Annotated in this window: 86 protein-coding genes and 2 riboswitches; of the genes, 49 read left to right on the forward strand and 37 right to left on the reverse strand. The window is 46.8% G+C overall.

Going from position 1 to position 91,195, the window contains the following annotated elements:
- Window positions 1-58: 58 nt before the first annotated feature.
- The 3 genes from yiaY (at window position 59) to ABUE20_RS10795 (ending at window position 3,265) form a co-directional block, all read left to right on the forward strand.
- On the forward strand, window positions 59-1,207 hold the full coding sequence (gene yiaY, locus ABUE20_RS10785) for an L-threonine dehydrogenase (protein ID WP_408619931.1): 1,149 nt from the start codon (window positions 59-61) through the stop codon (window positions 1,205-1,207).
- Between the two features lie 205 nt (window positions 1,208-1,412).
- A complete protein-coding gene (locus tag ABUE20_RS10790; protein ID WP_408619932.1) occupies window positions 1,413-1,922 on the forward strand; it encodes a hypothetical protein in 510 nt (169 codons plus the stop codon).
- A 194-nt stretch (window positions 1,923-2,116) separates the two neighbouring features.
- A complete protein-coding gene (locus ABUE20_RS10795; protein WP_408619933.1) occupies window positions 2,117-3,265 on the forward strand; it encodes a GNAT family N-acetyltransferase/peptidase C39 family protein in 1,149 nt (382 codons plus the stop codon).
- A 124-nt stretch (window positions 3,266-3,389) separates the two neighbouring features.
- On the opposite strand, the gene ABUE20_RS10800 is transcribed toward ABUE20_RS10795, so the two are convergent.
- On the reverse strand, window positions 3,390-4,478 hold the full coding sequence (locus ABUE20_RS10800) for an iron-containing alcohol dehydrogenase family protein (protein ID WP_408619934.1): 1,089 nt from the start codon (window positions 4,476-4,478) through the stop codon (window positions 3,390-3,392).
- A 334-nt stretch (window positions 4,479-4,812) separates the two neighbouring features.
- Here ABUE20_RS10800 and ABUE20_RS10805 point away from each other — a divergent pair, with 334 nt between their 5' ends.
- The 3 genes from ABUE20_RS10805 to ABUE20_RS10815 are packed head-to-tail and all read left to right on the forward strand — an operon-like array spanning window position 4,813 to window position 7,389.
- Entirely contained in the window at window positions 4,813-5,772 is a 960-nt protein-coding gene (locus ABUE20_RS10805) for an ABC transporter substrate-binding protein (RefSeq protein ID WP_408619935.1), read from the forward strand.
- 16 nt (window positions 5,773-5,788) lie between these two features.
- Complete coding sequence (locus ABUE20_RS10810; protein WP_408619936.1) at window positions 5,789-6,607, forward strand: ABC transporter permease; 819 nt, start codon at window positions 5,789-5,791, stop codon at window positions 6,605-6,607.
- A complete protein-coding gene (locus ABUE20_RS10815) occupies window positions 6,604-7,389 on the forward strand; it encodes an ABC transporter ATP-binding protein (protein WP_408619937.1) in 786 nt (261 codons plus the stop codon). The genes ABUE20_RS10810 and ABUE20_RS10815 overlap by 4 nt, the downstream gene beginning before the upstream one ends.
- Before the next feature lie 48 nt (window positions 7,390-7,437).
- On the opposite strand, the gene ABUE20_RS10820 is transcribed toward ABUE20_RS10815, so the two are convergent.
- Together ABUE20_RS10820 and ABUE20_RS10825 are read right to left on the reverse strand one after the other, a co-directional pair.
- Window positions 7,438-8,151, reverse strand: coding sequence for a DUF554 domain-containing protein (locus ABUE20_RS10820; protein ID WP_408619938.1), 714 nt, complete (start codon window positions 8,149-8,151; stop codon window positions 7,438-7,440).
- A gap of 224 nt (window positions 8,152-8,375) precedes the next feature.
- Window positions 8,376-9,386: a 2-hydroxyacid dehydrogenase gene (locus ABUE20_RS10825; RefSeq protein WP_408619939.1), complete on the reverse strand. Its 1,011-nt coding sequence runs from the start codon at window positions 9,384-9,386 to the stop codon at window positions 8,376-8,378.
- A 332-nt stretch (window positions 9,387-9,718) separates the two neighbouring features.
- Between ABUE20_RS10825 and ABUE20_RS10830 the strand changes: the two genes are divergently transcribed.
- Complete coding sequence (locus tag ABUE20_RS10830; protein ID WP_408619940.1) at window positions 9,719-9,844, forward strand: hypothetical protein; 126 nt, start codon at window positions 9,719-9,721, stop codon at window positions 9,842-9,844.
- Window positions 9,845-9,958: 114 nt separating this feature from the next.
- On the opposite strand, the gene ABUE20_RS10835 is transcribed toward ABUE20_RS10830, so the two are convergent.
- Together ABUE20_RS10835 and ubiK are read right to left on the reverse strand one after the other, a co-directional pair.
- Window positions 9,959-11,317 (reverse strand): class II 3-deoxy-7-phosphoheptulonate synthase, encoded by a 1,359-nt coding sequence (locus ABUE20_RS10835; RefSeq protein WP_408619941.1) that lies wholly within the window; start codon window positions 11,315-11,317, stop codon window positions 9,959-9,961.
- A 167-nt stretch (window positions 11,318-11,484) separates the two neighbouring features.
- A complete protein-coding gene (gene ubiK, locus ABUE20_RS10840; protein WP_408619942.1) occupies window positions 11,485-11,775 on the reverse strand; it encodes a ubiquinone biosynthesis accessory factor UbiK in 291 nt (96 codons plus the stop codon).
- Between the two features lie 89 nt (window positions 11,776-11,864).
- On the opposite strand from ubiK, the gene ABUE20_RS10845 reads away from it, so the two are divergent.
- Entirely contained in the window at window positions 11,865-12,317 is a 453-nt protein-coding gene (locus ABUE20_RS10845; RefSeq protein WP_408619943.1) for a GNAT family N-acetyltransferase, read from the forward strand.
- Window positions 12,318-12,336: 19 nt separating this feature from the next.
- On the opposite strand, the gene ybaK is transcribed toward ABUE20_RS10845, so the two are convergent.
- On the reverse strand, window positions 12,337-12,813 hold the full coding sequence (ybaK, locus tag ABUE20_RS10850; protein WP_408619944.1) for a Cys-tRNA(Pro) deacylase: 477 nt from the start codon (window positions 12,811-12,813) through the stop codon (window positions 12,337-12,339).
- A gap of 17 nt (window positions 12,814-12,830) precedes the next feature.
- A complete protein-coding gene (ilvY, locus tag ABUE20_RS10855; RefSeq protein WP_408619945.1) occupies window positions 12,831-13,715 on the reverse strand; it encodes an HTH-type transcriptional activator IlvY in 885 nt (294 codons plus the stop codon).
- A gap of 146 nt (window positions 13,716-13,861) precedes the next feature.
- Here ilvY and ilvC point away from each other — a divergent pair, with 146 nt between their 5' ends.
- From ilvC to ABUE20_RS10880, 5 genes are all read left to right on the forward strand, one after another.
- The gene (ilvC, locus tag ABUE20_RS10860) at window positions 13,862-15,346 is read left to right on the forward strand and encodes a ketol-acid reductoisomerase (protein ID WP_408619946.1); all 1,485 of its coding nucleotides are present in this window, start codon (window positions 13,862-13,864) and stop codon (window positions 15,344-15,346) included.
- 114 nt (window positions 15,347-15,460) lie between these two features.
- Window positions 15,461-16,243, forward strand: coding sequence for a tRNA cyclic N6-threonylcarbamoyladenosine(37) synthase TcdA (gene tcdA / locus ABUE20_RS10865; RefSeq protein ID WP_408619947.1), 783 nt, complete (start codon window positions 15,461-15,463; stop codon window positions 16,241-16,243).
- Window positions 16,244-16,598: 355 nt separating this feature from the next.
- Window positions 16,599-17,003 (forward strand): hypothetical protein, encoded by a 405-nt coding sequence (locus ABUE20_RS10870; protein WP_408619948.1) that lies wholly within the window; start codon window positions 16,599-16,601, stop codon window positions 17,001-17,003.
- A 146-nt stretch (window positions 17,004-17,149) separates the two neighbouring features.
- Window positions 17,150-18,055: an aspartoacylase gene (locus ABUE20_RS10875; RefSeq protein ID WP_408619949.1), complete on the forward strand. Its 906-nt coding sequence runs from the start codon at window positions 17,150-17,152 to the stop codon at window positions 18,053-18,055.
- 8 nt (window positions 18,056-18,063) lie between these two features.
- Window positions 18,064-19,710 (forward strand): VRR-NUC domain-containing protein, encoded by a 1,647-nt coding sequence (locus ABUE20_RS10880; protein ID WP_408619950.1) that lies wholly within the window; start codon window positions 18,064-18,066, stop codon window positions 19,708-19,710.
- Here the strand turns inward: ABUE20_RS10880 and ABUE20_RS10885 are convergent.
- Complete coding sequence (locus ABUE20_RS10885; RefSeq protein WP_408619951.1) at window positions 19,690-20,853, reverse strand: ROK family transcriptional regulator; 1,164 nt, start codon at window positions 20,851-20,853, stop codon at window positions 19,690-19,692. The two genes, ABUE20_RS10880 and ABUE20_RS10885, sit on opposite strands and share 21 nt — an antisense overlap.
- 162 nt (window positions 20,854-21,015) lie before the next feature.
- Here ABUE20_RS10885 and ABUE20_RS10890 point away from each other — a divergent pair, with 162 nt between their 5' ends.
- The 5 genes from ABUE20_RS10890 to ABUE20_RS10910 all read left to right on the forward strand — a co-directional run bounded on the left by ABUE20_RS10890 (window position 21,016) and on the right by ABUE20_RS10910 (window position 26,149).
- Window positions 21,016-22,257: an extracellular solute-binding protein gene (locus ABUE20_RS10890; RefSeq protein ID WP_408619953.1), complete on the forward strand. Its 1,242-nt coding sequence runs from the start codon at window positions 21,016-21,018 to the stop codon at window positions 22,255-22,257.
- 9 nt (window positions 22,258-22,266) lie between these two features.
- Window positions 22,267-23,157 (forward strand): carbohydrate ABC transporter permease, encoded by an 891-nt coding sequence (locus ABUE20_RS10895; RefSeq protein WP_408619954.1) that lies wholly within the window; start codon window positions 22,267-22,269, stop codon window positions 23,155-23,157.
- Window position 23,158: 1 nt separating this feature from the next.
- A complete protein-coding gene (locus ABUE20_RS10900) occupies window positions 23,159-24,001 on the forward strand; it encodes a carbohydrate ABC transporter permease (protein ID WP_408619955.1) in 843 nt (280 codons plus the stop codon).
- A 125-nt stretch (window positions 24,002-24,126) separates the two neighbouring features.
- Window positions 24,127-25,083 (forward strand): carbohydrate kinase family protein, encoded by a 957-nt coding sequence (locus ABUE20_RS10905; RefSeq protein ID WP_408619956.1) that lies wholly within the window; start codon window positions 24,127-24,129, stop codon window positions 25,081-25,083.
- Window positions 25,076-26,149 (forward strand): ABC transporter ATP-binding protein, encoded by a 1,074-nt coding sequence (locus tag ABUE20_RS10910; RefSeq protein WP_408619957.1) that lies wholly within the window; start codon window positions 25,076-25,078, stop codon window positions 26,147-26,149. The genes ABUE20_RS10905 and ABUE20_RS10910 overlap by 8 nt, the downstream gene beginning before the upstream one ends.
- A 154-nt stretch (window positions 26,150-26,303) precedes the next feature.
- On the opposite strand, the gene gntU is transcribed toward ABUE20_RS10910, so the two are convergent.
- Window positions 26,304-27,650 carry a gluconate transporter gene (gene gntU / locus ABUE20_RS10915; RefSeq protein ID WP_408619958.1) on the reverse strand — a complete coding sequence of 449 codons (1,347 nt, stop codon included), beginning with the start codon at window positions 27,648-27,650 and terminating at the stop codon, window positions 26,304-26,306.
- A 131-nt stretch (window positions 27,651-27,781) separates the two neighbouring features.
- Between gntU and ABUE20_RS10920 the strand changes: the two genes are divergently transcribed.
- Genes ABUE20_RS10920 through ABUE20_RS10930 form a run of 3 tightly spaced genes read left to right on the forward strand, consistent with a single transcriptional unit; the run spans window position 27,782 to window position 30,789 of the window.
- Window positions 27,782-28,312, forward strand: a complete 531-nt coding sequence (locus ABUE20_RS10920) for a gluconokinase (protein WP_408619959.1) — start codon at window positions 27,782-27,784, stop codon at window positions 28,310-28,312.
- 8 nt (window positions 28,313-28,320) lie between these two features.
- Window positions 28,321-30,129 carry a phosphogluconate dehydratase gene (gene edd / locus ABUE20_RS10925; RefSeq protein WP_408619960.1) on the forward strand — a complete coding sequence of 603 codons (1,809 nt, stop codon included), beginning with the start codon at window positions 28,321-28,323 and terminating at the stop codon, window positions 30,127-30,129.
- A 12-nt stretch (window positions 30,130-30,141) separates the two neighbouring features.
- Window positions 30,142-30,789: a bifunctional 4-hydroxy-2-oxoglutarate aldolase/2-dehydro-3-deoxy-phosphogluconate aldolase gene (locus ABUE20_RS10930; protein WP_408619961.1), complete on the forward strand. Its 648-nt coding sequence runs from the start codon at window positions 30,142-30,144 to the stop codon at window positions 30,787-30,789.
- Here ABUE20_RS10930 and gntR read toward each other — a convergent pair whose 3' ends face one another.
- Entirely contained in the window at window positions 30,790-31,791 is a 1,002-nt protein-coding gene (gene gntR / locus ABUE20_RS10935) for a gluconate operon transcriptional repressor GntR (protein WP_408619962.1), read from the reverse strand.
- A 405-nt stretch (window positions 31,792-32,196) separates the two neighbouring features.
- Here gntR and ABUE20_RS10940 point away from each other — a divergent pair, with 405 nt between their 5' ends.
- Window positions 32,197-32,445: an acyl carrier protein gene (locus tag ABUE20_RS10940; protein ID WP_408619963.1), complete on the forward strand. Its 249-nt coding sequence runs from the start codon at window positions 32,197-32,199 to the stop codon at window positions 32,443-32,445.
- 166 nt (window positions 32,446-32,611) lie between these two features.
- On the opposite strand, the gene ABUE20_RS10945 is transcribed toward ABUE20_RS10940, so the two are convergent.
- The 6 genes from ABUE20_RS10945 to ABUE20_RS10970 are packed head-to-tail and all read right to left on the reverse strand — an operon-like array spanning window position 32,612 to window position 38,375.
- Window positions 32,612-33,700 carry a hypothetical protein gene (locus ABUE20_RS10945; protein WP_408619964.1) on the reverse strand — a complete coding sequence of 363 codons (1,089 nt, stop codon included), beginning with the start codon at window positions 33,698-33,700 and terminating at the stop codon, window positions 32,612-32,614.
- Between the two features lie 4 nt (window positions 33,701-33,704).
- Complete coding sequence (locus tag ABUE20_RS10950) at window positions 33,705-35,045, reverse strand: MBOAT family O-acyltransferase (protein ID WP_408619965.1); 1,341 nt, start codon at window positions 35,043-35,045, stop codon at window positions 33,705-33,707.
- Window positions 35,046-35,062: 17 nt separating this feature from the next.
- Entirely contained in the window at window positions 35,063-36,823 is a 1,761-nt protein-coding gene (locus ABUE20_RS10955; RefSeq protein WP_408619966.1) for a carbamoyltransferase family protein, read from the reverse strand.
- A 14-nt stretch (window positions 36,824-36,837) separates the two neighbouring features.
- A complete protein-coding gene (locus ABUE20_RS10960) occupies window positions 36,838-37,236 on the reverse strand; it encodes a hypothetical protein (protein ID WP_408619967.1) in 399 nt (132 codons plus the stop codon).
- Window positions 37,233-38,186: an SGNH/GDSL hydrolase family protein gene (locus tag ABUE20_RS10965; protein WP_408619968.1), complete on the reverse strand. Its 954-nt coding sequence runs from the start codon at window positions 38,184-38,186 to the stop codon at window positions 37,233-37,235. The genes ABUE20_RS10960 and ABUE20_RS10965 overlap by 4 nt, the downstream gene beginning before the upstream one ends.
- Window positions 38,187-38,219: 33 nt before the next feature.
- Window positions 38,220-38,375, reverse strand: a complete 156-nt coding sequence (locus tag ABUE20_RS10970) for a DUF5989 family protein (RefSeq protein WP_408619969.1) — start codon at window positions 38,373-38,375, stop codon at window positions 38,220-38,222.
- Window positions 38,376-38,582: 207 nt separating this feature from the next.
- Here ABUE20_RS10970 and ABUE20_RS10975 point away from each other — a divergent pair, with 207 nt between their 5' ends.
- Window positions 38,583-40,283, forward strand: coding sequence for an AMP-binding protein (locus tag ABUE20_RS10975; RefSeq protein ID WP_408619970.1), 1,701 nt, complete (start codon window positions 38,583-38,585; stop codon window positions 40,281-40,283).
- A 70-nt stretch (window positions 40,284-40,353) separates the two neighbouring features.
- Here the strand turns inward: ABUE20_RS10975 and ABUE20_RS10980 are convergent, their stop codons facing one another.
- Window positions 40,354-41,268: a LysR family transcriptional regulator gene (locus tag ABUE20_RS10980; RefSeq protein ID WP_408619971.1), complete on the reverse strand. Its 915-nt coding sequence runs from the start codon at window positions 41,266-41,268 to the stop codon at window positions 40,354-40,356.
- A 92-nt stretch (window positions 41,269-41,360) separates the two neighbouring features.
- Here ABUE20_RS10980 and ABUE20_RS10985 point away from each other — a divergent pair, with 92 nt between their 5' ends.
- From ABUE20_RS10985 to ABUE20_RS11020, 8 genes are all read left to right on the forward strand, one after another.
- Complete coding sequence (locus ABUE20_RS10985) at window positions 41,361-42,305, forward strand: DUF1177 domain-containing protein (protein WP_408620016.1); 945 nt, start codon at window positions 41,361-41,363, stop codon at window positions 42,303-42,305.
- The gene (locus tag ABUE20_RS10990; protein WP_408619972.1) at window positions 42,302-43,021 is read left to right on the forward strand and encodes an AroM family protein; all 720 of its coding nucleotides are present in this window, start codon (window positions 42,302-42,304) and stop codon (window positions 43,019-43,021) included. Before ABUE20_RS10985 ends, ABUE20_RS10990 begins: the two co-directional genes overlap by 4 nt.
- A gap of 13 nt (window positions 43,022-43,034) precedes the next feature.
- Entirely contained in the window at window positions 43,035-44,660 is a 1,626-nt protein-coding gene (locus ABUE20_RS10995; protein WP_408619973.1) for an OPT/YSL family transporter, read from the forward strand.
- 10 nt (window positions 44,661-44,670) lie between these two features.
- Window positions 44,671-45,402: a dipeptidase PepE gene (gene pepE / locus ABUE20_RS11000; RefSeq protein WP_408619974.1), complete on the forward strand. Its 732-nt coding sequence runs from the start codon at window positions 44,671-44,673 to the stop codon at window positions 45,400-45,402.
- The gene (locus tag ABUE20_RS11005; RefSeq protein ID WP_408619975.1) at window positions 45,389-46,039 is read left to right on the forward strand and encodes an aspartate/glutamate racemase family protein; all 651 of its coding nucleotides are present in this window, start codon (window positions 45,389-45,391) and stop codon (window positions 46,037-46,039) included. Before pepE ends, ABUE20_RS11005 begins: the two co-directional genes overlap by 14 nt.
- A 105-nt stretch (window positions 46,040-46,144) precedes the next feature.
- Window positions 46,145-47,041 carry a DMT family transporter gene (locus tag ABUE20_RS11010; protein WP_408619976.1) on the forward strand — a complete coding sequence of 299 codons (897 nt, stop codon included), beginning with the start codon at window positions 46,145-46,147 and terminating at the stop codon, window positions 47,039-47,041.
- Between the two features lie 74 nt (window positions 47,042-47,115).
- Window positions 47,116-47,955, forward strand: coding sequence for a DNA ligase (locus ABUE20_RS11015; RefSeq protein WP_408619977.1), 840 nt, complete (start codon window positions 47,116-47,118; stop codon window positions 47,953-47,955).
- Between the two features lie 168 nt (window positions 47,956-48,123).
- Entirely contained in the window at window positions 48,124-48,963 is an 840-nt protein-coding gene (locus tag ABUE20_RS11020; RefSeq protein ID WP_408619978.1) for a DUF2971 domain-containing protein, read from the forward strand.
- Between the two features lie 5 nt (window positions 48,964-48,968).
- Here the strand turns inward: ABUE20_RS11020 and uxuA are convergent, their stop codons facing one another.
- Both uxuA and ABUE20_RS11030 read right to left on the reverse strand, forming a co-directional pair.
- On the reverse strand, window positions 48,969-50,156 hold the full coding sequence (gene uxuA, locus ABUE20_RS11025; RefSeq protein WP_408619979.1) for a mannonate dehydratase: 1,188 nt from the start codon (window positions 50,154-50,156) through the stop codon (window positions 48,969-48,971).
- Window positions 50,157-50,176: 20 nt separating this feature from the next.
- Window positions 50,177-50,917 carry an FCD domain-containing protein gene (locus ABUE20_RS11030; RefSeq protein ID WP_408619980.1) on the reverse strand — a complete coding sequence of 247 codons (741 nt, stop codon included), beginning with the start codon at window positions 50,915-50,917 and terminating at the stop codon, window positions 50,177-50,179.
- Between the two features lie 361 nt (window positions 50,918-51,278).
- Here ABUE20_RS11030 and ABUE20_RS11035 point away from each other — a divergent pair, with 361 nt between their 5' ends.
- Window positions 51,279-52,739 carry a mannitol dehydrogenase family protein gene (locus ABUE20_RS11035; RefSeq protein WP_408619981.1) on the forward strand — a complete coding sequence of 487 codons (1,461 nt, stop codon included), beginning with the start codon at window positions 51,279-51,281 and terminating at the stop codon, window positions 52,737-52,739.
- Window positions 52,740-52,826: 87 nt separating this feature from the next.
- On the opposite strand, the gene ABUE20_RS11040 is transcribed toward ABUE20_RS11035, so the two are convergent.
- Both ABUE20_RS11040 and ABUE20_RS11045 read right to left on the reverse strand, forming a co-directional pair.
- The gene (locus ABUE20_RS11040; protein ID WP_408619982.1) at window positions 52,827-53,759 is read right to left on the reverse strand and encodes an AEC family transporter; all 933 of its coding nucleotides are present in this window, start codon (window positions 53,757-53,759) and stop codon (window positions 52,827-52,829) included.
- Window positions 53,760-53,838: 79 nt separating this feature from the next.
- Window positions 53,839-54,354 carry an NUDIX hydrolase gene (locus ABUE20_RS11045; RefSeq protein ID WP_408619983.1) on the reverse strand — a complete coding sequence of 172 codons (516 nt, stop codon included), beginning with the start codon at window positions 54,352-54,354 and terminating at the stop codon, window positions 53,839-53,841.
- Between the two features lie 246 nt (window positions 54,355-54,600).
- Between ABUE20_RS11045 and ABUE20_RS11050 the strand changes: the two genes are divergently transcribed.
- Window positions 54,601-55,353, forward strand: coding sequence for an NADPH-dependent F420 reductase (locus tag ABUE20_RS11050; RefSeq protein WP_408619984.1), 753 nt, complete (start codon window positions 54,601-54,603; stop codon window positions 55,351-55,353).
- Between the two features lie 133 nt (window positions 55,354-55,486).
- Here the strand turns inward: ABUE20_RS11050 and ABUE20_RS11055 are convergent, their stop codons facing one another.
- Window positions 55,487-55,963: a YbaK/EbsC family protein gene (locus ABUE20_RS11055; RefSeq protein ID WP_408619985.1), complete on the reverse strand. Its 477-nt coding sequence runs from the start codon at window positions 55,961-55,963 to the stop codon at window positions 55,487-55,489.
- Window positions 55,964-56,190: 227 nt separating this feature from the next.
- On the opposite strand from ABUE20_RS11055, the gene ABUE20_RS11060 reads away from it, so the two are divergent.
- Together ABUE20_RS11060 and ABUE20_RS11065 are read left to right on the forward strand one after the other, a co-directional pair.
- Complete coding sequence (locus ABUE20_RS11060; RefSeq protein ID WP_408619986.1) at window positions 56,191-56,805, forward strand: fused MFS/spermidine synthase; 615 nt, start codon at window positions 56,191-56,193, stop codon at window positions 56,803-56,805.
- Window positions 56,795-57,694 (forward strand): spermidine synthase, encoded by a 900-nt coding sequence (locus ABUE20_RS11065; RefSeq protein WP_408619987.1) that lies wholly within the window; start codon window positions 56,795-56,797, stop codon window positions 57,692-57,694. Before ABUE20_RS11060 ends, ABUE20_RS11065 begins: the two co-directional genes overlap by 11 nt.
- A gap of 50 nt (window positions 57,695-57,744) precedes the next feature.
- Here the strand turns inward: ABUE20_RS11065 and ABUE20_RS11070 are convergent, their stop codons facing one another.
- The 4 genes from ABUE20_RS11070 to thiC form a co-directional block, all read right to left on the reverse strand.
- Window positions 57,745-58,911 (reverse strand): iron-containing alcohol dehydrogenase, encoded by a 1,167-nt coding sequence (locus tag ABUE20_RS11070; RefSeq protein WP_408619988.1) that lies wholly within the window; start codon window positions 58,909-58,911, stop codon window positions 57,745-57,747.
- A gap of 500 nt (window positions 58,912-59,411) precedes the next feature.
- Window positions 59,412-60,179: a HesA/MoeB/ThiF family protein gene (locus tag ABUE20_RS11075; RefSeq protein ID WP_408619989.1), complete on the reverse strand. Its 768-nt coding sequence runs from the start codon at window positions 60,177-60,179 to the stop codon at window positions 59,412-59,414.
- Between the two features lie 3 nt (window positions 60,180-60,182).
- Window positions 60,183-61,712: a thiamine phosphate synthase gene (thiE, locus tag ABUE20_RS11080; protein ID WP_408619990.1), complete on the reverse strand. Its 1,530-nt coding sequence runs from the start codon at window positions 61,710-61,712 to the stop codon at window positions 60,183-60,185.
- Window positions 61,699-63,618 carry a phosphomethylpyrimidine synthase ThiC gene (thiC, locus tag ABUE20_RS11085; protein WP_408619991.1) on the reverse strand — a complete coding sequence of 640 codons (1,920 nt, stop codon included), beginning with the start codon at window positions 63,616-63,618 and terminating at the stop codon, window positions 61,699-61,701. The genes thiE and thiC overlap by 14 nt, the downstream gene beginning before the upstream one ends.
- 106 nt (window positions 63,619-63,724) lie before the next feature.
- Window positions 63,725-63,839: riboswitch (TPP riboswitch) on the reverse strand.
- Window positions 63,840-64,095: 256 nt separating this feature from the next.
- On the opposite strand from thiC, the gene ABUE20_RS11090 reads away from it, so the two are divergent.
- From ABUE20_RS11090 to ABUE20_RS11100, 3 genes are read left to right on the forward strand one after another with little or no spacing between them, the layout of a single operon-like run.
- A complete protein-coding gene (locus ABUE20_RS11090; RefSeq protein WP_408619992.1) occupies window positions 64,096-65,112 on the forward strand; it encodes an ABC transporter substrate-binding protein in 1,017 nt (338 codons plus the stop codon).
- Window positions 65,113-65,114: 2 nt separating this feature from the next.
- Entirely contained in the window at window positions 65,115-65,801 is a 687-nt protein-coding gene (locus ABUE20_RS11095) for a GTP-binding protein (protein WP_408619993.1), read from the forward strand.
- Window positions 65,798-66,802, forward strand: coding sequence for an ATP-binding cassette domain-containing protein (locus ABUE20_RS11100; protein ID WP_408619994.1), 1,005 nt, complete (start codon window positions 65,798-65,800; stop codon window positions 66,800-66,802). The genes ABUE20_RS11095 and ABUE20_RS11100 overlap by 4 nt, the downstream gene beginning before the upstream one ends.
- An 89-nt stretch (window positions 66,803-66,891) precedes the next feature.
- On the opposite strand, the gene ABUE20_RS11105 is transcribed toward ABUE20_RS11100, so the two are convergent.
- Entirely contained in the window at window positions 66,892-67,809 is a 918-nt protein-coding gene (locus ABUE20_RS11105; RefSeq protein ID WP_408619995.1) for a 1,4-dihydroxy-2-naphthoate polyprenyltransferase, read from the reverse strand.
- A 135-nt stretch (window positions 67,810-67,944) separates the two neighbouring features.
- Here ABUE20_RS11105 and ABUE20_RS11110 point away from each other — a divergent pair, with 135 nt between their 5' ends.
- The 6 genes from ABUE20_RS11110 to menE all read left to right on the forward strand — a co-directional run bounded on the left by ABUE20_RS11110 (window position 67,945) and on the right by menE (window position 75,009).
- Complete coding sequence (locus ABUE20_RS11110) at window positions 67,945-69,237, forward strand: isochorismate synthase (protein WP_408619996.1); 1,293 nt, start codon at window positions 67,945-67,947, stop codon at window positions 69,235-69,237.
- Entirely contained in the window at window positions 69,230-70,930 is a 1,701-nt protein-coding gene (gene menD / locus ABUE20_RS11115; protein WP_408619997.1) for a 2-succinyl-5-enolpyruvyl-6-hydroxy-3-cyclohexene-1-carboxylic-acid synthase, read from the forward strand. The genes ABUE20_RS11110 and menD overlap by 8 nt, the downstream gene beginning before the upstream one ends.
- Window positions 70,911-71,705 (forward strand): 2-succinyl-6-hydroxy-2,4-cyclohexadiene-1-carboxylate synthase, encoded by a 795-nt coding sequence (gene menH / locus ABUE20_RS11120; protein WP_408619998.1) that lies wholly within the window; start codon window positions 70,911-70,913, stop codon window positions 71,703-71,705. Before menD ends, menH begins: the two co-directional genes overlap by 20 nt.
- 10 nt (window positions 71,706-71,715) lie before the next feature.
- Window positions 71,716-72,561 carry a 1,4-dihydroxy-2-naphthoyl-CoA synthase gene (menB, locus tag ABUE20_RS11125; protein ID WP_408619999.1) on the forward strand — a complete coding sequence of 282 codons (846 nt, stop codon included), beginning with the start codon at window positions 71,716-71,718 and terminating at the stop codon, window positions 72,559-72,561.
- 3 nt (window positions 72,562-72,564) lie between these two features.
- A complete protein-coding gene (gene menC / locus ABUE20_RS11130; protein WP_408620000.1) occupies window positions 72,565-73,476 on the forward strand; it encodes an o-succinylbenzoate synthase in 912 nt (303 codons plus the stop codon).
- Between the two features lie 132 nt (window positions 73,477-73,608).
- Complete coding sequence (gene menE, locus ABUE20_RS11135; RefSeq protein WP_408620001.1) at window positions 73,609-75,009, forward strand: o-succinylbenzoate--CoA ligase; 1,401 nt, start codon at window positions 73,609-73,611, stop codon at window positions 75,007-75,009.
- Here menE and ABUE20_RS11140 read toward each other — a convergent pair.
- Entirely contained in the window at window positions 74,969-75,193 is a 225-nt protein-coding gene (locus tag ABUE20_RS11140; RefSeq protein ID WP_408620002.1) for a hypothetical protein, read from the reverse strand. The two genes, menE and ABUE20_RS11140, sit on opposite strands and share 41 nt — an antisense overlap.
- Window positions 75,194-75,655: 462 nt before the next feature.
- Complete coding sequence (gene ribB / locus ABUE20_RS11145; protein ID WP_408620003.1) at window positions 75,656-76,291, reverse strand: 3,4-dihydroxy-2-butanone-4-phosphate synthase; 636 nt, start codon at window positions 76,289-76,291, stop codon at window positions 75,656-75,658.
- 103 nt (window positions 76,292-76,394) lie between these two features.
- Window positions 76,395-76,543: riboswitch (FMN riboswitch) on the reverse strand.
- 195 nt (window positions 76,544-76,738) lie between these two features.
- Here ribB and ABUE20_RS11150 point away from each other — a divergent pair.
- Window positions 76,739-76,930: a (2Fe-2S)-binding protein gene (locus ABUE20_RS11150; RefSeq protein WP_408620004.1), complete on the forward strand. Its 192-nt coding sequence runs from the start codon at window positions 76,739-76,741 to the stop codon at window positions 76,928-76,930.
- A 7-nt stretch (window positions 76,931-76,937) separates the two neighbouring features.
- On the opposite strand, the gene ABUE20_RS11155 is transcribed toward ABUE20_RS11150, so the two are convergent.
- From ABUE20_RS11155 to ABUE20_RS11170, 4 genes are all read right to left on the reverse strand, one after another.
- Window positions 76,938-78,602: a flagellar assembly protein A gene (locus ABUE20_RS11155; RefSeq protein WP_408620005.1), complete on the reverse strand. Its 1,665-nt coding sequence runs from the start codon at window positions 78,600-78,602 to the stop codon at window positions 76,938-76,940.
- Window positions 78,603-78,919: 317 nt separating this feature from the next.
- Window positions 78,920-79,684 (reverse strand): DeoR/GlpR family DNA-binding transcription regulator, encoded by a 765-nt coding sequence (locus ABUE20_RS11160; RefSeq protein ID WP_408620006.1) that lies wholly within the window; start codon window positions 79,682-79,684, stop codon window positions 78,920-78,922.
- A gap of 10 nt (window positions 79,685-79,694) precedes the next feature.
- Window positions 79,695-80,651 (reverse strand): D-threonate 4-phosphate dehydrogenase, encoded by a 957-nt coding sequence (locus tag ABUE20_RS11165; RefSeq protein ID WP_408620017.1) that lies wholly within the window; start codon window positions 80,649-80,651, stop codon window positions 79,695-79,697.
- 16 nt (window positions 80,652-80,667) lie between these two features.
- Window positions 80,668-81,972 (reverse strand): four-carbon acid sugar kinase family protein, encoded by a 1,305-nt coding sequence (locus ABUE20_RS11170; protein WP_408620007.1) that lies wholly within the window; start codon window positions 81,970-81,972, stop codon window positions 80,668-80,670.
- A gap of 184 nt (window positions 81,973-82,156) precedes the next feature.
- Here ABUE20_RS11170 and ABUE20_RS11175 point away from each other — a divergent pair, with 184 nt between their 5' ends.
- From ABUE20_RS11175 to ABUE20_RS11190, 4 genes are read left to right on the forward strand one after another with little or no spacing between them, the layout of a single operon-like run.
- Window positions 82,157-83,290: an iron-containing alcohol dehydrogenase gene (locus ABUE20_RS11175; protein WP_408620008.1), complete on the forward strand. Its 1,134-nt coding sequence runs from the start codon at window positions 82,157-82,159 to the stop codon at window positions 83,288-83,290.
- Window positions 83,291-83,305: 15 nt separating this feature from the next.
- The gene (locus ABUE20_RS11180) at window positions 83,306-84,193 is read left to right on the forward strand and encodes a dihydrodipicolinate synthase family protein (RefSeq protein ID WP_408620009.1); all 888 of its coding nucleotides are present in this window, start codon (window positions 83,306-83,308) and stop codon (window positions 84,191-84,193) included.
- Between the two features lie 40 nt (window positions 84,194-84,233).
- Window positions 84,234-85,676: a sodium:solute symporter family protein gene (locus ABUE20_RS11185; protein ID WP_408620010.1), complete on the forward strand. Its 1,443-nt coding sequence runs from the start codon at window positions 84,234-84,236 to the stop codon at window positions 85,674-85,676.
- 12 nt (window positions 85,677-85,688) lie between these two features.
- The gene (locus tag ABUE20_RS11190) at window positions 85,689-86,876 is read left to right on the forward strand and encodes a sialidase family protein (protein WP_408620011.1); all 1,188 of its coding nucleotides are present in this window, start codon (window positions 85,689-85,691) and stop codon (window positions 86,874-86,876) included.
- 293 nt (window positions 86,877-87,169) lie between these two features.
- Here ABUE20_RS11190 and ABUE20_RS11195 read toward each other — a convergent pair whose 3' ends face one another.
- The 4 genes from ABUE20_RS11195 to ABUE20_RS11210 all read right to left on the reverse strand — a co-directional run.
- Window positions 87,170-87,847: an SDR family oxidoreductase gene (locus ABUE20_RS11195; protein ID WP_408620012.1), complete on the reverse strand. Its 678-nt coding sequence runs from the start codon at window positions 87,845-87,847 to the stop codon at window positions 87,170-87,172.
- 73 nt (window positions 87,848-87,920) lie between these two features.
- Window positions 87,921-89,804 (reverse strand): TRAP transporter permease, encoded by a 1,884-nt coding sequence (locus ABUE20_RS11200; protein WP_408620013.1) that lies wholly within the window; start codon window positions 89,802-89,804, stop codon window positions 87,921-87,923.
- Between the two features lie 27 nt (window positions 89,805-89,831).
- Window positions 89,832-90,827 carry a TAXI family TRAP transporter solute-binding subunit gene (locus ABUE20_RS11205; RefSeq protein WP_408620014.1) on the reverse strand — a complete coding sequence of 332 codons (996 nt, stop codon included), beginning with the start codon at window positions 90,825-90,827 and terminating at the stop codon, window positions 89,832-89,834.
- A gap of 170 nt (window positions 90,828-90,997) precedes the next feature.
- Window positions 90,998-91,195: hypothetical protein (locus ABUE20_RS11210; protein ID WP_408620015.1), on the reverse strand; the 198-nt coding region annotated here is incomplete at its 5' end.

Below are 91,195 nucleotides of genomic sequence, written 5' to 3' on the forward strand. Positions count from 1 at the left end.
CGATGCAAATGCAAGAATAACACCCGTTAAAAAACTGTAGCTAAAAGGTGATTATTTCATGAGTAGCACATTTTATATTCCTGCCGTTAACATTATGGGCGAAGGCGCTTTAAAAGATGCGGCACAGCAGATTGAAAACCAGGGTTTCAAACATGCACTAATTGTCACCGACCCTGGAATGACTAAATTAGGTGTTGTTGCACAGATTCAGACTTTACTTAAAGAGCATAATGTTGAGAGTCGGGTTTATGATGGTGTTCAGCCTAACCCAACTGTGAGCAATGTGAATGCAGGTCTGGATATTCTGAATGAACATGAATGTGACTGTGTGATCTCACTGGGTGGTGGTTCTTCTCACGACTGCGCTAAAGGTATTGCTTTAGTCGCTACTAACGGCGGCCATATCTCTGACTATGAAGGTGTCGATGTTTCTAAAAAACCTCAATTGCCTCTAATCAGTATCAACACCACTGCCGGTACAGCTTCTGAAATGACTCGTTTCTGCATCATTACCGACGAAGAACGCCATGTAAAAATGGCAATTGTTGACCAAAACGTCACGCCGGTTCTGTCTGTAAACGATCCAAAACTGATGGCGGGGATGCCTCCATCATTGACCGCAGCTACCGGGATGGATGCTCTGACTCATGCCGTTGAAGCTTATGTTTCAACAGCCGCAAATCCAATCACTGATGCTTGTGCCATTCAAGCTATTGAATTGATCCGTGACTTCCTGCGTGAAGCCGTTCATAACGGTAGCAATATGGAAGCTCGTGAGCAGATGGCTTACGCTCAGTTCTTAGCGGGTATGGCATTTAACAATGCATCTTTAGGTTATGTTCATGCCATGGCTCACCAATTGGGTGGTTTCTATGACCTGCCACACGGTGTTTGTAACGCAGTATTGTTGCCTCATGTCCAACGCTACAATGCTCAGGTTGCTTCACCTCGTCTGAAAATTGTTGCGAAAGCCCTAGGTGTCGATGTTGAAGGCATGAGTGATCAAGACGGTGCAGCAGCAGCCATCAAAGCGATTGAAACACTGTCTAAAGATGTCAATATTCCAGCAGGGCTGACTGAACTCGGCGCTAAAGAAAGTGATTTTGATATTCTAGCCGACAATGCAATGAAAGATGCTTGTGGTTTAACAAATCCCAAACAGCCTACCCATGATGAAGTCGTAGCTATCTTCAAAGCTGCCATGTAATCGACGTTCATTCTTAAAAAAATGATTTAAGCATAAAAGGCTACTGATTTTAGTAGCCTTTTTTAAATCCTGAAAATATTAAATGATATAGATCATTGTCTTCGCTAACTAATAATTTTTCAATTACTAATCAATTGATTTATCTATGAATAAATATATAGAATTCGCTTCCTTTTAAAATAATGAGTTATAGCGGATTTTAAATATGAAAAAACTATGGACAGTAGTTACCCTAGCCTGCTTTTTACTAAGTGGATGCGCCACAATTGTGGGTGATAAAACACAGGTCGTGACCATTTCAAGTACCCCCGGTGATGCAAAAATTTCAGTTCGAGATGAATCGAGCCAGGAGGTCTATGCCGGACGAACTCCATCCACCATAACCCTTAAAAAAAGTAACGGAAACTACTGGGGCAAAAAAAGCTATATCGTAACCATTAGTAAATCGGGGTATGAGCAGCAAACGATACAACTCAGCGCTCACGCCAATGGGTGGTATATCGCAGGAAACTTAGTCTTTGGAGGGCTTATTGGCTGGTTTATTGTTGACCCATTCAATGGCGCGATGTATACGTTATCTCCTGACGTTGTCAACACGACACTACATAGCAATCAAAACTTATCTAAAACATTCCAAAACAATGATGGATTACGTATTGTCTTAGTTAAAGATGTTCCAAAATCCTTACGTCAAAAAATGACCCCCGTACTCTAGAACCGATTAACCTTTCATCATTGAATGTTGTTCAGATTAAACATATTTTGAACAAGGCGCTCTGTAACGCTTAATGCGCGAAACGAGCAGAGCGCTTTCTATTCCTATCGTATTAAGTTAAAACCACATCTTTCATATAGTGGTAAAATTGAATTAGGCGTAGCATAAATAATCTTTATTTATTTAAGCCAAACATGACGACTTCGATCCATTTAGAACCGGCAACCACAGCGCATCTGAATGCCCTACTTAATATTGAATATCAATGCTTCGAGAGTGACCGTATTTCCAAACGCAGCTTCCAACGCTTCATTCACTCCAGCCATGCCGATCTCCAAATTGCTATCCATGAAGGAAAATGTGTTGGGTACGCTCTGGTACTCTATCGCCGTGGCACATCGCTCGCTCGGCTCTATTCGCTGGCCGTTCTCTCCCAAGTGCAACATCAAGGGGTTGGTCTCGCTTTAGTCAAACGGATCCAAAACAACGCTCAACTTTATGGCTGTCATTTTTTACGCCTAGAAGTAGATTGCAATAATCAAGCAGCAATTCATCTGTATCAGAAACTGGGATTTCATGAAATAGACACCCTTCCGGGTTATTATGAAAATGGTAACGATGGACTACGTATGGAAAAACCACTGCAACGTAGTGCTCCAGACTATCCGTCCCGCCCCTATTACGCGCAAACCACACCGTTTACCTGTGGACCGGCCAGCTTAATGATGGCCATGCAGGCACTCGATGCAACCCACCTCATGACACGTCAGCAAGAACTACAAATCTGGCGAGAGGCCACCACCATTTATATGACTTCCGGACATGGAGGATGTGCTGCAGAAGGGTTAGCCCTTGCTGCTTGGCGGCGTGGATTTCAAGTCAGTCTATTTACCAATACCGTCGAAACCCCATTTATCGATGGAGTTCGTTCCGAAGATAAAAAATCGGTTCTCAAACTGGTTCACCAAACTTTTTGTGAAGAGTTGGCTCAAACCGATGTAAACATTTATCACCAAGCGCTCGATGTCAATTCACTTTTTCAATATCTGACCCAAGGTGCAGTGGCCTTAACGCTCGTCAGTACCTGGCGCCTAAACCGCAACAAAGCTCCTCACTGGGTCATGGTAGCACATGCTGATACCCAGCATCTGTATCTGAATGATCCAGATTTCGACACGGATCGCCGTCTAACGCCCACCGATTTGATCCAAATGCCCATCACTCCAGAAGAATTCCGGGCTATCAGCCAGTTTGGCCGTTCCCGAATGCAAGCTTCGATTGTGATCCAATGTTCGCCCAAAAAATCAGTTGCCCATTCAACGAGGGCTGTTGACCTTTCATGATTAGTTTTGCAGCCATCTTAAGCTTGATTGAAGCAAGGCAAACTAATGTACCGTGTCATCACCACGACCAACAACATCGAACACGGCACCTATCAGGGTCAAAGAAATAACAAACTTGAGATCATCAGTTTGACTGAGCCAGAGCATCGACTCGCCGACAAGCGTCAGATAGCATTTCGACACTCACAGGAAAAGGCAATTGCTGCATATCCGGCGTATCGATCGCCTCACGCAGCACTGCATTCCATTCCTGTTCCGTCCAGTCATTTTTAATCATGGCCAACTGGGTTGGAATACCACAAACTTTAGCCAGAGCAATCGCATCCAGAAGTTCGGTATCGGAGCGTTGTTCTAGCGCGAGTAACACCAAGTTACCGTAGCCGACCAACAGACCATGGCCAAATTCACGCACTTCATCATTTACGGTAAATCCTTCATATAGACCGTGAGCCGCAGTTGCATGCGCACCACTAGCCAAAATAGAAGTCATCCCCGCATAGAGCACGATGGCATCGGTCACCTGTTCCAAGGCCAAATCAGATTGGCGAGCATCAAGAGCCGCACACGCTTTTTTACCATAGGTATTAATCAACCGGAAACACAACTCGCTATTAAAAGATGTTAATTGCGGAGCCCCCATTAAATCAGCCGGCTCATGTTTCAACGAACGATATTCATACCATTTGGCTAAAGTATCTCCCAGTCCGGCAGACAACCAGCGTAATGGCGATTCAGCTAAAATTTGAGTATCCACTAATGCCAATTCAGGCGCTTTAGGCAAGTGATAAAGATCTGAAAAATGACCATCATCTAAATAGCGAATCGTCAACGGGGTCACGGCCGCACAGGTAGCAATAATGGTAGGCACCGTAATCAAAGGCAACCCCGTAGCCACCGCAACCGCTTTGCCGGTATCCAGAGCCTTCCCTCCACCGACAGCGACCAAAACATCCGCCTGTTCATCTGTGGCCTGTTGCGTTAGGCGATCAATATGACTTTGAGTACAGGCGCCACCAAACCAGTGATAAGTCGTATTTGGCATTGGGGCCACGTGTTCAGCTAAAACCGATAAAGCCGTTTTTCCCCCTAACACCATAATTTTAGAACCGAATTTCTGACAATATTGGGGTAACTTTTGAATGATTCCAGCTTCACGAATATACCCCGCCGGGAAATGAGCGGTGATGGAGCTAGGCGCTAATGTCGATTCCATGAAATTCTCCTGCATCGTTATTCTTGTTGATCAACTCTCGTAATCTACTCTATCCCAATTACCTTGACGAGTCTCAAGCATACTTTTCAGTACCGCAACTATGAAACACACAGTAGAGATCCGATATGGGGCAATGTGGCGCACCATTATCAAACAAATGCACAAATATAGGACATTTAAACAGACTTAAAATAGCAATAACCAGCCATTCTATTCAGCGCAGCTAGCGTTCCTGTATATACAATCACCACTCCGGCGATTGGCATAATTACTGCTTGATTTTGCAGTCTATTTCAAGGCCGCACCACGGGTCTTCACATAAGGGAGTATGTTCATGCCATATCACCATTCGTTACGTCAGGCATCTAAAGTTCTGGCTGTTCTGGGGTTAGTGACTCTTAGCTCTTCCGTATTGGCCAATACCAAAGTCGCTATTGGTATTTCAGGCTGGACAGGATTTGGTCCACTCGTTCTGGCTCAAAAAGAAGGCTTGTTTGCTAAACATGGTGTCGATGTCGACATTCAGATGATCCCTCAAAAAGATCGGCTGTTAGCCATTGCATCCAACTCGCTACAATGTGCTGCAACCACTATTGAAACTTATATTCCGTGGAATTTAAGGGTCCCCATCAAACAAATCGTCATGCTGGACAAATCTTATGGTGCTGATGGTTTAGCGGCTCGAAATGATATTAAATCATTTAGTGACTTGAAGGGAAAAACAGTTGCCGTTGATGCCAAAGGGACAACATCCTACTTCGGTTTAGCCTGGATGCTCAATGAAAACCATATGAGTATGAGCGATATCAACGTCAATATGCTTTCACCCAGCGCCGCTGCGCAGTCTTTCGTTGCCGGCCAAAACGATGCGGCTATGACTTATGAACCCTATCTGTCGAAAATCCGTGAGGCACCACAGCAAGGACATATTCTAGCCACAACGCTCGATTATCCCATGGTCATGGATTCTTTAGGCTGCCAGACCAGCTGGTTGGAACAGCATCCTGAAGCAGCTAAAGGTTTGGTTGAAGGCTATTTTGACGCGTTAGAAATGATCCATAAAGATCCGAAAAAATCCTATGCCATCATGGGCTCTGTCGTCAAACAAAGTGGTGAAGAATTCGAAAAATCAGCCGCCTACCTCCGCTGGCAGGATCGCTCAGATAACAAACAATTCTTCCAAGGCGTATTGCAAAACTTTACGCGTAAAGCCGGTGATTTGATGCTGAAAAACAAATTAATTCCTAAATTACCAAATTTACAAGGGTTGTATGATGGCCAATACGTACAGTGAGGAAAAATCACGAGCGATGATCAATTCTAGCCATACAAACACTCAGCCGAAACGATGGGGATTAACCCCATTAAAACCAGTCAACAGCTCCCTTAAGTGGGGGCTGGGGATTAGTTTCTTTATCCTATTTGTGGCACTTTGGGCATTCGTCTCATTCACTGGTATTGTTTCATCTACTTTTCTGGCCGATCCGATTTCCATGCTGGAAGAAGGATATGAGCTATTTACTCAATACAATTTTAGCCACGATATCATAGTCACCATTTTACGAGTACTCGGAGGGTTCTGTCTGGCCGCTGTTATTGGCGTCCCGCTTGGGATTATGATGGGTGCCTATAAAGCCATCGAGGCTCTATTGGAACCTTTTGTTTCGTTTTGTCGCTATCTTCCTGCTTCAGCTTTTATCCCGCTACTCATTCTATGGGCTGGTGTGGGTGAACTACAAAAAATACTCATTATCTTTATCGGTTCTTTTTTCCAGATCACCTTAATGGTCTCGGTGACCGTTAGCCAGAGCCGTAGAGATTTAATCGAAGCAGCCTATACACTAGGCTCCAGCCGTTGGGGAGTGGTGAAACGGGTCGTGATCCCGGCGAGTGCCCCAGAAATTGCTGAATCACTACGGCTAGTGCTGGGATGGTCCTGGACCTATGTCATCGTAGCAGAGCTCATTGGTTCTCAAAGCGGCATCGGACACATGATCGTCGACAGCCAGTCACTGCTGAATACCGGACAAATTATCTTTGGGATCATCACGATCGGAATTATTGGTCTCATCAGCGATATGCTATTTAAACGTTGTAATCGCCGACTATTTGCATGGAGTCTGTTATGAGTCAGTCACTGCTTCAGGTCAAAGGTGTCACACGCATCTTTGAAAGTGCCAAGCAAGCCCCCGTACAGGCACTCACCCCCATCCATCTGAACGTCGAAAAGAATGATTTCGTCACGATTTTAGGCCCCTCAGGATGTGGAAAATCGACTTTATTACGGATTGTTGCCGGCTTAGATACTCCTTCGTCAGGTCAGCTATACCTCAATCAAGCTCCGATTACCGGTCCCAGTGCAGATCGGGGCATGGTCTTTCAAAGTTATACACTTTTCCCATGGCTCACCGTCGCCGAGAATATTCGCTATGGCCTGACAGAAAAAGGAATGAATGCTAAACAGCAGCAGGAAATCTGTCAGTATTACCTCAATCAGGTGGGCCTGAAAGATTTTGCCGATCATTATCCCAGACAGCTATCGGGGGGAATGCAGCAACGAACCGCCATTGCACGCGCTTTAGCCAATTCGCCGAAAATGCTGCTCATGGATGAACCCTTTGGCGCATTGGACAATCAGACCCGAGTGATGATGCAAGAGTTACTGCTCAATATCTGGGAAAAAGAAAAAACAACCGTCATGTTTGTCACCCATGATATCGATGAAGCCATTTTCATGGCCAATCGGGTGGTTATTTTTAGTGCGCGGCCGGGACGAATTAAAACAGAACTAGCAAGTCCGTTTGAACATCCTCGACATTACACACTGAAAACAACACCCGAGTTTATGGCTCTAAAATCACAAATTACCGAAGAAATCCGCCAGGAAATGCTCGATGCCTTTTCGGCCTAATGCGCGCCATCTTCAATATATAGGGCTCGGTTGAATAGAGCCCTGTTTTTATCCCATAAAATGCCGCCAGAGATAAGAAAACGGCAAAACCAAAATTAGTCCTGGTAAAAAATTCACAACCGCAAAGTTCATGATCTTCGCCATCCGAAACCCGATAGCGATCATGATAATGCCACCTACAGCGGTAAAATCAGCATACGCAAAGGCGTCCATGTAAGGCATGATCGTTTTTGCCAGAAAGAATAGAATGACCTGAACTAATAACTGCACACTGGCGAGCATCGCAACCGCCGGACCTAAAACGATGGAAAAGATCATCGACGTCAACAGATCCATCATCGCTTTCACCAGCAACAGCTGATAACTTCCATTCAGACCTTCGGTCATCGCACCGATCACCCCTAGGCCACTAGCACCAAACAACGCAATAAGCGCCGTAAACTGCTGTGAAAACTCATCTTGAGATAGACCGTGTGGCACCGGGAGTAACTTTTTAAAACGTTGCTGTAACCACTGAGCACCACGAGTAATTCCCGCTTCTAAAGAACAGAGTTCACCAATCGCCGTCCCCAGGATCAATGCCATCACCACCACCGGTAAAAATTTTACCTTCACGATCATATTGATACCGATCGCTATCGACGCCAGAGCAAATGTAGCAGGTAACCCTTTTTGTAAACGAGATGGAATGAAACGAGACATCGCCGATCCGAACAAACCACCAATAATAATGGCCCCACTATTGATAAATGGCCCAATCATAGAAACTCCTTATATTCACAGCTAGGGGCTTTTGATCTTTCGTGGTTGAATGTCGCGCCAATAAAATGCGCTTTAACAAGGCACGGCTTGTAATGCCTAATCAGTTTCGCGAACAAGGCGCAGCAAAATTTGCCCCAGAAGAGAGCTGCCCGAGTCAATACCACCCCATGAGCTATCGGCAGAACACGCATTCCACCGCATAGCCCACTTAAAATATGTTTTAATTAATGTTGATCTGGTGCACTTTGCCGAATTTCATTTGGGGTTGATTCACCATTTAAGAGGCATCGAGCATTAGTTAAAGTAACTGATGCAATCGCATCCAGTGCTTCCCGAGTTAAAAAGGCCTGATGACCGGTGAAAATCACATTATGACAAGCCGATAAGCGACGGAATACATCATCCTGAATCACTTCATCGGAGAGATCTTCAAAAAACAAATTCTGTTCGTTTTCATAGACATCCAGAGCGAGTCCCCCAAGGATGCCTTTTTTCAGTGCTTCAATGGCCGCCACCGAATCAATTAATTTACCACGGCTGGTATTAATCAATACTGTTTGAGGTTGCATCAGAGCAAAAGCGTGTTGATCAATCAAATAAGTACTTTCTTGAGTTAACGGGCAGTGTAATGTAATCACCTTGCAAGATTTCAGCAATTCATCGAGATCCACATAGCGTCCACCCAACGCAATAAAATCATTATTTTGATAAGGGTCGAATCCCAGCAATTCACAACCGAATCCCTTTAAGATCCGTGCAGTGGCCACACCAATTTTACCGGTACCCACCACCCCGACAGTTTTACCGTGCATATTAAAACCAGTCAGCCCTTCCAGATTAAAGTTAGCATCCCGAGTACGTAAATAAGCTTTATGAATGCGGCGGTTCAATGTCATCAACAATGCAATCGCGTGTTCAGCCACGGCTTCAGGGGAATAGGCCGGTACTCGAGCCACCCGAACACCCAGCCGATGCGCGGCATCGAGGTCAACATTATTAAATCCGGCACAACGCATCAACAACAACTTAACGCCATAGTCATGCAGAATTTGCAGTGTTTCAGCGCTAATATCATCATTTACAAAAGCGCACACCGCATCAGCCCCTTTGGCTAAAGCTGCAGTATTGGCCGCCAGTGCAATTGAAAAATATTCCAGTTCAAACGAAAACGCAGCATTGGCCCGCTCAAAGTATTCGCGATCATACTTTTTGGCACTGAATAAACAAATTTTCACGACAGACTCCCTTTAAACTCTCAAAAGATAAAACATAAAACCTTTTTTATTAAAGGGTTATAGAATCTCAGGTATTTTCCACAGCCCTTTTGTATAAAATAACATGATTAGCAAGATCCGTGGGAAGAAACTACGCAGAGAACACAGTCCATATCGATTCAGATGCTACAAAAAAGAGCCGACAAAACAACACCGCTTTGTTACCCACAAGCCCCTTGGGTCTGATCCAATTGTAAACAAAGTTCTAGTTATGCCAATTCAGGTAAAGCACATAGAGGGGCGTAAAACATAGCGTTACAGTAAAATTATCTCAGTCATTCAAGGATAAAAAGATGTTTAGGATGATAATAATAGCCATTGTCGCTATCGCATTATCTGGCTGTGCTGGTTTGGGCCCATTTGGCAATCATGGGGAACACAGTGGCGGACACGGTCCGCAGCCCTATCAAATGCACTAAAGTCCGTTACAAGTTTAACTTATCAGCCATAAAAAAAACCCCAATCATTGGGATGTCCAACGATTAGGGGTCATTTCAAATTACGGCTTTTTTGAATTTCAATATCAGTGCTGATTAAGCGACAGCATTGTGAGCCGCTTTGATATTATCAGCAATTAAAAATGCCAATTCCAGCGCCTGATCGGCATTTAAACGCGGATCACAATAGGTGTGATAGCGTTCTGCCAAATCATGTTCGGTGATATGGAAAGCACCGCCGACACATTCGGTCACATTACGCCCCGTCATTTCAAAATGAACACCACCGGCATACGAACCTTCGCTGGCATGAATTTCGAAGAAACTACGCACTTCCCGCAAAACATCATCCACACGACGCGTTTTATAGCCATTCGGAGCTTTGATAGTATTGCCGTGCATGGGGTCACAGCTCCAAACTACCTGTTTCCCTTCACGTTCCACCGCACGAATCAACCCTGGCAGATGTTCCGCTACGTTATCGGCGCCCATACGCACGATCAGATTCAAACGCCCCGCTTCATTATTCGGGTTAATCGTATCGATAAGGCGCAATAATTCATCAGGATCCGTCGTTGGACCCGCTTTAAGACCAATCGCATTTTCAATACCACGAGCAAATTCCACATGTGCATAATCGGGCTGGCGGGTCCGGTCACCAATCCACAGCATGTGTGCTGAACAGTCATACCATTTACCGGTCAAACTATCGCAACGGGTAAGCGCTTGCTCATAAGGCAGCAATAATGCTTCATGTGAAGTATATAATGTCGTTTCACGCAGTTGAGGCGTGGTATCAGAGTTAATGCCACAAGCATTCATAAACTGCAGTGACTCATCGATACGACCCGCGATATCACGGTAACGATCCGCTAATGGACTTTTTTCGACGAAATCAAGGTTCCATTTATGAACCTGTTGCAAATCAGCCAACCCACCTTGGGCAAACGCCCGCAGTAAATTCAATGTCGAGGTGGACTGATGATAAGCTTTTAACATCCGCTCTGGATCAGGGATACGCGATGCCGCATCGAAACCGATCGCATTGATGATATCCCCCCGATAAGAAGGTAATTCAACGCCATCCACGACTTCAGTATTGGCACTACGAGGTTTAGCAAACTGCCCGGCAACCCGACCAATTTTAATCACCGGTTTTTGTCCCCCAAAGGTCAAAACAACGGCCATCTGCATTAATGCTTTAAAGAAATCACGAATATGAATGGTACTAAACTCATCAAAACTTTCCGCACAATCTCCACCTTGTAGCAAAAACGCTTCACCCCGAGCGACTTTTGCCAAGTCGCTGCGCAGCGCACGCGCTTCACCAGCAAAAACCAATGGTGGTTGTCCGGCCAACTGTTTTTCGATTTGTTCTAATGCCGTCTGATCCGGATATTCTGGGATCTGTTTCGCCGGTTTTTGTCTCCAGCTGGACGGTGTCCATTCGGTCATGATTACTATTCCCCGTGAGCGATATATAAAAACGCTAATAATAGAGATTCTGTGGGTATTGAAAAGCCCTAAATGTACTTTTTTTATGCTTACCACAGAATCGTTCGGTAAGATGGTTATTTACCATATATCTAAGCGACTAAAAGCCGTTGGGGCCGAGTATTTAACTAATCTTTTCCCGGCTTTTCAGACTGAGATTCTACCCCAGATTGAGCGTCTGCTTTCGCCTCAAGTTCCGCTACTCGAACTTCCAAAGCGATTAACTTTTCCCGGGTTCGAGTCAATACATTCGCCTGAACGTCAAAATCATCACGACTCACCATGTCAAGTTGGGCCAGTTTGGCCTGTAGAACTTGTTTTACACGCCGTTCAAATTCATCCCCGGCAGATTTAATTCCAGGAGGAACCAACTCCCGAATTTGCTTGGCTATTTCTTCGAGTTTATTGGGATTTAGCATAGTTTGACCTTATCGATAAATAATCGCATTTCTTGTATTGTAGTTTAGGGCCCACCGCGATGTCTGACACTATAGAGGATCTTTCAAGAATGATAAATTGGCAGTTAAAAACTTTCCAACAACTCAGCCTAGAGCAGCTGTATGCACTTCTTAAATTGCGAGTCGATGTGTTTGTCGTCGAGCAAAACTGTCCTTATTCGGATCTGGATGATCTCGACACCAACCCTCAACTCCAGCATTTATTAGGCTACCATGGCGAGCAACTCGTCGCTTATGCGCGGTTACTCCCAGCGGGGCTGACGCATCAAACCCCCAGCATTGGTCGGGTCATCGTTGCGAAAGAGGCTCGGAGAGGACAGGTCGGCTATGCACTGCTCGAAGAAGCGATTCGGGCCACTCAAACACTCTGGCCTAATCAACCGGTTACCATCGCCGCCCAGCAGCATCTGGAGCATTTCTACCAGAACAAAGGATTTGTCACGATAAGTGACACCTTTCTAGAAGATGGGATTCCCCATGTTCATATGCAACTGGCGCCTTAAGCCATCCGTATCATCGCGATTAAGCCGCGGCAATCGGAACAAATTTACCGTTCAATAAAGTCATGACGGGTTTAGGGGCGATCTCAAGAGTCAATCCGCGTTTGCCGCCACTCACATAAATATGCTCTAAAGCCTCGGCAGATTCATCTAAAAACGTGGGCAGCCGTTTTTTCTGGCCAATAGGGCTAATGCCTCCTTTAATATAACCAGTGGTTTTTTCCGCCAAAGCCGGATCGGCCATTTTCATCTTTTTAATACCCGCCGCTTTGGCCAGTTTTTTTAAATCCAGATGCCCGGCAACCGGCACAATCGCCACCACCATATTGCGAGGATTCTGTTCATCGCAGGCAATCAGTGTTTTATACATCGCATGCGGATCTAGATTCAGTTTGGCGGCAGCTTCCCCGCCGAAACTATCGGCATTCGCATCATGTTCATAATAAAGGAGTTGATAATCAATTTTAGCACGTTTAAGTGCCTGTACAGCTGGAGTCATAACACTCTTCTTCGTTGTTAATTCAGATGAGAAGCAAGTTGCCAGAATCGCTGCACCAACGGTTCATGCAAATGCTTAGATAATGCACAAATTCCCAAATCAAACGGCTCGATCGGCACTTCGGCGGCCACTTCAACCACGCGATCACTGACGGGACTGTTCGAAAGCACCACATCCGGGGCAATCCCCACGCCACTGCCTAAAGCCACCATACTCACCAGCGCTTCATGCCCGGCAACCGTCCCTACAATAAGCGGATCAATCGCCATGCCAGCGAACCAATCTTCAAGACGACGTCTGGCCGGCCCGTGTTCCGGTAAAATAAAAGGAACCCGATTCCAGTCGATGGGCGTTTGATCCAAAAGCTCTCGCGCCAGACAATGACTCTTTGGCGCAATAATAGATAACGGAACTTTCGTCATACTGACAAAATTTACCGACATCGGCAAGGAATCCGGACGGGCTGCTAACGCCACATCAACCTGCCCATCGCGAACCATTGATACCGCCATCGCCACATCGCCGGTCATCAACTTAATCTCGGCCCGTGGACAGATGAGACGAAATCGATCAATCAATTGCGGAATATGGCTGTAACTGGCTGTCACCGAACAATACACTCGTAGCTCTCCGGAGAGATCGGCCCCCCGCCCGGTTAAGTCAGCCTGCAACTGTCGCCAATCCGCAAGCCACTGCTGTACAAAGCGCTGCACTTGTCGGCCGGCATGCGTTAATTCGACACTCCGTTTATCGCGAGTAAAAAGCACAACGCCTAATTCTTCTTCTAAACGTGCAATACTCCGGCTTAAGGTCGACGGACTCACGTGCATGGCTTCACTGGTTCGAGCAAAGTGCAAACTATTCGATAAATGTAAAAAAAGCTCCGCACTGCGCTGATCCATACTCACTCCAAACTCTTATTGCATTTTCTGCAACACTCTATTTCGAATATATCATTTTACGCAATACGCTGTGGCTTTTATAGTGTTTAGATAATAAACCGAATGCATGCCATTACTGGCAAATCAAATTCAGGAGAGCACTTCTTATGGCAAACTATTTCAATACGCTGACATTGCGTCAGAAATTAGCGCAATTAGGTAAATGTCGATTCATGAGCCGCAATGAATTCGCTGATGGTTGTAACCTAATTCGCGACTGGAACATCGTGATTGTCGGTTGTGGTGCCCAAGGCTTAAACCAGGGTCTGAACATGCGTGACTCCGGCCTGAACATCTCTTATGCACTGCGTCCAGAAGCCATTGCTCAAAAACGTAAATCATTCATCCAAGCAACTGAGAACGGCTTTAAAGTCGGTACTTATGATGAATTGATCCCAACAGCGGATATGGTCGTCAACTTAGCCCCTGACAAACAGCACTCAGATGTCGTTTCTAAAGTCATGCCATTGATGAAACAAGGCGCTACACTGTCTTACTCTCATGGTTTCAACATCGTTGAAGAAGGCATGCAAATCCGTCCTGACATCACCGTCGTCATGATGGCTCCTAAATGCCCAGGTACCGAAGTGCGTGAAGAATACAAACGTGGCTTTGGTGTGCCAACCCTGATCGCCGTTCACCCAGAAAACGATCCCAATGGCAACGGTCTGGAAATCGCAAAAGCCTATGCGAGTGCAACTGGCGGTGACAAAGCAGGTGTTCTGGAATCATCCTTTGTTGCGGAAGTGAAATCAGACCTGATGGGCGAACAGACAATCCTGTGTGGTCTGCTGCAGACGGGTTCTCTGCTGGCTTATGACAAAATGGTTGCCGAAGGTGAAGATGCCGGTTACGCCGCCAAACTGATCCAATACGGTTGGGAAGTGATCACTGAAGCGCTCAAACACGGTGGGATCACCAACATGATGGATCGCTTAAGCAACCCTGCGAAAATCAAATGTTATGATCTTTCCGAACAGCTCAAAGAAGTCATGACCCCACTGTTCCAGAAACATATGGATGACATCATTGAAGGTCACTTCTCATCTGGCATGATGGCTGACTGGGCCAAAGGTGATCCTGATCTGCTGCGCTGGCGTGAAGAAACCGGCCAAAGCGGTTTTGAAAATGCACCTGAATCAGATGCCACAATTCATGAACAAGAATATTTCGACAAAGCCGTATGGCTCGTAGCTTGTGTCAAAGCCGGTGTTGAATTAGCTTTTGAAACCATGACTTCATCAGGCATCATTGCTGAATCAGCTTACTATGAATCACTGCACGAAGTTCCGCTGATTGCCAATACCATTGCGCGTAAACGTTTGTATGAAATGAACGTGGTTATCTCTGATACAGCTGAATACGGTTGTTACCTGTTCTCCCATGCAGCGGTACCTCTGCTGCGCGATATCGTGAACGGTTTGAGCGGTGAATACATCGGTTCAAAAGTCACTTGGGAAGATACCAGCGTTGATAACCAGCGTTTGATCGAAGTGAACCAAGCGATCCGTCATCATCCGGTTGAAGTCGTCGGTTACAAACTGCGTAGCTACATGACTGACATGAAACGTATTGTGGCTGAAAGCCTGTAAGCTATTACTGCGTTCCATCGAGAGCCGCCACTTTTGTTGGCGGCTTTTTTTATGAGAGGCATGTTGGTTTATCATCAGGCTGCTATAATCAGCGCCCAGATTTTGGAGGTCGATATGTCATATCAGCAACGTTTTGGGGGCATCGCCAGACTTTATGGTGCCAAAGCCCTTACACAATTCTCACATAGCCATGTTTGCGTCATCGGCATTGGTGGCGTCGGCAGCTGGGCTGCCGAAGCGCTGGTGCGCAGTGGCATTGGTGAAATCACACTGATCGACCTAGACGATGTTTGTGTCACCAATACCAATCGTCAGTTGCACACCCTCGCCTCAACCATCGGCCAGTCGAAAACCGAAGTGATGAAAGAACGCATCCTTGGGATTAATCCAGAATGCCAGTGCCATGAGATTGAAGATTTCATTACGGTAGATAACTTAAGTGAGTATATCGATAGCCGCTTCGACTATGTCGTCGATGCCATCGATAGTATTAAAGCCAAAACCGCGCTCATCGCGCATTGTAAACGGCAGAAAATCAAAATCGTGACCGTTGGGGGGGCTGGCGGCCAAATCGACCCGACCCAAATCAAAATTGCCGATCTAGCCAAAACCATCCAAGATCCATTGGCTTCGAAGGTGCGATCTGAGCTGCGGCGTAAATATAATTTTAGTAAAAATCCCAAACGCAAATTTGGCATCGATTGTGTCTTTTCCACCGAACAGCCAATCTATCCCGATGGCAATGGCGAAGTCTGTGCAGCTAAAAATGCCGACGGCAGCATGCGAATGGATTGCTCCGGAGGCTTTGGTGCCGCCACTCATGTAACCGCCAGTTTTGGAATGCAGGCCGCCGGACGCGTTCTAAAAAAACTTGCCGATCAGGCTAATTCCAACTAAGCCCATACCATGATAAAAGCCATCCGCAAACAATGACCTCGAATACGGATGGCTTCTCAACACCTTTCGGACATCCCGATTCTTATGCGTTCGACCCCGAAAACACGGCGACACGATCACAAGTGCATTGCTATTTTTAGCGCAAAATACCCTCATTAACATGTTTGCATCATGCATAAAAATATTATAATGGCGAAGACATGTTGATCATTCATGGTTGAATAGTGTTCAAATCAAATCCATTTTGAACAAGGCGCGGCTTGCGAAGCTAATACTGACCCCATTCAGATACATTCGCTGCGCTCACAAGGTAGCTCCAGCATATCCTGACTAAATCTTAACATTTGGAAGGATCATGAAAATATTCAAAGTAAGTTGTATTGGAATACTGGCGTTGACTCCTGCGCTGGTCATGTTACCGGCGGCAGCACAGTCACAACCGCTCTCACAAGAAGCTGCGGCTCCAGCCGCCAGTAAAGTCGATTCCATGCTCTGCTATTTATTTCAAAAACGAGACCGGGAACATCTGACGCGACCGATTACGGCTACACTATTGCTGACCAGTGATGATCCTCAGGTTGCGGATCAAATCCGCCATATTGGGGCTGATATCATCAGCCGTTCATCCGAGGAACCACTCCTTACCATTAATATCTTTACTCGGGAACAGTTAAATAAAATAGCGAAACTCCCAGAGGTTAAACATATTGAGTCGGCCTATTTCCAGTTAGGTCCTGACGCTCCCAAGGCGAAGCCATAGTCATTTATCTGTTCATTCTTTACGCGAGCAGCAGGGATGGAGATGACTGAATAAAAAATCAAATTTTAAGAATAAAAAATCGGTTGCGAGGGCTAACCATAGGTTATAAGCTCATCTTAAGTTTTTATATTGTTAAAGGATTTATCGTGGAACCAATTAAAAAGGTCGCTGTGATTGGCGGAACTCATGGCAATGAATTTTCAGGCGTCTATCTACTCAAAAAATGGCAACTCCATCCAGAAAAATATAACTCTAGGGATCTAGAAATCAGTACCTTATTTTCTAATCCCAAAGCCTTCGAAGCCACTAAACGCTACTTGGATGTGGACTTAAACCGACAATTCCGAGCTGACCTGCTGGCTGACCCAACACTCGGGAATTATGAGCAGTCTCGCGCCAAAGCGATCAGCCTGTTCCTAGGGGATAAAGACGCGCCTAAATTTGACTTTGTCCTGGATTTACATAACACCACCAGCAACATGGGACCTTGTTTATTACTGGTTCAGCAGCATCCGATGTATAATCTGATGGCTGGTTACGTCAAAATGAAAATGCCGGAGGTGAATATATCACGGGATGAAGACCATAAAACTCGTGATGAACACCACCTGCTGGCCACCATGGGTAAATTTGGAGTGATTGTCGAAGTGGGTCCGCAGCCTCAAGGATGTCTGCGTCATGATGTTCTGGAATGGATGGAAACACTCACCGATCATATTCTGGACTTTCTGGAACTGTATAACAAAGGTGAACTACCTAAGTTACCTGAACAGGTTGAAGCCTATCGCTTCTTAGAAGAATTAAAAGTGCCTGTCGATAGTGAGGGTCACCGTGCCGGAACCATCCATAAAGATCGGGAAGATAAAGATTTTCAACCGATGAAAAAAGGCGATCCGATGTATATTACATTCGATGACGAAGTGATCACCTATCAGGGTGAACAAACCGTTTATCCGACGTTCATTAACGAAGCCGCATACTACGATAACAACTTAGGGATGTCGATTTCAGAAAAAGTCATGATCGATGTCTACAGTAAACATAAATCTTAATTAAACATATGAGTGACCCTGTTTCCACGATTGAGCTACCTTCAGATTATTATCTCACAAATTTTTGGCAACTCATTGATGGGGTCACTCAGCGCTATGACGATCTCTTAACTCCTCACGAACAACAGCTTATTGCAACCCTTTGCAGTTTAAGTTTGGATGCACAGTTACTCTATGTCCGTCTACTCTGCCGCAAGGGGATCTATTTTCGTTTCGATAAACTTCGGTATTCTGAAATTGGCGATATGGATGCCGCATGCATTGAACTTAAGCAAGCGCAGTTAGTCGAGATCAATGCCCCTCTAAGCTGGGACGCCATCGGCCACATCTGCACCGTTTCCGAGCTACGGACATTCGGCCCGTTTGCCAAAACACTGGCCAAACCCCAGCTGCTCGCGGCATTAGCCGAGCAAACGCCCCCAGCTCAACTCTCATTTGATGTGCTCACATTGCTGGAAAACGACTGGCTCACTTTATTTAGTCTGTTGTATTTTAATAATCCCCACCAGAATCTCACCGATTTTGTACTCAGTGATTTGAAGGTTCGACAATACGAACAATATCGACTCGATAAACAGACACGTCTTTATCAGGACCGAGCCCAAATCGAACAGGCCTTACAGCTGGCTTTACTGGCCGATGAGCTAGAACAACAACCGAAAGGTGGCTCATGGCCGATCGATCCGTTGTTGAGCCAATTACCGGAACCACTCGAACACCCGGCGTTACAGCGACGCCGTCGACGCATTTTAGAAAAAATAGCCCGTGAATATGAACGGCGAGAGCAACACCCCACCGCATTGGATCTGTACACGCAATGTGATTCCGCCTTTAGCCGGGAGCGACAGATTCGCATTTTAGCGAAAACAGCGCCTGAGCAGGCACTGCAATATCTGGAGCAATGGCAAACTCACCCTCTCAGTTTGAGTGAACAACAGTTTATCGCACCGTTTCACTACCGTTTGGCTCGCCAGCTCAAACGGCCTATTGATCCACCCGCCACGGTTAATTATCAACGAATTGACTGGTCGCAGCCGCGAATGCCTCAGGCCCCGGAGCAATCCGCTTTAAGTGTGTTACGAGAGCAAGGCTGGCAAGGGGTACACTGTGAAAATGCACTTATCAACGGAATGCTAGCACTGACCCTTTGGGACATTTTATTCATGGATCAATTGCCCGGGGTATTCTTTCATCCATTTCAGGCGGGGCCCGCCGATCTTTACGCTCACGATTTTATCCACAAACGCCAGCCCCAAGCGGACCAAGCTCTGGAGTCGGTTCTAACCCCTTCGTGGCCCACGCTGATCCGCCAACGCTATCGGCAAAAACAGGGACTAATCAATCCTTTATTCGACTGGCAGGCTTTCCCCGAATCACTTTTGGAGGCAGCCCTCACTCACGTTCCAGCTCCAATCTGGCGACACTTGTTTGATTATCAACTCAGTGACTTAAAATTGACCCGGGCCGGCATGCCCGATTTATTTGTCTGGAACCACAATCAATATGGCTGGATTGAAGTCAAAGGCCCTCACGATAAACTCCAGAAGAATCAACTCATCTGGCTGGAACAATTACAACGACTAGAGCAACCCGTTGCCGTCTGTTTTTTAGGTCATAATGAACAAGCCCAAGACTCACCGCTCTATTTCCGGTAACTGCGGATCCAGCATAATCGGCAGTGCGGCAGCCCCCAGTACAGCTGCCTCAGAACCGGTTCGTCCGATACGGATCCGACTTTTATTCGGCATTTTTGAACTCACCGATTGATAAAGTGGGGCCAGACGATTGACCAATTTATCCAAAATAGTCCCCGGGATCATCCCCCCGAAAATCACCGCCTGAGCATCAAATAAACATTCAATAATATTAATGGCCTGCCGAGTGGCCGGAACCGCCACAGAAAACCATTGTTCCAGCCGTTCATCACTTAAAGAAAGCAATTGATCCGGGGTGGCATCATAACCCAACTCGCAAAACTCATAGGCTGCCTGCAGTGACAGATAACGTTCCAAACAGCCATGATTACCACAAAAACATAAACGGCCTTCAGGTTGCACTACGATATGGCCAATTTCACCAGCGTTGTGCGAAAACCCCTCATAAATATGCCCATTCAGATAAATCCCAGCCCCTAGCCCTTTATTAATAAACAAATAAATAAAGCTACGCAATTGCTGCGCTTCACCATATAAACGTTCCCCCAACGCGGCAGCCGTAGCATCATTTTCAATCCATACCGGCAACTGGAATTCGTCCTTAATTTCCTGTTTGATATCGATCTCTTCCCATCCAAACACAGTCGTCGGTCCAGCACTGGTAATGCCTTTCACCCCAAAAGGTCCCGGCATGACCCATCCGATCCCCAGTAAGCGTTTCCAACTAAATAACTTGCTATGGCTTAGTTTATGCAACTGAGCTTTGACTCGGGTCAGGATCATATCCGGCTGATAACAATCCAATCGTATTTCGCAGCGTTGTATTTCATGACCAGCCAGATCCACGACCATAATGGTTAACTGTTTCTGATCCAAGTGGATCCCGATGGAGCATGCTCCATCGGGATTAATTGATAATGGGATGGCGGGTTGTCCTCGACCCAAACGATTCGGTTGGTGAGATTGTAACCACCCCGTCGTTTCCAGTTCTCTGGTAATGTTAGATACGGTTTGGGGCGTCAAATTCGTCAAACGAGCAATTTCGGCCCGTGTTAATTGTCCATGTAGCCGGATAATTTCAATCACTACGCGCCGATTATGCAATTTGGCATGTTCGAGGTTTGTTCCTGATAAAGTAGTCATAACACTTCCCGTTTTGAGAAAAATCCAGCAACATATAAAGCAGTTTGGATTACCCTCTTATTGAAGGGATTATTGTGCCCTCAATTAAAGCAATCAAATTGATTTAATAAATGTAAATTGTTTCTTTGCTCTATCGAAACGAATCACAAGGAGTCACAGATCATGAAAACATATAAAAGCTGGTTGGCTTTAACACTAACGGCAGCATTTAGCGTATCATCCTATGCCAGTGCCCAGACGACAATCAATGCCTTATTTATGTCTCAGGCCGCTTACAGTAAAAATGATATTGAAGCCATGACCCAGGATTTTAGTAAAGCCAATCCGGATATCAAAGTTAATCTGGAATTTGTGCCCTACGAAGCTCTCCACGACAAAATCATTGCGGCTAAAGGCGCCGGAGCCAATGGCTATGATGTCGTACTCTACGACGTCATCTGGCCTGCCGAGTTTGCTAAATTCAAAGTACTCAAAGATGTCACTCAGCGTATTGATCCATCACTACAAGATCAAATATTTAAAGGTGCCTGGACCACCGTTCAGTATGATCATAAATATTGGGGCATGCCTTGGATCCTAGACACAAAATACCTTTTTTATAACAAAAAAATTCTGAAAGAAGCCGGTATTCAACATCCGCCCAAAACCCTTCAGGAACTTTATGATCAAGCCTCTCTCATCAAACAGAAAGGGCTAGTCAAATACCCACTGGTCTGGAGCTGGTCGCAATCAGAGGCTCTGATTTGTGATTACACCACGTTGACCTCGGCCTACCAGGGAAAATTCTTCAATAACGGTCAACCGCAATTTGCAACAGGCGGAGCATTAGAAGCATTGACCTTTATGAAAAAAACTTTAGATAGCGGCCTGTCGAATCCGAACTCTCGTGAATATTTAGAAGAAGACGTACGAAAAGTCTTCTCCAGTGGCGATGCCGCTTTTGCCATGAACTGGACCTATATGTATAACCTCGCCAATGATCCCAAACAAAGCCAGATTGCCGGTGAAGTGGGTGTTGTTCCAATGCCTGGCGATGACACTCAGCATGTGGCGGCTGTCAATGGTTCGATGGGGCTGGGGATCACACAGGCCAGTCAGTATCCGGATGCCGACTGGAAATATATCAGCTACCTGACATCACAGAAAGTTCAGGAAAAATATGCGAAACTCAGTCTTCCGATCTGGAAATCATCCTATGACAAACCGGCCATTCAGCAAGGCCAGGAAGAGTTGGTCGAAGCGGCTAAACAATCGATTGGAGCCATGTTTGCCCGCCCTCAAACCGCTCAATATCCCCGTTTATCCAACACGTTACAGCAGCAACTTCAGTTGGTTCTTCAAGGGAAACAACCCGCTGAAAAATCGATGCAGCGAGCTGATCGGGTTATTAGCCGGTTGCACTAGGGGGAATCGATGCTGACATTGCCACAAAAGGCACGTCGTCGGGCATGGGGACTGATTCTCCCCATGCTGATTGCGATGGCATTATTAACACTGTATCCGCTGCTGCGAACGATATTCCTGAGCTTTACCGATGCACAGCTGATCAGCAATGGCGCATTCCCGCACTGGGTCGGTTGGGCTAATTATGTCGATGCACTCACCGATCCTGATTTTCAAAACGCCTTTGGTCGCAGTTTATGGTTTACGCTACTATCGGTTGCGCTAGAAGGCGTCATCGGGGTCTTAGTCGCCTTATTATTAAATCAAAAATTTGTTGGACGAACATGCTTACGGGTCTTAGTGATCCTCCCCTGGGCACTACCAACCATCGTCAATGCGATGATGTGGCGCCTCAACTTCAACCCCGATTTTGGTAGTATCAATGCCCTACTCACCCAATTAGGTCTACTCGATCACTATCAAAGTTGGCTAGGCGATCCCAACCGAGCGCTTTACAGCGTCATGTTTGCCGATATCTGGAAAAATTATCCATTGGTTACGCTACTAGTACTGGCCGCCCTGCAAACGATTCCAGAGGAGTTATATGAAGCCGCTAAAGTCGATGGGATCCGTGCTTGGCTCCGCTTTAAATCCATCACACTACCGGCCATCTTCGGCCCCCTGTGCGCGGTATTAGTCCTGCGAACCATCGATGCGTTTAAAATTTTTGATATTATCTATGCGATGACTCGTGGCGGTCCAATGGATAGCACTAAAACCGTTAGCTTCTATGTCTATCAGCAATCTTTTACCTATCTTGAAGCCGGAAGTGGAGCCGCTTACGCATTGCTGGTCACACTCATTTGTGCCGCTTTGATTTCGCTTTATTTACTCCTGTTACGTCGCCAGTCGAGGTCTTAGTATGCCAACCTCTCCGCTTAAACAAGTTTTAATCTATGTGGCAGCCCTCTTGGTGGCGCTCTCTATTCTCGCACCTTTGCTATGGCTGTTTCTAATGAGTGTCAGCTCCGCAAATGATCTCACTCAAATTCCACTGCGCTGGATCCCCAGCCACTGGGATTTCAGCCGCTATCAACAACTATTGTCACTGGCACCGAACAGTCCCGGGCGATTATTTTTACAGGCCATGCTCAACAGTCTGATTACCGCTACCGGAGCCACGTTGGTCTCCGTGTTATTGGCCATTCCCGCGGCATATAGTTTTTCCCGCTACCCCGGACGCGAAGGCTGGTTATTGGCGTGTCTGGGAATGTACATGGTCCCGCCTGTTGCCTTTATTTTACCTCTCTACTTCGTTTTGCAACGACTCGGACTTTTAAATACCCATTGGGGACTGATGATTGTCTATTGTTCACTCATCCTGCCGTTCCTGACCTGGATGATCAAAAATCAGTTTGATGCCCTGCCTCAAGATATCGAACAGGCCGGACGTCTCGATGGACTATCGACCCGCCAGATCCTAACCCAAATTACATTACCATTGGCTAAACCGGCCTTGGGAGCCGCAGCCTTGTTTGGCTGGTTACTAGCCTGGGATGAATTTTTTTATGCCTTACTATTCACCAATAATGCGGATGCGAAAACATTACCGGTGGCAATTGCCGATTTTATGGCCGGACGCGCCACCGATGACGGACTGATTGCGGCGACAGGGATCATGGCCTCCGTCATCCCCTTGATCATCGCGATTCTACTACAGAAAGTTCTCGTCAGTGGTCTGACCGAAGGGGGCAGCAAGGGATAGCTTATGACCGACGCCTATGGCTGCCTTTGTCAGCCACGATGTTTTGCGCATCCAGCGCTTCTATCTTATTTAGTGTTTATGCATCATCAAAACACGTTCAGTCTGCTCACACTCAAGGAATGCTTATGACAGAGCAATCTGCACCCACTCTTTATATTATTGGCAATGTCAATATTGACCTCATTATGGGCCCGTTGGATCAATGGCCACAACGAGGCACCGAAGCCCTGTTACCGACCAGCCACTGGCGGGTTGGGGGAAGTGCCGGCAACTCTGCCCTAGCCGCTCAGGCATTGGGGTTCCCCTATCAAATTATTGCCAATCAAAGTCAGGATATTTTTGGGGATTGGCTCGCGGGTCATTTTCAGCAGGCCCAACACTGGCCCCGCACCGATACGCCAGCCTCCATTACGGTCGGGATCACGCATAGTGACGGGGAACGGACCTTTTTCACCGGACAAGGCAATGTCGAGCAGCTCTCATTAGCTGAAGTTTTAGAACAACTTCCCGAACACCCGGTTGCTGGCTCAATAGCCCTGCTTAGCGGGGCATTCTTGACACTGTCGTTACTGGATGACTACCCTCAACTTATTCACGAACTCCATCAGCGAAACTACCAAGTAGCCCTCGATTGTGGTTGGCCTCCGCAGCAATGGGATCGCATGCGCAAATGCGTTATCCAATGGCTAAACGGCGTTGATCACCTGCTTCTCAATGAGATTGAGATCCAACAGTTATCGCAACATGATGTGTTATCGGATGCCGCTCAAGCACTCGCCTCATATATGCCATCAACAGGGCAGATCGTGATCAAACGGGGCCCACGAGGAGCGAGTCATTATGCCAACTCGCAATGGTGCCACTGCCCGGCTCGCGAAGTCACCATCATCGATAGCGTTGGCGCCGGTGATATTTTTAACACCGGTTATTTAACGGCGCGCATGCAACATCAACGTGTTGAAACCGCTCTGTGTTGGGGAACAACACTGGCCAGTCACGCTATTTCCAGCCATCCTCGGCACCTGATGAGTCAGGCCCAATTAATCGCAGCGATCCAATCGGAGGGCACGAGCCATGGCTAGTCTTGAATTATGTCAGGTGGCCAAAAAATATGGTCACCAGTACGTCATCAAGCCTTTAGATCTTAAAATAGAAGAGGGGCAATTTACGGTGTTAGTCGGCCCTTCCGGATGCGGTAAATCAACCCTGTTACGACTTATCGCCGGCTTAGAAGCTATTTCTGATGGTGATATCCGCATTGGCGATCAACGGGTCAATCATATGGAACCGGCCAAACGGGATGTCGCTATGGTCTTTCAAAGCTATGCCTTATATCCACATTTAAATGTCGCAGAGAATATGGCGCTGCATATGAAAACCAAAGGGGTTGCCCCATCCATTCGCCAGCAAAAAGTTCAGCAAATTGCCGATATTCTGGGCATTACGCCGCTATTAAAACGGTTACCAAAAGATCTGTCCGGCGGTCAACGCCAGCGTGTTGCGATGGGGCGAGCAATGGTGCGCAATCCCAAAGTTTTTTTATTTGATGAACCGCTGTCTAATCTGGATGCCCAATTGCGCATGGAGCTGAGAGCCGAAATCAAAGCATTACATCAACAGCTTAAAACCACGACTGTATATGTGACCCATGATCAGATCGAAGCGATGACGTTAGCTGATCAGATCGTGGTGATGAAAGACGGATATATTATTCAGCAGGGTTCACCATTGGAAATTTATGATCACCCCAAAAATACTTTTGTGGCCCAATTCATTGGTTCTCCACCGATGAACCTACTTCCGGGGGAAGCTATTCAACAAGGCGAACGCTGGTCTATTCGCTGCCATGGCATCGAGTTACCGATTCCATCCTCTCAATTAGGGCAACCGCTGACCGCAGGAATGCCATTACAATTGGGGATCCGGCCGCACCAGCTCAAACTCGCATCGACAACCCATGGCCCCAAAGCCGTCGTTCGGGTCGTCGAAATGACGGGGGATCAATCATTGCTGCATCTAAACTGGCAGGGGATCGCGCTTTATCTGCAACATTATGGGCGACTAGAACTTGTAACCGGCGATGAAGTCAGGTTGGACATCAATCCGCAGGCCATTCATATCTTTGATGAAGCCGGGAATCGACTTTAATTTAAGGATGGGAATCGAAACCCATAAAAAATAATGGAGTACCCGGTGACACCGATTGCTGCACACGGGACTCCATAGGGAACATGCTGTGGTAACAGCATGTTGTTAAAGATTAAATGCATTTCCACTCAACACGTGGGAATACTTCAACCGATTAGTGGACAAACAAAGACAGGATCATCGCAATCACAGCACCGGTCGTCCCAATGATGGTTTCCATAATGGTCCATGACTGTAGGGTTTGTTTTTCTGTCATTCCAAAGAAGCGGTTCGCCAACCAAAAACCAGAGTCATTCACGTGAGAGAACACAATCGCGCCCCCACCAATCGCAATAGTCACCAGTGATAGCTGAGCCCCAGATAATCCCAGCGGTTCCAGCATCGGCAGGATCAAACCACAAGTTGTCAACATTGCAACCGTAGCAGAGCCTTGGATCACCCGCACCGCCGCGGCCAGAATAAACGCCAAAAGTACGATGGGTAAGCCACTTCCGGCTAACATGTTCCCAAGCGCAGCCCCAACACCAGAGTCGATCAGAACCTGTTTGAACACACCACCGGCACCGGTTACCAAAATGATCACACCCGCAGGTTGAAGCGATTCACTACACAGTTCCATCACTCGGCTGGCCGGCATTTTCCGGCGATGACCCAACAGATAGAACGCTGCCAGACACGCAACCAAAATCGCAGTAAACGGATGACCGATAAACTGTAACCATTGGTAAGCGGCCGAACTCGGATCAACGAAACGAGCTGCAATAGTTTTTAAACCAATCAGAACCAACGGGAAAACAACCAGCCCTAAAGCTAATCCAAAGCTCGGTTTACCTTGGCCTTCTCGATCAGCGTCACCCATTTTGGCATGTTCAGGCAGTTCCAGTTTGACATATTTTTCAGCAATCTTTGAAAAAATAGGTCCACCTAGAATCATCGCAGGGATACCGGCCACCAGACCAAATAAGATCATATAACCAAAGTCAGCATGAACTTGAGCCGCCACCAAAATCGGACCTGGTGCAGGGATCAAGAATGCCTGACAAGCAGCAATCCCGGCAAGCAGAGAGATCCCGATTTTAACCATGCTGCCACCGCCACGACGGACAATTGCAAATGCAAGACCAATCAGTAGCACTACGGCGACATCAAAAAACAACGGTAGTGCACAGATAAAGCCAGTAATGGCAATCGCCCAATGCGCCCGTTTTTCACCAAAGCGAGCCAGCAATGTATGTGCAATCTGATCTAACGCTCCGGTTGCTTCCATCACCTTACCAAACATCGCACCAAGAGCGACCACTACAGCCACGAAGCCGAGTGTTCCCCCCATCCCTTTCTGAATGGTTTCCGCAATTTTCGAAGGTTCCATACCCGAGCAGATCCCTGCCAGCATAGCCACCAATATCAATGCGACAACCGCATGCAAACGGACTTTCATCACTAAGAACAACAGTAAGATGATCGATCCCGCTGCTGTTAAAATCAGCGAAATATCAGACATATTAAAATTCCTTATTTTTGTTAGTCACTTCACAATAGTAAAAGTTACCGGTAACATGATACCGGTAACATCGATAGAATAAGAAGCAATTAAAGCGGTTATCTTTTAAAAATGCGAAAGGTGTCAAAAAAATGGAAGATTTAAAGCAAGGCCTATGTATCTTACTGATGGGCGTATCAAGTAGTGGCAAGTCATCAGTCGGTTCTGCACTGGCCAAAGCAATCGATGCGAAATTCATTGATGGTGATGATCTCCACCCCAAAGCCAATATTTTAAAAATGTCCTCGGGAGAAGCTCTCAACGATACCGATCGCGGTCCGTGGCTAGAGCGGATCAGAGATGCAGCTTTCAGTATTGGCCATAAACATGAACAGGGTGTCATCGTCTGCTCAGCCCTAAAACGTCGTTATCGGGATCAAATCCGAGACGGAAATCATCACTTAATTTTCTTACATTTGTATGGCGATATCGATTTGGTCGCTAAACGAATGCAGCAGCGTAAAAATCACTTTATGCCACAGAGTCTCCTGCAGAGCCAGTTTGATGCATTGGAAATACCTAGTGAAGATGAAACTGATGTTATCACCATCAGCATTGATGGGAACTTTCAGGAAGTCGTTGATCGTTGCATCAGTGCTGTAAAATCTCATTTAGAATCTTAAAGGAACCCATGATGAACTCGACCGTTGCCGCCATTACCCGGCGGATTGCTCAACGTAGCGCGTCTTTACGCCAAAATTATTTGGAACAACTTGATCGTGATATTCAGCGCGGTCCGATCCGCAGTCATATTAGCTGTGGTAATCTGGCGCATACGGTCGCAGCTTGCCCTTCAGGGCAAAAGAGCAATATTCTCGATTTCACCCGGCTCAACATGGCGATTGTCACATCCTATAACGATATGCTCAGCGCCCATCAGCCCTATCAGAGCTACCCGGATGAAATCAAAAAAATACTTACCGAGATGGGACACAGCGGACAGGTTGCCGGTGGGGTCGCAGCCATGTGTGACGGGGTAACTCAGGGACAGGACGGGATGGAACTCTCGCTGTTCTCTCGCGATAACATTGCCCAAAGTACCGCCATCGCCTTGAGCCATCAAACATTCGATGGCAATTTATTACTGGGAGTCTGTGACAAAATTGCTCCGGGGCAACTAATGGGCGCGTTAAGCTTTGGCTATCTACCCACGTTGTTCATTCCTACCGGTCCCATGTCGACAGGGATCAGTAATGATGAAAAAGTGGCAATTCGTCAAAAATATGCGGCTGGGGAACTGGGGCATGATGCCTTGCAGCAAATGGAATGTCAGGCTTACCATGCACCTGGAACCTGTACGTTTTATGGGACAGCCAATACCAATCAGCTCGTTTTTGAAGCCATGGGGCTAATGCTTCCGGGCTCTGCATTCGTTCCCCCAAATGACCCGCTGCGTCACATGTTGACCAAAGCCAGTGTTCAGCAACTGGTTAAAATCAGCCGCAATGGGGATTATCGACCTATCGGCCGGGTCGTTGATGAACGAGCACTCGTCAATGGATTAGTGGCCTTGCTGGCTTCCGGTGGTTCAACCAATCATACGATTCACATGGTCGCAGTTGCCCGAGCCGCTGGGCTTATCCTCACTTGGGATGATATTGCTGAGCTCTCTGAAGCAGTACCACTTCTGGCCCGTATCTATCCCAATGGTCCGGCGGATGTCAACCAATTCCATCAGGCCGGTGGGATCCCAACACTGCTCAAAGAACTCGATCAGCGCCAACTACTTCACCGGGATGCCTTAACGGTTTATGGCACACTGGCCGATTACTTCAAACATCCAGTGAATGATAACGGCGAGTTAGTCTGGCAAGAAGCGAGCACCAGTCTAAACCCTGAAATCATCGCGGCCCCCGCTAGCCAATTTTCAGCTCATGGCGGCTTAGCACTGCTTCAAGGTAATTTAGGTCGGGGTGTGATGAAAATCAGTGCGGTCGATCCAGCCTATCAGAAGTTAACCGCACCGGCCCGAATCTTTGATTCTCAGCACGAAGTTGAAACAGCGTATCAAAAGAATGAATTTCATCAAGATTGTGTCATCGTAGTTCGCTATAATGGACCTGCCGCTAATGGAATGCCTGAGTTGCATAAACTCATGCCGATCCTCGGGAACCTGATGAAAGCAGGACTCAAAGTAGCACTGGTGACTGATGGTCGTCTATCCGGTGCTTCAGGGAAGGTTCCTTCCGTACTGCACATTACTCCTGAGGCCAGTCGCGGCGGCCCCCTGAGCCAGCTAAAAGATGGTGATTTAATTACCATTGATGCGCAAGCAGGATGTTTAAATTGCGAAAGTGACCTGACCGAGCGCCATATTGCGCATCAGACCGCCTTCCCAGCGTTCGGCTGTGGAAGAGAATTGTTCGGGATGTTCCGCTCGCATGTATCCAGTGCCGAACAAGGTGCCAGCGTTCTTTTTGACGATGCGCCCATTCAATAGAAGGAATAACAGATGTCTAGTGTTACTGCGGCCCAAGTATTTGCCGCTTCACCGATTGTCCCTGTGATGGTCATCAAACATGTTGAAGATGCACTACCACTTGCCAAAGCATTGGCAGATGGTGGTATTACTGTTTTTGAAATTACATTGCGTACAGATGCCGCATTGGGTGCGATCAAAGCGATCAGCGATGCAATGCCGGAAGCCATTGTGGGTGCTGGCACCATTATCAATCCAGAACAGTTCGATGATGCGGTCAATGCAGGCGCTCAATTTATTATCTCTCCGGGATTCAGTCCTGAACTGCTTGAACATAGTTTGAAACATCAAACAGTTCCTTATATCCCTGGCGTTGCCACTGCATCAGAAATGATCACAGCCTTAAGTTACGGCCTGGATCATTTAAAATTCTTCCCAGCGGAAGCCAACGGTGGTGCACCGGTATTAAAAGCAGTAAGTGCGGCATTACCACAGATTACCTTCTGCCCAACCGGCGGCGTGAAAGAATCCAACCTGTCGAACTACCTGTCACTACCTTGTGTCGGTACAGTAGGCGGAACATGGATGATCCCACAAGATGCTATTGAAGCCAAACAGTGGGATAAAATCACTGAACTCAGCAAACAAGCTGTAGAATTGGTTGCTTCTTTGCGCGGTTAATCAAATACTTCCGCCGATATCCAGCTGGTAGGACAAATCAATCACCGGCTGGATAGCTTCATCTTGTTCCAAATACCCCAATAACTGTTGAGCAGCCGCACGTCCAATCGCTTCTCGGGGAGTAATCACCGATGCCAGTTTAGGGCTTAATACCTGCCCGATGTCTAGTCCATGAAATCCAGCTATCGCCATTTCAGATGGCACTTCAATTTGCTGCCGATGACACTCCAGGATAGCACCGACGGCTAAGTCATCATTCGTGCAAAAAACACCGTCGCATGTGGGATATTTCGCTAGCGTCTGTTGCAACAACAACCCACCTAATGAGAACGAAGACGGCGCTTCGGTTAGTACCGAATGAGCTTCTAATTCGGCCGCAGCCATTGCCTGTTGATATCCTTGTTGCTTCAGTTTGGTTCGGGTATCCATACGCGCACCAAGATAGATAATGTGGCGAGCACCGCGCTCAATCATTAAATGAACCATCGACTGAGCCGCTTTTACATTATCAAATCCAACCACCGGATAATGGCCCGGATGATCGATATCCATCATTTCAACAACGGGGATACCGGCACTTTTAATAATTCGGTGGACCCGAGCCGAATGATCCCGATCGGAAAGTAATAACCCATCAATATTATAAGACAGCAGCGATTCAATCCGTCGTTCTTCAATTTTGGGATCGTAACCATAGTGAGCCAGCATGGTCTGATAGCCCGCGGCTTCAGTGACCGTTTCCAAGCCCCTAAGCACTTCGGCAAAGACTTGGTTGGTTAACGATGGCAACAAGACCCCAATAGCTCTACTTTTGGCATTCGACAGAATATCAGGAGCCCGACTGGCCACATAACCGAGTTCATCGATCACTTGCTGAATTTTAATCGCAGTCGCTTCAGAGACTTGATCTGGATTTCTTAAATAACGGCTGACGGTCATTTTAGTTACTCCGACACGGTTGGCTACATCAATGAGTGTCGGACGTTTGTGGGACTTATTCATCGTTTAGTTAATAAAATAATGTTACATGTAACATATCAAAAATAGCGGGGAAACAACAGGTTCCATTAGCATGGATTGTCAAAATATTTAGCTAAAATTTAAAGAAACGAGGCGAGCCCCCAATCAGGGCACAAGCACATACTAAAAATTATACGGCAAAAACTTTGATGCTTAAATCTGAACCAAATAAAACCATCATTCCTGAATAACGTCAGCCGCTCTGCCCATTATCCGCTCATGTTCCAATTCAACCTTCGAATAATATCACCATGTGTGCTCAACACTTTTTAATAGATACCACTCGTGACATTTATTCCCCGCACCTTAAAAATCTACTTACAAATAATGAAATTAGCGATTATATTTAACCTTAATAATCAACCAAAAAATCATCCCCTGTAAATTATGCAAACAGCACCGATCAGCACCTTTATTCACGAATTATTACAACGCAGTCGTGATACGGCCCCTTGCTCTGATAATGATTCCCTGATCAGTTCCAACCGTTTAGATTCAATCAACATTGCGGAACTCATCATTTTTTTACAGGATCAGTATGATATTTATGTATCCACTTCTGATCCCGATATATTTAAGCAACTCGACTCAATCAATCTCATTGCACAATATATTCAGGATCATCAAACCGCCTAAATAAGTGTTCCGAATATCAGGCTACAGAGGCCATTGCCAACGTCGACACGCATGACCCTATCCATGGGGCTTCTCTGCGTCATCCCTGACACGGAGAGTCGACTTATCACAATAGCCTCTATGCTTGGGTGGAGCAGAATGAGGGATACCTATTTAAACATGACGACTATTCGTCATGTGATGGGGACCTCCATTGTTTGACGGATAATGCGATTTTTTCTGCCAACAAAGCATTACCTCGAGCCGTGAGATGTCCCGCCCAATCCAAGAAAAATTGCTCTTTTGATGAATCATAAATATGCGATAGATCGATGATATTTTTATTATCAGCAGTCTTTTGTTCCAGCTGATTGATGACCTGCCAGTAGATAGCAGGCTGAGAAAAGTCCTCAGCGAAATGAACATTATCAATATTGGCCTGAGTTCCCCAAGGTGTAGGAGGGATAATAATTAAGGTCGGAACCTTCTGAGTTTGTCCGTACGCTAACACTTCATGAAAATGTCCATAAATACTATTCACAGCCATCTGCTGTTCATTTTGATTCGCCGGGCAAACTTCCGGAATTGTTTTAGAGGATGGATGTAATTTATGGATCAATAAAGTAGGTATCGTGATTAATGCAGGCTGACGATATTGATCGAGTGTACGATTATTTTGTATTTCCCTTAGGACGCGATTCGAGCATATATGATAAAGATCACTCGGACCATTGATAACTAACACTAAATCATAATGCTGCTTTTGGGTCTTATTTAAATATTTCCATAACAATAAATTCATGTCTGTTGGTTGTGCTGGAACCGAATAATTATCAATTTGATAATCAGGTAATTTTACAGCGAGTTTGGCCACTAAACTATCAGCGTCTGAATTATAATAACTAAAGCTCTGGGATGCGCCCAATAGCAATAGCCGCTTGTGGGGGTTGGCAACCGGAAGGCCATCGACATGAAGCACGCGCCGACCTTTGGCGTCAATATGATAGGTTCCATAATCTCCAGCTTGCAATCGGAATCCCCCATCCGTATATGGGATAGGCTGATATTTCAACTTTTGGGTATCATGATACTGCGTAGCATATTTCTGATGATCGACCTGTTTAGGCAACCTCGCTAAAAACATTTTAACGGGTCCCGGAAAATATTGATGATATAAATATCGAGAATACAGAAGTACATCCCCGAATCCATCCAGTACCAACCCAAGGAAAATTAAGATAATTAATAACGCAATAATTCGTTTAATTGTTTTCATATGTTTAAAAATCAAAGTAATAGAAACTTTCAGGGCGCTGCGCTGCGACCAGCGAGCAACCTAAAATAATGATACATAACACCGGGATCAATAAGGGCTGGGGTAACTTAGCCGCACAATTTCGAATCACATTCACCTGATCAAAACGATGCAATAATAATACAAGAGCACTTAACCCCATCACCCCCATATTGACTGTTCCCAAGTAATGAGGATCAACCGACAAGAGTCCTTGATAAAAATCCCCGGCTATTGCAATCGACTGGCATCGGAACAAAATCAGTAAAAATGTCCAGATAATAAAATTAATGACAATGGCCATCCATTTAAACTGCGGATGACGCGAAATAAATTTCCCGTACCCTAAATAGCTTTCAGCCATCATAATTATTCCCTGAAGAGCGCCCCATAGAACAAAATTCCAACTGGCACCATGCCATAATCCAGAGACTAACATGGTTAATAGTATGGGAAGATGGGGAAATGAATTGCGACAATAACGAACTAAAGGGATAAAAACATAGTCACGCAACCAAAAACTCAAGGTCATATGCCAGCGTTTCCAGGTTTCTGTCATGGAAAATGCCAGATAGGGTGATCGAAAATTTTCAGGAAAACGAATGCCAAACATACCGGCGACGGCAATAGCCATATCCGAATACGCGCTAAAATCACAGTAAATTTGAATTGTGAAACCTACGGCAGCCGTCATTAACTCTAAAAAATGATACTGCTGTGGCTGTAAGAATATCGGCTCAATATAACTCGCAATTTGATCGGCAATCAGAACCTTTTTAATCATCCCAATAGCAAATAACGGTAAATTATAGCGAATATTTTTCCATCCCACATGGATATGGCTTAGTTGGGGGATTAATTCATGACTTCGTAAAATAGGCCCCGCAATCAAATGCGGAAAGAAACTAATATATAAGCTAACATCTAATAAATTTATTCTTTTATGGGGTGAACGGGAATAATCGACAATAAAACTAATCAGTGTAAATGTAATAAACGAAATACCTAAAGGTAACCCGATATGAAGTAAGTGCTGAACACCTACTGATTGAAGAATAAAATTAGTATACTTAAAGAATAATAGCGGAATTAAAACAATCAAAACAAATAAAAACTTGAGCTTATTTATTTTACTGAAAGTAGATACATAAACTAGGGCAATCACTATATAGAAGGCAAGGATCCAAATAAAATGGATATTCCAAAATGAATAGAAAATAAAACTACTACCAATAAGAACGATCTTTATCCACGGGCCTTGCAGGACACGAGTCAGGCATAAAACGACCATCAAAAAAATTAAAAAACTGGGGAGCTGAAATAACATAGAAAATCCCTATGACCCTAATCTAATGCAAAGTTATATTTTTTATAGCAGGTGCTGCTTTGATCATCTTTATGCATGACAACATTTCCAACTACCAGCATATCGATACCAGTATTCATAAAACAATTAAATGCATCTTCCGCCGTTAATACGATAGGCTCTCCCCGAACATTCAAGCTGGTATTCACCAACATAGGGCATCCCGTCACATGCTTAAAGGCTGATAAGAGCTGATGAAAACGAGGATTATTATTCGCTGCCACGGTCTGAACCCGAGCCGTTTGATCCACGTGAATCACCGAAGGAACCTGCTGTGACACGCCCTCTTTGGCAGTAAAGATAAAATTCATATGCGGTGAAGCGACATTCATATCAAACCAATCCGATGCATCCTCTTCCAAGATCACCGGAGCAAATGGTCGAAATGATTCCCGATATTTAATTTTAAGATTTAGCTCCCGCTGCAAATTAGCCACACGAGGATCGGCCAATATCGAACGGCTTCCCAAGGCGCGCGGACCAAACTCAACGCGCCCTTGCATCCAAGCAACAATTTTCCCTTCGGACAATGCTTGAGCGACCATTGGGAACAATTCAGGATCATTCACTAGCGTATACTGAGCCTTGAGCTTGTCTAATTGGGATAACGCAACCTGCTGACTAAATTCTGGACCGAGAAACGGCATATAATCGGGACGAGGAGTTCGAGGCTGATGCAAAAACAGATGCTGACAAACCAGCGCCGCGCCCAATGCACTTCCCGCATCACCTGCCGCTGGTTGGATCCAAACACGCTCAAAGAGACCACTTTTTAAAATTTTTCCAGTCGCCGCACAATTTAAAGCCACACCCCCGCCTAAACATAAATTCACTTCACCGGTTTGCTCTCGAACATAACCAGCCAGCGCTAGAAAAATGTCATCGGTGACCACTTGCAACGAAGCGGCAATATTCATATGGTCCTGCGTTAATTCTGTTTCGGGAGCGCGAGCTTTTACTTTAAATAGCTTTTCCAGTTCGGGGCCAAACATCCGCAATTCGGTCGCAAAACGAAAATAACGCATATTCAAACGAAAACTGCCATCGGATTTAATATCCAACAAATTATCTCGGATGCAGTCCGCATATTTAGGCTGCCCATAAGGAGCCAATCCCATCACTTTGTACTCACCAGAGTTAACCTTAAACCCCAGAAAAGCCGTAATCGCCGAATACAACATTCCTAAAGAATGCGGAAAAGCAAGTTCAGCCACCCGCTCTATCTGAGCGCCTTTGCCTACACTAACCGTCGTCGTTGCCCACTCTCCCACTCCATCGACCGTCAAGATCGCAGCCGAAGCAAAGGGTGAAGGGTAATAGGCTGCGGCAGAATGGGACAGGTGATGCTCAGAAAACAGCAATTGCTGGTTCCAGTTTTCTCCGCCGGGAAACCCAGCCAGATATTCTTTAATGGTTTGTTTTTGGAATAATTTTTCTTTAAGCCAGAGAGGTAATGCCTGAGAAAAGAGCTGATAACCTCTGGGTGCAAAGCGAATGCACGTTTCCAGAATGCGTTCAAACTTAATCAGTGGCTTTTCATAAAAGATCACATAGTCAATATCCGCCATTGAAAGCTGATGAGCCTCCAGTAGCCACTGAATGGAATTTAAAGGGAAACCATCGTCGTTTTTAGTTCGAGTAAAACGCTCTTCTTGAACCGCAGCAACAATTTCATCGCCCTGGATCAATGCCGCAGCGCTATCGTGATAAAATGCAGAGATACCGAGAATATAAGCCACCTGGCAACCTATCCTTAAAATTGTTTTTTGAATTGCTCATCGTTGTCGAAGGAAACCTGTTCTGGTTTACTCCAATAAGAGGTCACTGTTTTATCAATTTTTAAGACGATTGTTGCCGGACGGAGTAATCGAAATAACAGGCTCATGGGCGTTAACACGATATAAAACAAAACCCAAAACAACCCCTTGCGGATTTGAAGTTGCAGTAACTCCATTCCCTGAATTAAAAATGCCAGCCGCATGGGTGAAAAGATAGCAAATAATAACAAGATCACGATCAAAGGTAGCAACCACGGCCATAGCTGCTCTTTTAAATAGCTCATTATCAGTGATAGCACCAGCATACCCGAGCTCAATGCTATCAACCGTAATCGAACCATTTTTAAAGGAATATGAACCAATTTAAACGTCACTGTGTACTCCCCCGATTGATATCATCAATAATCAACTGGGTAATAATCTTAAATGCTGAGCCATTCAGATGAATGTCTCGTGGAGAGACCCAATATGATGAGGCTGGCTTTCCTTTTAAAGACGGTAATGGATCAATATAGTCAAATCCATACTGCGCCGCTAATTGCTTCGCTTTATCTTCCATAAAGCCAAACTGATACTGATTAAAATCATGCATTTCCGGTATAGAAACAATAATAATACGGCTATGCTGATTCTGCTTGATCGTCTGCAGCTGATTAAAAGCTTGGGTTAAGATCTTATGGCCGGCAGGACTTTGCCATTGTTCTTGATACCCTTTAATCATGGCCGCTTCACCATACTCACCGCTTACTAGTTGCTGTGCAAAAGTAGACGCTAAAGCAGCCAATTCACTATGCTGAACCAACCATCCGGGTGCTTCGGTAACCACGTTAGCACTCGCTCGAGGCGTCATACAAACCACCAAAATATTAGCTGAAACCTGCTGACTGATCTGGCGCCATAGCGTCACCGACTGATTCAGATTCATGTTACCCACTCCGGCATTCACAACATCAAAATCAGTAGGTAACACTTTTGCTAATTGCCCTCGCAGGCTCTGTTCATCTGAAACGCCCCATCCTAATGCTAAAGAATCGCCAACAATGGCAACCCGCTGCACTGCTTTAAAATTAGGCTCAGGTCCTCGCATCCCAAACTGATTGGTTTTAATCTCAACATTTTGCAATATGGCTGAACGATTCGGAATATGTTGATGCCCGATTTCAGGATCCGAACTTCTCTCTTTCAGTAATTTGGCATAGCGCCACATCTCAATCACATAGTTTTGTTGATCCATGGTGGCTATTCGGATGATCCCTTCCCCGACTAACAAAGCGAGAACAATACCGCACACCATAAAGACTAGATTTCGAATCAATCCCCGCATTCGCTGCATCACCTCAAGATAAATGAATAACCTTTAAAAAATAGCGTAAATAAAAGGTGCCCAACTCGAACCACTGGCAAATACAAATAAGGCAGATAGAATTAATAAAACGATTAAAAACGGGATAAGAATCATCCGACTCTTTTTAGAAAACAAGAAACTGAGAAGCTCGACAAATACTTCTTTCATTATAAAAATCCATTTTTAGGAAAACTAAAAGGCAAATATCGTATAGTATCGTTTAGAATACGGCTAGTATTTATAAAACATAAGTTATTAAAAATACTTATATTAATAAAAAATATATTGATATTATAGTCGATAAAAATAGCTCTATTAGAAATAATAATTAATCGCTAATCCAATCAAATTGCATCTCATTGTCGGATTTTTAACTTGAAAACAACTCGCTTAAGTCATTCTCAGGGAGAAACAATCCCCGCACTGATTCACAGTACAATCGGCGAACGATTTGATCACACCGTAAACCGTTTTCCAAACCATGAAGCACTTGTCTCCCGTCATCAATGTATCGATGGCCATCCCATCCGTCTAAGCTATCGCCAATTACAGGAACAAGTTAATTTATATGCCAGAGCACTACTCGCTCTTGGGGTTCAAAAAGGTGATCGGTTTGGGATCTGGTCTCCCAATTGTGTTCAATGGTGTATTGCTCAATTAGCAACCGCTAAAATCGGTGCTATTTTAATTGGAATTAATCCGGCGTTTCGCAGTCATGAACTCCAATATATATTAGAGCAATCTCAATGTAACTGGTTACTTACGGCTGATTCTTATTTAACCAATCATTATACTCAAATGCTGAATGAGCTCATCCCGGAACTACACAATCCGCTCTCACATCCCTTTCAGTCAAAAAAATTCCCGGCATTAAAAGCCATCATTACCCTAAGTTCTACCCCTATTCCCGGCATGATCCCTTGGGATAATCTTCCCGAATGGGCTGAAACATTACCCGTATCAGCACTCGCACAACACCAATCCCAACTCACCCCGGAGGATCCCATTAATATCCAGTACACTTCAGGAACCACTGGTTTTGCCAAAGGGGCCACTCTGAGCCATTTTAATATCCTAAATAATAGTTTCTTCATTACCCACAATATGGGGTTTACCGAAAAAGACCGACTGGTGATCCCCGTGCCGTTGTACCACTGCTTCGGGATAGTTTTAAGCACCCTGGGATGTATCAATCACGGAAGTACCATGATTTATTCCGGTGATCTATTTTCACCCCTTGCGGTTCTCCGGGCTGTAGCCGAAGAGAAAGCAACGGCTTTGTATGGTGTTCCCAGCATGTTTATTGCGCAATTAAATCATCCCAGATTTCAGGAATTTGACTTAACTTCCTTAAGAACAGGTATTATTGGGGGTGCCCCATGTTCTCCTGCATTAATTGAGGCATTAATAGATAACATGCATATCCCCCAAATTCAGATCGCTTATGGGATGACCGAAACCAGTCCCATTTCAGTACAAACCAGTGCAGATGATCCACTCGATAAACGGGTCAATTCAGTGGGCAAAACCCAACCCCATCAGGAAAATAAAATTATTGATCGTCATGGTAATGTCGTTCCCCGTGGTCAAATGGGTGAAATCTGTACCCGCGGTTATAGTGTGATGTTGGGATACTGGAATAATCCAAAAGCCACCACTGAAAATATCGATATAGAGGGTTGGTTTCACAGTGGCGATCTGGCCATTATGGACGAACAAGGCTACATCAGCATCGTTGGACGATGCAAAGACATGATCATTCGTGGTGGTGAAAATATCCATCCCCGAGAGATTGAAGATTTTCTTTATACTCATCCAGCTATCGATCAAGTGCAAATTACTGGGGTCGAGAGTGAGCGGTTCGGTGAAGAGATCAAAGCCTGGATTAGAATTAAACCCGGCTATACCCTTACTGAAACAGAGGTGAAAGCTTTTTGTAAAGATCAGATTGCTGACTATAAAATTCCCAGATATGTTGCATTTGTCGAGCACTTTCCGATGACAACTACCGGGAAAGTTCAGAAATTCAAACTACCACGGCAACATCTAGACACTGATTCTGAGTCAACCTCCTGATGACCATCTCATGACGCTGAGTTGCACGGCTGTTGATGACTTAGTGAGCCACTCTAAAGTCCCTAAGTACCTAATTGGGATCAGGCAATAGCCCCCGATTCTGGCTCACCACCTGTTGGATCACGTCGATAAGCTCACGTGCAGCTGTTGATAAAGGCCGTTTGGCCGAACAAATAAAGCCGATATCACGATAAAGCCGCTCTTTAATCGGGATCAGTTGCACATCGTTACGTTCAAACATGAGTTTTAATGAGGAAGGTAACACGCTAATTCCCAAATCACAGGCAACCATGCCTAAAATAGTGGATTGATAGATCGCCGTTTGTACGGGCAACAAGGGTTCTGATGTCATCGCAAAACCTTTCTCCATCAACTGTCGCATGCTAGTTCCTTGCTTCATCGCAATAAATGGATAGCGCACAATTTCCTGCCAGCTCACCTCTTCCCGGTTGGCTAAAGGATGCCGAGGGGAGCAAACAAAATGCAGATAATCCTGATAAATCGGCACAAATTCGACCTCCTCAATCTGACGTGGCCGCGCACCAATCCCAAAATCGATATCGCCATTGAGAACCTGCTGATAAATAGGCTCATCGCTTTCTTCAATATACTCCAGAGCAACTTGAGGATAACGTTGCTGGAAATTAGCCATAGCCGCCGGAACTAAGCTAGCCCCCACCGTCAATAATGCCGCAAAACTCACGCGACCACTGCGCCCTGCGGCTAAGGCGTGCATATCTGAAAGGCCACTCTGCAACCGGCTAATCACGCGTTCAGCCGCGGGCAGGAACATATGCCCGGCCGCCGTCAGCTGCACTTTGCGAGTCGTTCGTTCAAACAACTGGATCCGTAAACTATCTTCTAATTGGCGGATCTGATGACTCAAGGCCGGTTGGGTCATATGTAACTGCTCCGATGCCTGAGTAAAGCTACCCAGTTCGGCCACCGCCAAAAAAGCTTCGAGTTGTCGGGAACTTATATTCATAAATATTTTTTATTAATAGATAATATATTGAAATTTATCTTATCAATAATCCTCGTTATGATCGAGGCACTTCTGTTTAACTTTTAATCACCATTATGCTCAAACAAGTTATTGATCTGTATGAACTCTTGGATAGTGCCTCGGTATCAGGGGCAGATGTCAAACAACATTTATTCCAATTAGGAGCCAATCCCGATCACATCGAGGTCAAACCTCTTCAATCAGAAAAAGGGGCCGCAGATTTCATTAAGATTCGAATCGAAGGGAAACACGGTAAAAGTGTCGGCGGCGATGCCCCAACGTTAGGTATTATTGGCCGACTCGGAGGTATTGGAGCTCGTCCGGCGATCACCGGGTTTGTTTCTGACGGAGATGGTGCGCTGGCCGCTTTAGCGGCAGCGGCTAAATTGATCACCATGCAGCAACGAGGGGATCAGCTCGGTGGGGATGTCATCGTTACCACTTTTATCTGCCCCAATGCCCCAACACGAGAACACAAACCGGTTCCGTTCATGGATTCCCCCATCTCAATGGAAGATACCTGGGCTCATGAAGTCGATAACGCAATGGATGCTATTGTCTCCATTGATACCACGAAAGGGAATCGGATCATGAACTATCGTGGTATCGCAATCTCACCAACCGTCTGTCAAGGATATATCCTACGCGTCAGCGAAACCGTTCTGGATATCGTCGAACGGGTCACCGGTGAAAAAGCCCATGTATTTGCGCTCAGCCAACAAGACATTACGCCATATGGCAACACTCTGTATCACCTCAACAGTATATTGCAGCCCTCGGTAGCGACTCGCTCGCCCGTCATCGGCATTGCGTTGTCCACTGCCACGGCCGTTGCAGGCTGTGCGACCGGTGCCAGCCACGAGGTCGATGTCGAACAAGCGGCTCGGCTAGCCATTGAGATCGGTAAAGATTTAGGAACGGGTCTGTGCCAATTTATCGATCATGATGAGTTTGCCGAAATTCAGAAACGCTATGGTTCCATGACGCACTTCCAGCAACCCGGAGCCAAATCATGACGATAACCCGGGCTCGATTAGGGATCGTGACCATCGGTCAGTCTCCCAGAACCGATCTGCATCAGGATCTGCACACTCTGCTCGGTAACTCAATCGAGCTGATGGAAATTGGCGCCCTTGATGGCCTTGATCTAAAAACCATTACGACCCGCTACCCAATTCAGGGGAAAACGGACGTGCTGGTATCCCGAATGCGTGATGGCGCACAGGTCACCATCAGCGAAAGCGATCTGGAACCACTGCTGATCAATGCCATCCACAGCATGCAACAACGCCAACCGGAAGTATTGGTGGTGCTCTGTACCGGGGAACTTCCCGATATCGCGGCCACCCATGGGCCAGTTATCCAACCCAAAGATGTGGTGCGCCACTTCTTTGCCGGACTCAATTTACAACATTTGGCGGTGATGTCTCCCGAATCAGCGCAAATCACCAATACCCGAAATCGCTGGCAAAAAGCAGGATTTCAATGTGACTGCAGCTACGGCTCGCCCTATCAAGAGGAAGCGGCACGCTATCAGGCCAGTCAGGAATTAAAAAACTCGGCCGCGGATATCATTTACCTCGACTGCATGGGATATACCTTAGCGCAGGCGCGCCAGATTGCCCAATGGTCCGGAAAAACCGTGGTCACCGCCCGACAAATCATTTTCAAAACGGTCGAGACCTTATTACTCAACACCCACTCAATGGGCTCAGGAAGACTACTCAAATAAACGGATAAAAACCATGCAAACACCATCGCCCCATCACAACTCTATTGAAAAACGCTCGAAACCACATCCCAAATTTTTTATGCCCTCGCAGCTTATTTTTAATACACTGATGGCCGCTCTGGGAGCGATTATCGGGATGGAGTTAATTACTCGGGTCGGTATTACCCCCAATACCTCCATCATTGGGGCTCTGATTGCCATTCTGCTCTCTTATATTCCGATCAAATTATTCCGCCGATTTCAAGATTTAGAAAATCAGACCCTGATCCAAACCTCTATTTCCGGAGCCACTTTCTCCGCCGCCAATGGGCTACTATTGCCACTGGCTATCGCTTTTTTGTTGGGTGAAACTCATATGATGGTCCCGATGCTGATCGGGGCGGCTCTGGCGGTGATCACTGACGCCTCCATTCTCTATTTCTCATTCGATACCCAACTCTTTAGTGCCAGAGGCGCATGGCCGCCTGGATTTGCCACTGCCGAAGCCTTAAAAGCTGCGGCTGGGAAAGGAAAGAATGCGCTATTACTCGGCGTGGGCATCGTCGCGGGGATCATCGGCAAAGCGCTCGGCCTACCGATGGATATGCTCGGAATTGCTTGGGTTTCCAATACCGTCGCACTTGCCGCTTTAGGCGTTGGCCTGTTGATCCGTGGCTATTCTTCTCAGCTCTTTGGGTTTAATATCGCCGATCATTACATTCCGCATGGGATCATGATCGGAGCCGGTGTGGTCGCCCTGATCCAGATCCTGCTGCTGATCCGCAAAGATAAACGCTCCGTAGCCACCGAGACCGAAACCCAAGGATATCGCCCGACTCGCTCCGCCCTGCAAATGAAAATCACCATGTTAAGCGGTTTCAGCGTCTATCTGGTGATTAGTCTCATACTCGCCCTATCGACAGGGATCTATACTGGCATGAGTTTTCCTATGCTCATCGGGTGGCTGGTTTTCGCAGCAATAGCGGCCATGGCTTCCGAGCTGATCGTCGGCATTGCCGCCATGCACTCCGGTTGGTTCCCATCATTTGCAACCGCTCTAATCTTTCTGGTCATTGGGATCCTGATCGGTTTTCCAAAAGAAGCATTGGGAATTTTAGTCGCCTTTACTGTCGCCACAGGGCCTGCTTTTGCCGATATGGCTTATGATCTGAAAACTGGGTGGATGATCCGAAATGAAGGCGCTGATGAAGCCTATGAACTCGAAGGACGTCGCCAGCAGTTTTTCGCGGAACTCTTCAGTTTTGCGGTTGCGATTATTGTTGTGGCTTGTGCCTACACTTTCTATTTCCAACAGAATTTAGTCCCTCCGGTGGCCCGGGTCTATGTAGCAACCATTACCGCAGGCGCCGATCATCAAGTCGCTATCCAATTAGCCATCTGGGCAGTACTTGGAGCCTTCATTCAACTGATTGGCGGAATTTCTAGGCAGTTAGGCGTATTATTAGCCACCGGCTTACTGATTGTTTCACCCAAAGCCGGGATCATTATTTTCGTAGGTCTGCTTATCCGCGCCATAATTGTCAAACGCTATGGTGAAACCGGAATGAACAAACTCTATGTTTTGGGAGCCGGAGCCATTTCCGGATCCGCACTCTATAGTTTCTTCTCATCAACCCTGAAGCTGGGCTCTAAACACTAACAGGATCATCATGATGCAATTACTATTATGTAGTAGTTCCGGTTATCAACAAAGTAGCTATCTTTCACACACACGTCCTTATCTGGAGCAGTTCTTAGCGGCTCAGGATCGGCCGGTAACTCGCGCACTGTTTATTCCCTATGCCGGAGTGACTAAAAGCGATGACCAATATCTGGCGCAGGTCCAACCACATTTTCATGCCGTTGGCATCGAACTCACGGGTTTACATCAAGTCTCCGATGCCGCTCAGGCCATTGCCAAGGCCCAGATGATCATTGTCGGTGGGGGCAACACCTTCGTACTGCTCAAACGATTGCAACAACAGCAATTACTTGTGCCGATACAAAACCGAATCCGCGCCGGGATCCCATACATGGGCTGGAGTGCTGGTTCTAATTTGGCGGGACTATCCATCGCCACCACTAACGATATGCCCATTGTTGAACCGGAAAACTTTACCGCGTTAACGCTGATCCCATTTTTGATCAATCCACATTTTATCAGTGGTCAGATCCCCGGCCATCATGGTGAGAGCCGGGAACAGCGGCTGGCTGAATATATGGTGATGAACCCAGAACAAACGGTCATAGCGCTCCCCGAAGGAACCGCCTTATGGCAACAAGGAAATTCATTGTCTTTGCTAGGAAGCGTTCCCGCTTTACGTTTTAAAGCCGGATCTCAGCAGAGCATTGCACTGGGAGACTGTAGTTTCCTGTTGGGGGATCAGGATGACTATCGCTAAAATAGGCATCATCCGAGTCGTCAGCTCCAATGATCAATCATTTATCGAAACCCATCAGCGGCTCTTGCAGCCGCTTTTACCCGATTATGAATTGGCCAGCCGGGCCTTGCCGGATCAACCCGAAGGGATCCATGACGCGACGACATTCGCACAGGCTCTACCCAAAATCCGCCAGATGGCCAACCAATGGCAGCATGAATTAGATCTGCTAATGATAAGCTGTGCTGCCGATCCCGGCGTCAAAATGTTGCAATCGGAACTCTCAATCCCCGTCGTAGGAGCCGGAGAGTCTTGTGCCCGAAAAGCAGCCCGCTATGGCGATCACATTGCCATTCTTGGCATTGAAGCCGATGCTCCGGCTATTTTTTATGAGATACTGGCTGGGAAAACGATCCACTATCGTTGCCCCGAAGGGATCCATTGCACCCACGATATCCAGACGCCCGCCGGTAAACAAGCCATCATTGCTGCCGCTCTGGAATGCGAAGCATTAGGTGCCAACGTGATTGCCTTAGCCTGCACCGGCATGGCGACGACGGATGTTGCCGCACTACTCGCTCCCCACACCTCGCTTACGGTGATCAATCCGGTATTAGCCGCAGCCGAACTGATTAACATCCGCTTGACACTCCCCTAAAAAAGGGGACTATCACCAAAAACACGGATACCCTATCGATTCAAGCCGCATCCACGCGCTTGTCTACCACAATACGATAGATTGATGTAAAGATTTAAGGTACTCATGGTTAGTTCACAAAATCAGGCTTATGCCTATGGCCTCGCTGCCGTACTGCTTTGGTCAACCGTTGCCACCGCGTTTAAACTGGCGCTGCGTTATCTGACGCCCCTGCAACTGGTGGCACTGTCATCGCTCACCTCAACTATCGTGCTATTACTGCTGCTAACCGCGCAGAAAAAATTTCATCTACCTTGGCGTTATATCCGTGAAAAACCACTGTTCTACCTTACTCTCGGGCTGATCAACCCACTCGGTTATTATCTGATTTTATTTAAAGCTTATGATCTGCTCCCCGCCCAACAAGCGCAGCCGCTCAACTACACTTGGGCGATCACACTCTCCTTACTGGCCATTCCGCTACTCGGACATAAACTGCAACGGTATGATTGGGCAGCCATGCTGCTAGGATATGTAGGCGTCGTCGTGATCGCAACCGGGGGGGATCTCATCTCATTACACTTTAGTAGCCCGTTGGGCGTTGCTCTCGCGCTGCTCAGTACGCTACTTTGGGCTGGATATTGGCTGCTCAACCAGCGCCATCAGGGCGATCCTATTGCCGGACTCTGCGCCGCTTTTTTGCTGAGTGTGCCGTGGACGCTACTGTTGCTGCTATTTTCAGGCTCATCCATTCACTGGCAATGGCAAGCTCTCGCCGGTGGCATTTACATTGGTTGTTTCGAAATGGGGCTCACCTTTGCTTGCTGGATGATGGCGCTAAAGAAAACCGAAAAAACCGCCCGGGTTTCTAATCTGATCTTCATTTCACCATTTCTTTCACTATTTTTTATTGCACATCTCCTGGAGGAGTCGATTGTTCCAGCAACCTATGTTGGACTCATTCTGATTATCGGCGGATTACTCATCCAACAATATGGCAACCATCGAACCCAGCAGAATTAGCTCTCACACATGCATATTGACAGATCAGCTGGAAAACTTATTATTGATTTAATTATTAATTAAAGGTATTCCATATGCTTCCCCGTTCCAAACTTTGGCTGGCCTCGCCCCTTTTGTTACCGACATTAGTTTGTCAGGCGCAGCCTATCGCCCTGCAATTAGCCACCGTTTATCAACAACAATCTCCCGCCCTTTATCTGATCAGTGAAAAATACGATGGGGTGCGAGGGTACTGGGATGGCCAGCAACTCTGGACCCGACAAGGTCATCTAATCCAAGCGCCAGCCTCTTTCATCCAAAGTTTTCCGCCGCAACCACTCGATGGTGAATTATGGCTCGGCTATCATCGCTTTAATGAGATGGCGGCACTCTTAGAACGTCATGACCCTACCGATCCCTTATGGAATCAGGTGCACTATCTGATTTTTGATCTTCCCGCCGCTCTAATCCCATTTCAGCAGCGCTATCAAGAATTACAGCAACTCTTTCAAAAACTCCCCCAACCCACACCGCTCAAGCTCATCTCGCAAAATCCACTCCTCACTCAATCCCAGCTGCAACAACAATTGCATCGCGTGACCCATAAAGGTGGCGAAGGATTAGTGCTTCATCTGAAAACCGGTTTTTATCAACCGGGACGAAGTGGTCATTTGCTCAAGCTTAAACCCATGAACGATGCCGAAGCCAAAGTGATTGGTTATCGTCCCGGCCAAGGCAAATACGCCGGTGAAGTAGGTGCGCTCCAGGTACAACTCACCGACGGAACAACCTTTGCCATCGGCAGTGGTCTGACCGATCAACTGCGAGCACAACCTCCGGCCATAGGCAGTTGGATCACCTTTGCCTATAACGGACTCACCGCGCATGGAAAGCCACGTTTTGCCCGCTACTTACGCCCTTATCATGCCTTGTAATTTATTCTTCAAACGAGCGTCTTGCTCCGTTCAAGAGGATGCGTCACACTAACTGAGTCGATGAATGTTGTTCCAATTGAACAAGGTTGATCAGGGCGCAGAGCATGAGCTTCGTTATGCTAGGCAAGCGGCTAAAGTGCTCTTTTTGAATTTATCTTATCAGGAGTCATGATGTTAAAAGAGATTACCCAGCGTCTTTTCAATCAGCCTCCACAAATCACGCTGTATCACTACACCACCCTATCGGGCCTATTGGGGATAGTTCGCTCCCGGGTCTTATGGGCTAGTGATGTTCGCTATATGAATGATGCGGCTGAGCTCCACCATGCTCTGGGATTATTAAAAGCGGCGATCAACGAACGTATTTCCAAAGGAAGCCCACATACAGCTCAGTTAGAACACTTCGCACATTGGCTGAAACATCAGCTCAATCAAGGGCATATGTTGTTTGTAGCGTCATTTCGAGCCAATGGGAATCTACTCAGCCAATGGCGGGGATACAGCACGATAGGCAAAGGGGTCAGTTTGGGGTTCGATCCCCATCTCATTGCCAACTGGGCCAATGAGCAGCATTTTCAGATCGGCCAATGTATTTATCAAAGTGAGCAGCAACATCAACTGATAGAACAGGTCTTAGATGCGATCTGTCAGTTAGATTCTTCCGATCCCAATCCGTTTAGGGATATCGAAACTGATTTACTGCGTCTGGCCGTACTGTTAAAACATCCTTCGTTTCGGGAAGAAGAGGAATGGCGGGTCATTCTGCCATTGCCACACCACCATCAGCCCAGACGCATTAAGTTCCGGGAAGGAAATGCGATGTTAAAACCTTATACGGAATTCTGCTTATATAGTCACAGTGAAGCCATGGCTCTGGAACATGTGTTTTTGGGGCCAACCCCGGACTCGGAGTTATCGATGAATTCGCTGCGATTATTTCTGGAACAACATCAACTAACCCCAAGGCAGGGGATTGACGATAGTCAAATCCCCTACCGGGCTTGCTAGGGCTGTTAAGCGGATTCAGCCATTGCCATCCGGATCCCCATTTCCAAACCACGCACTTCAGCAAGACCCCGCAGTCTACCAATACAGGAATAGCCCGGGTTGGTCACTTTGGTTAAGTCATCCATCATTTGATGTCCGTGATCAGGGCGCTGCGGGATCAAACGATGATCCCCCTGCTGGGCCCGTCGCTGCTCTTCTATCACCAGTTCTTTCACCAGATGATACATATCCACATCACCTTCTAAGTGATTGGCTTCATGAAATGAACCGAATTCATCATCGCGTTCAGTTGAGCGCAGGTGGGTAAAGTAAATTCGATCATGGCAAGCTTTAGCAATCGCGACTAAATCGTTATCGGCCCGAACGCCCAGCGATCCTGCACACAGGGTTAATCCATTCATTGGACTCGGCACTTCGGTAAACAACCATTGCAAATCAGACAACGTCGATACAATGCGAGGTAACCCGAACAAAGGCCGTGGTGGATCATCCGGATGCACCGCCATTCGGACTCCAACTTCTTCACACACGGGCATAATCCGCGCTAAAAAGTGTGCCATATGCGCTCGTAGCGTATCCCGATCAATCGCGGCATATTTGTTGAGCTGAGCCTGAAATTGTTCCAGCGTATAGCCTTCTTCAGCCCCGGGTAAACCGGCGATAATATTACGCGTTAAAGTTTCAATCTGCTCAACACTCATCTGCTCAAAGAATGCTCGAGCCCGAGCGATTTCATCGGCACTGTAATCTTGTTCGGCTTGAGGACGAGCCAACACAAACAGATCAAAAGCAGCATACGCATTCTGATCAAAGCGTAACGATTTGGAGCTATCGTCAACGGCATAAGCTAAATCAGTACGAGTCCAATCCAGAACGGGCATAAAGTTGTAACATACCGTATCGATGCCACAGGCAGCCAGATTGCGAATCGACTGACAATAGTTATCGATCCATTGCTCATAATCGCCACTCTGGGTTTTAATATCTTCATGAACCGGGATACTTTCAACAACAGACCAACTAAAGCCATTAGCTTCCAGCAACTGTTTACGTGCTTCGATCTCTTCCACTGGCCAAATTTGACCATTGGCAATATGATGCAACGCCGTGACAATCCCCGTTGCTCCCGCTTGTTTAATATCTGCAAGTGTGACCGGATCATTAGGGCCATACCAACGCCATGTCTGTTCCATAAATCGTTACTCCACCATTCTCAACTTTGAGTATTAATAGGATAGGACTCAAATAGGTAACCATCGAATTCCGGAGCGTCAATATTTGACAACGCCATCAGTCGCTGCTTCACGTTTTCTAAATGCTGCCACATAGCTCGTTTTGCCGTCATCGGATCTTTTTTCTGCATCGCTGCTAAGATCAACTGATGATCATGCAACCATTCTCGTCGATATTCATGATTCGAAATGCGGCCATGCAACTGCATCCACATTGGATTATTCTCCCGACAGTCCCAGGCCTGATACCATAAACCGACCAGTAAACTATTATGGGTCGCCTCGGCTATCACCTGATGAAAACGTTTGTCACCCTCTTCATGACCACCGTTATCCAATTCGCGCTTTTCGGCTTCAATCGCCGCCCGCATATTCTGAATGTCGGTCGCCGTGACCTGACGAGCCGCAAACTCAGCAATATTACTTTCTAAAAGCTGCCTGGCCTGCAAAATTTCAAACGGACCAAAATTAACAGCCATGACTTCGGCTCGACGCTGCTGCGAGGGAAGAACGTAAACGCCGGAACCTTTTTTAACAGCAACATAGCCTTCGATCTCCAACATCAATAACGCCTCGCGGATCACCGAACGCCCAACCCCCAGCTGTTCAGAAAAATTACGCTCCGGAGGAAGACGCTCTCCCTCTTGATAGACGCCTTGTTGCAGCATGTTGCGGATCTGATACGCAATATCTTGATATTGACGTTTTAATTCTTGTGCCATTCAAGATCCCTCACTCTCTTTGCGAAAACTATAAACATACCTTTAAAATTGGTCAACCAATTTTAAAGGTATGGATGACCAATATCACATTTAAAAGAAAATTGGTTTTCCAAAATTGAATTTTACAACATCCACGGTATGATAAATTATTAAATATGCTTTAGGTACCGTTGCCCTTTCGTGATTATTTTTCCGCAATCTGAATAACGTTGTTATCGCTGGTTTCTTCACTTAAAAAGAAGCATGACCGACGATATTAGGTTCACATTGCGTTTCGTTACGTAAAATTTAACCATGAAAAAGCAACGATCCCGACGGCACCGTATACATACGATGAGAGTCATCGACATCAGGAGGGAGCATGAGCCCAACATCAACAAATTGGTTTACCAATAAAGATCTCTTTCAATATGATCGTCAACAACTGAAAAGCCGGATTGTTCATATTGGATTTGGTGCATTTCACCGCGCCCATCAAGCGCTCATCACCCATGAGATGTTGAGTCAACAATCGTCTGACTGGGGGATCTGTGAAGTCAATCTGATGGGCTCAGAACAACTTATTCAGAACTTACGCCATCAGGATCACTGCTATCACGTTTTAGAAAAAGGCCCTCAGGCCCAAACCTGTAAGACGATTGGCTCCGTTATTGAATCCCTTCATCCGGCATTTGACGGCCATCAGGCCATTATTGCCAAACTGGCTGAACCCCAAGTGGCCATCGTTTCCATGACCATTACGGAAAAAGGTTATTGCATCGCTCCGGCCACAGGGAAACTCGATACAAACCATCCCTTAATTGCCCATGATTTAGCACATCCGGACGAACCTCAATCTGCAATCGGTTATATCGTCGCTGGACTCAGAGCTCGCCAACAAGCAGGACTCGATGGATTCACCGTACTCTCTTGCGATAATGTGCAAGGGAACGGACATATCGTACAACAAGCCGTGCTCGATTATACGCAAAAAGTCTATCCCGAACTGCTAGAATGGCTGAAACAACACGTCACCTTCCCCTGTACGATGGTAGACCGTATCGTTCCAGCCATGACCGATGAATCATTAGCTGAAATCACAGCGATTATTGGTCAAGCCGATCCCTGTGCCATCGCTTGTGAACCGTTTCGGCAATGGGTCATTGAAGATAATTTCATCAAAGGTCATCCTGATTGGGATTTAGCCGGGGCTGAGTTTGTAGATGATGTTGTTCCCTATGAAGCCATGAAATTACGAATGCTCAATGGTAGCCACTCGTTTCTGGCTTATCTCGGCTATCTGGCCGGTTATCCTTATATTTCAGAAGCCATTGCCAATCCGGATTTTGAACGCTGTATCCGTCAGCTGATGCTCAAAGAACAGGTTCCCACATTATCAATGCCCGATGACACCGATCTGGAAGCCTATGCTCAGGAGTTACTGGATCGCTTTGCCAACCCATCCATTCAGCACAAAACCTGGCAGATTGCTACCGACGGGAGCCAAAAATTACCGCCTCGTTTTTTAAATTCAATCCAATTCCATCTGGCCCACCACAGTGATTGTCGGCTACTCACTTTAGCAGTCGCTGGTTGGATGCGTTATGTTGGCGGAATCGATGAATCCGGTCAGCCTATCGATATTCGCGATCCATTGGCCGATCGCTATCGCGAAATTGTTGCATCGACAGATGATGATGAAAACCGAGTACTGGCACTGCTTGCTATTGATTCAATTTTTGGTCAGCAACTACCGACCCAGAAAACCTTTGTAGAATCAGTGATCAGTTGCTATATGATGTTGAAAAACGACGGGGTAAAAGAAACCATTAAATGTTATTAGCCATGCAGCTCCGATTATCCGGCAGCCGTTAATCTCACGACTCACAGGTTATGTGGATATTCACATAACCTGTCATACCGCATCAGCCTATCCCGCCAACACAGTTCCCGGCAATTGATGTAGCGCCCACAACCAAAAGGGCCAAGCCAATAGACTCAGCAAACAACTGAGTAAGATCGCCGAACTCACCATTTCCGGATCACGGCCACTACTGCGGATCACCATATAAGCATTGATCCCAACCGGACAACTCGCCATCACCACCAGCACTGAAGAGACCCCGACCGGCAGATGAAACAGATAATGGCTCACCAACATCACCATCAACGGTAAAACAATCAGTTTACATCCCACAATCACCAGCACCTGTCGTTTCGCCTTGCGTAAAGAGATCCCCGCGAGTGACGACCCGAGAACCAGTAATGCACAAGGTAACGCCGCTCTCGCTCCCATTGACAGCGTATCGGTCACCACCTGTGGCAGAGGGATCTGCAGTAAGTTCAACACCAATCCCGCAATCAAACTCGCAACGATCGGGTTTTTCAGCGTTTTTAATAACGCATCGGCAATATCTTGGTGCTCCCCCTGCCCCCAGGAATCGGTCAAAAAATACATCGAAAAAAGTACCAGACTATGAAATGCAATAATCGGAAACGAATATTGCAGGGCGCTTTCACCAAAAATATGCACCACAACAGGAATACCGATGTATACCAGATTTGAAAACGAGCCGGCGAAACTTAATTCGGCACGAGCCGAGTTCTGACGTAAAAAGAAAAAACTCCCCCAAAACAACGCCCCCAACGGAATATAAAAAGATAACAACAACCCCCAGGCATGCGTCTTGGGAAGTCCGTGACTGTATATCCCCGTGAATAAAACACAAGGGAGCAAAATTTTAGCCGTAAGCTGCGTCACGCCCTGCTGCCAGCCCGGGGCTAACAACCAGCCACTTTTGGTAAGCCACCATCCCACTAAGGCAAGGCAAAATAACGGCAATACCAACAGAACAATATACATAAAAGGAGACCATCCTTGTTTGTGCACAGAAAAGGAAACGCGGAATTCCCGATGCAACGATCATGCTCAGCATAACGCGTTAAATCAAATCTCTTAATTGTGCCTGATAAAATGCCGTGATCGTTTTAGTATCATTGATCTCGCCACTGATAATCTGCTGCTTCATGGTTTCAGGGTGAAGAGATAACATCTCGATAATTTCATCTTCATCCTGATGTTTCGGAACTGACGACAGTTCACGCGCGACAAAGACATGTTGCACCTCATTGCAGAATCCCGGAGCAGGAAGCAATGTCCCCAAAAATTGCCACTGCTGGGCTTTTAACCCCACCTCTTCCGCTAATTCCCGTTGAGCACACAGCAGTGGATCTTCACCCTCTTCCATCGTTCCCGCCGGAAATTCAAGCAACCACTGCGATACGGCTGCTCGATATTGCCGTTCTAAAACCAGATCGCCTTGCGCATCGATCGGCACAATCACCACCGCCCCTGGGTGCTTTAACCAAGTCACATCACGTTCCACCCCATCAGGATGTCGCTGTTTTTGCTTAAGTACCTCAAAACGATGCCAACCAAACAGTTTTTCAATTGCCATGAGAACCTCTCACCTTTTTTATCAATATATATCTTACTATAATGACCTTGTTCTACAGATGCGACCGCTCGAGGCTATCGCATCCAAGCGACCTCTATATACGATCCACAGCCATTCAAACAATCAATTTTTAATTATGCATCAACTACATAGCCGTTACTAAAAATTTCATATAATCACACCGCGATGAACTTAAGTCGCTATGTTAGGATAAAAAAAGCATTTATTCAGGTTTAAGGAATGGACGTGAAACATTTATTTAAATGGCTCGCTGGAGTCTCATTATTACTGACATGGCTCATCACACAGAATGCAGTGGCTGCCCAAAACGACCATGATATAGCCGCGCAGGTGGCCTCCGGCAAAATACAGTTAGCCGTGATCGGTGCCGGAAGCCTTGGCAGCTCTGTCGGTTCTGCTTGGGTACGAGCTGGCTATAAAGTGATGTTTTCAACCCGGCATCCGGACGAACTACACGCGCTGACGCAAAAACTAGGGCCAAACGCCCTCATTGGAACACCTGAACAAGCCGCGTCATTTGGGCAAATTGTCTTGCTGGCCGTACCTTATAAAGCCATCCCGCAAGTGTCTCATGATTATGCCACCCAGCTGAAAGGAAAAATTATGCTGGATGCCACCAACTCCTGGTGGTCCGGCCGCTATGCCATTGTCAAAGAGGCCCTCAAAGATGGCGATGGCGTCGTGAATCAGCGATATTTTAAAGGCGTTCGACTCGTCCGGGCTTTCAGTGCCGTTGATGCCACGGTCATTGCCGCCTCTTCCGAAGGCAAACGCCCACCGGCTGGAGTTCCTCTCGCCAGTAATGATCCACAAGCCATGCAAATTGCGGCCGAATTAGTCAAAGCGGCAGGCTGTGTCCCAGTGATTGTCGGTGATTTACAAGCGGGTCGCAGTTTTGAACATAAACATAAAGGCTTTCGGGCCAATACCACCCCTGAAAAATTACGGAAAATTCTCAAGCTCCCAGCGAATCATTGATCTCGATAGCTCAGCGATGCACTCGCTGAGCTTTTATTGAGCCACAGTTTCGATTTATTTCAAAAGAATAGAACCGTTTAGCGCGGCGCCCAATAGCCATGGACATTGTCATTCCACAAGATGCGAAGGTTTGTTATGCCAATTCCGGTATTTGCCCAACATCCACCCATTGAGCCTGACAAATGTCAGCTAACCGCTGCGGCGTAATCCGAACTCCCGAATTACGACTGCCCCCGGCCGGTAGAATTTCAAAATGAGCTTGCAGACTCTGGTCGCAAAATACCTGCACCCCGGATTTAGCCGCAAAGGGACAGACGCCCCCCGGAACGAAGCCGGTCAACGGTTCAACCTCTTCAGCTTTAAGCATTCGGGGTTTAACGCCAAAACGCTGTTTAAATTTACTATTATGCAATCGACTATCCCCGGCCATAACCAACAGGATCACCGCCTCCCCGACTTTCAATGATAACGTCTTGGCAATTTGTCCGGGGGTCACGCCAAAAGCATTCGCCGCTTCAGCAACGGTCGCCGTGGATTGGCTCAACTCAGAAACCGCTAAATCAGGAGCATGTTGGGCAAGAAATGATTGAACACGTTCACTACTGGTCATCCGACTGTCCTTGGTTAATCTCATCAGGTGCGATTGCCGGCTAAAATCAGGAATAGTTGAACTCGTTCCTCCTGCAATCGCGTAATTTTCCACTATAAAAGAGAAACTCAAGTGTTCGCAAGTTTCAGTGACTCTATTGCACATCTAGAAATAAATTTATCAACATCAGGGCTTGCCAAACCATCCCGTAATCCTGATTATTTAATTTTGTATCGTGTGGACCCATTATGAATCCATTTGTATTTACACTGACTTTTGTCAGTGGCTTTAGCATTATGGCGGTGGAGCTTCTGGGTGGCCGACTCTTGGCCCCCTATTTTGGTAGCAGCGTCTATGTTTGGGGCAGCATCATCACCATTTTTATGATCGCGCTATCGGCCGGTTATCTACTTGGAGGACACTGGTCCATGCATCATCCATCCCTGCGTAAATTTAGTTTCTGTTATCTGGCCGGGGCCCTCACACTGCTCCCGTTGGTGCTTTTGGGGGACCCCATCATGAATCAGGTATTCTTATATATTCATGATCCTCGCTATGGTTCGCTGCTCGCGGCATTGCTGCTATTTTTCCTACCCACGCTGATTCTGGGAATGATTGCCCCCTATTCCGTGCGCCTGCTGGTCACCGATTCCGAATCCAGTGGGAAAACAGCGGGAAAACTCTACTTCATTTCAACCCTCGGCAGTGCTCTGGGCACGCTGGCGACCTCGTTTTATCTGGTGTTATGGTTTGATATCAATACCATTCTATTCACTCTTATTGGGATCTTATGCTTGGCTGGGGTCATAGCCTATACCTTCCCCATGCGGCACAAATTATTCAGGGAAAATTATGAAGCCTAAACTGTTCCTAAAAACCACGATGCTGGCTATTTTTGCCTCAATCCTCAGTAGCAACGCCCAAAGCAAGGTCATTCATCATGAGCGTTCCCTGTATCGGGATCTGACCGTAACCGAACAACATGGCCTACGTTGCCTACAATTTAATGCCGTACGCGGTGACCACATCCAAACCTGTCAGTATCTTGATGCAGACGATCCTCGACTGGTCTTTCACTATACCCGAATGAGTTTAGCGGGATTATTGCTGGATCCTCAGCCACGACGGATCCTGATTGTCGGCCTGGGAGGCGGCTCACTTCCCACCGTACTTCATCAGTTGTATCCAAAGGCCAGCATAGATATCGTCGAACTGGATCCAGCGGTCGTCAAAGTGGCTCATGACTATTTTCATTTTACCGAAAGCGATAAAATGACCGTGCACGTCGCTGACGCCCGTGTTTTTATCAAACGAGCAGGCCTTGCCGGAAACCATTACGATTTCATTCTTCTGGATGCTTTCAATGGTGATTACATTCCTGAACATTTAATGACGAAAGAGTTTTTAGAAGAGACCCGACAATTAATGAGTCCCGATGGGATCGTCGTCGCCAATACCTTCTCGACCAGTAAACTCTATGCTTACGAGTCAGTCACTTATCGACAAGTTTTCGGCACTTTCTACAACTTTAAAATCCCCTCGCAATCGGGCAATCGAATCATTATCGCGAGTAAGCAGCCCTTATTGGATCAAAAGGCCTTAAAGGCCCGAGCCGAAACACTGGAAAAACCACTGGCAACTTATGGTGTATCGATTAAACGTTTTCCACATTACCTCTCAACCAAGGCTGACTGGAAAACAGACGTTCCGCCATTAACCGACCAATATTCCCCGGCGAATTTGCTACGTTAGACAAAAACGGCGACCCGAAGGTCGCCGCAGTCATCCGTATTCACACAAGCTTAGAAGCAAGCTTCCAGGATCTGCTCGATATCTTCTTGCGTCACCGTTTGATAGCTATTGCCCAAAATGAGGGTCGATGCTGCAATTTTAGGTAACATCTCACGAGTCGCGCCCAGTTCCCGCAACGAAGTAACGATGCCACACTCTTTAGCAAATGCTTCCAGGGCATCGATACCTTCCAGCGCGATCACATCTTTGGTTTTGCCTTCCGCTGAAATGCCCCAAACCTGCGTTGCGAAACGAACAAATTTATCCACACCACCGCTATAAATATGCCGATAGTAAGGCATTGAGATCGCCGCCAACCCCATTCCATGAGAACAATCGGTATAGGCGCCCAGTTGATGTTCGATCATATGCACCTGCCAATCCTGAGATTTAGACAGCCCGGTCATGGTGTTCAGGGCGAGTGTCGCATTCCACATCAGGTTACTACGCGCTTCGTAATCCTGAGGATTTTTTAGTGCAACCCGCAAATTATCAATCGATGATTTCAGCAAGCTTTCAATCACATAATCGGTCGTGTTCGCCCCTTCATCTGAAAAATACTGTTCCATCAGGTGTGACATCGTATCGAAGACCCCACTAACCATCTGATATTCCGACACAGAGAAGGTATATTCCGGATTCAAGATCGAGAATTTAGGATTCACAAATGGTGGAAAAATACGCCCGGCTTTATTTTTGCTCGCTTCGTGAGTAATCACCGAACCACCGTTCATTTCAGAACCGGTTCCCACCATCGTCAAGATCGAAGCCACTGGAACAACTTCATTATCGACATCCTGAAACTCCACCCAATATTTCTGAAAGGGATCATCTTTACAATAAGCCGAAACAGAGATCCCTTTCGCACAATCGATCACCGAACCACCGCCCACCGCTAGGATCAGGCTCACGTGATGATCACGAACCAGTTTCGAACCTTCCATCAGTTTGTCATAAGTTGGATTAGGCATTACTCCTGAGAGTTCAACTACTTTTTTACCGGCTTCTTTCAAAATAGTGGTCACTTGATCATACAGGCCATTTTTCTTAATGGCGTTGCGACCGTAAACCAACATCACGGTTTCACCGTAATTTTTCAGTTCATCCGACAGTTTTGACAAGGAGTCTTTGCCGAAATGAATCGTAGTCGGGTTATAGTATGAGAAATCAAGTTGCATAATAAACTTCCTTCTTGGACGTGATACTCTCAATATAGATGTATCCGCGCTCCCCATCATGCGGGTTGCTCATAGCCAGCTAGGCCAATATTCCGTTTAGGGATAACACTCTAAATTAAGAGTTTCCTCATCGTTTCCATACTCGGACGATAAGGCGTATAGAATAATAGGATCTCGTTCGCCGATGTATCGACCAATGGACCAAGTTGAATCGTTTGCCCCGTGTCCGACACTGCGCCCAAACACGGGGAACCAGCATTTTTTAGATTGACGACTGCACGTAAAAGATGCTCGTTACGAAGTGTTGATATTGTAACGTCAGCAAGTCGAATATAAATATACGATGCGCTATCATTATTGCCTAATCGTATAAATGATTATACTGTTAGGCAATCTTTCTATGTTTAGTCGGGTGGGAGAAATCATCCGAAGGTCAAATTCAAATACGCTGATTAATGGCAAACTGCGCCAATAAAACCCTATCAGCTAGACAAACGCCATCAACGTGAAGTTTCACTACAACACGAACAAGTAGCCAAGCGATGCATTTGCAAATGAAACCACTCCCCGCTGATACCATCAAAGCTACTAAAACGGCCGACTTGGTCACTTGGGATCCCAACAATCAACTTAATGGCTTCTAACGCTTGCGAGCAGCCAATCAGCCCAACCATCGGCCCTAAAACGCCCGCCGTGGAACAATTTAATACCGCATCCGAAGCCTGAGGGAACAAACAGCGATAACAAGCACTATCTTCCTGACGATAATCAAACACCATCAACTGCCCATCTAGTCCGACAGCAGCCCCACTCACTAAAGGTACTCGAGCCTTTAAACAAGCATCGCTTACCGCGTAGCGGGTATCGATATTATCACTACAGTCCAAAACGACATCCGCTTGCATCACTTCCATTTCCAGGACCTGTTGGCTCAATCGCCTTTGCACCGGCCTAACCTGAACCCATGAGTTCAAATCATGCAGCCGAGCCTTAGCCGCCATCACTTTAGGTTCACCCAGCTGGGATTCGCCATAAATAATCTGTCGCTGTAAATTAGATTCACTCACCACATCATCATCAGCGATCACCAGCCGACCGATCCCGGCCGCGGCCAAGTACAAGCTTACCGGAGATCCCAGTCCTCCCATGCCGACAATCAACACCGAAGCCTGACGCAAACGCAATTGCCCCGCCTCGCCCACTTTACCCAGCAGTAAGTGGCGACTGTAGCGTTTGAGTTCCGCATCACTCAGTTGATTATCGGCCATCGATTATTCTCCTATTATTTGCATCAATTCTCTAACAACTTGCTCTGGGTGATCACTGGCCGTAATCGCACTGACAATCGCCAAACTATCAGCCCCAGCCTCCAACACCGACTCCGCATTGCTCCGATTAATCCCCCCAATCGCCACAATAGGACAACCAGAGCCCACCAGCGCACAATAGCGGGCTAACCGAGATAATCCTAAAGGTTGGGTCGCCATCGCTTTGGTCTGGGTCGCAAAGACATGTCCCATCGCAACATAGCTAGGAGACAGTTGCAATGCTCGCATCAGCTCATAGTAACCATGGGTACTAATCCCCAATCGCAGCCCCGCCTGAGCAATGGCTTCAATATCGACTCGACCAGCTTCAATATCATTCTGACCCAGATGAACCCCATAGGCACCATACTGAATCGCCAACTGCCAATAATCATTGATAAACAGCTGCGCCTGATACTGTTGGCTTAATGCCACACTACGTGCAATCTGTACCGACAATTGGGGATCTTGTGGGTCTTTAATTCGCAGCTGGATCGTTTTAACTCCGGCTTTCAGCAATCGTTCAATCCAATCCACACTATCCACGACCGGATATAATCCTAGCGGTTGTCGGCAACGAGCCAATGGAACGGTCGAGGCTTCAGGCCAGTAATGCGTCAGTCCCAAAGCCGCACCAACAAGACTTTGTCCCGATTCAACTCGAGGATAATCATCTCGCGCTACCGGCCATCCCACATGGGCCACGGCTCCGGGCAGCGACTGCTGAGCGCGGGCCTGACGTAAACCCGCCGTCACATAAGCCTTGCCCAAGGTAATGGCGTCCACCAACGATTCCCCCCGCGCCAACATAGCCGCAATAGCGGAGGATAAACTGCAACCGGTCCCGTGGCTATGCGCCGTATCAATTCGCTCGCAGCTTATCGCCCTGACAGAAGTTGGCGTGCAGATCAAATCGCAGCACAGAGCACTCTCCAGAGGACTATGTCCGCCTTTGGCTAATACCGCACAACCACATTCCTGAACCAACGCCATGGCTGCCTGACGCACGGTCGCCGGAGAATTTAATTCCCGGCCTGTTAAGGTTGCTAGCTCACTCGCATTGGGAGTCACTAAATCGGCCTGTGCAAATAACAGCTTAAACTCATCCAACCGTTCTATTTCTGCCAACGTATAGCCACTACTGGTAACTAATACCGGATCAATCACGATTTTAACCAAAGGATAATGCTGACGAAATGACGCTAAAAAGCGAGTGAGCAGCCGCACTTGTTCAGCATTGGCGATCATACCGATTTTAATCGCCCGAGGAGGTAACGGTGCCAGCGCTTCCAACTGCAATGCCAGAAAATCGTTCGAGCACGCTTCAACCCCCAACAATCGCTGGCTATTTTGAGCCGTCAACGCGGTAATGACGACCGAAGGAGTCACGTCCAGATCATGCATCGTCAACAGATCGGCCACAATACCAGCCCCCCCACTGCTATCTTGTGCGGCAATAATCCAAGTGGGAGATTGATTTTCAGAGTCTTTCATCAGTATCAGCTCCTGCTACGCTATGATAAAGTTCATCACCTCCGGCTTTAAATTTTTCCGCCATCTGAGAAAGCCCCTCTTCAACCCGAACCTCAATAGCATCGCCTTGAGCCCGCGCTTGAGCATAATCTCGAACCTCTTGGGAGATTTTCATCGAACAGAATTTAGGCCCACACATCGAACAAAAATGCGCCACTTTGGCTGATTGCTGAGGAAGTGTTGCATCGTGATAAGCCCGGGCGGTATCCGGATCCAGAGCCAGATTGAACTGATCTTCCCAACGAAACTCAAAACGAGCCTTACTCATCGCGTTATCCCGCACCTGAGCCCCGGGATGTCCTTTAGCCAGATCGGCGGCATGCGCAGCAATTTTATAGGTGATCAAGCCTTGTTTAACATCCTCTTTATTTGGTAAGCCAAGATGCTCCTTCGGCGTGACATAACACAACATGGCACAGCCATACCAACCGATCATCGCCGCACCAATTCCCGATGAAAAGTGATCATACCCCGGCGAGATATCCGTCACTAACGGCCCTAAGGTATAAAAAGGGGCTTCATCACATAGCGCTAACTGCCGATCCATATTTTCCCGGATCCGTTGCATCGGAATATGCCCCGGTCCTTCAATGATGACCTGCACCTCATGCTGCCAGGCGATCTGGGTGAGTTCCCCCAAAGTTTCCAGCTCAGCAAACTGCGCCGCATCGTTGGCATCGGCAATCGAGCCCGGACGCAGCCCATCCCCAAGACTCAGGCTCACATCATACTGCTGACAGATCTCGCAGATTTCTGCAAAATGGGTGTACAGAAAGCTTTCCTGATGATGGGCCAAACACCATTTCGCCATAATCGAGCCGCCCCGGGACACAATCCCGGTCAGACGATTGGCGGTCAGTGGCACATGATGCAATCGAAGCCCGGCATGGATGGTAAAGTAATCCACCCCTTGTTCAGCCTGCTCAATGAGCGTATCCCGAAACATCTCCCAATTCAGGCGCTCAGCAATACCATTGACCTTTTCCAGCGCCTGATAAATCGGCACGGTTCCAATCGGAACCGGAGAGTTGCGAATGATCCACTCCCGCATCTCATGAATATTGCGCCCGGTTGACAGATCCATTACCGTATCCGCACCCCAGCGAGTCGCCCAAACCAATTTTTCGATTTCTTCTTCCATCGATGAACTCATCGCTGAATTGCCGATATTGGCATTCACCTTCACCAAAAAATTTCGACCGATAATCATCGGTTCAGCTTCCGGATGATTGATATTGGCCGGGATAATCGCGCGTCCCCGGGCAACTTCGGATCGCACGAATTCCGCACTAATTTGAGCCGGAATCGCCGCGCCGAAAGATTCTCCAGCATGTTGGTGATCCAATACTTCATCACGCAGCTGCGCACGAGCCCCATTCTCTCGGATGGCAATATATTCCATTTCCGGGGTAATGATCCCAGCCCGGGCATAATGAAGCTGAGTTACAATTTGCCCGGCTTTCGCCCGCCGCGGTAGCGGCTGAGTCGGAAACCGAAGTTCAAAATCGTCATCGCGAGATAAACGCTCCTTGGCATAATCCGAGCTAAACTGAGTGAGTTGTTGAGTATCATCACGCTGTTCGATCCATGACTGCCGGATCTTGTGAAGCCCCTGACGAATATCAATCGTCGCATTTAAATCACTGTAACTACCTGAATTATCATACAGATAAACCGGCTCATTGGGCTGCCAACGCGGAGATTTGGCGCTGCCTAACTGGGTTGGTGTTAACGTAACTTTTCGCATCGCCACCTGAATATCGGGCCTGGAACCGGGCAGATAAACTTTTTCAGAATTGGGATACGTCTGAGCCTTGAGTTCGTGGATCAACGATCCTGTGCTATTTTTGGATGGTGTTTTTTGCATGACATCGCCTCAAATCATAAATATGGAGGCTTGTCGGGAGTATCAACAGGGGGGAATCAGCATCGGAAAATTTCAAAATCCAAGTCATGGATCATCGTTTATCACCGCTGTTTTCTCACTTGTTCCCTTCGCAGGCATTATCCTGATCAGGTGATACGGATCTTATGGGCTCAATGAACGAGCGTCACAATCTCAGCCTTTCGGCACTCCGACAAGTTGCCGATCAGTATAAATTTTTAAGACTAAAACACAAGGGCCCATCAAAGTGCCCCATGCCTGACTTTGTCGGGAACCCCACAATCAACCGAACAATTCACGATGTGAGGATTATTTCAGTTCGAGATTAGTACACAATAATTAATTGTTTTTATTGAAATTTATTTAAATTACAAAAAACTCATTACTCTGGTATACAACTTGCTCAAGGGATCAGATTGACTTCTTTTTCACTTTGCGTCAGCTCAGAGAGGCATAGCTATGACCGATACTGCGACCGCTATTCCAGAAACCGAAATGGGAACTCCGATTTTTCAGCCCGGAGCGCTGAATATCGTGATGTCTGTTCCCTGTCCCATCAAAGTTAAATTTAAAATGGTCCTTGAAACGTTTATCAACGATTATAATGCCAGCCACGACATGCCGATCTACTGCCCATCCATCATGGATGGGATCCCACATGGTCTAGAGGGGATCCTTCGAGAAGTTTCTGATGCAGAAATGTTACCGGACTTGTGGCTCAGTACCAGTATGCGAACCGCACTTTCGCAACCGTTTCGTTCTCGATTTGTGGATACCGGTCTGCTTCAGGGGATCAATGATGATGTAAGTCAGTTTCCCTCTCGTTTTAAAGAGGCGGCAACGCAATACAATCTTGGTTTTTTTGCCTTTGGGAACTGGTCATTATTATGTGATCTCAGCGTGAAAACCGCCCCCCCCTATCCCCAGACTTGGGAAGATTTACTCGATCCAATCTATCAAGGACAAATTGCTATTCACGGCTGTCACGGTGAAGTCGGAGGTATGACACTGCTACAAATCCTACACCAACGCTATGGGGATGAACGAATTTGCCAACTGGCTCAAAACATCGGAGGAGTCCGACATTTTTCGAAACTCATCAAAGCCGTTGACTCCAACGATAAAGAACGGGTGGCCTATAACATTCTGCCCAATGCCATCATCAATCAACTCCCATCCCGAAAACGAGCCGCCATTATTGAACTGAAAGATGGTCCACTACTCACCCCGATGACGCTGTTTGCCAAACGAGACAAACTCAAACAGTTACAACCTATTATCGATTTTCTGAAAGGACCGGACATGACACCCGTGTTTAGCCTTGGCGGTTTTATCAAACCCGAGTTGATGGACTGGTCCAAACCCTATCTCTTCCCGGACTGGGATATCCTGCTTCAGACCGATCACGCCAAACAATCTGAACACTTAAACACGACCTTTATCGACGCGCTCGCGCCCGGACTCATGACGGTATAATTATGAAACTTATTACAGTCTCAGGCCCTCCATCTTCGGGGAAAACTTCCGTACTCACGCATGTCATTACCGAAATGCGTCAAACCCAGCAGATGGGCGTTGTCAAATTCGATTGCTTGTCAACAGAAGATGATCAGCGCTACCAAGCTCTCGATGTCCCCGTCAAAGTCGGATTATCAGGCAATCTTTGTCCCGATCATTACTTTGTAAGCAACATTGAAGATTGTTTACAGTGGGGAATTGAGCAAAAATTCACCACCCTGTTTACGGAAAGTGCTGGATTATGTAACCGTTGTTCCCCTCACATCCGAGGCGTTTTAGCCGTATGCGTCATCGACAATCTGATGGGCTTAAAAACACCAAAGAAAATCGGTCCGATGCTACGACTGGCGGATATCGTAGTGATTACCAAAGGGGATATTGTATCTCAGGCCGAACGCGAAGTGTTCGCCTATCAGGTTCGCCGGGCTAATAGTAAGGCCCGGATTCTACAAGTGAATGGGATCACCGGTCAGGGAGCATTTGAACTGGCTCGGCTATTAGCGCAAGCTGATGAAACGGTCACGGTGACTGGAGGGAAGTTACGATTCGCCATGCCAGCCGCGCTATGCTCCTATTGTCTGGGCGAAACCCGTATTGGCGATGAATTCCAGCTCGGCAACATCAAAAAGATTAAGGCTAGCTCATGAATCAACAAACGCCTTCGTGGGAACATACCCCCCTCATCACATTATTCAGTCACTTTCCGGTCGCAGCCGAGGAATTTACCCGACTGCAACTCCCCAATTATTTGGCCCGACAAACACTGAATGAATATATCCAACACTTGGATGAAAACGAATTGGAAGAACTCGGATATGCACGGGAACAATTACTGGAACACTTTTTAACCCTATTACAGGAACAACAAGGAGTGTTGCAGCCGACCGTCTATTCCATTCAGTCACTCACCCTATTGCCAGGCCATAACAAAAGTGGTGAAGCCGAGCCCATCACGCTAACCCTGCGCCCAGGTTCCATTACTAGTATTGTCGGCCCCACGGGCTCAGGGAAAAGCCGACTTCTGGCTGACATCGAATGGCTGGCACAAAAAGATACCCCAACCGGACGAACGATTCTCATCGATGACAAACTCCCTGATCCGGAACACCGATTTTCACTGGAGCATAAATTGGTTGCCCAGCTTTCACAAAATATGAATTTTGTGATGGATACCTCCGTGGCCGATTTTATCCAACTGCATGCACAGAGTCGGCATCAGGATAATCCACAGATCGTTCAGACAATTCTGGATCAGGCCAACCAACTAGCCGGAGAACCCTTCGCTGCCAACACCCCGATCACCGGATTATCCGGCGGACAATCCCGAGCGCTAATGATCGCAGACACTGCTTTTTTAAGTGCATCACCAGTCGTTTTAATCGATGAAGTCGAAAATGCCGGCATTGATCGTAAAAAAGCGCTACAGCTTTTAATTCGCAATGAAAAAATAGTCTTGATTGCAACGCATGATCCACTACTGGCACTGATGGCTGAGCAACGATTAGTCATTCGCAATGGAGGAATCGCCGAGTGTCGCACCACCAGCGATATTGAACGCGAACAACTCCACAAACTCGAAATCATGGATGCCAAAGTTCAATCACTTCGTGAACGACTTCGACATGGTGAAGAGATAGTTGCCGACTAGCCCTCCTCTTTTAAGTTGTCAAATCCGTGATTCATATCCGCAGCAGGACATGAATCACTTTTCAACGAGGAACGATGACGCTTTTACGGTTAAATCCCTGAGCTGACATACATACTGATCAATAAACCCACGGATAAGCTTACATTCGCCAAGAGTGATAATTTCGCTGTGGTTTTGAGTAATCCATCCAGAATTTTAGGATCCTGACTGCGATAGACCGTCACAGCCGATTTCAAAAGAGGTATTGCCGCCAGTAAGACCAGATAGCCCGCCCGACTATGGCTCAGGGTTAAAAAGCCAATAAAAGCAAAAAATGCCCCAAAGATTAAGATCTGATGATAAATCCGAGCACTTTTCCCGCCCAAACGAACCGCCAGTGTATGTTTGCCTGCGGCTCGATCCGGCTCTAAATCTCGAATATTATTGATGTTCAAAACAGCAGCGGAAAGTAATCCACTCGCAATTGCAGGCAGCCATATCGCCGGCTCCAATGACCCGGTATGCAGATAGTAACTCCCCGCAACACCTAACAGTCCAAAGAATAAGAAGACGCTGACATCGCCAAACCCTCGATATCCATAGGGAAGTCGTCCCATCGTATAGGTAATCGCCGCAATAATGGCCATAATTCCCAAACCGATAAAACAAAGCCAAGCCTTCCAATGATGACCCAGACTTACCGCCAACAGCGCGATACCAGATAAAACGGCCAAACCGGCACACACCAACACCGCCCGTTTCATAGCAGATAACGAAATCACTCCCGATTGCACGGCTCGTCGCGGACCGACACGCGTTTCATCATCCGTACCTTTTACTGCATCCCCATAATCGTTAGCAAAATTAGATAAAATCTGCAGCAATAACGCCGTCACTAATGATAGAACGAACACCGAACTACGGAAGCTATGATGATACACAGCCAAAGCACTACCCAACAATATCGATGCGGTCGCAACCGGTAATGTCCGCAATCGCATTGCTTCTATCCATGCTGATATAACCATTTGTCATCCTACCCTGTCGTAAAAACATCCACCTTTGTTTCTGGTCAAAACGGATCCATATCCTTCTGTTCAGCCTTGCCAAAAACAGTTACATTGAACCATTAATTGCCGGCTTATGGGATCAGTAGTTCATTAATGATTGATCAAAAACAACTTGATCAAGCGCTTCATGCTTTATCCAGTCCTAATAAACGAAACTATCAGCAAATTAAGCTTTCCTGCTCAATTGTTGATGAACTGGCTTGGCTGGCCTCCCAATCCCATCCCATTCAGGGATTCTGGAAAAACCGGGCCGGAGTCAGACACTGCTATATAGGCATTTTTCGCCAAGCCGGAACGCTGGAACAGTTGGAACAGTTAAAACAACAATTTCCTCAAAGCCGATTTTATGGGGGGTTGTCATTTGATCCCCAAACCTCTCAATGGCCCGGCTTTGGCCCGCTTCGGTTTATTTTGCCCCGCATCGAATTAATCTGCCATCATGATACGCCCCAATTGATTATCCATTGTTGGCTTTCGGATGAAAACCGAGAGGCGGAGATCCGTTCTATTCGCCAAGAAATCGCCCAGTTATCCGAGGAAAAACCACTGCACTGGCAACCGGTGCATGCCACATTCGTCGGTCATCTGCCCACCATTGAACGCTGGCGAAAAAATGTCTCGCAGATTTGTCAGGAAACCTTTAGCCAACATACCCACAAAGTCGTTCTCGCCAGAGCGAGCACCTGGCAACTCGCTCATCCACTTAATACTCTGGCCCTCATGCAAAAATGGCAGCAAACCGAACCCGACAATTATGCATTCTGGTTACGTTATGATAGCCATCGGAGCTTTTTTGGCGTCACGCCGGAACGGCTCTATCTCAGGCAACAGCAACAGTTTTACAGTGAAGCATTGGCGGGAACCTGTCGTATCGGCACCGATGAACAGCATTCGTTAGCCCTCGCCCAGCAATTGCTGAATGACGCTAAAAACATCCATGAAAATCAATTTGTGGTCGATGCCATTCAACAACAGCTTGAATCGTTCACCGCTGAAGTCACCATTGCTCCGTTAACCATCCGTCGCCAGAGTCAGGTTCAGCATCTAAGCCGTGCTATCGAAGCACAGCTGCATTCAAAAGTCACCGACCAAATGCTTATCTCAGCATTACATCCCACACCAGCCGTCTGCGGTCATCCAAGACAGAATGCCTACCAGTTTTTACGCCAGAATGAACCCTTTGAACGAGGCTGGTATGCCGGAGTTGTCGGATGCATCAGTGCTGAAACCGCAGAATTAGCCGTTGCGATCCGCTCCGCGATGCAAGATGGCGATGAATTAACAACCTATGCGGGAGCCGGAATTATCAAAGCCTCACAAGCCGAGTTAGAATGGCATGAACTCAACCAAAAAACGGCAGCGCTGCAAGGAATACTTCATGGTTAACCCCCAGTGTAACAATTTAAATTTACTATGGGCCGAATTAATAATTGAGGAGCTCTTCCGTCTGGACGTTCGACATATCTGTATTGCGCCCGGCTCCAGAAGTGCACCACTCACACTGGCTGCCGCCAACCATCCCGAGCTGATTCGTCATGTGCATTTTGATGAAAGAGGACTTGGTTTTTTTGCTTTGGGTATCGCCAAGGCAACGCACCAATCGGTCGTCCTCATCTGTACCTCCGGAACAGCAGTCGCTAATCTTTATCCCGCGTTTATCGAAGCGGCTCAATCTGGATACCCTCTCATTGTGCTGGCGGCCGATCGCCCGGAAGAACTGATCGACTGTGGGGCCAATCAGGCGATCCATCAACCCGGGATCTTTGCCAATTATCCACACCGCGAACTGGATCTGCCGACACCAGATATTCATTTTCCACCTCGAGCGCTACTCGGTAAACTCGATGATCTCATTCAGCAAGGTGCACAGCAAAAGGCTCCGGTTCTGATCAACTGTCGTTTTCGGGAACCGTTTTATCCAGATGAAACAACCACTGATTTTTCTGAATATCTATCCGGTCTTAAAACATGGTTCACACATCGGCATCCCCTTTGCCGAATTCACCCTCATCAGCTTCAGATTTCCTCTCATCCGCAATGGCCGCCTTTACCTGAACAACGTGTACTCATTATCCTTGGGGCCTTAGAAAGCCCAGAGATAGCCCAACAAATTGTGCAATGGGCCAACCAATCCGGATGGCCGGTGCTAGTGGATATCCAATCGCAAGCACTAGCCATGGAAGGGGTCATCCACAGTGCAGAACAACTGATGTATCATTCTCGGTTGCAAAACGATACCGTAGACTGGATCATTTCATTTGGTGGGCGCTTGGTTGGAAAACAGCTCCAAAAATGGCTGGATCGACAAACCGCCCAGCACTGGCATATTCAACCGACCGGGAAACGACTTGATCCCAACTGGCAAATCAGCGAAAGTTGGCATTGTATGATTGAACAGTGGCTACAAAGTCATCCGCCTTTAAATCGAAATAGTCTGCAATCCTCCGCTTGGCAACATTGGCAACAACAATTGCCAGCCCCTGACGGAGAAAACGAACTGACATACTGTGCAACGCTATCAACATTGATTCCATCTCATAGTCAGTTGATGATCGGTAATAGTCTGGCGATCCGACAGATGCAACTTGTTGCCGGAGGCCGGTTAAAACCGGATATCACCATTTATGCCAATCGGGGCTGTTCGGGTATCGATGGTTTAATCGCGACCGGATGTGGTCTGGCCAGTACCGGCATCACAACCACGATGATTCTGGGAGACATCTCATTGCTCCATGATCTAAACTCATTAGCATTGACCCGACAACTCACTGCAACAGTCATTATTATTGTGTTCAACAATGATGGCGGTGCTATATTCGATCTGCTCCCGGTACCCAAGCAGAACCATATAGCCCGGGATTATTATCAACTTCCCCACGGGTATACTTTTGCTTCAATTGCCGCTCAGTTTCAGTTGCATTATGCGGTGATTGAAGGATGCCAGGCGCTGGCAACTCAATATACTCAGGCTCTACAAGAGGGGGGGATCCATCTACTTGAACTCAAAAGTCGCGCCGATACAGCGACTCGTGCAATCCATCGATTAGGAGAACAGGTGCGTGAGCTCACTTCACTTTAGTGTCAAAGGATCCAAAAACAACCCAGCGCTCGTTTTTCTGCATGGTTTTATGGGAAGCAGCAATGATTGGGGATACATCACATCCGCCTTAAGTGACCAATATTTTTGTGTCAGTATTGATTTGCCCGGCCATGGAATGAGTCAGGATGTGCAACCGGATAAACGACATGGCTTTCGGCAATGTCATCGTCTGATCGAACATGTACTGAAACAATTAGGGATCCGTCAGTACATGATGATTGGATATAGTTTAGGTGGACGCCTAGCGGCCTTTCATGCCAGCCATCACCCCAAAGGACTCAAGGCGTTACTTCTGGAATCGACCCATCCAGGATTAGAAGACGAAGCCGCACAAACCGCCCGACTACGCTATGATTTTACCTGGGTCAATCGATTGATGAATGACTCGTTAGAAGAGGTACTTGCCGATTGGTACAAACAACCGGTATTTGCCAATTTATCCGATTTACAACGCCAACATCAAATTGAAATTAAACGTCAATCTAACCCTCAATTGCTGGCTCAAATGCTGGAATCAACCAGTTTAGCCAGACAACCGGAACTCACCGCTAAATTGGCAAAATTAGATTGTCCCGTAGCGCTCATCGTCGGCCGGCAAGATCAAAAATTTGTCGTCTTAGCCGAAAAATTAATCCCTAATCTTCGTCAGGGAACCCGCTATTGCATTGACAATGCCGGACATAATGTCCATTTTGAGCAACCGGAAATTTATCTGGAAACGGTCCGCTCTTTTTTACAACAAGTTGAAATCTAATGAGGTTTTTATGAATGACCGCGATTTAACCGCACCCGTCCACTGGACCGATGTCTCGGGAGACTATCAAGATATCCTTTATCATAAATCAAGTTGCGGAATCGCTAAAATTACCATTAATCGTCCTCAGGTTCGCAATGCATTTACGCCTCGAACCGTGCAAGAGATGATCCAAGCATTAGCGGATGCTCGTTATGATGCCAACATTGGGGCCGTTATCTTCACCGGATCCGGTGATTTAGCTTTTTGTAGTGGCGGCGACCAGAAAATCCGTGGGGATTCTGGCTATAAAGATGACAGCGGTGTCCATCATCTAAATGTACTTGATTTGCAGCGAGATATCCGCAGTTGCCCAAAACCGATTGTCGCCATGGTTGCGGGTTACGCCGTCGGTGGGGGGCACGTTCTGCACATGCTGTGCGACCTGACCATTGCGGCTGATAATGCTAAATTCGGTCAAACTGGCCCGAAAGTCGGTTCGTTCGATGGGGGATGGGGAGCCAGCTATATGGCTCGCTTAGTCGGTCAGAAAAAAGCTCGTGAAATCTGGTTTTTATGCCGGATGTATGACGCACAAGAAGCACTGAACATGGGGCTTGTGAATACAGTGGTTCCACTGGCCGATCTGGAAAAAGAAACCGTTAAATGGTGTCGAGAGATGCTACGCAACTCACCTATTGCGCTGCGATGCCTCAAAGCGGCATTGAATGCGGATTGTGATGGTCAAGCCGGATTACAAGAACTCGCCGGTAACGCAACGATGCTCTTCTATATGACCGAAGAAGGTCAGGAAGGTCGTAACGCATTTAACGAACACCGGGATCCTGATTTTTCTAAATTCACCCGTAACCCATAATCGATGCACCTGCGCTGGCAATTAAAACTCTTTCTGGTTCGGACGCCTTGGCACTGTCCTTGGGATCCTCGCCAGCGCTATCGACGTACCCTACAAGTAGAACTGCATCAAAACGGTGATTTATTCGGATTAGGTGAAATAGCGCCGTTGCCCGGGTTCAGTCAGGAGTCATTAACAGACTGTTATCATGCTTTTTGTGTATGGCTCACTGACAAATCTAGACCTTTACCTCCGGCTGTTGCATGGGCACGCCAATGTGCTTTAAAGCCGTTTCCGGGGATATTACCCATTCCAGTCAGCTATCCTTTATTACAAGGCTTTGAAGCACAGATCCTCAATAAGTTACAACATTGGTCAGGCCCTATCTTTAGAGCCAAACTCAAAGTGGCAAGGCAACCCTTAGCGGCTGATATCGCACTGATCAAAAAAATAGTCGCCTTAAAACCTCAAATCCAATTACGTCTGGATGCCAACCAACGATGGACTCGGCAAGAAAGCCTCACCTTTTGTCGAGCAATTCCGATGTCATCGGTTGAATATCTGGAACAACCCTGCGCCGACATAGGTGACTGTCAGGCGCTGGCCGTTTGCGGTTATCCAATTGCTCTGGATGAAAGCCTATATCAAGCATCCCATCTGCCTGATTATTTCCCCGGGCTTAAAGCACTAGTTCTGAAACCGACCCTATTAGGCGAACGACTGACGCCCTTATTAAAAATGGCTGCACACTATCAACTCGGGATCAGTATCAGTTCCAGTTATGAAACCGCTGCGGGTTTGAGTCATCTGGTACAACTGGCACAGGCCACCGGAGATCGTCATCCCGGTCTTGACACCCTCGGGGCGTTGACCGGTCCTAGCCAAAGACGACTATTAAAATATATCGGCACCGAGCAAAATCCACTATTGGATTGATCTATTTACAAGCTATCTTTATCAATCTTTGGCATACTAAGCGCCGTTGAGACTGCGAATAGCTCAGATGAGCGAATAGTTTATCCATCACGCAGACTCAATCATACTTTATGGATAGATGCTATAACGACGATGCAATCACCCCTCTTTCAACAAGCCATCCGCCACCCGACCCGTATTGCCGTCGAAGGTGATCAGGAATGCTGGAGCTATCACCATTTAGCCTGTAAAGTGGCCGCATTGCTGCAACAATTACAGCAGTTACCACTTCCGCCTCAAAGCAGGATTGGCTGGATTGCCAACCATCCATTACATGGACTATTACTACAGCAAGCGTGTTTACACGGGCGATGGGTTTTCTGTGCCATCAGCCCTCATTTTCGAGCCGAGCAACGCCGGCAAGCGATTGATACTTTTCAGCTCACGATTTTAGTGGATGATCTATCCACCCCAACCGCAGCAACCAAGCTCAGAACGATCGCCCTAGATTTTTCAGCAACCGCCAAACACTTTGACATCCTGGATATCACATTAGACCCAAAACAATGGGTGGATATGGTGCTCACCTCCGGAAGTAGTGGGGCTCCCAAAGCCGTTATTCACAGTTGGCAAAATCTGTATTACAGCGCTTTAGGCAGTAATAAACTCATCCCTTTAACCAGTGATGATAACTGGTTAGCTTCACTTCCGTTGTTTCATGTCGGTGGTCAGGCCCTAATTTGGCGCTGTCTGCTAGCCGGAGCTCGTCTAACCTTTAGTCAGCTTGCTTTAGAACCAACCTTAAACAACCATGCTATTACCCACCTTTCGCTGGTTCCGACCCAACTTTATCGGTTACTGCCCTCAGCTGATTTTCACTCTCAGCAATTAGCTCTGCGACATATTCTCATCGGAGGGGGAAGCTGTAACGAAGCGCGTTTATTACAAACTCAGCAGCGAGGTTTTCAATGCTATATGAGTTATGGCAGTTCAGAAATGAGCTCACAAATTGCAACCCGAATCGTAGGGCAAGGACAAGGGGCTGGAAAACTACTCGATTATCGGGAATTAAAACTAGAGAACGGTGAAATTTGTTTACGCGGCCAAACGCTCTCGCCGGGCTATTTTCAATCGGGGATCCTTATCGCTATCACCGATCCCCAAGGTTGGTACCACAGTCATGATATAGGACACTATGCGGGCGGCAATCTCATTGTCCATGGGCGTATTGATAATATGTTTATCTGTGGAGGGGAGAACATCCAACCTGAAGAAATAGAAACAATTCTGCTAAATCATCCTGATATTCTAACGGCAACCGTCGTTGCTCAAAACGATCAGGAATACGGAGCTCGCCCCGTTGCATTCATTCAACAAATTAAAAATAACAACCATTACGATTTAGATTGCTACCTAAAATCGTATTTATCAGCTTTCAAGCGGCCTGTTCGTTATTATCAACTACCGCAACAAGCCAGTTTAAAAGTCCAGCGAAAATTATTACAGCAATGGGCTAATCGGCCAACTGACTATTCCATTGTTGAAATTGAGTAATTGAGATCCATCCTTGTTGATAGGCATGGGACAAAGCACTTCGGGTGAGTTCTTCCGGCGTTTCCTGCTCAGAAATAATGAATTGGCAAGCACTATTAAAATAGCGTTGACGTTCTTTTAAATAACGATCAATAAAACCACTTTCTACGAAACTTGATGCTTTAGCACTATGATACATTTGCATTACTATTCCTCTACAAATGAGTAAACGCCATTTCAATAAACCACGTTTATTCAGAGAGTGCAAGCTTTTGCTGTTTAATTAAGCATAAATAATGCAAGCAGGATCAATCTATTTAAAACTATTGTATTTAGTTGATATAAGCGATTTTTCAACACACATCGATACCTGATATCAAATGTTCTATCGACCGTTAATCGAGTCTTTAACGGCTTAAAAACCAGATATAGGCATGAAAACGAGGGAAAACGTCAATAATTGAGTTTTCATCCACAAAATAGCAAGAAATGAAACGGTTAGACTATATGCCCCCAAGCGACACACGTAACATCGATCGCGGATGGGCACCAATGGATAGGCCATGCTCATGTACCAAACATAATCATGACCTATGAATCGCTCCACTCACTGAAACGATAGCACTTCATCCGCCATCCCGGTTCAGCGGGACTCTGTCGAACTTTCTTAACGTTTACGATACGCGACTAAGTCTTCAATCGTCAGGATAGGCATCTTATGCGCTTTGCTAAACTCAATAACATCCGGCAAACGCGACATCGTCCCATCTTCTTTTGTAAGTTCCGCTAATACCCCATAGGGTTTAAGACCTGCTAAACGAGCCAAATCAACCGAACCTTCGGTATGGCCGCGACGAGTCAGCACGCCTCCGGTGCGAGCACACAATGGGAAAACATGACCGGGACGGGACAGATCAGCCGGTTTAGCATCATCAGCAATAGCAGCTTGAATCGTCGTGACCCGATCCGCAGCAGAGACACCGGTAGTGACCCCATCACGCGCTTCAATCGTTACCATAAATGCGGTCTGGTTTTTACTGGTGTTGTGATCAACCATCGGGGTGATATCGAGTTCCGCCATTTTATCCTGTTCCATACACAGGCAAACAATCCCGCTCGTTTCGCGGATCATCAGTGCCATTTGCGCAGGTGTAATGGTTTCTGCAGCATAAATAATGTCGCCTTCGTTTTCACGATCTTCATCGTCAACTAACAGCACACCACATCCATCCCGTAGCGCAGCCAATGCTGTTTCAACACGGGTAAAGCTATCACCGTCAAGGGTTAAAAGATTCTGACTCATGGTAGATTCCTAATTCATATTAAATACCAGAATCAGGGCTAAAGGAGATAACGACTAAGATCGTTAACGGAGCAGATAATCTATCGGAAGACTAGTACTGAGTTATTTTTCTCTCCCATCCGGACTATAACCGTCGGCTTCGGAATCACACCGAATCTGCGCATTGACCGCTAAACCCCAATACGCTCGTGGGCTTAAGATTGAACATCTATCACCACCGGTGGGGACTTCCACCCCGCCCTGAGAATAAATATACAGAACACTGTATAACTCAATTATTCTAATGAAGTTCAACTCAATTATGCAACCAGCATGGCCATTATTTATCACCAGTAATCACAACAGGATTGAGCCATATCAAACAGTGTTAAAAAATGAGCAACCATCATTGCTAATGAGAATTATTTTTATTAAAATTTAAGCAATGAGAGATTGTAGGTGAAAACCATGTTTGTATGTATATGTCAGGGAATTACCGATGAACAGATCCGCAAAGCGGTTCGGGAAGGGAATATCTCCGTCAAAGAAATAAAACAACAATTACAGATTGCAACCCAATGTGGTCGCTGTATCAAAGCCACGCAAGCCATCATTAATCAGGAACTCGAAGCCTCAGCAAACTACTATCAGGTAGCTTAGTATTCGATTAAGTCAACGGAACAAACGATAACTTCCCATCATCCATACTGGATTGGGTAGGCCCATATTCACGAGTACTTGAAATATTCACCCCGGCAATAGAGAGATGAACATTAGCAAACATCTGTTTTCTGACTAAAAGTTTACTTCGGGTGAAAAACCCTTCAAATGCCTTCTGATTTTCTTCCAGTAAGTCTTCCAATTCAGCCAACTGAATATGGTGATGTTTTAAAGTCGCTGACACTTTAGTCTGAAGCTCAACGCGTTTCTGATGATCCTTAATTTTCCCTAATTTTACTTGTGCATCCAGCAGATCATCCAGCTTAGTATAAATCTCTTCTCGTTTCGCAATCAGTTCGTTTTTTTGCTGCTCAAGAGCAGGATACTCACCAATAATAGATAAATAAGTATGCGGGCCTGCAGGACTCCCCAATACGATCGCTTCTATCGTTTCCCCAGCTTCGACTTCGCCTCCGACCAGTTGCCCCCGACGCCCCCCCTGATCCATCACCTGCACACTTTTAGGGGTAAAAATCTGGCAATGGGTCAATTCTCGAAGGATCTGAATCTCACCGTTGGCTGAAATTTTACTAAATTGGGCGTTTCGGGCCTGCACCGCACCTGTCGCTTTTAACTCACAGGAAAACGAATCATCAGGTTTTCGGTGGCCAATAATCGCTTTTTCAACCAATATATCTCCCCCCGATTCCAAATAAGCCGAATCCACATAACCGATCACATGAATATCACCACTCGCAACAACCCGCATTTCTTCACGGACATCGCCATTAATCACAATGGATCCAGAAAAATTCAAATGCCCAGTCCCTACATTAACTTCAGAAACAGACAAGACATCATCGATCCGCATGCCATGTTCGATTTCGATAGGTAACCCCACCGAATCCGCTAATAACAGATGCGGATCATAAGAGGCGATACGCGTACCTTCCCCTACTTCCAGCTCAATGGGTTGACCCACTTGATTGGGCAACACCTCCCCTAGAACATTTTTGCCCTCTTTCCCCAGCGTATGGGGGATGACCCGCATCAAGACATCACCGGGCTTGACGGTACACAAATGCCCCAAATCACGCATATCTACCTTGCCATGATCACGCGGCTGCGGTTGACGCAGTCGCTCTCGAGGCGTCATCACCAACCGTTTAAAACGGGTATTCTGACCGTTTTCTGGAGGTCGACCTAAGGCAATGACCTCTTCCATGACCGTCCCGGGCAGAGCACTGATCGACTCGCTAATAAATCGAAGTGTCCGCTGGGTTTGTAGACCAAAACAAACGCGCGCTTCATGTAACGCATTGACCAGTCGCGGCAAACTGATCGGCTCGCCTCCCCGGGCGGTCGTAATCTGTGCGGTGGCACTCATGGCATCTTCCGCGACAGAGATAGAGATGGAGGCATCGACTCGCTGAGCAATTACTGCGAGTTCTTCAGTCAGCGTATCCCCTTCGGCCTCACTCGCATCACCACAATGATTGATCCGGTGAACGGCATTAAGTAAACCTTCCAGATCGAGCGCCCAGTCACTAAAATCAGACAACGCAAAAGCCGCACGGAGCTCTTCAACCGAAACTTGATGATCAATCGGTTGAATTTTAATTCCGGCATGACGCTTATCGCGTGTGATAACAAAGGCTCTGGGGTTGATCATGCTTGCTACCTATCGAGGTTTGGTCCATTTACATGATTTCTGCGATAGAAATGCATAGGCGACACAAAATCGAGCGAAATAAAATTTAAAAGCACAAAATATATACAACATATCGACTTTAGGTTCGAGAACTAAAGTCAACAAATCCAAACTGTAGCAAACTTTTATAAGAATTTTTGTTTATCCCCAGCCAGAACCTAAAAAATAAGTCACTGGGTCGGCAACTGTCTGCATAAAAGCGACTATCGAACCAAGACATCCCGCGTCGATCATCACCGGGAGGAAGACCTGGAAACAGTTGATGGGTCGTAATTATTCTACAACGAGGTGAGTATCAGTTCTAAATCCAGATGGCGCAGTTGTTCCTGCACAGTCTCTGGCAGATTCTGATCGGTAATGATGTGAGTCAAACGCTCTAATGGCGTCGCCTGAAACAGTGAATATGCCCCATATTTGCTGCTATCAGCCAATAGGATCCGCTGCCGAGCATTATAACAAAGGTCAGCTTTAAGGCCCGCTTTCTCTTCCGTTGGAGCCGTAATCCCTCGCTCTAAACTCCAGGAATTACAGGTGACAAACGCAATCTCTGGATGAAGCTGTCGCAATAGTTGCCGGCCATGCTCTCCGATACAGGATTGACTGCTATCATCAATACGCCCCCCGATAATCGTCACTTCAATCTGCTTAAATTCAGAAAGGAACAAAGCAACATGCAAATCTGACGTGATCACTCGAAGCTGCAAGTGAGTCAACTGCCGAGCAAATTCCAGTGCGGTAGTTCCGGCATCCAGAACCACTGAATCACCATTTTTAACCAAGGCAGCGGCCGCATGGGCAATCGCTTTTTTCTCCGCTAAATTGCGCCCTTGCTTCTCGCCAGTAGTGGGCTGATCGGCCACAAAACGATTTAGGGTCACGCCACCATGAGTACGGCTGATGACCCCCTGTTGATCAAGTTTAATCAGATCGCGACGGATAGTGGCAGGTGAGACATTTGTAACTTCAACCAGTTGTTCAACGGTCACTAAATTCTGACCTTTTAAATAGTTGAGTATTTGATCTAAACGCCCATTACCTGTCATTTGTTCTCCCTTAGGCTATCTGCATTGCCAACTTAATTGAAATTGCCATGCTGTCAGGATTCGCTTTACCCTGCCACGCAATATTAAAGGCCGTTCCGTGGTCCGCTGAAGTTCGAATAAATGGTAAACCAGCTGTAATATTAACGCCATCGTAAAATCCAAGCATTTTCAGTGGAATATGCCCTTGATCATGATACATCGCAACTACCATATCATACTGACCTTCAAAAGCCTGAAGATAGACGGTATCCGGAGGAATTGGACCGGCAACATTCACGCCCTCCTGACGCATGGTCTGCACGGCAGGCTCTACAAATTTCACTTCTTCATCGCCAAATAAGCCATGTTCCCCAGCGTGGGGATTCACGCCCGCTACCGCAATTCGAGGAGCTTTAAAACCAACCCGTTTCAAGAACTGATCGGCAATTCCAACCACCGTACAGATCCGTTCCTGCGACAAGGTATCAAGGAAATGACGTAGTGAAATATGTGTGGATACATGGATGACTTTCAGTTTGTCAGTATACAACACCATCGCATAGTCTTTACTATCCGTCAGCTTGGCTAAAAGTTCAGTATGCCCCGGATAATGATGCCCCGCCAGATGTAAGGCTTCCTTATTCAGAGGAGCCGTAGCAATCGCACACACCTGCCCATCCATAGCCAATTCGGTCGCCCGTTTCACGCAGCGATAAGCCAGATCACCGGCCTGAGCCTGAATTTTTCCGGGTTCCAATGCGTCTGGATCAGCTAACGGCTCATCGATCACATGAAGTACTCCTGGAGCAAATCGCGCTTGAGCCACCGATTCGATCACATTCAGTTGCAATGGTTTGGTGATATGCATATCCAAAATTCGCTGCAATGTTTTCGCGCAGCCGATGACCACTAATGGCTGACCATCCAAATCGCTTTGTGCGCATGCATTGATGATAATCTCGGGGCCAATCCCTGCAGGGTCGCCCATAGTCACAGCAATAATTTTACTCACGTGTTTTCTCCTCAATAAATTCAATAACCTGCAATAACGTGTCGGGCAATCCAAACGCTCCGGACTTCGTCATAATTAATAAGTTGGGATGACTGCTATCTGGCAGATATCCCCAGGGAACAAACCCCGCAATATCGCCTTGCAGATGAAAATGGCTGGCATAAAGGGCTTGAGTCACGGCCAAGGCGGTATCACCGCCGGAGAGATAAAGCCCAGAAAAGATTTGCTGCTTCACTTGATAGCTCACCAACTGGGCTAAAAAGGCACTGATCTGAGTCCCCAGTTGATGCCGTGTCAGCTGTTTACGCTGACAAAATTGTTCGATAAGCTCTCGGTTGGTTGCCGGTGTCATGGTGTGTAATACGATGTGATGATGACGTTGATAGGCGGCGGTGATCTGTTGGCTATAATAATCCACCAATGCAGCCCACGGCTTTTCAAATAACTCGCTCACGTCGATGGTCACCACTTGAACTGGTTTGCGGGCGGCCGCCAGATCAATCTGTTCACAAGCAATTTGGCTCATGGAACCAACCACAGCCAACATCGGCTGCACTCTGGAAACATCTTGATCCGGGGTAAATAGATACTGGCTCAGGCCGGCCGACCCAACACACAGCGGCTTAAAGCTGAGCTGACGAATAGCACGTCCGAGATGTTGCAATTGCTCATTGTTTTTAATGTCGACGATCACAGTTTGAATGCCCGCCTGTCGGGCTTTTTCCAGAACTGCCGTAGTATCGTCAAGACTGCCGTTAAGCGTTATTTCCCAATATGAGAGATGCGTTTGTTCACTCAAAATGTCACTAATACGGGAAGAATTCACGGGCGTTTTTGGATCACTGGCAAATTCAGTGTCCGTTAGTCGCCGTTCTCCCACCCAACACTCGCCATTTTGAGTCAATCGCCCTCCGTCGGGGAAAGCTGGTGCCACAATGGCCATTGGCAATTCGCTATGTCGCAGAATCGCTTCAATCTCGATCCCAATATTGCCGCGCAGCGTCGAATCAATTTTTTTATACAACCAGAACGGTTGTTGCAACTGATTAAACTGATGCATCACTTGCTCGATACGAGCATGGGCCATCTGGGATGTAACCGAACGACTATCAGTATTCACAACGAGCGCCTGTTGCGTCGCACCCGATAATGTGGGGAGGACACCGTCAAGAGACAAATGAATGGAGGTTTCAAACCCTTGTCGGACCAACATCATGCCGACATCATTCGCTCCGGTAAAATCATCCGCAATCACCAATACATGGGTTCTATTTGCGCCTTTCATCAGATCATCCATCTTATCTTTATCTCCTGAATGATTATATTTAATCACATATGATTATTTGTGAGCAACCTCAAATAATCATATTCTTCATTGTTTTATAAATATATGCATAAAATCTGGCACTCCTTTTATTTTTCAGGACCAGATATTGATTGAAAAAAATCATTTTTAAAAACATGCATTTTGAGGTACAGCAATGACGATCAACAGTACGGTGTTAAGCGGCTACCATGCCCTCAGGGATTTAGACTATTTAATCGGTCATCAACGGATCCTGCTGGTGACTGACCCCAATATCAGCCAACTGCCGGATGCGCAGCAATTAACCGAACAGCTGCGGCAGGCCAGTGACAGCTTAACCATTATTGATAATGTTCCCGCAGAACCGGCCGACGCAGATGTCAGCCAATTACTCGACACGTTAACCCATCAAGCAATAGATATGGTTGTTGGTATTGGCGGTGGCAGTGTGCTGGATATAGCCAAACTACTGTCAGTTCTACTTGATAGCCGCAATAGTTTGACATTGACCGACCTATTCGCCGGTGCTCAACCCACCAGCCGGCTACGTTCACTTTTAATTCCAACCACCGCGGGTACCGGCTCCGAAGCGACACCGAACGCCATTCTGGCGGTTCCAGCCCAACAGACCAAAGTGGGAATTATCTCCAACATCATGCTTCCGGATTACGTGGCGCTGCTCCCGGAACTAACCGTGAGCATGCCGGCTAAAATCTCCGCATCGACCGGAATTGATGCACTCTGCCATCTGATCGAATGCTTTACCGCATCGATTGGCAACGAGGTTGCTGATAACTACGCACGGATCGGCATGCGCAAACTATTTAATGGGATCGAAGCCGTCATGGCCAACCCCAGTGATCTGGAAGCTCGGCTCAATATGCTGTGGGCCTCTTATTATGGGGGCGCTTGTATCTATCATTCCGGCACCCATCTCGTACATGCAATGTCCTATCCACTAGGCGGTAGCTACCACATTCCACATGGCATCGCGAATGCGATTCTTTTGGTTCCATGTTTCCGTCATTTGGCCCCACAGTTAAGTGACAAACTGGCCCAGGTGTATGACCTATTAGACGATGCTGACTTAAGCCTTAGCGCAACAGATAAAGCTGACCGCTTGATCGACTATCTCGACAATTTGGTCAACCGGTTAGGCCTGCCCACTCATCTATCCGAGCTAGACATCAAAGCAGATGATATTCCCAAACTAGCTACAGCCGCGATTAACGTAAAACGACTGATCGCCCATATGCCTTGTGCCATCACCGAAAGCGAACTTGCCGCTATCTACACCCATATTGCTTAACTTCAGGAGTCTCTCATGCAACAACCTATTAGCGGCGTCAACGCAGCCATCATCACCCCAATGAATGCCCAAGGTGAAGTCGATTATGAACAATTGAAAGTTCAGGTCGATCGTCAGAAAAAATGCGGGAACAACATCTTCTGTGGGGGGACTAACGGCGAATTTTTTGCGCTAACGACAGAAGAGCGGATCAAAGTCGCCCAAACCTGTTATGAACAAGCAGCTGGAACCATTAATGTCACCGCACATATCGGGGCAGTCTCGCTGGCTGAAACGCTAAAATTGGGTCATGCGATGGAAAAACTAGGGCTGAAAGCCGTTTCTGTCATTACCCCTTGGTTTGCCAAACTACGGGATCAGGATCTCATCAGCTACTTCACTCAAGTGGCCGATACGATCAACCTCCCTATTTATCTGTACAACATTCCAGCGCGCACCGGTAACACCATTACCCCCGAAGTGGCCCACAAACTAGCCGATCATCCAAATATTTTTGGGATCAAAGACAGTGCGGGAAGCTATGACAGTTTGCATGCATTCCATCTTGTGAGCCAACAACACGATAATTTCGGCGTGTTAACCGGCCCTGATTCGCTGATCTTAAAAGGCTTTCAAGAAGGCAGCTGCGGTTGTATCTCCGGGATAGCCAACATCATTCCGGAACTGGTGCAAAAGGTCTATCACCATTTCAACGATCAGCAAACTGATCAGGCTGAAGCCGTTCAGGCTCAGGTCACTGCGCTTCGCACCAATCTTTATGGTATGGCTTTCGCACCAGCCGTGGTTAAAGAGAGCGTCAAAGTTCTAGGCTATGCCGTCGGCAACAGCCGTTACCCAGTCATATTCAATGATGCGGAACGCGCTCAAATGCGCCAGATATTAACCGAAGCCCAAGTGCTCTAACACCAAACCGCTTGATACTATTCAATAAGGACATCCTACTATGCATGGTTTTAGTGCCGTTGATACCACGCTGATTATCAGCATGGTTGTCATCTATATTGCCTTGACAACATGGCTAACCATTCGTCTACGCAGTAAAAATAACAGTGATTTTATGCAGGGTTCTAAATCGCTACCGGCCATCATCGTCGGACTGATGCTGATGAGCGAATTTATCGGCGCACAGTCTACTGTCGGGACCGCGCAATCAGCATTTGAACATGGGATTGCAGCCGCGTGGTCAATTCTAGGGGCAGCCATCGGTTACCCGCTATTTGGCCTGATTTTAGTTAAACGGATCTACAAAACCGGTCAGGTGACTATATCCGGAGCCATCAGTCAGAAGTATGGCCGCTCGACCAAAAACCTCGTATCGTTGATCATGATTTACGCGTTGCTGTTGGTGAACACCGGAAACTATGTCAGCGGTGCGGCCGCAATTGCCGCAGTTTTACATGTATCGCTGATTACCGCCGCCTTCATCACCGCCATTGTCAGTACCTTCTATTTTGGCTTCGGTGGGATGAAAGGCGTCGCTTATGTCACGATCGTCCATACTGCCGTAAAATACTTTGCGGTAATGGCAATCGTTTGGGTCGCTCTGAAAATGACCGGGGGCTTTACCCCAATGCTCCACAACATGCCTAAATTCTATTGGACCTGGGATGGAACCATCGGAGTCGGCACCATCGGCGCATGGGTCATCGGCACCATTGGAACTATTTTCTGTACCCAATACATCATTCAGGCGATCTCATCGACTAAAAGTGCCAATGCAGCACGCCGGTCAACCTTCTTAGCTTGCATTTTCTGCATTCCGATCGCATTGGGAATCGCACTCTCAGGTGTAGCTGCAAAATATCTGCACCCGGGAATGTCCAGTCTCTATGCGTTGCCATCGTTCTTAAAAGAGATGTCTCCATGGCTAGCAGCCGTCGTGACAACCGGCTTAGTGGCTTCTGTCTTTGTGAGTGTCTCTACAGTGGCGTTGGCCATCTCGTCACTAGTGATTAAAGATTTCTACATTCCATACTGCAACCCGACAGAGAAACAGCAGTTCAGAATGAGTCGCATCCTATCACTGATCATTGGCTTTGCACCTTTACTACTGGTGTTCTTTGTACCGGAAATTCTGAAGTTGTCATTCTTTACTCGAGCACTACGGTTATCGATCTCGGTTGTTGCAATCGTAGCCTTTTTCGCCCCATTTTACAGTAGTACCCGGGGTGCCAATTGTGGTCTTCTAGGTTCGGCCATTCTAACCAGCGTCTGGTACTTAGCCGGAAACCCATTTGGGATCAACAACATGTATGTCGCACTAGCCGCGCCTGCTATCATTATGGCGATTGATGCCGTGCTCCCTCACAAAAAAGCGGTACAGCCCACTGCTACTGATTCGCTGGTTATTTCGACAGCAAACAGTGCATCAACTCATCAAAAATAGGAGTCTCAACCGATGAATCAGGATGCTATCACAATTGAACACACCGGACAGATCCATGTGAATCCAACCGATCCAGAACGGATAGAAAGTTATCTTCCATCCGAGTGTAACCAAAATCATGCCGCCAATATTTTGCCGCTCCCCAACGGCGACCTCCTTTGTGTTTGGTTCGGTGGTACTCAGGAAGGCATTTCCGATATTTCTATCTATATGTCTCGGTTAGCGAAAGGTGAAAACCAATGGTCACCCACAGATAAGCTGTCTGATGATCCAACCCGCTCTGAACAGAACCCTATTCTGTTTCTGGATCCAAACCAAACCTTGTGGCTGATCTATACCGCGCAGGTTTCTGGAAACCAGGACACCGCGATCGTTCGCTACCGTCAATCACAAGATATGGGCCGCACTTGGGGCCCTATCGAAGTACTGCTAGATAAACCAGGCACGTTTGTGCGTCAGCCCCCAGTGGTTTTGGAAAATGGCGATTGGTTACTCCCGGTATTCTATTGCGATAGCAAACCAGGTGAAAAATGGGTCGGGAACTACGATACCAGCGCGGTTAAAATCTCCAGTGATCAAGGTAAAACTTGGATCGATTATCCGGTCCCTAACAGCTTAGGCTGTGTTCACATGAACATCATGCAGCTCAAAGATAGCCGGCTAATGGCGCTGTACCGCAGCCGCTGGGCTGACCATATCTATCAGAGTTATTCAACAGATGGGGGCCACACCTGGAGCGAACCTCAAGCCACTGAACTGCCCAACAACAACTCATCGATTCAAGCCACCGTGCTAGAAAACGGCCACGTGGCTCTGGTTTACAATCATATGAGCAAAGAGGGGGCGACGGAACGACGCTTATCGCTGTATGACGAAATTGAAGAGGATGGGCAAACGACCAGTGAAGCGAAAGAAGTGCCGGTTGATGACCATGCTAAAACCGCATTCTGGGGTGCCCCTCGGGCACCGATGTCACTAGCGATCTCAACGGACTGCGGTGCCAGCTGGGCCTATCGCCGCAATCTCGAAGTCGGTGATGGCTACTGCATGACCAACAACTCAACCGATAAACTCAATCGTGAGTTTTCTTATCCCAGCATCAAACAGGGGTTAGATGGCAAACTACACATTGCGTTTACCTACTTCCGACAGGCCATTAAATATGTCTGTGTCGAAGAAAACTGGGTGACAAAAGCGTAATACGCTTCCCTCTCAATATCACCAAAGTCCAGATTGGTGATCCATTGAAATAATATAAAGGGCTTTCGGGCCCTTTCGTATTTCGCTCTGGAATGTATCCCTATTTAAATCAAATTGTTTTGTCGCCCGGTAAACAGCGAAGCGAATTCCGGGAACGATGCTGATCCATCCCGGATTTCACAAGCTTCATCCGGGCTACGCTGATTTATCAGAATGTAGGTGTATTTTCTTGTAGCCCGGCAAGCAGCGAAGCGAATGCCGGGATACGGCTATAAACAAGATTTTAAATAGCATTAAAGCGATGCCCCCCCACAAATCATCAATTCCTGACCGGTGATCGCGGCCCCCATATCCGAGAGCAGATAGGCAACGTAATGCGCAATTTCAATTGGCTGAATATAACGTCCAATTGGGGGTAACTTCGGTGCTGATTTTTCCCGCCCCGGTTGTTTGAGCATCTCGGTTTCCGTCGCCGATGGCGCGACTACATTCACAGTGATTCCCTTAGGCGCGAGCTCTGCCGCCCAGCTTCGAGCCATCGCCACCATGGCTGCTTTGGTGGCGCTGTACTGGCTACGGTTTGCCACACCACAAGAGGTCCGACTACCAATCAAAACAATACGGCTGCCGGCACTGAACTGACCCACCAAATGATTGGCAATCTGCTCTGCGGCACTGATATGTAACTTCCATAGCCGTTCGCCCAACGCCAGATCCAGCTGTCCTAACGGTGCTGCGGCCATCATACCTGCTGCATGAACAAACGCCTGCATGGGAGGCAACTCGGCTAAGGTCGCTGCAATAGCGGCCGAATCAGAAAGATCGAGCTGATATAAACTAAATTGCGGATGTTCAATCGGTGGCTTGGAGCGACACATTCCTAGAACCTGCCAGCCCTGTTTCAACAGATACTGACTAATTGCTAAACCAATCCCTGAACTGGCACCGGTTACTAATACTCGTCCTAACATCTTAATTTGTCCTTATACAACTTAAAAAAGAAAAAGCCGCCACAACGTGGCGACTTCGAATTAAACCTTCACACTAAACCGAAGAATGCGCATGCGCGAGTCGATACAGTCCGCTACGCCAGCACCATAGAATCAACCCAATGGCCAACACCACGAACAAAAACCACAAAGGTGTCACCGATGATTCCAGCACTAATCCTAAACTCACCGCTAAAAAGGCAATCCGTTCCAGCCAATTTAGTGGTCGTTTTAGCCACCCTTGCAAGAACACAGCCCAGCAAAAAGTTGCCATTAACATTCCAGCAAACGCAATTAAAATCGCCCAGATACTACCGCGCCAAAGCACGACCGGGTCGCTGATAAAACTAAAAGGCACGATGAAGATCACCAGCGCATAAGAGAAAGCAATAAAACCGGTTTTCGAAGAGTTACTCTTTCCAATCGCCGAAGCTGCATAGGCACAAAGAGCCACTGGTGGAGTTACCATCGATAACACGCAGTAATACATGATGAACATATTGGCCGCGAGCTGGTCGACCCCCATCCCGATCAACGCCGGGGCAAAGATAATCGAACCAATGATATACGCAGCAACGGTTGGCAATCCCATCCCCATGATCACGCAACCCACAATAATCATGAGAAGCGATAGATAGAGATGATCTCCTCCAACCATGCTTAAGATCCCAACGAACTTAAATGCTAAATTCGATTGTGTAGCCACCACCATGACGATCCCAACCGATGCCAGCGGTACCGAAACCCATGCCATCTGTTTGGCAATATCCAACAACATCGGATAGAGACTTTTGAAATCATAACGAGTGTTTTTCCGCAGCAATGGGACAATCAACGCCACCACCGACCCAATGAAAGCCGAATAAGGTGCGGAATATCCGAATACTAAGGCCAACACCAGAAATATGGGTGAAATCAGCAGATGTAATCGCGGCAGGATCGGATCCACCTCCAATACATGTGCTGGAATATTCCCTATCCCAGTTTTCCGAGCGCGTAGATCCACAATCACAAACAGAGCAAAATAGAATGCCGCGGCAGGGATTAAACCTGCTGCCGCAATATCACTGTAGGGGATCCCCAACATATCGGACATAACAAAAGCAGCAACCCCCATAATCGGCGGCATCAATTGACCACCGGTCGAAGCGATCGCTTCAGTCGCTGCAGCTTGTTCACTGCTATACCCGGAGCGCTTCATGATCGGGATCGTGAGCACACCAGTCGATGTGGTGTTGGCAACTGCTGAACCACTGACCATTCCAAATAACGCCGAACCAACCAACGACATTTTCGCCGCCCCACCTTTGAGACGAGCCGTCACTTTCATCGCCAGATCAATAAAAACACTCCCCCCTCCTGTGGTGGTAAAAACACAGCCAAACAGCACGAAGAAAAACACAAAGTTAATCGCCGTACTGGCAGTGATCCCAAACAATCCATCCGTTTTCATACTGATGAGTTCAGTCATGGTTTCCAGCGAAAAACCGGAGAATTTAGTCCAACCGGGGAAGTAGGGCCCCAAATAGCCATAAAGCAGAAACGCCAGAACAACGACTAATAACGAATAGCCAACCGAACGGCGAATACCTTCAAACAGCAACAACACGCCGGCGACAAAAGCAAACTTATCGGAAAACAGAATGGGATCGATCATCTCCAAACGATTTTCCAACCGCGCATTGGCCTGAAAATAATGCAGACAGATATAAAGCCCAACTGCGATGCAGACCCAATCGAAAGCATGCCCCAAATAACGCCAGCTGCGTTTCTCAAACGAAAGCGGCTTAAAGCAAAAAATCAAAACTGTCGCCAAATAGACATGTATCGAAGCCGCCATCAACGGTGACATAGGAATAAAGAACTGCTTTAGCAGAAACAGGATATAACCAATGCCAACAACAGTTCTCAGTCCCAGTAATAGATGTTTATATTGCATCCTCACTCTCCCTTGCAAACGGTCTGATTATTTCAGCCAGCCTTGCTGCCGATCATATTTCGCAGCACCATCAGCTAGAGGTAAAATATGGCTGTATTGGTCGATGGCAGAGGGTTGCCAGAATTTTAGCGGCGCATGAGTTTGTTTAATATCCGCTTCACTCTCGGTCAATGCTTTGGTGACTTCATAAACTTTTTGCTCAGGGACAGAGTCGTTGGTCACAAATACGGTTGCACTTACAGGATTGCGGTAATCCGTTGTCTGTCCTTTGTAGGTTCCATTGGGCATCACCCCGGTAGGCAAACCAACTTCAGCCATTGCTTTGAGCACTTTATCTGGGTAGGGAATGAAGACGATATGATTGGTCATCGCCATTTGGGTCACATTCGGATGCATCGCAGGGACGTTATCGATATACACATCGATGGCATTATCACGCATCATTTGACTCGCCTGACCGCTACCGATCTGAATGATTTTGCCTTCACTTTTAAGTAGAGCAAAACTAGTTCCCATCGATTTAAAAATAAAGTCAGCCAAAATAGGAACCTGAGAACCGGTGGGTTTAGTCGCAATCACTACTTTTTTGGCATGAATAATCTTATCAAGGGTGTTATTCCCTGTACTATCGACCCAAGCTTTACGAGCAATAATCAAGGTATAAGCTTGCTGCATACCAGCTAACACCATCCGCAAATGAGGATTCTTATGTCCTTTATAAATGTCGGTTAGCCCTTCCTTCGCCCACACCGCTGCATTAGATGTAGTAAAACCAAAATCAGCTTTGCCGTTATTGACCACTACAGGGTTAGCCATACCGCCACCGCGAGGGATCAGTTTCACATCCACTTTATGATCAGTTTTTTCTGGAATGACTCGGGCAAAAGTTGTTCCATAGGTATACCAACCATTACCTGGAGGCTGCGAAATAATACTAGCCGTTTGAGCTTGAGCGAACGAGATCGGAGCCAATGAAGCCAGTACAGCGGCAAAACAGAGATGTTTAAAATTAATACTTTTCATGTAGGGGACCCTTTTGGTTATTTTCACAGTTTAATTGCAATAGGGTTGATTGTTTTCAATCATTTTTGTTTTTAATCAGCCTTTGATTTAGACATAATGACGCTAACAACTCGACATATATGTATTGAATTCAATCATAAAGATTATATTCAATCATATTATTCACTTTTTTATAACACATGGGAAAAAAGTTGAGCGATCCGGATCCCAAATCTGAAGATCACTAGAGTTCTGAAACAAAAATGAAGTCTGAAAAATAGATCCAGAGAATACGGCAAGAAAAATTGTAAAATAGCATGCCATACCCGCATCCGTAGCCCGGATGCAGCGGAGCGTAATCCGGGACAGACGGCATGGGATGATTTGGG

Source organism: Celerinatantimonas marina, from assembly GCF_046054165.1.
GTDB lineage: Bacteria > Pseudomonadota > Gammaproteobacteria > Enterobacterales > Celerinatantimonadaceae > Celerinatantimonas.

What these genes read in the sequence shown, in the direction of transcription:
- ABUE20_RS11090 (WP_408619992.1), top strand. Translation starts at nt 64,096, where the DNA reads ATGACCGATACTGCGACCGCTATTCCAGAAACCGAAATGGGAACTCCG.
- ABUE20_RS11045 (WP_408619983.1), bottom strand. Translation starts at nt 54,354, where the DNA reads ATGGCAATTGAAAAACTGTTTGGTTGGCATCGTTTTGAGGTACTTAAG.
- ABUE20_RS11095 (WP_408619993.1), top strand. Translation starts at nt 65,115, where the DNA reads ATGAAACTTATTACAGTCTCAGGCCCTCCATCTTCGGGGAAAACTTCC.
- ABUE20_RS11100 (WP_408619994.1), top strand. Translation starts at nt 65,798, where the DNA reads ATGAATCAACAAACGCCTTCGTGGGAACATACCCCCCTCATCACATTA.
- ABUE20_RS11185 (WP_408620010.1), top strand. Translation starts at nt 84,234, where the DNA reads ATGCATGGTTTTAGTGCCGTTGATACCACGCTGATTATCAGCATGGTT.
- thiE (WP_408619990.1), bottom strand. Translation starts at nt 61,712, where the DNA reads ATGAAAGACTCTGAAAATCAATCTCCCACTTGGATTATTGCCGCACAA.
- yiaY (WP_408619931.1), top strand. Translation starts at nt 59, where the DNA reads ATGAGTAGCACATTTTATATTCCTGCCGTTAACATTATGGGCGAAGGC.
- ABUE20_RS11150 (WP_408620004.1), top strand. Translation starts at nt 76,739, where the DNA reads ATGTTTGTATGTATATGTCAGGGAATTACCGATGAACAGATCCGCAAA.
- ABUE20_RS10980 (WP_408619971.1), bottom strand. Translation starts at nt 41,268, where the DNA reads ATGAATATAAGTTCCCGACAACTCGAAGCTTTTTTGGCGGTGGCCGAA.
- ABUE20_RS11105 (WP_408619995.1), bottom strand. Translation starts at nt 67,809, where the DNA reads ATGGTTATATCAGCATGGATAGAAGCAATGCGATTGCGGACATTACCG.
- menE (WP_408620001.1), top strand. Translation starts at nt 73,609, where the DNA reads ATGCAATCACCCCTCTTTCAACAAGCCATCCGCCACCCGACCCGTATT.
- ABUE20_RS11190 (WP_408620011.1), top strand. Translation starts at nt 85,689, where the DNA reads ATGAATCAGGATGCTATCACAATTGAACACACCGGACAGATCCATGTG.
- ABUE20_RS10830 (WP_408619940.1), top strand. Translation starts at nt 9,719, where the DNA reads ATGTTTAGGATGATAATAATAGCCATTGTCGCTATCGCATTATCTGGC.
- ABUE20_RS10945 (WP_408619964.1), bottom strand. Translation starts at nt 33,700, where the DNA reads ATGAAAACAATTAAACGAATTATTGCGTTATTAATTATCTTAATTTTC.
- ABUE20_RS11165 (WP_408620017.1), bottom strand. Translation starts at nt 80,651, where the DNA reads ATGGGCGACCCTGCAGGGATTGGCCCCGAGATTATCATCAATGCATGC.
- ubiK (WP_408619942.1), bottom strand. Translation starts at nt 11,775, where the DNA reads ATGCTAAATCCCAATAAACTCGAAGAAATAGCCAAGCAAATTCGGGAG.
- ABUE20_RS11180 (WP_408620009.1), top strand. Translation starts at nt 83,306, where the DNA reads ATGCAACAACCTATTAGCGGCGTCAACGCAGCCATCATCACCCCAATG.
- ABUE20_RS11055 (WP_408619985.1), bottom strand. Translation starts at nt 55,963, where the DNA reads ATGACCAGTAGTGAACGTGTTCAATCATTTCTTGCCCAACATGCTCCT.
- gntR (WP_408619962.1), bottom strand. Translation starts at nt 31,791, where the DNA reads ATGAATAAGTCCCACAAACGTCCGACACTCATTGATGTAGCCAACCGT.
- ilvC (WP_408619946.1), top strand. Translation starts at nt 13,862, where the DNA reads ATGGCAAACTATTTCAATACGCTGACATTGCGTCAGAAATTAGCGCAA.
- ABUE20_RS11170 (WP_408620007.1), bottom strand. Translation starts at nt 81,972, where the DNA reads ATGGATGATCTGATGAAAGGCGCAAATAGAACCCATGTATTGGTGATT.
- ABUE20_RS10800 (WP_408619934.1), bottom strand. Translation starts at nt 4,478, where the DNA reads ATGGAATCGACATTAGCGCCTAGCTCCATCACCGCTCATTTCCCGGCG.
- ybaK (WP_408619944.1), bottom strand. Translation starts at nt 12,813, where the DNA reads ATGACTCCAGCTGTACAGGCACTTAAACGTGCTAAAATTGATTATCAA.
- ilvY (WP_408619945.1), bottom strand. Translation starts at nt 13,715, where the DNA reads ATGGATCAGCGCAGTGCGGAGCTTTTTTTACATTTATCGAATAGTTTG.
- ABUE20_RS11200 (WP_408620013.1), bottom strand. Translation starts at nt 89,804, where the DNA reads ATGCAATATAAACATCTATTACTGGGACTGAGAACTGTTGTTGGCATT.
- ABUE20_RS10965 (WP_408619968.1), bottom strand. Translation starts at nt 38,186, where the DNA reads ATGCGGGGATTGATTCGAAATCTAGTCTTTATGGTGTGCGGTATTGTT.
- ABUE20_RS10795 (WP_408619933.1), top strand. Translation starts at nt 2,117, where the DNA reads ATGACGACTTCGATCCATTTAGAACCGGCAACCACAGCGCATCTGAAT.
- menC (WP_408620000.1), top strand. Translation starts at nt 72,565, where the DNA reads ATGCACCTGCGCTGGCAATTAAAACTCTTTCTGGTTCGGACGCCTTGG.
- ABUE20_RS10835 (WP_408619941.1), bottom strand. Translation starts at nt 11,317, where the DNA reads ATGACCGAATGGACACCGTCCAGCTGGAGACAAAAACCGGCGAAACAG.
- ABUE20_RS10845 (WP_408619943.1), top strand. Translation starts at nt 11,865, where the DNA reads ATGATAAATTGGCAGTTAAAAACTTTCCAACAACTCAGCCTAGAGCAG.
- ABUE20_RS10910 (WP_408619957.1), top strand. Translation starts at nt 25,076, where the DNA reads ATGGCTAGTCTTGAATTATGTCAGGTGGCCAAAAAATATGGTCACCAG.
- ABUE20_RS10870 (WP_408619948.1), top strand. Translation starts at nt 16,599, where the DNA reads ATGAAAATATTCAAAGTAAGTTGTATTGGAATACTGGCGTTGACTCCT.
- ABUE20_RS11110 (WP_408619996.1), top strand. Translation starts at nt 67,945, where the DNA reads ATGATTGATCAAAAACAACTTGATCAAGCGCTTCATGCTTTATCCAGT.
- ABUE20_RS10880 (WP_408619950.1), top strand. Translation starts at nt 18,064, where the DNA reads ATGAGTGACCCTGTTTCCACGATTGAGCTACCTTCAGATTATTATCTC.
- ABUE20_RS11205 (WP_408620014.1), bottom strand. Translation starts at nt 90,827, where the DNA reads ATGAAAAGTATTAATTTTAAACATCTCTGTTTTGCCGCTGTACTGGCT.
- pepE (WP_408619974.1), top strand. Translation starts at nt 44,671, where the DNA reads ATGATGCAATTACTATTATGTAGTAGTTCCGGTTATCAACAAAGTAGC.
- ABUE20_RS11015 (WP_408619977.1), top strand. Translation starts at nt 47,116, where the DNA reads ATGCTTCCCCGTTCCAAACTTTGGCTGGCCTCGCCCCTTTTGTTACCG.
- ABUE20_RS11035 (WP_408619981.1), top strand. Translation starts at nt 51,279, where the DNA reads ATGAGCCCAACATCAACAAATTGGTTTACCAATAAAGATCTCTTTCAA.
- menD (WP_408619997.1), top strand. Translation starts at nt 69,230, where the DNA reads ATGGTTAACCCCCAGTGTAACAATTTAAATTTACTATGGGCCGAATTA.
- thiC (WP_408619991.1), bottom strand. Translation starts at nt 63,618, where the DNA reads ATGCAAAAAACACCATCCAAAAATAGCACAGGATCGTTGATCCACGAA.
- ABUE20_RS11030 (WP_408619980.1), bottom strand. Translation starts at nt 50,917, where the DNA reads ATGGCACAAGAATTAAAACGTCAATATCAAGATATTGCGTATCAGATC.
- ABUE20_RS10900 (WP_408619955.1), top strand. Translation starts at nt 23,159, where the DNA reads ATGCCAACCTCTCCGCTTAAACAAGTTTTAATCTATGTGGCAGCCCTC.
- ABUE20_RS10930 (WP_408619961.1), top strand. Translation starts at nt 30,142, where the DNA reads ATGTCTAGTGTTACTGCGGCCCAAGTATTTGCCGCTTCACCGATTGTC.
- ABUE20_RS11070 (WP_408619988.1), bottom strand. Translation starts at nt 58,911, where the DNA reads ATGCAACTTGATTTCTCATACTATAACCCGACTACGATTCATTTCGGC.
- ABUE20_RS10820 (WP_408619938.1), bottom strand. Translation starts at nt 8,151, where the DNA reads ATGATTGGGCCATTTATCAATAGTGGGGCCATTATTATTGGTGGTTTG.
- ABUE20_RS10970 (WP_408619969.1), bottom strand. Translation starts at nt 38,375, where the DNA reads ATGAAAGAAGTATTTGTCGAGCTTCTCAGTTTCTTGTTTTCTAAAAAG.
- ABUE20_RS11065 (WP_408619987.1), top strand. Translation starts at nt 56,795, where the DNA reads ATGAAGCCTAAACTGTTCCTAAAAACCACGATGCTGGCTATTTTTGCC.
- ABUE20_RS10995 (WP_408619973.1), top strand. Translation starts at nt 43,035, where the DNA reads ATGCAAACACCATCGCCCCATCACAACTCTATTGAAAAACGCTCGAAA.
- ABUE20_RS11010 (WP_408619976.1), top strand. Translation starts at nt 46,145, where the DNA reads ATGGTTAGTTCACAAAATCAGGCTTATGCCTATGGCCTCGCTGCCGTA.
- ABUE20_RS11155 (WP_408620005.1), bottom strand. Translation starts at nt 78,602, where the DNA reads ATGATCAACCCCAGAGCCTTTGTTATCACACGCGATAAGCGTCATGCC.
- ABUE20_RS10790 (WP_408619932.1), top strand. Translation starts at nt 1,413, where the DNA reads ATGAAAAAACTATGGACAGTAGTTACCCTAGCCTGCTTTTTACTAAGT.
- ABUE20_RS11020 (WP_408619978.1), top strand. Translation starts at nt 48,124, where the DNA reads ATGATGTTAAAAGAGATTACCCAGCGTCTTTTCAATCAGCCTCCACAA.
- ABUE20_RS10905 (WP_408619956.1), top strand. Translation starts at nt 24,127, where the DNA reads ATGACAGAGCAATCTGCACCCACTCTTTATATTATTGGCAATGTCAAT.
- ABUE20_RS11060 (WP_408619986.1), top strand. Translation starts at nt 56,191, where the DNA reads ATGAATCCATTTGTATTTACACTGACTTTTGTCAGTGGCTTTAGCATT.
- ABUE20_RS11140 (WP_408620002.1), bottom strand. Translation starts at nt 75,193, where the DNA reads ATGCAAATGTATCATAGTGCTAAAGCATCAAGTTTCGTAGAAAGTGGT.
- ABUE20_RS11195 (WP_408620012.1), bottom strand. Translation starts at nt 87,847, where the DNA reads ATGTTAGGACGAGTATTAGTAACCGGTGCCAGTTCAGGGATTGGTTTA.
- menB (WP_408619999.1), top strand. Translation starts at nt 71,716, where the DNA reads ATGAATGACCGCGATTTAACCGCACCCGTCCACTGGACCGATGTCTCG.
- ABUE20_RS11160 (WP_408620006.1), bottom strand. Translation starts at nt 79,684, where the DNA reads ATGACAGGTAATGGGCGTTTAGATCAAATACTCAACTATTTAAAAGGT.
- ABUE20_RS10950 (WP_408619965.1), bottom strand. Translation starts at nt 35,045, where the DNA reads ATGTTATTTCAGCTCCCCAGTTTTTTAATTTTTTTGATGGTCGTTTTA.
- ABUE20_RS10920 (WP_408619959.1), top strand. Translation starts at nt 27,782, where the DNA reads ATGGAAGATTTAAAGCAAGGCCTATGTATCTTACTGATGGGCGTATCA.
- ABUE20_RS10885 (WP_408619951.1), bottom strand. Translation starts at nt 20,853, where the DNA reads ATGACTACTTTATCAGGAACAAACCTCGAACATGCCAAATTGCATAAT.
- ABUE20_RS10890 (WP_408619953.1), top strand. Translation starts at nt 21,016, where the DNA reads ATGAAAACATATAAAAGCTGGTTGGCTTTAACACTAACGGCAGCATTT.
- ABUE20_RS11075 (WP_408619989.1), bottom strand. Translation starts at nt 60,179, where the DNA reads ATGGCCGATAATCAACTGAGTGATGCGGAACTCAAACGCTACAGTCGC.
- ABUE20_RS10810 (WP_408619936.1), top strand. Translation starts at nt 5,789, where the DNA reads ATGATCAATTCTAGCCATACAAACACTCAGCCGAAACGATGGGGATTA.
- tcdA (WP_408619947.1), top strand. Translation starts at nt 15,461, where the DNA reads ATGTCATATCAGCAACGTTTTGGGGGCATCGCCAGACTTTATGGTGCC.
- ABUE20_RS10815 (WP_408619937.1), top strand. Translation starts at nt 6,604, where the DNA reads ATGAGTCAGTCACTGCTTCAGGTCAAAGGTGTCACACGCATCTTTGAA.
- uxuA (WP_408619979.1), bottom strand. Translation starts at nt 50,156, where the DNA reads ATGGAACAGACATGGCGTTGGTATGGCCCTAATGATCCGGTCACACTT.
- gntU (WP_408619958.1), bottom strand. Translation starts at nt 27,650, where the DNA reads ATGTCTGATATTTCGCTGATTTTAACAGCAGCGGGATCGATCATCTTA.
- ABUE20_RS11005 (WP_408619975.1), top strand. Translation starts at nt 45,389, where the DNA reads ATGACTATCGCTAAAATAGGCATCATCCGAGTCGTCAGCTCCAATGAT.
- ABUE20_RS10990 (WP_408619972.1), top strand. Translation starts at nt 42,302, where the DNA reads ATGACGATAACCCGGGCTCGATTAGGGATCGTGACCATCGGTCAGTCT.
- ABUE20_RS11175 (WP_408620008.1), top strand. Translation starts at nt 82,157, where the DNA reads ATGACGATCAACAGTACGGTGTTAAGCGGCTACCATGCCCTCAGGGAT.
- ABUE20_RS10940 (WP_408619963.1), top strand. Translation starts at nt 32,197, where the DNA reads ATGCAAACAGCACCGATCAGCACCTTTATTCACGAATTATTACAACGC.
- ABUE20_RS10895 (WP_408619954.1), top strand. Translation starts at nt 22,267, where the DNA reads ATGCTGACATTGCCACAAAAGGCACGTCGTCGGGCATGGGGACTGATT.
- edd (WP_408619960.1), top strand. Translation starts at nt 28,321, where the DNA reads ATGATGAACTCGACCGTTGCCGCCATTACCCGGCGGATTGCTCAACGT.
- ABUE20_RS10805 (WP_408619935.1), top strand. Translation starts at nt 4,813, where the DNA reads ATGCCATATCACCATTCGTTACGTCAGGCATCTAAAGTTCTGGCTGTT.
- ribB (WP_408620003.1), bottom strand. Translation starts at nt 76,291, where the DNA reads ATGAGTCAGAATCTTTTAACCCTTGACGGTGATAGCTTTACCCGTGTT.
- ABUE20_RS11040 (WP_408619982.1), bottom strand. Translation starts at nt 53,759, where the DNA reads ATGTATATTGTTCTGTTGGTATTGCCGTTATTTTGCCTTGCCTTAGTG.